The 113714-nt window shown below is 41.7% G+C and carries 124 protein-coding genes (1 of these 124 running past the window's edge); 90 read left to right on the top strand and 34 right to left on the bottom strand.

What is annotated here, in order from left to right; translation table 11 throughout:
* The 17 genes from HNR41_RS10785 to HNR41_RS10705 form a co-directional block, all read left to right on the top strand.
* A protein-coding gene (locus HNR41_RS10785) for an SRPBCC family protein (RefSeq protein ID WP_184284555.1) crosses the window boundary here: on the top strand, positions 1 to 176 show its 3' portion. 250 nt of this gene lie to the left of the window's left edge; 176 of the gene's 426 nt are visible here — the last part of the coding sequence; its start codon lies beyond the left edge, outside the window; the stop codon is at positions 174 to 176.
* Between the two features lie 34 nt (positions 177 to 210).
* The gene (gene pxpB, locus HNR41_RS10780; protein WP_184284553.1) at positions 211 to 939 is read left to right on the top strand and encodes a 5-oxoprolinase subunit PxpB; all 729 of its coding nucleotides are present in this window, start codon (positions 211 to 213) and stop codon (positions 937 to 939) included.
* Entirely contained in the window at positions 929 to 1918 is a 990-nt protein-coding gene (locus tag HNR41_RS10775; RefSeq protein WP_184284551.1) for a 5-oxoprolinase subunit C family protein, read from the top strand. Before pxpB ends, HNR41_RS10775 begins: the two co-directional genes overlap by 11 nt.
* 4 nt (positions 1919 to 1922) lie before the next feature.
* Positions 1923 to 2342, top strand: a complete 420-nt coding sequence (locus HNR41_RS10770) for an acetyl-CoA carboxylase biotin carboxyl carrier protein (protein ID WP_184284549.1) — start codon at positions 1923 to 1925, stop codon at positions 2340 to 2342.
* Positions 2343 to 2345: 3 nt separating this feature from the next.
* Complete coding sequence (locus tag HNR41_RS10765; protein ID WP_184284547.1) at positions 2346 to 3692, top strand: acetyl-CoA carboxylase biotin carboxylase subunit; 1347 nt, start codon at positions 2346 to 2348, stop codon at positions 3690 to 3692.
* 12 nt (positions 3693 to 3704) lie between these two features.
* On the top strand, positions 3705 to 4469 hold the full coding sequence (locus tag HNR41_RS10760) for a LamB/YcsF family protein (protein ID WP_208454859.1): 765 nt from the start codon (positions 3705 to 3707) through the stop codon (positions 4467 to 4469).
* Positions 4470 to 4484: 15 nt separating this feature from the next.
* On the top strand, positions 4485 to 5696 hold the full coding sequence (locus tag HNR41_RS10755) for an NRAMP family divalent metal transporter (RefSeq protein WP_184284546.1): 1212 nt from the start codon (positions 4485 to 4487) through the stop codon (positions 5694 to 5696).
* A gap of 8 nt (positions 5697 to 5704) precedes the next feature.
* Positions 5705 to 6472, top strand: a complete 768-nt coding sequence (locus tag HNR41_RS10750) for a putative hydro-lyase (protein WP_184284544.1) — start codon at positions 5705 to 5707, stop codon at positions 6470 to 6472.
* Between the two features lie 151 nt (positions 6473 to 6623).
* Positions 6624 to 7106 carry a 5-(carboxyamino)imidazole ribonucleotide mutase gene (purE, locus tag HNR41_RS10745; protein WP_184284542.1) on the top strand — a complete coding sequence of 161 codons (483 nt, stop codon included), beginning with the start codon at positions 6624 to 6626 and terminating at the stop codon, positions 7104 to 7106.
* Entirely contained in the window at positions 7093 to 8220 is a 1128-nt protein-coding gene (gene purK, locus HNR41_RS10740; RefSeq protein ID WP_184284540.1) for a 5-(carboxyamino)imidazole ribonucleotide synthase, read from the top strand. The genes purE and purK overlap by 14 nt, the downstream gene beginning before the upstream one ends.
* Positions 8221 to 8295: 75 nt before the next feature.
* Positions 8296 to 10464, top strand: coding sequence for a phosphoribosylformylglycinamidine synthase subunit PurL (gene purL / locus HNR41_RS10735; RefSeq protein WP_184284537.1), 2169 nt, complete (start codon positions 8296 to 8298; stop codon positions 10462 to 10464).
* Positions 10443 to 11861, top strand: coding sequence for an amidophosphoribosyltransferase (gene purF, locus HNR41_RS10730; RefSeq protein ID WP_184284535.1), 1419 nt, complete (start codon positions 10443 to 10445; stop codon positions 11859 to 11861). Before purL ends, purF begins: the two co-directional genes overlap by 22 nt.
* Before the next feature lie 2 nt (positions 11862 to 11863).
* Positions 11864 to 12886 carry a phosphoribosylformylglycinamidine cyclo-ligase gene (gene purM / locus HNR41_RS10725; protein ID WP_184284533.1) on the top strand — a complete coding sequence of 341 codons (1023 nt, stop codon included), beginning with the start codon at positions 11864 to 11866 and terminating at the stop codon, positions 12884 to 12886.
* Positions 12876 to 13445, top strand: coding sequence for a phosphoribosylglycinamide formyltransferase (gene purN, locus HNR41_RS10720; RefSeq protein WP_184284531.1), 570 nt, complete (start codon positions 12876 to 12878; stop codon positions 13443 to 13445). The genes purM and purN overlap by 11 nt, the downstream gene beginning before the upstream one ends.
* The gene (purH, locus tag HNR41_RS10715; RefSeq protein WP_184284721.1) at positions 13445 to 14923 is read left to right on the top strand and encodes a bifunctional phosphoribosylaminoimidazolecarboxamide formyltransferase/IMP cyclohydrolase; all 1479 of its coding nucleotides are present in this window, start codon (positions 13445 to 13447) and stop codon (positions 14921 to 14923) included. The genes purN and purH overlap by 1 nt, the downstream gene beginning before the upstream one ends.
* Positions 14924 to 14942: 19 nt before the next feature.
* Complete coding sequence (gene purD / locus HNR41_RS10710; RefSeq protein ID WP_184284529.1) at positions 14943 to 16193, top strand: phosphoribosylamine--glycine ligase; 1251 nt, start codon at positions 14943 to 14945, stop codon at positions 16191 to 16193.
* Between the two features lie 104 nt (positions 16194 to 16297).
* Positions 16298 to 17872, top strand: a complete 1575-nt coding sequence (locus HNR41_RS10705) for a glutathione ABC transporter substrate-binding protein (RefSeq protein WP_184284527.1) — start codon at positions 16298 to 16300, stop codon at positions 17870 to 17872.
* Between the two features lie 41 nt (positions 17873 to 17913).
* Here HNR41_RS10705 and HNR41_RS10700 read toward each other — a convergent pair whose 3' ends face one another.
* Both HNR41_RS10700 and HNR41_RS10695 read right to left on the bottom strand, forming a co-directional pair.
* A complete protein-coding gene (locus HNR41_RS10700) occupies positions 17914 to 19380 on the bottom strand; it encodes a sensor histidine kinase (RefSeq protein ID WP_184284525.1) in 1467 nt (488 codons plus the stop codon).
* Positions 19373 to 20044 (bottom strand): response regulator transcription factor, encoded by a 672-nt coding sequence (locus HNR41_RS10695; RefSeq protein ID WP_184284523.1) that lies wholly within the window; start codon positions 20042 to 20044, stop codon positions 19373 to 19375. The genes HNR41_RS10700 and HNR41_RS10695 overlap by 8 nt, the downstream gene beginning before the upstream one ends.
* A 133-nt stretch (positions 20045 to 20177) precedes the next feature.
* Between HNR41_RS10695 and HNR41_RS10690 the strand changes: the two genes are divergently transcribed.
* The 4 genes from HNR41_RS10690 (at position 20178) to HNR41_RS10675 (ending at position 23209) form a co-directional block, all read left to right on the top strand.
* Positions 20178 to 21392 carry a DUF418 domain-containing protein gene (locus tag HNR41_RS10690; protein ID WP_184284521.1) on the top strand — a complete coding sequence of 405 codons (1215 nt, stop codon included), beginning with the start codon at positions 20178 to 20180 and terminating at the stop codon, positions 21390 to 21392.
* A 249-nt stretch (positions 21393 to 21641) separates the two neighbouring features.
* Positions 21642 to 22247, top strand: a complete 606-nt coding sequence (locus tag HNR41_RS10685; RefSeq protein WP_184284519.1) for a pyroglutamyl-peptidase I — start codon at positions 21642 to 21644, stop codon at positions 22245 to 22247.
* Between the two features lie 9 nt (positions 22248 to 22256).
* Positions 22257 to 22976 carry a glucosamine-6-phosphate deaminase gene (gene nagB / locus HNR41_RS10680; RefSeq protein ID WP_184284517.1) on the top strand — a complete coding sequence of 240 codons (720 nt, stop codon included), beginning with the start codon at positions 22257 to 22259 and terminating at the stop codon, positions 22974 to 22976.
* A gap of 53 nt (positions 22977 to 23029) precedes the next feature.
* Positions 23030 to 23209: a hypothetical protein gene (locus tag HNR41_RS10675; RefSeq protein WP_184284515.1), complete on the top strand. Its 180-nt coding sequence runs from the start codon at positions 23030 to 23032 to the stop codon at positions 23207 to 23209.
* 71 nt (positions 23210 to 23280) lie between these two features.
* Here HNR41_RS10675 and HNR41_RS10670 read toward each other — a convergent pair whose 3' ends face one another.
* The 3 genes from HNR41_RS10670 to HNR41_RS10660 all read right to left on the bottom strand — a co-directional run bounded on the left by HNR41_RS10670 (position 23281) and on the right by HNR41_RS10660 (position 25952).
* Positions 23281 to 23646 carry a DUF6176 family protein gene (locus tag HNR41_RS10670; protein ID WP_184284513.1) on the bottom strand — a complete coding sequence of 122 codons (366 nt, stop codon included), beginning with the start codon at positions 23644 to 23646 and terminating at the stop codon, positions 23281 to 23283.
* A 211-nt stretch (positions 23647 to 23857) separates the two neighbouring features.
* Positions 23858 to 25060 carry an ABC transporter permease gene (locus HNR41_RS10665; RefSeq protein ID WP_184284511.1) on the bottom strand — a complete coding sequence of 401 codons (1203 nt, stop codon included), beginning with the start codon at positions 25058 to 25060 and terminating at the stop codon, positions 23858 to 23860.
* On the bottom strand, positions 25053 to 25952 hold the full coding sequence (locus tag HNR41_RS10660; RefSeq protein WP_184284510.1) for an ABC transporter ATP-binding protein: 900 nt from the start codon (positions 25950 to 25952) through the stop codon (positions 25053 to 25055). Before HNR41_RS10660 ends, HNR41_RS10665 begins: the two co-directional genes overlap by 8 nt.
* Before the next feature lie 98 nt (positions 25953 to 26050).
* Here HNR41_RS10660 and HNR41_RS10655 point away from each other — a divergent pair, with 98 nt between their 5' ends.
* The 6 genes from HNR41_RS10655 to HNR41_RS10630 all read left to right on the top strand — a co-directional run bounded on the left by HNR41_RS10655 (position 26051) and on the right by HNR41_RS10630 (position 31755).
* Positions 26051 to 27793 carry an ABC transporter ATP-binding protein gene (locus HNR41_RS10655; protein WP_184284508.1) on the top strand — a complete coding sequence of 581 codons (1743 nt, stop codon included), beginning with the start codon at positions 26051 to 26053 and terminating at the stop codon, positions 27791 to 27793.
* Between the two features lie 14 nt (positions 27794 to 27807).
* Positions 27808 to 28356, top strand: coding sequence for a VanZ family protein (locus HNR41_RS10650; protein ID WP_184284506.1), 549 nt, complete (start codon positions 27808 to 27810; stop codon positions 28354 to 28356).
* Positions 28357 to 28387: 31 nt separating this feature from the next.
* Entirely contained in the window at positions 28388 to 28765 is a 378-nt protein-coding gene (locus HNR41_RS10645) for a PH domain-containing protein (RefSeq protein ID WP_184284504.1), read from the top strand.
* A 72-nt stretch (positions 28766 to 28837) separates the two neighbouring features.
* Entirely contained in the window at positions 28838 to 29770 is a 933-nt protein-coding gene (locus HNR41_RS10640) for an ABC transporter substrate-binding protein (RefSeq protein WP_184284502.1), read from the top strand.
* Position 29771: 1 nt separating this feature from the next.
* The gene (locus HNR41_RS10635; RefSeq protein WP_229715000.1) at positions 29772 to 30635 is read left to right on the top strand and encodes a M23 family metallopeptidase; all 864 of its coding nucleotides are present in this window, start codon (positions 29772 to 29774) and stop codon (positions 30633 to 30635) included.
* 1 nt (position 30636) lies between these two features.
* Positions 30637 to 31755 (top strand): CapA family protein, encoded by a 1119-nt coding sequence (locus tag HNR41_RS10630; protein ID WP_184284500.1) that lies wholly within the window; start codon positions 30637 to 30639, stop codon positions 31753 to 31755.
* On the opposite strand, the gene HNR41_RS10625 is transcribed toward HNR41_RS10630, so the two are convergent.
* Entirely contained in the window at positions 31752 to 31931 is a 180-nt protein-coding gene (locus tag HNR41_RS10625) for a hypothetical protein (RefSeq protein WP_184284497.1), read from the bottom strand. The two genes, HNR41_RS10630 and HNR41_RS10625, sit on opposite strands and share 4 nt — an antisense overlap.
* 80 nt (positions 31932 to 32011) lie before the next feature.
* Between HNR41_RS10625 and HNR41_RS10620 the strand changes: the two genes are divergently transcribed.
* The 5 genes from HNR41_RS10620 (at position 32012) to HNR41_RS10600 (ending at position 34445) form a co-directional block, all read left to right on the top strand.
* Entirely contained in the window at positions 32012 to 32317 is a 306-nt protein-coding gene (locus HNR41_RS10620; protein ID WP_184284495.1) for a thiamine-binding protein, read from the top strand.
* 67 nt (positions 32318 to 32384) lie between these two features.
* Positions 32385 to 32711, top strand: a complete 327-nt coding sequence (locus HNR41_RS10615; RefSeq protein WP_184284494.1) for a TIGR04104 family putative zinc finger protein — start codon at positions 32385 to 32387, stop codon at positions 32709 to 32711.
* 1 nt (position 32712) lies between these two features.
* Positions 32713 to 33819 carry an iron-containing alcohol dehydrogenase gene (locus HNR41_RS10610; RefSeq protein WP_184284492.1) on the top strand — a complete coding sequence of 369 codons (1107 nt, stop codon included), beginning with the start codon at positions 32713 to 32715 and terminating at the stop codon, positions 33817 to 33819.
* A 19-nt stretch (positions 33820 to 33838) separates the two neighbouring features.
* On the top strand, positions 33839 to 34258 hold the full coding sequence (locus HNR41_RS10605) for a (deoxy)nucleoside triphosphate pyrophosphohydrolase (protein WP_184284490.1): 420 nt from the start codon (positions 33839 to 33841) through the stop codon (positions 34256 to 34258).
* 16 nt (positions 34259 to 34274) lie between these two features.
* The gene (locus tag HNR41_RS10600; RefSeq protein ID WP_184284488.1) at positions 34275 to 34445 is read left to right on the top strand and encodes a hypothetical protein; all 171 of its coding nucleotides are present in this window, start codon (positions 34275 to 34277) and stop codon (positions 34443 to 34445) included.
* Between the two features lie 38 nt (positions 34446 to 34483).
* Here the strand turns inward: HNR41_RS10600 and HNR41_RS10595 are convergent, their stop codons facing one another.
* Positions 34484 to 35446: a metal ABC transporter solute-binding protein, Zn/Mn family gene (locus tag HNR41_RS10595; protein ID WP_184284486.1), complete on the bottom strand. Its 963-nt coding sequence runs from the start codon at positions 35444 to 35446 to the stop codon at positions 34484 to 34486.
* A gap of 241 nt (positions 35447 to 35687) precedes the next feature.
* Here HNR41_RS10595 and rpmG point away from each other — a divergent pair, with 241 nt between their 5' ends.
* Together rpmG and HNR41_RS10585 are read left to right on the top strand one after the other, a co-directional pair.
* On the top strand, positions 35688 to 35837 hold the full coding sequence (gene rpmG, locus HNR41_RS10590; RefSeq protein WP_035811226.1) for a 50S ribosomal protein L33: 150 nt from the start codon (positions 35688 to 35690) through the stop codon (positions 35835 to 35837).
* Positions 35838 to 35945: 108 nt separating this feature from the next.
* The gene (locus HNR41_RS10585; RefSeq protein WP_184284484.1) at positions 35946 to 36818 is read left to right on the top strand and encodes a bifunctional 5,10-methylenetetrahydrofolate dehydrogenase/5,10-methenyltetrahydrofolate cyclohydrolase; all 873 of its coding nucleotides are present in this window, start codon (positions 35946 to 35948) and stop codon (positions 36816 to 36818) included.
* Between the two features lie 9 nt (positions 36819 to 36827).
* On the opposite strand, the gene HNR41_RS10580 is transcribed toward HNR41_RS10585, so the two are convergent.
* Positions 36828 to 37214 (bottom strand): YolD-like family protein, encoded by a 387-nt coding sequence (locus tag HNR41_RS10580; RefSeq protein WP_184284482.1) that lies wholly within the window; start codon positions 37212 to 37214, stop codon positions 36828 to 36830.
* 117 nt (positions 37215 to 37331) lie between these two features.
* Here HNR41_RS10580 and HNR41_RS10575 point away from each other — a divergent pair, with 117 nt between their 5' ends.
* Complete coding sequence (locus HNR41_RS10575) at positions 37332 to 37616, top strand: alpha-amylase (protein WP_184284481.1); 285 nt, start codon at positions 37332 to 37334, stop codon at positions 37614 to 37616.
* Between the two features lie 201 nt (positions 37617 to 37817).
* A complete protein-coding gene (locus tag HNR41_RS10570) occupies positions 37818 to 38792 on the top strand; it encodes a nuclease-related domain-containing protein (protein ID WP_184284479.1) in 975 nt (324 codons plus the stop codon).
* 205 nt (positions 38793 to 38997) lie between these two features.
* Here HNR41_RS10570 and HNR41_RS10565 read toward each other — a convergent pair whose 3' ends face one another.
* Complete coding sequence (locus tag HNR41_RS10565) at positions 38998 to 39924, bottom strand: manganese-dependent inorganic pyrophosphatase (protein WP_184284477.1); 927 nt, start codon at positions 39922 to 39924, stop codon at positions 38998 to 39000.
* 185 nt (positions 39925 to 40109) lie between these two features.
* Between HNR41_RS10565 and HNR41_RS10560 the strand changes: the two genes are divergently transcribed.
* From HNR41_RS10560 to gatB, 13 genes are all read left to right on the top strand, one after another.
* Positions 40110 to 41561, top strand: coding sequence for a nicotinate phosphoribosyltransferase (locus tag HNR41_RS10560; RefSeq protein WP_184284475.1), 1452 nt, complete (start codon positions 40110 to 40112; stop codon positions 41559 to 41561).
* A gap of 6 nt (positions 41562 to 41567) precedes the next feature.
* Positions 41568 to 42386, top strand: a complete 819-nt coding sequence (gene nadE, locus HNR41_RS10555; RefSeq protein WP_184284473.1) for an NAD(+) synthase — start codon at positions 41568 to 41570, stop codon at positions 42384 to 42386.
* 26 nt (positions 42387 to 42412) lie between these two features.
* Positions 42413 to 43069, top strand: a complete 657-nt coding sequence (locus HNR41_RS10550; protein WP_184284471.1) for a DUF2179 domain-containing protein — start codon at positions 42413 to 42415, stop codon at positions 43067 to 43069.
* Positions 43032 to 43244, top strand: coding sequence for an NETI motif-containing protein (locus HNR41_RS10545; RefSeq protein ID WP_184284469.1), 213 nt, complete (start codon positions 43032 to 43034; stop codon positions 43242 to 43244). The genes HNR41_RS10550 and HNR41_RS10545 overlap by 38 nt, the downstream gene beginning before the upstream one ends.
* The gene (purB, locus tag HNR41_RS10540) at positions 43241 to 44536 is read left to right on the top strand and encodes an adenylosuccinate lyase (protein ID WP_184284467.1); all 1296 of its coding nucleotides are present in this window, start codon (positions 43241 to 43243) and stop codon (positions 44534 to 44536) included. The genes HNR41_RS10545 and purB overlap by 4 nt, the downstream gene beginning before the upstream one ends.
* A gap of 1 nt (position 44537) precedes the next feature.
* Positions 44538 to 45215 (top strand): M15 family metallopeptidase, encoded by a 678-nt coding sequence (locus HNR41_RS10535; protein WP_184284465.1) that lies wholly within the window; start codon positions 44538 to 44540, stop codon positions 45213 to 45215.
* Positions 45216 to 45392: 177 nt separating this feature from the next.
* Positions 45393 to 46058: a geranylgeranylglyceryl/heptaprenylglyceryl phosphate synthase gene (locus HNR41_RS10530; protein ID WP_184284463.1), complete on the top strand. Its 666-nt coding sequence runs from the start codon at positions 45393 to 45395 to the stop codon at positions 46056 to 46058.
* Positions 46059 to 46076: 18 nt separating this feature from the next.
* Positions 46077 to 48266, top strand: coding sequence for a DNA helicase PcrA (pcrA, locus tag HNR41_RS10525; RefSeq protein ID WP_184284462.1), 2190 nt, complete (start codon positions 46077 to 46079; stop codon positions 48264 to 48266).
* Positions 48267 to 48272: 6 nt separating this feature from the next.
* A complete protein-coding gene (ligA, locus tag HNR41_RS10520) occupies positions 48273 to 50243 on the top strand; it encodes an NAD-dependent DNA ligase LigA (protein WP_184284460.1) in 1971 nt (656 codons plus the stop codon).
* Positions 50244 to 50246: 3 nt separating this feature from the next.
* A complete protein-coding gene (locus HNR41_RS10515; protein ID WP_184284458.1) occupies positions 50247 to 51455 on the top strand; it encodes a CamS family sex pheromone protein in 1209 nt (402 codons plus the stop codon).
* A 71-nt stretch (positions 51456 to 51526) separates the two neighbouring features.
* Positions 51527 to 51829: an Asp-tRNA(Asn)/Glu-tRNA(Gln) amidotransferase subunit GatC gene (gatC, locus tag HNR41_RS10510; protein WP_184284456.1), complete on the top strand. Its 303-nt coding sequence runs from the start codon at positions 51527 to 51529 to the stop codon at positions 51827 to 51829.
* Between the two features lie 15 nt (positions 51830 to 51844).
* Complete coding sequence (gene gatA / locus HNR41_RS10505) at positions 51845 to 53323, top strand: Asp-tRNA(Asn)/Glu-tRNA(Gln) amidotransferase subunit GatA (protein WP_184284454.1); 1479 nt, start codon at positions 51845 to 51847, stop codon at positions 53321 to 53323.
* Between the two features lies 1 nt (position 53324).
* Positions 53325 to 54755, top strand: coding sequence for an Asp-tRNA(Asn)/Glu-tRNA(Gln) amidotransferase subunit GatB (gene gatB, locus HNR41_RS10500; RefSeq protein WP_184284452.1), 1431 nt, complete (start codon positions 53325 to 53327; stop codon positions 54753 to 54755).
* Positions 54756 to 55079: 324 nt separating this feature from the next.
* On the opposite strand, the gene HNR41_RS10495 is transcribed toward gatB, so the two are convergent.
* Positions 55080 to 55835 carry a hypothetical protein gene (locus HNR41_RS10495; RefSeq protein ID WP_184284450.1) on the bottom strand — a complete coding sequence of 252 codons (756 nt, stop codon included), beginning with the start codon at positions 55833 to 55835 and terminating at the stop codon, positions 55080 to 55082.
* 120 nt (positions 55836 to 55955) lie between these two features.
* Here HNR41_RS10495 and HNR41_RS10490 point away from each other — a divergent pair, with 120 nt between their 5' ends.
* The 5 genes from HNR41_RS10490 to HNR41_RS10470 all read left to right on the top strand — a co-directional run bounded on the left by HNR41_RS10490 (position 55956) and on the right by HNR41_RS10470 (position 61506).
* Positions 55956 to 56462, top strand: coding sequence for a GrpB family protein (locus HNR41_RS10490; protein WP_184284448.1), 507 nt, complete (start codon positions 55956 to 55958; stop codon positions 56460 to 56462).
* A 23-nt stretch (positions 56463 to 56485) separates the two neighbouring features.
* Complete coding sequence (locus HNR41_RS10485) at positions 56486 to 57433, top strand: diacylglycerol kinase (protein WP_184284446.1); 948 nt, start codon at positions 56486 to 56488, stop codon at positions 57431 to 57433.
* A 23-nt stretch (positions 57434 to 57456) separates the two neighbouring features.
* A complete protein-coding gene (locus HNR41_RS10480; protein WP_184284444.1) occupies positions 57457 to 59232 on the top strand; it encodes a 5'-nucleotidase C-terminal domain-containing protein in 1776 nt (591 codons plus the stop codon).
* Between the two features lie 25 nt (positions 59233 to 59257).
* On the top strand, positions 59258 to 60619 hold the full coding sequence (rlmD, locus tag HNR41_RS10475) for a 23S rRNA (uracil(1939)-C(5))-methyltransferase RlmD (protein ID WP_184284442.1): 1362 nt from the start codon (positions 59258 to 59260) through the stop codon (positions 60617 to 60619).
* 101 nt (positions 60620 to 60720) lie between these two features.
* Complete coding sequence (locus tag HNR41_RS10470) at positions 60721 to 61506, top strand: IclR family transcriptional regulator domain-containing protein (protein ID WP_184284440.1); 786 nt, start codon at positions 60721 to 60723, stop codon at positions 61504 to 61506.
* 58 nt (positions 61507 to 61564) lie between these two features.
* Here HNR41_RS10470 and HNR41_RS10465 read toward each other — a convergent pair whose 3' ends face one another.
* The 7 genes from HNR41_RS10465 to HNR41_RS10435 form a co-directional block, all read right to left on the bottom strand.
* Positions 61565 to 62767, bottom strand: coding sequence for an acetyl-CoA C-acyltransferase (locus HNR41_RS10465; RefSeq protein WP_184284438.1), 1203 nt, complete (start codon positions 62765 to 62767; stop codon positions 61565 to 61567).
* Positions 62764 to 63414 (bottom strand): 3-oxoacid CoA-transferase subunit B, encoded by a 651-nt coding sequence (locus HNR41_RS10460; RefSeq protein ID WP_184284436.1) that lies wholly within the window; start codon positions 63412 to 63414, stop codon positions 62764 to 62766. The genes HNR41_RS10465 and HNR41_RS10460 overlap by 4 nt, the downstream gene beginning before the upstream one ends.
* Positions 63411 to 64097, bottom strand: coding sequence for a CoA transferase subunit A (locus HNR41_RS10455; RefSeq protein ID WP_184284434.1), 687 nt, complete (start codon positions 64095 to 64097; stop codon positions 63411 to 63413). The genes HNR41_RS10460 and HNR41_RS10455 overlap by 4 nt, the downstream gene beginning before the upstream one ends.
* A 5-nt stretch (positions 64098 to 64102) precedes the next feature.
* Complete coding sequence (locus HNR41_RS10450; RefSeq protein ID WP_184284432.1) at positions 64103 to 64939, bottom strand: alpha/beta fold hydrolase; 837 nt, start codon at positions 64937 to 64939, stop codon at positions 64103 to 64105.
* 10 nt (positions 64940 to 64949) lie between these two features.
* A complete protein-coding gene (locus HNR41_RS10445) occupies positions 64950 to 65417 on the bottom strand; it encodes a DUF3237 domain-containing protein (RefSeq protein ID WP_184284430.1) in 468 nt (155 codons plus the stop codon).
* Positions 65418 to 65480: 63 nt separating this feature from the next.
* On the bottom strand, positions 65481 to 66278 hold the full coding sequence (locus tag HNR41_RS10440; protein ID WP_229715002.1) for a dioxygenase family protein: 798 nt from the start codon (positions 66276 to 66278) through the stop codon (positions 65481 to 65483).
* An 81-nt stretch (positions 66279 to 66359) separates the two neighbouring features.
* A complete protein-coding gene (locus HNR41_RS10435) occupies positions 66360 to 67472 on the bottom strand; it encodes a muconate/chloromuconate family cycloisomerase (protein ID WP_184284428.1) in 1113 nt (370 codons plus the stop codon).
* A 218-nt stretch (positions 67473 to 67690) separates the two neighbouring features.
* On the opposite strand from HNR41_RS10435, the gene HNR41_RS10430 reads away from it, so the two are divergent.
* From HNR41_RS10430 to HNR41_RS10420, 3 genes are all read left to right on the top strand, one after another.
* A complete protein-coding gene (locus HNR41_RS10430) occupies positions 67691 to 68518 on the top strand; it encodes an exodeoxyribonuclease III (RefSeq protein ID WP_184284427.1) in 828 nt (275 codons plus the stop codon).
* 127 nt (positions 68519 to 68645) lie between these two features.
* Complete coding sequence (locus tag HNR41_RS10425) at positions 68646 to 69863, top strand: DUF819 family protein (RefSeq protein WP_184284425.1); 1218 nt, start codon at positions 68646 to 68648, stop codon at positions 69861 to 69863.
* 164 nt (positions 69864 to 70027) lie between these two features.
* Positions 70028 to 71425 (top strand): DHA2 family efflux MFS transporter permease subunit, encoded by a 1398-nt coding sequence (locus tag HNR41_RS10420; RefSeq protein ID WP_184284423.1) that lies wholly within the window; start codon positions 70028 to 70030, stop codon positions 71423 to 71425.
* Positions 71426 to 71448: 23 nt separating this feature from the next.
* On the opposite strand, the gene HNR41_RS10415 is transcribed toward HNR41_RS10420, so the two are convergent.
* Positions 71449 to 72408 carry a threonine ammonia-lyase gene (locus HNR41_RS10415; RefSeq protein WP_184284421.1) on the bottom strand — a complete coding sequence of 320 codons (960 nt, stop codon included), beginning with the start codon at positions 72406 to 72408 and terminating at the stop codon, positions 71449 to 71451.
* Positions 72409 to 72542: 134 nt separating this feature from the next.
* On the opposite strand from HNR41_RS10415, the gene HNR41_RS10410 reads away from it, so the two are divergent.
* Genes HNR41_RS10410 through HNR41_RS10400 form a run of 3 tightly spaced genes read left to right on the top strand, consistent with a single transcriptional unit; the run spans position 72543 to position 74630 of the window.
* On the top strand, positions 72543 to 73244 hold the full coding sequence (locus HNR41_RS10410; protein ID WP_184284715.1) for a GTP pyrophosphokinase: 702 nt from the start codon (positions 72543 to 72545) through the stop codon (positions 73242 to 73244).
* A 36-nt stretch (positions 73245 to 73280) separates the two neighbouring features.
* Positions 73281 to 74315, top strand: coding sequence for a DUF4097 family beta strand repeat-containing protein (locus HNR41_RS10405; RefSeq protein WP_184284419.1), 1035 nt, complete (start codon positions 73281 to 73283; stop codon positions 74313 to 74315).
* A 15-nt stretch (positions 74316 to 74330) separates the two neighbouring features.
* Complete coding sequence (locus tag HNR41_RS10400; RefSeq protein ID WP_184284417.1) at positions 74331 to 74630, top strand: TIGR04104 family putative zinc finger protein; 300 nt, start codon at positions 74331 to 74333, stop codon at positions 74628 to 74630.
* 38 nt (positions 74631 to 74668) lie between these two features.
* Here the strand turns inward: HNR41_RS10400 and HNR41_RS10395 are convergent, their stop codons facing one another.
* From HNR41_RS10395 to HNR41_RS10380, 4 genes are read right to left on the bottom strand one after another with little or no spacing between them, the layout of a single operon-like run.
* A complete protein-coding gene (locus HNR41_RS10395) occupies positions 74669 to 75391 on the bottom strand; it encodes an ABC transporter permease (protein WP_184284416.1) in 723 nt (240 codons plus the stop codon).
* Entirely contained in the window at positions 75378 to 76253 is an 876-nt protein-coding gene (locus HNR41_RS10390; protein WP_184284414.1) for an ABC transporter ATP-binding protein, read from the bottom strand. Before HNR41_RS10390 ends, HNR41_RS10395 begins: the two co-directional genes overlap by 14 nt.
* Positions 76254 to 76277: 24 nt before the next feature.
* Entirely contained in the window at positions 76278 to 76880 is a 603-nt protein-coding gene (locus HNR41_RS10385) for a DUF2812 domain-containing protein (RefSeq protein WP_184284412.1), read from the bottom strand.
* Positions 76873 to 77190, bottom strand: a complete 318-nt coding sequence (locus tag HNR41_RS10380) for a PadR family transcriptional regulator (RefSeq protein ID WP_184284410.1) — start codon at positions 77188 to 77190, stop codon at positions 76873 to 76875. Before HNR41_RS10380 ends, HNR41_RS10385 begins: the two co-directional genes overlap by 8 nt.
* A gap of 199 nt (positions 77191 to 77389) precedes the next feature.
* Here HNR41_RS10380 and HNR41_RS10375 point away from each other — a divergent pair, with 199 nt between their 5' ends.
* Positions 77390 to 78595 (top strand): iron-containing alcohol dehydrogenase, encoded by a 1206-nt coding sequence (locus HNR41_RS10375; RefSeq protein WP_229715003.1) that lies wholly within the window; start codon positions 77390 to 77392, stop codon positions 78593 to 78595.
* Between the two features lie 25 nt (positions 78596 to 78620).
* Here HNR41_RS10375 and HNR41_RS10370 read toward each other — a convergent pair whose 3' ends face one another.
* Positions 78621 to 78827, bottom strand: a complete 207-nt coding sequence (locus HNR41_RS10370; protein ID WP_184284408.1) for a hypothetical protein — start codon at positions 78825 to 78827, stop codon at positions 78621 to 78623.
* A 174-nt stretch (positions 78828 to 79001) separates the two neighbouring features.
* Here HNR41_RS10370 and HNR41_RS10365 point away from each other — a divergent pair, with 174 nt between their 5' ends.
* The 4 genes from HNR41_RS10365 (at position 79002) to HNR41_RS10350 (ending at position 83084) form a co-directional block, all read left to right on the top strand.
* Positions 79002 to 79952 carry an ABC transporter substrate-binding protein gene (locus HNR41_RS10365; protein ID WP_184284406.1) on the top strand — a complete coding sequence of 317 codons (951 nt, stop codon included), beginning with the start codon at positions 79002 to 79004 and terminating at the stop codon, positions 79950 to 79952.
* Between the two features lie 14 nt (positions 79953 to 79966).
* Positions 79967 to 80995 (top strand): NAD(P)/FAD-dependent oxidoreductase, encoded by a 1029-nt coding sequence (locus HNR41_RS10360; RefSeq protein ID WP_184284404.1) that lies wholly within the window; start codon positions 79967 to 79969, stop codon positions 80993 to 80995.
* 124 nt (positions 80996 to 81119) lie between these two features.
* Positions 81120 to 82514, top strand: coding sequence for a 23S rRNA (uracil(1939)-C(5))-methyltransferase RlmD (gene rlmD / locus HNR41_RS10355; protein WP_229715007.1), 1395 nt, complete (start codon positions 81120 to 81122; stop codon positions 82512 to 82514).
* Between the two features lie 45 nt (positions 82515 to 82559).
* Positions 82560 to 83084 (top strand): GNAT family N-acetyltransferase, encoded by a 525-nt coding sequence (locus HNR41_RS10350; RefSeq protein WP_184284400.1) that lies wholly within the window; start codon positions 82560 to 82562, stop codon positions 83082 to 83084.
* Between the two features lie 53 nt (positions 83085 to 83137).
* Here the strand turns inward: HNR41_RS10350 and HNR41_RS10345 are convergent, their stop codons facing one another.
* A complete protein-coding gene (locus tag HNR41_RS10345; RefSeq protein WP_184284398.1) occupies positions 83138 to 84145 on the bottom strand; it encodes an NADP-dependent oxidoreductase in 1008 nt (335 codons plus the stop codon).
* Between the two features lie 132 nt (positions 84146 to 84277).
* Complete coding sequence (locus HNR41_RS10340; RefSeq protein ID WP_184284711.1) at positions 84278 to 85465, bottom strand: NADH-dependent flavin oxidoreductase; 1188 nt, start codon at positions 85463 to 85465, stop codon at positions 84278 to 84280.
* 163 nt (positions 85466 to 85628) lie between these two features.
* Between HNR41_RS10340 and HNR41_RS10335 the strand changes: the two genes are divergently transcribed.
* From HNR41_RS10335 to HNR41_RS10305, 7 genes are all read left to right on the top strand, one after another.
* Positions 85629 to 86681, top strand: coding sequence for an LLM class flavin-dependent oxidoreductase (locus HNR41_RS10335; protein WP_229715004.1), 1053 nt, complete (start codon positions 85629 to 85631; stop codon positions 86679 to 86681).
* Positions 86682 to 86683: 2 nt separating this feature from the next.
* Positions 86684 to 87016: a glycine cleavage system H family protein gene (locus tag HNR41_RS10330; protein ID WP_184284396.1), complete on the top strand. Its 333-nt coding sequence runs from the start codon at positions 86684 to 86686 to the stop codon at positions 87014 to 87016.
* 89 nt (positions 87017 to 87105) lie between these two features.
* Positions 87106 to 87873 carry a protein-ADP-ribose hydrolase gene (locus HNR41_RS10325; RefSeq protein WP_184284707.1) on the top strand — a complete coding sequence of 256 codons (768 nt, stop codon included), beginning with the start codon at positions 87106 to 87108 and terminating at the stop codon, positions 87871 to 87873.
* Between the two features lie 16 nt (positions 87874 to 87889).
* On the top strand, positions 87890 to 88756 hold the full coding sequence (locus tag HNR41_RS10320) for an SIR2 family NAD-dependent protein deacylase (protein WP_184284394.1): 867 nt from the start codon (positions 87890 to 87892) through the stop codon (positions 88754 to 88756).
* Positions 88757 to 88775: 19 nt separating this feature from the next.
* Positions 88776 to 89798, top strand: a complete 1023-nt coding sequence (lplA, locus tag HNR41_RS10315) for a lipoate--protein ligase (RefSeq protein ID WP_184284392.1) — start codon at positions 88776 to 88778, stop codon at positions 89796 to 89798.
* 107 nt (positions 89799 to 89905) lie between these two features.
* Complete coding sequence (locus tag HNR41_RS10310; protein ID WP_184284390.1) at positions 89906 to 90415, top strand: hypothetical protein; 510 nt, start codon at positions 89906 to 89908, stop codon at positions 90413 to 90415.
* 76 nt (positions 90416 to 90491) lie between these two features.
* Complete coding sequence (locus HNR41_RS10305; protein WP_184284388.1) at positions 90492 to 90719, top strand: hypothetical protein; 228 nt, start codon at positions 90492 to 90494, stop codon at positions 90717 to 90719.
* A 26-nt stretch (positions 90720 to 90745) separates the two neighbouring features.
* Here the strand turns inward: HNR41_RS10305 and HNR41_RS10300 are convergent, their stop codons facing one another.
* Positions 90746 to 91792 carry an NAD(P)/FAD-dependent oxidoreductase gene (locus tag HNR41_RS10300; RefSeq protein WP_184284386.1) on the bottom strand — a complete coding sequence of 349 codons (1047 nt, stop codon included), beginning with the start codon at positions 91790 to 91792 and terminating at the stop codon, positions 90746 to 90748.
* A gap of 37 nt (positions 91793 to 91829) precedes the next feature.
* Here HNR41_RS10300 and HNR41_RS10295 point away from each other — a divergent pair, with 37 nt between their 5' ends.
* Genes HNR41_RS10295 through map form a run of 3 tightly spaced genes read left to right on the top strand, consistent with a single transcriptional unit; the run spans position 91830 to position 94358 of the window.
* Positions 91830 to 92432: a DUF3267 domain-containing protein gene (locus HNR41_RS10295; RefSeq protein WP_229715005.1), complete on the top strand. Its 603-nt coding sequence runs from the start codon at positions 91830 to 91832 to the stop codon at positions 92430 to 92432.
* 50 nt (positions 92433 to 92482) lie between these two features.
* The gene (gene dinB / locus HNR41_RS10290) at positions 92483 to 93556 is read left to right on the top strand and encodes a DNA polymerase IV (protein ID WP_184284384.1); all 1074 of its coding nucleotides are present in this window, start codon (positions 92483 to 92485) and stop codon (positions 93554 to 93556) included.
* A gap of 46 nt (positions 93557 to 93602) precedes the next feature.
* Positions 93603 to 94358, top strand: a complete 756-nt coding sequence (map, locus tag HNR41_RS10285) for a type I methionyl aminopeptidase (RefSeq protein WP_184284383.1) — start codon at positions 93603 to 93605, stop codon at positions 94356 to 94358.
* A 461-nt stretch (positions 94359 to 94819) separates the two neighbouring features.
* Here the strand turns inward: map and HNR41_RS10280 are convergent, their stop codons facing one another.
* The 4 genes from HNR41_RS10280 to HNR41_RS10265 form a co-directional block, all read right to left on the bottom strand.
* Positions 94820 to 95104 carry a hypothetical protein gene (locus tag HNR41_RS10280; RefSeq protein ID WP_184284382.1) on the bottom strand — a complete coding sequence of 95 codons (285 nt, stop codon included), beginning with the start codon at positions 95102 to 95104 and terminating at the stop codon, positions 94820 to 94822.
* 188 nt (positions 95105 to 95292) lie between these two features.
* Positions 95293 to 95862 carry a beta-class carbonic anhydrase gene (locus HNR41_RS10275; RefSeq protein WP_184284381.1) on the bottom strand — a complete coding sequence of 190 codons (570 nt, stop codon included), beginning with the start codon at positions 95860 to 95862 and terminating at the stop codon, positions 95293 to 95295.
* Position 95863: 1 nt separating this feature from the next.
* Positions 95864 to 96904, bottom strand: coding sequence for a YihY/virulence factor BrkB family protein (locus HNR41_RS10270; protein WP_184284380.1), 1041 nt, complete (start codon positions 96902 to 96904; stop codon positions 95864 to 95866).
* A 53-nt stretch (positions 96905 to 96957) separates the two neighbouring features.
* Entirely contained in the window at positions 96958 to 97275 is a 318-nt protein-coding gene (locus HNR41_RS10265; RefSeq protein WP_035811336.1) for a hypothetical protein, read from the bottom strand.
* Between the two features lie 184 nt (positions 97276 to 97459).
* On the opposite strand from HNR41_RS10265, the gene HNR41_RS10260 reads away from it, so the two are divergent.
* From HNR41_RS10260 to HNR41_RS10225, 8 genes are all read left to right on the top strand, one after another.
* Complete coding sequence (locus tag HNR41_RS10260; RefSeq protein WP_184284379.1) at positions 97460 to 97657, top strand: DUF1128 family protein; 198 nt, start codon at positions 97460 to 97462, stop codon at positions 97655 to 97657.
* A 7-nt stretch (positions 97658 to 97664) separates the two neighbouring features.
* Positions 97665 to 98897: an aminopeptidase gene (locus tag HNR41_RS10255; protein ID WP_184284378.1), complete on the top strand. Its 1233-nt coding sequence runs from the start codon at positions 97665 to 97667 to the stop codon at positions 98895 to 98897.
* A gap of 82 nt (positions 98898 to 98979) precedes the next feature.
* Positions 98980 to 99135: a hypothetical protein gene (locus HNR41_RS10250; RefSeq protein WP_184284376.1), complete on the top strand. Its 156-nt coding sequence runs from the start codon at positions 98980 to 98982 to the stop codon at positions 99133 to 99135.
* A gap of 60 nt (positions 99136 to 99195) precedes the next feature.
* Positions 99196 to 99705: an acyl-CoA thioesterase gene (locus tag HNR41_RS10245; protein WP_184284374.1), complete on the top strand. Its 510-nt coding sequence runs from the start codon at positions 99196 to 99198 to the stop codon at positions 99703 to 99705.
* A 5-nt stretch (positions 99706 to 99710) separates the two neighbouring features.
* Positions 99711 to 100481, top strand: a complete 771-nt coding sequence (locus HNR41_RS10240) for a regulatory protein RecX (protein WP_184284372.1) — start codon at positions 99711 to 99713, stop codon at positions 100479 to 100481.
* On the top strand, positions 100474 to 100800 hold the full coding sequence (locus tag HNR41_RS10235) for a DUF1811 family protein (protein WP_184284369.1): 327 nt from the start codon (positions 100474 to 100476) through the stop codon (positions 100798 to 100800). Before HNR41_RS10240 ends, HNR41_RS10235 begins: the two co-directional genes overlap by 8 nt.
* On the top strand, positions 100800 to 102287 hold the full coding sequence (locus tag HNR41_RS10230; protein ID WP_184284366.1) for a P-loop NTPase family protein: 1488 nt from the start codon (positions 100800 to 100802) through the stop codon (positions 102285 to 102287). Before HNR41_RS10235 ends, HNR41_RS10230 begins: the two co-directional genes overlap by 1 nt.
* Positions 102288 to 102297: 10 nt before the next feature.
* Entirely contained in the window at positions 102298 to 103059 is a 762-nt protein-coding gene (locus tag HNR41_RS10225) for an ABC transporter permease (RefSeq protein WP_184284364.1), read from the top strand.
* A 12-nt stretch (positions 103060 to 103071) separates the two neighbouring features.
* On the opposite strand, the gene HNR41_RS10220 is transcribed toward HNR41_RS10225, so the two are convergent.
* Positions 103072 to 104049 (bottom strand): metal-dependent hydrolase, encoded by a 978-nt coding sequence (locus HNR41_RS10220; RefSeq protein ID WP_184284362.1) that lies wholly within the window; start codon positions 104047 to 104049, stop codon positions 103072 to 103074.
* A 65-nt stretch (positions 104050 to 104114) separates the two neighbouring features.
* Between HNR41_RS10220 and mutY the strand changes: the two genes are divergently transcribed.
* From mutY to HNR41_RS10200, 4 genes are all read left to right on the top strand, one after another.
* A complete protein-coding gene (gene mutY / locus HNR41_RS10215; protein WP_184284360.1) occupies positions 104115 to 105152 on the top strand; it encodes an A/G-specific adenine glycosylase in 1038 nt (345 codons plus the stop codon).
* Positions 105153 to 105216: 64 nt separating this feature from the next.
* On the top strand, positions 105217 to 105753 hold the full coding sequence (gene ntdP / locus HNR41_RS10210; protein WP_184284358.1) for a nucleoside tri-diphosphate phosphatase: 537 nt from the start codon (positions 105217 to 105219) through the stop codon (positions 105751 to 105753).
* 54 nt (positions 105754 to 105807) lie between these two features.
* Complete coding sequence (locus HNR41_RS10205) at positions 105808 to 107544, top strand: ABC transporter ATP-binding protein (protein ID WP_184284355.1); 1737 nt, start codon at positions 105808 to 105810, stop codon at positions 107542 to 107544.
* Positions 107545 to 107560: 16 nt separating this feature from the next.
* A complete protein-coding gene (locus HNR41_RS10200; RefSeq protein ID WP_184284353.1) occupies positions 107561 to 108169 on the top strand; it encodes a DNA-3-methyladenine glycosylase in 609 nt (202 codons plus the stop codon).
* 31 nt (positions 108170 to 108200) lie between these two features.
* On the opposite strand, the gene HNR41_RS10195 is transcribed toward HNR41_RS10200, so the two are convergent.
* Both HNR41_RS10195 and HNR41_RS10190 read right to left on the bottom strand, forming a co-directional pair.
* The gene (locus HNR41_RS10195; RefSeq protein WP_184284351.1) at positions 108201 to 109310 is read right to left on the bottom strand and encodes an FUSC family protein; all 1110 of its coding nucleotides are present in this window, start codon (positions 109308 to 109310) and stop codon (positions 108201 to 108203) included.
* An 11-nt stretch (positions 109311 to 109321) separates the two neighbouring features.
* The gene (locus HNR41_RS10190; protein WP_184284349.1) at positions 109322 to 110614 is read right to left on the bottom strand and encodes a glutamate-1-semialdehyde 2,1-aminomutase; all 1293 of its coding nucleotides are present in this window, start codon (positions 110612 to 110614) and stop codon (positions 109322 to 109324) included.
* Between the two features lie 151 nt (positions 110615 to 110765).
* Between HNR41_RS10190 and bcp the strand changes: the two genes are divergently transcribed.
* The 3 genes from bcp to perR all read left to right on the top strand — a co-directional run bounded on the left by bcp (position 110766) and on the right by perR (position 112694).
* Positions 110766 to 111212 carry a thioredoxin-dependent thiol peroxidase gene (gene bcp, locus HNR41_RS10185; RefSeq protein ID WP_184284347.1) on the top strand — a complete coding sequence of 149 codons (447 nt, stop codon included), beginning with the start codon at positions 110766 to 110768 and terminating at the stop codon, positions 111210 to 111212.
* A 5-nt stretch (positions 111213 to 111217) separates the two neighbouring features.
* Positions 111218 to 112150, top strand: coding sequence for a D-2-hydroxyacid dehydrogenase (locus tag HNR41_RS10180; protein ID WP_221432931.1), 933 nt, complete (start codon positions 111218 to 111220; stop codon positions 112148 to 112150).
* Positions 112151 to 112229: 79 nt separating this feature from the next.
* Positions 112230 to 112694, top strand: a complete 465-nt coding sequence (perR, locus tag HNR41_RS10175; RefSeq protein WP_184284343.1) for a peroxide-responsive transcriptional repressor PerR — start codon at positions 112230 to 112232, stop codon at positions 112692 to 112694.
* Between the two features lie 78 nt (positions 112695 to 112772).
* Here the strand turns inward: perR and HNR41_RS10170 are convergent, their stop codons facing one another.
* Positions 112773 to 113168 carry a DUF2614 family zinc ribbon-containing protein gene (locus tag HNR41_RS10170; protein WP_184284335.1) on the bottom strand — a complete coding sequence of 132 codons (396 nt, stop codon included), beginning with the start codon at positions 113166 to 113168 and terminating at the stop codon, positions 112773 to 112775.
* Positions 113169 to 113714: the final 546 nt, after the last annotated feature.

The following is a 113714-nucleotide window of genomic DNA, read 5'->3' as shown; positions in this document are numbered from 1 at the left end:
CAGCAGGAACATTAATAACGATGTTTAATATAGTACCGGTTGAAGACCGTTCGGAAGTTACAATCTCAACGAAACTGCTGACTGATTCACCGGCGACTTTCGCTGTGTATGCACTGAAAATTCCAAGAATCAAAAAACAGTTCAACGAGAATATGAAGAGGCTGGATGAAAACTAAGAGCTTTATGCATTGATCGGAAGGGGAAACGACTATGGAAGTGAAACAGTATTCAGAGGATTCGCTGACGATAAATTTAGGCAGCGAGGTCGATGAGGAAATCAACCGGCAGCTTGTACAGCTGAAGTCGGCTGTATCGGAGCTCGATCTGGAAGGCATCACAGATATCGTTTTATCTTATACGAGTCTGATTATTTATTTTGATGTACTTAAAGCTGATTCAAAGAAAATATCAGAAGCATTAAGAGGGCTCAGCCTGGATGAGCTGGAAGACCGGGAATATGCATATAAAGTGGTTAAAATCCCCGTATGCTACGGCGGCGATTTTGGACCGGATATCGGGCTGTTTAAAGATAACGGTCTTACGCCGGAAGAAGTAATCGATATGCACAGCAATACGGAATATCTTGTATATATGCTTGGATTTATGCCGGGATTTCCGTTTCTCGGAGGGCTCAGCGAGAAGCTCTTTAAAGCGAGACTGGACTCACCGAGAACGAGCATTCCGGCAGGTTCAGTAGGAATCGGCGGACGGCAGACGGGAATGTATCCGTTTGATTCACCGGGCGGATGGAATCTGCTGGGCAGAACACCCGTACCGCTGTACGACAGCAACCGTGAAGATGCGATTCTTTATGAAGCGGGGGACAGAATTATTTATACGCCGATTGATGAAAAAGAATACTGCCGCATAAAAGAAGCGTATGCGAAAGGTGAATATACTGTGGAAGTGGAATCGAGGGGTGAAGAGAATGGCGCTTAAAATTATAAACCCGGGACTCTTTACGACGGTTCAGGATCTCGGGCGGTACGGCTATGAATCATACGGATTTACTCCTGCTGGTGTAATGGATTATGAAAGTTATTATCTTGTAAACGCACTGCTCGGCAATGATAATGACACTGCTGTTCTCGAGATGACATTATACGGTGTAACATTTGAAGTGCTGCACAGCACAAGCATGGCAACTTCCGGTGCATCGATGGAACTGACAATTAATGATGAACCGTACGATACGGGAACTGCAATTGATCTGATTAAAGGAGATATCGTGAAGTTCGGCGGAGTTGAAAAGGGTGCGCGTACATATGCAGCGTTCAGCGGCGGACTGGACCTGCCGGAGGAACTCGGCAGTTATTCAACGCATACGAGAAGCAGCATGGGCGGTTACAAAGGACGTGTCCTGAAAGCCGGAGACGTTTTACCTGTTAAAGGCAGGACTGTTGAGCACAACTTCCCAAAAATTGCGAAGGAACCCGCGGAAGGTAATGAAATACGGTTTATTCCGGGACAGCAGCATGACCATTTTGACACTGCAGGGAAAAGTATTTTTACAAACAGTGAGTATACAGTCACAAAAGACAGTGACCGTATGGGCTGCAGACTCGACGGACCTGCAGTGGAATCGTCGGATGACGACGATATTCTGAGTGAACCGACTCAGTTCGGCAGCATTCAGGTACCGAAAAACGGCCAGCCTATTATTCTGCTGGCAGACCGCCAGACAGCCGGCGGCTATAAAAAAATCGGTACGGTCGCAAAAGTGGACCTGCCTAAAATTGCCCAGAAAAAACCGGGAGAGAAAATTACATTTACCGAAATCAGTGTTGAAGAAGCGGCAGGACTTTACAAGGCCAGTCTGTCAGCACTGACTGACGGTACTCATATTGAAACTTCAGTTAAATTTAATAATGCAAGACGGCGGGATGCATTAAGTATTGCGCAATTAATAGGAGGCTAATGCGATGAATTACGAAGAAATTAAAAAACTGGTTAAATTATTAAAAGATGAAGACCTTGCCGTACTCAGCGTCTCGGATAACGATACGCATATTCATATTGAACAAAAAGACGGGGGAGCTGTTGCAGGGGAGAGCACACCGGCTGCTGCACAGCCGGAAGAGAAGTCTTCAGGTCTGATTGAAATTACAGCAGGACAGATCGGAACGTTTTATAACCAGAAAGATGAAAACAGCGAAGAAACATTTGTTTCAGAAGGCGATAAAATTTCTAAAGGAAATCAGATCGGCTTTATCGAAGCGATGAAAGTTTTCAATGATGTGAAAAGTGATGTCTCAGGGACGATTGAAGAAATTGTTGTTTCAAATGGAGATGCTGTTGAATTCGGCGACGTGCTGATTCGTGTGCGTCCGGAGGAGGCATAACAGATGAGAAAGGTTTTAATTGCGAACCGCGGTGAAATTGCCGTAAGAATTATCCGTACGCTGAAGGAAATGAATATTGCGAGTGTCGCAGTCTACTCAAGCGGAGATAAGGACAGCCTTCATGTTGCGCTTGCCGACGAAGCTTACTGCATCGGGGGGCCGAAAAGTGCAGACAGTTATTTAAATATCGACAACATTCTGCAGGCGGCATTAATGAGTAAGGCGGATGCGGTTCATCCGGGTTACGGGTTTTTATCGGAAACACCTGAATTTGCTGAACGTACTGAAGAACTTGGATTAATATTCATCGGACCGTCACCTGAAACGATGGCTAAGATGGGGAATAAATCGATGGCGCGCCAGACGATGGAAGGAGCAGGAGTACCTGTTATTCCCGGCAGTGACGGTATCGTTGAGTCCAAAGCTGAAGTGAAGGAACTTGCAGCTGAAATTAAATATCCGGTAGTGATTAAAGCAGTGTCAGGCGGGGGCGGCAAAGGTATGCGCTTTGCCCACAGCGATGAAGATGTGGACAAACTGTATGATGAAGCGAAAAAGGAAGCGAGGAGCTCTTTTAACGATGACCGTCTGTACGTAGAGAAATACATTCCCGAGGCACGTCACATTGAAATACAGGTAATTGGTGACGGCAGAGGCGGAGCAATCCACTTATTTGAGCGGGACTGCTCGATTCAGAGAAACAACCAGAAGCTTCTTGAAGAAGCACCGGCAACTATTTTAAGTGATTCAGAACGTGCTGAAATTACGGAAACGACGCGTCAAGCAGTTGCAAAACTTAACTATCGCGGTGCGGGCACAATCGAATACTTATATGTTGCAGAAGAAAAACGATTTTACTTTATTGAAATGAATACGCGTGTGCAGGTGGAACATACTGTGTCGGAAGAAGTGACCGGTATCGACATTATTAAAGCACAGATTAACGTGGCATTTAACAGTGAAATCGGAATCAGTCAGGAGGAAGTGAAACTTTCAGGCCATGCAGTTGAAGCGCGTCTGAACGCGGAAGATCCGGAAAACCGCTTTATGCCTTCTCCGGGTAAAATTGAGAAACTGCATTTCGGACAGGGCAGAAATGTCCGTGTGGATACGCACATTTACCATGGCTATTCGATACCGCCGTATTATGATTCAATGATCGCCAAAGTTATCGTTAAAGCAGACAATCGTGAAGATGCACTGTTTAAACTTAAGCTTGTACTGGGTGAAACGGTGATTGAACCGATTAAGACGAATCTGGATTTCCAGTATTATCTTCTCGGTCATCCGAAAGTTTTAGCGAACGATTACGATATTAAGTTTATTCATATAGAAAATATTATTAAGTAAAGGATGATTTAATTGAGTAAATTAACGATCGATTTAAATGCAGACCTCGGAGAGAGTTTCGGGAATTATAAAATCGGCAGCGATGAAAAAATTATTCCGCTCATTTCATCAGCGAACGTCGCATGCGGATTTCATGCAAGTGACCCTGCAGTGATGATTGAAACGGTTAAACGTATTAAAGAATCCGGCACAACAGGTCTTGGTGCACATCCCGGATTCCCTGATTTAATGGGATTCGGACGCCGTTATATGGAATTATCGGATGACGAAGTGCATAGTATCATGCTGTATCAGCTGTCGGCACTCGATGGAATTGCACGTACATACGGGCTTGAACTGAATCACGTGAAGCCGCACGGTGCGCTTTACAACGCAACATTTAAAAATGAAAATCTGGCGCGAGTTATTGCACAGGCGGTTAAAGATTTTAATCCTAAATTAAAATTAATGGGGCTTGCAAACAACAATCTTGTAAAAGCAGGACAGAACATCGGTCTTGAAGTGGTCAATGAAGTATTTGCAGACCGCGCATACGAAGATGACGGCACTCTTGTTTCCCGCAGTAAAGAAGGGGCAATGATTACTGACAGTGCTGCTGCAACAGAGCGTGTGGTCAGAATGATCACAGAAGGCAAAGTGGAAAGTATTAATGGAAAAGATGTAGATATTCAGGCAGACAGCATATGCGTTCACGGTGATGGTGAAAAAGCATTGGAATTTGTAAAAGAAATCAGAAACCAGCTGGAAGCGCAAGGGATTTCTATCGAAACGTTATAATTAAGGGGTGCAAGTATGGAAAATAAACCGAAAATAACAGCCGCGCAGCGCAGACTGCTGTTCGGTGCAGTGTTCCTGATGGCAACATCTTCAATCGGACCTGCATTCTTAACACAAACAACGGTATTTACACAGCAGTTTATGGCGAGTTTCGCCTTTGCTATCGTAGCATCCATCGTTATTGACATCGGTGCGCAGCTGAACATCTGGCGCGTGCTGTCAGTCAGCGGAAAACGCGGACAGGATGTTGCAAACGAAGTATTCCCGGGACTCGGTTCATTCGTGGCCGTACTGATTATTATCGGGGGATTCGCATTTAACATCGGTAACGTTGCCGGTGCAGGACTCGGTTTTAATGCTATTTTCGGCTGGGATGTAAGAGTCGGTGCGGCGATCACAGGTATCTTCGCAATTATTATATTCCTGATTAAAAACGGCCGGGCAGTGATGGATATTGTCACACAGGTACTTGGTGTACTGATGATCGGTATCGTCGCATATGTAATGATTATTTCAGAACCGCCGGTTGCTGAAGCGGCGAAACGTGCTGTTCTTCCGGAAGAGCCGTTGACGATGCTTCTGCCGATTATTACATTAGTCGGTGGAACGGTTGGGGGTTACATTACTTTTGCCGGTGCTCACCGTTTAATTGAAGCGGGGATGACAGGGGAGAAAAATCTGCGTTTTGTGAGCCACGCAGCCAATTGGGGAATTTTAACTACAGGTATTATGAGAGTACTATTGTTTCTTGCGGTACTCGGTGTGCTGAGTCAGGGTGCAGTTTTATCAGAAGAAAACCCGCCGGCGTCAGTATTTGAGTTCGCATTGGGTGATATCGGAATGAAAATATTCGGTGTTGTGCTTCTTGCAGCCGCATTATCTTCTGTAATCGGTGCAGCTTATACAAGTGCAAGCTTTATGCGTTCATTCAATAAAGTTTTTGACCGTTACAACAACATTGTCATCGTTGTATTTATTGCGACATCGACATTAATATTTCTGTTCGTCGGACGTCCGGTGACACTTTTAATTCTGGCAGGTTCTTTCAACGGTCTGATTCTGCCGATTACACTTGGTGCAATACTTCTGGCATCACGCAAAAAGAGCATCGTCGGAAATTATCACCATCCGACATGGATGATAGTCTTTGGAATAGTCGCAGTAATCGTTACATTAATTGCAGGAGTACTGTCACTGCAGGGTCTTGCAGACTTATGGAATGGATAGGTGATTAGATGAATACCGAGAGTATCAGAATGGCGATAAGAACAGGGGAACATACCGGGCCGACATCGGGAATTTCCGGTGATAAAGTCCAGGCGAATCTTGCGATACTGCCAAAAGAATATGCATTTGATTTTCTGTTATTTGCAATGCGCAATAACAAGCCGGTTCCGATTATCGAAGTACTGGAAGCGGGAGAGTTTGTCAGCAAATATGCAAAGAACTCGGACATCCGTACAGATGTTCCGCTGTACAACATTTATAAACATGGTGAACTAACAGAGACAGTCAGCGATATTACAAAATACTGGCGGGATGATTTTGTCACGTTTTTAATCGGCTGCAGCTTTACATTTGAACAGGCAATACTGGATGCGGGCATTAATATTAAGCATATTGATGAAGAGCGTAACGTTGCAATGTATAAAACAAATATTGAAACTGTTCCGGCAGGTATCTTTTCAGGTGAAACTGTCGTATCAATGCGTCCCTTCAAAAAGGATCTCGTTGATAAGGTAACAAGTATTACAAATGAATTTCCAGGCATGCACGGGGGACCTGTGCATGCGGGAAACCCGGCAGACATCGGTATAGAAAATATCAATATTCCTGACTACGGTGATGCGATTGAAATTGCGCCGGACGAAGTTCCGGTATTTTGGGCATGCGGTGTCACACCTCAAAATGTTGTGCTGAATGCAAAACCGGAAATTTTAATCAGCCATGCTCCGGGACATATGTTTATTACGGATATTAATAATGAAGAGTACAAAGACTGAGAACCGGGCATTTGCCCGGTTTTTTGTGCTTTACAGAATAAAACTGCTTAAAAACGGACGATAAACATAGGATTTTAAGTATTGACATTTAATATACGTACATTATAATTAATATCATAACTAATGTTCGTTAAATAGGAGTGCATACAACATGACAGTAGGTATTATTATGGGCAGTTCCTCGGACTGGAGCACGATGAAGCACAGTGCCGAAATGCTGGACTATTTTGGAATCAGCTATGAAACAAAAGTAGTCAGCGCGCACAGAACCCCTGAAATGATGGTGGAATACGCTAAAAATGCAACGTCAGAAGGCATTGATATTATTATTGCCGGTGCCGGCGGTGCAGCGCATCTTCCGGGAATGGTTGCATCATTGACACACGCACCTGTAATCGGTGTGCCGATTGAATCCAAATCTTTAAAAGGAATGGATTCACTGTTATCAATCGTCCAGATGCCTGGTGGAATTCCTGTTGCCACACAGGCTATCGGTATACCGGGGGCTAAAAACGCAGGATTGCTTGCAGCAAGAATGCTGGCAGTATCTGATAAACAGGTTTTTGAGAAGCTCGGAGAATATACGGAAAGTCTGGAAAAGAAAGTTGAGGATATGCAAAATGACCTTAAGTAAACGTTTATATCCGCCGGCTGTCATTGGTATTATCGGCGGCGGACAGCTTGGGAAAATGCTTGCCCAGAGTGCCCAGAGAATGGGTTACAAAGTTACAGTGCTGGATCCTTCGGAAGACGCGCCTGCACGAGCTGTCTGTCACACTTTTATACACGCTGAATTCAGTGATGAAGAAGCACTGATTAAACTAAGTGTCATGTCTGATGTTGTCACTTACGAATTTGAAAATATAGATGCTCATATTTTAAGAAATCTTGTCTCGGATTATTATGTGCCTCAAGGTGCTGAGACCGTACTGACACTGCAAAACCGTACGACTGAAAAAAATGCAATCAAAGCATCGGGAGCAGCGGTTGTTCCGTTTGAAAATATCTCATCAGGAGATGATGTCAAAACTTTTGCAGATAAACATTCGTACCCGTTAATAGTGAAGACGACAACCGGCGGATACGACGGTAAAGGACAGTATTACCTTGAGTCGGAAGCGGATTTGGCTGATGAGAATATTCCATTTGAAGATACGGAGTTTATCGTCGAGAAATATATAAATCTTGAAAGAGAAGTGTCACTGACTGCGGCAAGAAGTGCAGGCGGAGAGATTACGTATTTCCCGCTGCAGGAAAACCTTCACCGCGATCAGATTTTATACCGTACGATTGCACCTGCAAGAGTGAATTATTTTGACCAGGCAAAAGCTGAAGCGGAAAAAATTATAGATGCGATGCTGTTTGTCGGCGTATTTACAATCGAGTTTTTCATCGATAAAGACGGTGAGCTCTATGTTAACGAAATCGCACCAAGACCGCATAACTCGGCGCATTATACTATCGAAGCATGCAATATCAGTCAGTTTGATGCACATATTCTTAGCGTAACAAACCAGCCGCTGCCTGAAGTTTATCAGCACAAAGATGCAATCATGATGAACCTGCTCGGTGAAGACTTAGATCGTCTGGACCTTGAATTGTTTGATTATTCGGAATGGAACGTTCATTTATACGGGAAATCGGACCGCAAGCCGGCGAGGAAAATGGGACATGTCACAATACTGACTGATGATATAGATGAGGAACTTGTAAAACTTAAAAAGAATTTTGAAAAAGAATCACAATAACAGATAACCGGTACTAATTTGACGCACTGTTTGAAACGCATACTAAATTCTACAATAATCTGGAGGAAATTTAAGATGAAATTCAATGAACCGACAAATCAGGAAATTAGAGAACAAAAGCTGTACGCAGAAATGGGTTTAACAGATTCAGAATTCAATAAAATTAACGAAATTTTAGGCAGAGAGCCTAACTATACTGAAACTGGTATTTTTTCTGCAATGTGGAGTGAACATTGTTCTTACAAGCACTCAAAACCATTTTTAAAACAGTTCCCGACTGAAGGCGAACATGTTTTAATGGGACCGGGTGAAGGTGCTGGTGTTGTTGATATCGGTAATAACCAGGCGATTGTGTTTAAAGTGGAATCACATAACCATCCGTCAGCTGTAGATCCGTATCAGGGTGCGGCAACCGGTGTCGGCGGTATTGTCCGTGATATCGTATCAATCGGTGCACGTCCAATCGGCTTATTAAACTCACTGCGTATCGGCGAACTGGATAACAAACAGAATAAATGGCTGCTTCGCGGTGTTGTTGACGGCATGTCGGATTACGGTAATACGATGGAACTTCCTGCGGTATCAGGTGAAGTGGAATTCGATGCATCTTATCATGAAAACCCGTTAGTTAACGCGATGGGTGTCGGTTTAATTACGCATGACAAGATCCAAAAAGGAACAGCAAAAGGTATCGGCAACAAAGTAGTATATGCAGGGCTTCCCACAGGCAGAGACGGAATTAACGGTGCAAGTTTTGCTTCAGGCGAGCTGAGCGATGACAACCGTCCTGAAATTCAGAAAGGCCATCCTGAAGCAGGGAAATTATTAATGGAAGCAACACTGAAAGCAATCGACATGGAAGAACTTGTCGGAATCCAGGATATGGGTGCAGCAGGACTGACGTCTTCAAGTGCTGAAATGGCGGACAAAGGTAATTCAGGAATGAATCTTTACCTTGACCAGGTTCCTGTGACTCATGCTGATATGTCTCCATATGAAATGATGCTGTCGGAAACACAGGAACGTATGCTGCTTGTTGTTGAAAATGGTTCTGAAGACAAATTTTTAAATCTGTTTAAAGAAATGAAACTCGATACTGCAGTAATCGGTGAAGTAACTGAAGGTGACCGTCTGAAGCTTTACTATGAAGATGAAGTTTTTGCAGATCTGCCTGTTGCACCGCTTTCTGATGATGCACCGGTTTATATTTTAGAAGGTACTGAGCCGGAGCAGGATGAGGCGCGTACAGATTACAGCAATGAAAACCTTGAAAAGGCATTCGATAACTTAATTTCACACCCGACTATCGGAGATAAATCATTTATCTATGATGAGTTCAACAGTACAGCCGGCGGCAATACGCTGCAGGATTCAGGTTTCGGTGCAGGAATTGTTCAGATTGAAGGTACTGACAAAGCAGTGAGTATGGTACTGGACGGCAAAAGCCGATACGTATTTGCGGATCCGTACAACGGTGGTAAAGAAGTTGTTGCACAGACATTCAGAAGCATTATCGCAACAGGTGCTGTGCCATTAGGTATGACGGATTGCCTGAACTACGGTTCTCCTGAGAAACCTGAAATTTACAACCAGCTTGATAAGTCGACTAAAGGTATGGCAGAAGCATGTCTTGCATTATCGACACCGGTTGTTTCAGGTAACGTGAGTCTTTACAACGAACACAGCACAGGAGGCATTCTGCCAACGCCGGTTATCGGCATGGTCGGATTAATCGACAATATCAATCAGCTGAAACACGAAAGTGTAAATGAAGGCGACGCTCTGTACCTGATTGGTGAATTAACACCGTCATTCGCAGGAAGCCAGCTTGAAAAACAGCTTGAAAATACAATCCGTCAGACAGAACGTTCAATCGATCTTGAGCTTGAGTATAAGCGCGGAATGATGCTGCGTGAAAAACTTATTAACGGTGAAATCAATAAAATTGCTCCGCTTGGACGCGGCGGTCTGATTGCTAAACTTGCCCAGCTTGCAAGCTTTAATAATCTTGGTCTTGAAGTAAATGTCGACGTCCGCAAAGACTTGTTATTTGCAGAAGGTGCTTCAAACTACATCGTTGCAGCGCCGGCCGGTCTTGATATTGAAGGTGCAGTTGAAATTGGTAAATTAACAGGTGATAAATTTATCGTTAAAGCACAGGACTTCGAAATCAATCGTGAATTATCAGATGTCAAAAGTGCATGGGAGGGGGCAATCCCATCATGTATGAACTCAGAGGGCTAAATGAAGAATGCGGTCTCTTTGGTATTTGGGGACATCCCGAAGCCAGTGAATTAACGTATATGGCATTGCACAGTCTGCAGCACCGCGGTCAGGAAGGGGCGGGTATCGTCGCTTCCGGCGGTGATTACCTGTTCGGTGCACGCGGTATGGGACTTCTTACAGAAGCACTGTCGCAGACGCAGCTGGAATCATTAAAACCTTTTTCAAAATCAATCGGTCATGTCCGTTATGCAACGAGCGGTTCAAGCGCATTGTCAAACGTACAGCCGTTCTTATTCAAAAGTCATACCGGCGATCTCGGTCTTGCGCATAACGGCAACATCGTGAATGCATTGCAGATCAGACGCGCACTTGAAGATGACGGTGCAATTTTCCAGACGACTTCGGATTCTGAAGTATTTGCGCATCTTTTAAGACGCGCGAAAGGACCGTCAAGAAAAGCACGTATTAAAACAACACTGCAGCAGCTGAAAGGTGCATTTGCTTTCGTTATTTTACACGAAGATGCAATGACTGTAGCACTTGATGACCACGGCGTGCGTCCGCTGATGCTTGGCATGCTGGACGGCGCATACTGTGTAGCCAGTGAAACTTGTGCATTTACAGCAATCGGTGCGGAATATATTCGTGACCTTGAGCCGGGGGAGCTCATCACGATTAGCGATGATGGTATTGATTTTGACCGTTATACGGATTTTGAAAACCCGAATATGTGCTCGATGGAATACATTTACTTTGCACGTGCAGATTCAGAATTCAGGGGTACTTCCACATACACAATCCGTAAAGCGCTCGGCGAAGAGCTGGCGAAAGAAATGGATGTTAAAGCGGATATTGTTATCGGTGTACCGGACTCCAGTCTTGCTGCGGCAAAAGGATTTAGTGATGAATCAGGTATTCCGGGCGAGCAGGGACTGTTAAAAAACCGCTACGTCGGGAGAACATTTATTGCCTCGGGACAGGAAGCGCGCGAACGCGCAGTGCGTATGAAACTGTCACCGGTGAGAGATATTGTTGAAGGCAGGAGTATTATTGTTATCGATGACTCTATTGTCCGCGGGACGACGAGTAAATATATCGTTAAAGCATTAAAGAAAGCAGGCGCTAAAGAAGTGCACATGGGTGTCTCTTCACCGCCGCTTAAAAATCCGTGCTACTACGGGATTGATGTTTCGACGCATGCGGAAATTATCGCATCGTCGAAATCAACTGAGGAAGTACGCGCGGAAATCGGTGCGGATTCGCTGACATATCTGTCAGTGGAAAGAATGCACCAGGTATATGAAAAATACGGCTCGCGCGGTCAGTGCGATGCATGTTTCACAGGGAATTATCCGATTGAAAATACTGACGGTCTGCTGCCGCAGGAAAAAGATGCAAAAACGAAAGGAGTATAACGATGTCTGAACAATATAAAAAAGCCGGTGTCGATATTAATGCCGGATATGAAGCGGTCGAACAGATGAAGGGCCACGTGAAGCGTACGATGCGTCCCGAGGTTATCGGGGGTCTTGGAGGTTTCGGTGCAGCATTTGATCTGTCACAGCTAAACATGACAGCACCGGTACTTGTGTCCGGCACTGATGGTGTAGGTACGAAGCTTAAAATCGCAATTGATTACAACCGTCACGATACTATCGGTATTGATGCAGTGGCAATGTGTGTGAACGACATTATTACAACCGGTGCAGAACCGTTATATTTCCTGGATTATATAGCTGTTAACAAAGTTGTACCCGAACATATCGGCGAGATTGTTAAAGGTGTTTCTGAAGGATGTGTTCAGTCTGAATGTGCGCTGATTGGCGGAGAGACTGCCGAGATGGGTGAAATGTACGGCGAAGGCGAATATGATATCGCAGGATTTGCTGTCGGTGCTGTAGAAAAAGATCAGTATATCGACGGAACAACTGTTAAAGCAGGCGATAAAATTATCGGTCTTGCTTCAAGCGGTATTCACTCAAACGGCTACAGCCTGGTACGCAAAATTATTGCGGATAAAAACATCGATGTAACAGCAGATCTTGACGGCGACAACCTGCTTGATTTACTGCTGGAACCGACGCGAATTTACGCACAGGAAGTTAAAGCATTAAAATATAAAGTGACTGTTAAAGCGATGAGTCATATTACAGGCGGCGGTTTTATAGAGAATATTCCAAGAGCACTCCCTGAAGAACTTGGAGTGAGCCTTGACGTTACAAACATTGAAGTACCTAAAGTACTTGCATGGCTGCTTGAACAGAGCGGAATGAAACGCGAAGAAGCATACAATGTATTTAACATGGGTATCGGCTTTATAATCGTTGTACCGGAAGATGAAGCTGACAAAGCACTCGATATTCTGAAAGATTTCGATTATAAGAGCAGCATTATTGGTGAAGTAACTGCTGAACAGGGAATTGAAATCAATGGTCAGTAATATTGCGGTATTCGCATCCGGCGGCGGTTCCAACTTTGAGAACCTGGCACTGAAAAGTGCCGAATCAGGGTTTGATATCAAAGTACTGATTGCTGACTCACCGGATGTATTTGCAGTGAAACGGGCAGAGAAATTAAATATACCTTCGATAATCGTGGACCGCAGTGCATATGCTGATAAGCAGAAATTTGAAACAGGAATCAGAGAAGCCCTGTCAGATTTCGACATTGAGTATATTGTACTCGCAGGGTTTATGAGAATTTTGTCGGCTGAATTTATTAATGCTTACAAAGACCGGATTATAAATCTGCATCCGTCGCTGCTGCCTTCGTTTAAAGGGAAGAACGGCATTGAGGACGCGTATAATTACGGCGTGAAAGTGACCGGTGTGACAGTACATTATGTCGATGCCGGTATTGATACAGGAAAAATTATTGCACAGACAGCAGTTATTATAGAAGAAGATGACACACTTCTTTCACTTGAAGATAAAATACATCAGACAGAGTACGAATTATATCCTGAAGCACTGAAGAAAGTACTGGATGGGAGAGTTTAATTATGAAAGCATTGCTGAGCGTATCAAACAAAACAGGCATAGAGAAATTTGCAGCAGGTCTCATTGAACAGGGCTATGAACTGTATTCAACAGGCGGCACGTTCAAAGCTCTCAAGAACGCTGATATTGCTGTGAAACAGGTCAGTGACCTGACTGATTTCAATGAGATTATGGATGGCCGAGTCAAAACACTGCACCCGGCAGTTCATGGCGGGATTTTAGCAGACCGCGACAATGCGGCGCACATGGAAGATCTTCGTAAAAATAATATAGAAACGATAGATCTTGTAGCAGTTAACTTATATCCGTTTAAAGAAACGGTCAGAAAAGCGGATGTAACTGAAAGCGATGCAGTTGAAAACATCGACATCGGCGGTCCGACGATGCTTCGTGCAGCCGCGAAAAACTACAAGCATGTTACGACAGTTGTGGACCCGTTTGATTACGAAGAAGTGCTGGAGCGCCTTAAAAATAATGCGCTTGACGAGGATTTCAGAAAAGAGTTAATGATTAAAGTGTTCCGTCATACGAACGACTATGATCAGGCAATCGTAAACTTCTTTGCACAGAGCGAAAAAACTCTCCGTTACGGTGAGAACCCGCATCAGAGTGCAAAATACGTTAAAACTTCAGATGATAAAAATACAATTCTTAACGCGGACGTACTTCACGGCAAAGAATTGAGCTACAACAACTTGAGAGATGCAGACAGTGCCTTCCAGCTGGCGAAAAAATTTGATTTACCGGCCGCAGTCGCGGTTAAACATATGAACCCGTGCGGTGTGGGTACAGGCGATACAATCGAAGATGCGTTCCAGAATGCATTTGATGCGGATAACCAGTCGATTTTCGGCGGTATTGTTGCACTGAATAAGACGGTAAACGAAGCGGCAGCAGAAAAATTAAGCAAGGTGTTTTTAGAAGTTATTATCGCACCTCATTTCTCTGAAGAAGCTTTAAATATTTTAACAGCGAAAAAAAATATCCGTCTGATGCAGGTTGATTTCACAGAAGATGCTGTTCAGGATGAATTTGTAAGTGTATCCGGCGGCTACCTTGTGCAGTCACGCGACACAGGTAAACTTGATAAGGATTCGCTTGAGTATGTTACAGAGAAGAAACCTGATGAAGAACAGTTAAAAGCACTGGCACTCGCATGGGAAGTATCGAAACATGTTAAATCGAATGCGATTGTTCTTGCGAACAGCAGACAGACAGTAGGCATCGGTGCGGGTCAGATGAACCGTGTCGGAGCTCTGAAAATTGCAGCGGAACGTGCAATCGAGCTTGGAGAGAATGTCGTTTTAGCAAGTGACGGGTTTTTCCCGATGCCGGATACGGTGGAAAATGCACATGAGTACGGCATTAAAGCGATAATCCAGCCGGGCGGTTCGAAGCGCGATAACGAGTCTATTGATTTTTGTAACGAGAACGGTATTGCAATGGTATTTACAGGAATGCGTCATTTCAAACATTAATACTGGAGGACGAAAATCGATGAATGTATTAGTAATCGGCGGCGGCGGACGGGAGCATGCTCTTGTTAAAGCGTTAAGCCGTTCAGAGCATACAGAACAGATTCATGCGGTGCCGGGCAACAGCAGTATGGAAAAATATGCTGCGGTGCACAGCGATATTAATGATTCTGATATTGAACGTATCGTGGCACTCGCGATTAAAGAGAATATTACATGGACAGTAATCGGTCCTGAAGCACCGCTGACTGCGGGGCTGGCTGATGCACTTGAAGCTGCAGACATTAAAGTGTTCGGGCCGAGAAAGCTGGAAGCACAGCTCGAATCATCAAAAGCTTTTGCGAAAAATATTATGATAAAATACGGTATTCCGACTGCTGAATATCAGGCATTTACAAATTTAATCGATGCAACGGAGTACATCAAACAGCAGGGTGCGCCGATAGTTATTAAGAAAGACGGGCTTGCTGCAGGAAAAGGTGTTGCTGTTGCGATGACTGAAACTGAAGCACTCGATGCTCTAAAAGAAATGTTTGTTGAAGGTGAAAATAAACCTGTTGTTATTGAAGAATTCCTTGAAGGTGAGGAGTTCAGCTTAATGGTGCTCGTTAACGGTGATTATATATTACCGTTCGATATTGTGGCGCAGGATCATAAACGTGCATATGACAGTGATACCGGGCCAAATACCGGCGGCATGGGTGCATATGCTCCTGTTAGGCATATCGGTGAAGATGTTATTGATGAAGCAATCAATAACATTGTTAAACCGACTGCGGAAGCAATGGTTAAAGAAGGACTGGATTACTTCGGTGTGATGTATCTCGGAGCAATCATTACTAAAGAAGGCGTTAAAACGATTGAGTTTAATGCGCGGTTTGGTGACCCGGAAGCTCAAATACTGCTGGAATTACTTGAGTCGGATTTTATCGATGTGCTTGAAGCGGTTAAAAATCAAGAACCGTATGAACTCAAGTTCAGCAGAGATTCGATGCTTGGTGTAATTCTGGCATCACAAGGCTATCCAAAAACGTATGAAAAAGGTGCGTCAGTTATTATCCCTGAAAGGCTAGAAGACGAAATATTTAACAGCGGACTGAAACATATTGAAGATGAACGTTATGAGACAACAGGCGGCAGAGTAATGCTTGTTACAGGGCGAGGCAGTACGCTTGAAGAAGCAAAGAAGACAGCGTATAAAAATACTGAACAGATTAAATTTAATAATGAGGCGTTATTTTATCGTAATGATATTGGGGAGCGCGGCGTTTAAACAGGTGATTATTTCACCTGTTTTTTAATTACAAAAAATGGGTATAGCGGAAAGTATTAATTCATAGTATACTAATATGGATTTTGAAAATTGGAGGAATAATAATGAAGAAATTATTAATGCTGTTTATGACAGTATTTATGCTGATGCTGGCAGCTTGTACAGACGACAGCAATGTTGAGGAAGAAATCACTGACCCGCCGGAAGGTGAATCAGCAGGCGGAGAAGCGATTGACTTCAGTATTATGTCATTGCCGAATTCACTTGATCCGCATGCAGCAAACGACGGTTATTCACTTTATGTGATGACAAATATTTACGAAACACTTGTAAAACTTAACCAGGATCTTGAATTAGAGCCCGGTCTTGCTGAAAGTTACGAGCAGATTTCAGAAACTGTATGGGAATTTAAATTGCGTGAAGGTGTTAAGTTTCACGATGGCAGCGACTTCAATGCAGAAGTGGTAAAAGCAAACCTTGACCGCGTACGCGACGAAGAAGTGGCATCACCGCTGTCATTCCTGTTTACGGAAATCTCGGACGTTGAAATTATTGACGACTATACGGTTCAAATACATACAAACGAACCATTTGCAGCACTGCCGGCTCACCTGGCGCATCCGGGCGGACACATGATCAGTAAAGAAGTTATCGATGCAGATTATGCACAAATGGAAGAAGGCGGAAACCCGCTGACTGAAGTTAACCGTACACCAATCGGTACAGGATTCTTTAAATTTGAAGATATTACTGAAGGTGAACAGATTACATTAGTACGTAACGAAGAATACTGGGGCGAACCGGCAAAACCTGAATCAATCGTATTCAGAGCTGTTCCGGAAGACCAGTCGCGTATTGCAGAATTAACATCAGGGACAGCAGATATTATTTATCCAATGGACCCTAACGATGTTGAACAGGTAGATACAAACGAAAGCAGTGAAGTTCAGCAGCGTCCAAGTGCGAACATGACGTACTTGGGATTCAACACTGAAAAAGAACCATTCAACGATAAAAATGTACGTCTGGCAATCGCATCAGCAATCGATAAAAATGCGATCATCGAAAACATTTTAGTCGGTATTCATGAAAAAGCAGAAACACCGTTAAACCCTACAGTATACGGCTACAGTGAAGACCTTGAACCTATTGAGTATGACCTTGAGCAGGCTAAAGAATACATGGCTGCAAGTGATCATCCTGATGGATTTACAGCAGAAGTTGTACTGAACTCAAGAACACACCAGGATGTTGCAACTTACATGCAGGAAGTATTATCTGAAATCGGTGTAGACCTTGAAATCTCACTGATGGAAGCAGGCGCATATCAGGAATATACAGCGAACGGCGATCATGAAATGTACATGGGCGGCTGGGGAACTGTAACACTTGATGCGGACTACGGATTATATCCAATGTTCCACTCTGACAACATTGGTGCACCAGGAAACAGAACAAGATATTCAAATCCTGAAGTCGATGAATTACTCGACAACGCACGTGTAGAGATGGATGAAGAAACACGTCTTCAAATGTACGAAGACGCACAGCAGATCATTATTGATGAGCAGCCTCTAATCCCTGTATTCCACACTAAATTATTAACGGGAATCAACTCTGACTTAGACGGTTACTTCCAGTATCCGAGCAGTTTCCCTTACCTTAAGAATTTAGAGTAAGATAATAAAAATCCACCGGCTGAAATCAGCCGGTGGATTTTTTAATGTAAATCGATTTTAAAATGCACACCTGTTTCTGAAGGCATCACAGTAAATGAACCATTATGAAATGTCACTGCATCTTTAATAACGGAAAAACCGATGCCGTGGCTTCCTTTATTATCTTTGGAAGTCGCACCGTGTTTCATAAAGTTTTCTGCAGACTTGTTATCCATGCCGATACCGTTGTCTTTATAATGTATGCATATTTTGTTTTCTTCATCCGACAGATGTATCTTTATGTCGGGATTAGACTCATTATGGTCGAGACTGTTTTCTATAAGGTTAATAAACATTCTCCCGATATATAATTTATTGCCGTAATAATGCTCAGCATCAAGTTCATTAATAATCTTAACTCTGTCGTATCCAACTGTATTAAGTATTTCCTGAAGAGCATCTGTCAGAGAAAACATATCTTTATCAATTTCCATCCGGGAAGTTTCCATCTTAAATTTACTGTTTATACTATCGATTAAATTCTCCATATATTTTGCTTTGTCGGAAATAAGCAATATATACTTTTTCTGTTCATCAGGGAAATACGGCATAACTTTAGCGTATCCGTATATTGATGTAAGCGGTGATTTTAAATCGTGGGAGAGCTGGCTCAGCCACTTGTCACGGTAGTAATCAATCTGATTACGGTACAGCTTGTCAGTCAGCAGCTGGGTGTTCAATACTTCCACCGCATCATCGAGTTCTTTGTACATTTTCCGGGACTTGATGCGATTGTGAGCAGAACTCGGTTTGTATAAAAGACCTTCCGAAAGCTGTGTCAGCCAGTCGGCATAGAAAAATAACGGACGGCTGAGTTTTCTTGTAAGCATTACAGCCATAAAGATTGTCAGTATGATGAGCATAAGTGGAATCACAACAAATAAGATTCCTATTAATTTCAGAAACGTAATGTCGCTGTCAGTAAACTCATCTGCATACGTATAGTCCTGCCGGGTCATACTTTCAATGAATTTCAGATTTCCATCTTCAATATAGTATTCATAACTGTTGTGGTTATGAGTATATAAACTGTCTATCAGCTGTGCGGTATTTATTTCATCAGGGTTATTAATTTCAGGAAGCTCGTTATTATGATTTTCTTTTATCATAATAAAGTGCTCGTGTTCCTTATATGGCAATGCAATAACTCCGGGAATATTTTCAATAATATCATTTTTAATATTATGATTTATTTTCGGATAGATCGGATCAGCATTATCATCTGTAATAAACGCTGCATATCCATTGTCTTTAAGCTCTTTTTTAAACTGATCGCTGAAAGTGTAGCTGCCGTTATTTTCTTCAACAGCGTAAAGTAAGTCATCGACGTTCATCGTATCGGCTGATGGTGAAAATACGTTTAGAATATAGTATGCAAATAAACCGAGACCCGTTATGACAACTAAAAAGCTGAGTGCGAGAAATACAGAAATATATTTTATGAATATTAAAGTAAACCGTCTATTCATAACCAATACCTTTGAAAATATAACCATGCCCGCGGACTGTTTTAATGAGTTCCGGTTTATCAGGATCAAGTTCTATTTTCTTTCTTAACGTTCTGATATGGACCATCAAAGTATTGTCATCTGCTGCGGTATCATAACCCCAGACAGTGACATACAGCTGTTCCTTGGATAAAATCTGATTATTATTGGAAGAGAAACAAAGCAGTAAATCATACTCTCTCGCAGTTAAATTAATCAGCTGTTCATTTTTATAAACATCCGCGGCAGCTCTGTCGATTGTCAGATGACCGAACTTTAAGATCTTTGATGGTTTGATATGAACTTTCACGCGATAAGCGAGTTCAATCGGGTCAAAAGGCTTTTTAATATAATCAATTGCACCTTGTTCAAAGCCTTTATAAACATCAATCTCACTGTCTTTGGCAGTAACAATCAGAACTTTTGTGAACGATGAATTAATATATTTTAAAAGCTGATAGCCATTTTCGGATTTTAAGTTTAAATCGAGCAGCACAACCTGGAAATCATGGCTGAGCAGCAATTCTTTTGCTTCATCTATATTATCGGCAGTATGAATACAGCCGATATTTTGTGTGCTTAGACTCAGGACAATCAGTTCCTGAATATCTTTATCGTCTTCAACGACTAATATTTTTTCGGACATAGTTAACACCTCAATCTCATTGTATGGAAAGAATTAATAAATGACTATAGTACAGCAGCATATTTAAGGTGAATTTAAGGAACACTTAAAGACGGCTTAAGGCATTGTACATATAATAAGTATGAGGTGAAAAATGATGAAGAGAATAGAAAATGCCGATGCTGTCAGAGGATTCAGTCTGCTGGGGATTTTTATGGCGAATCTGCTGATTTTTCAATTTGGTTTATCGGGTAAAGATCATATGGAATTTTATAATTTAAATGGATTAAATGAATTTGTTTTTAAAACGGTTAAAGTAATATTTGAAGGAAGTTTCCTGCCGATATTTGCACTGTTATTTGGCTTTTCAATGGATAAACTTTTTCAGTCCATGAAAAATAAAGAAATGAAATGGAAAAGATTTAAACTGCTGTGCCGTGCAGCGGGAATCATTACACTTGGTCTGCTTCACAGTTACTTTATATGGGAAGGAGATATTCTTCTTGCATACGGTATCGCTATGATTATTTTTATTCCGTTCATAGGATTACCGAAATGGTTCTTTAAAATCATAACAATACTGCTGGCAGCTGGCCTTGTTGGTATTACTGCATTATCCTTTTTTATCCCGGTTGAAGATATTGAATCTGCGGTAAGCGCCGAAGCAGAAAGAGAATATATGTCAACGCTGAATGAAGTGTACAGCAGCGGCAGTTATTCAGAAATTTTAAATGCAAGACAGAATCTTGACGATCCTTTTTTAAATGAATTAATGACAGAAGATAACATACTGATTTTATTATTAGGAATAATAATGCCGGCAATACTCTATGCAGTAGGTGTGTATTTATCAAAGTCAGGATGGTTCAGTAAAGATGCAGATGCTTTTTGGAGTTCAAAAATTTTTATATATTTAATACCGGTAAGTATTATTTTAAAATCATCAATCTACTGGAGCATTAATGAAGAAATTGCATATTCACTGAATTTTATGTTTGCTTTTGTGCTGTCATTCGGATTAATGAGTTTAATCAAATACTTGTACAATCATTATGAAAACAGCAAAGTTATGACCGGACTGAAAAGCATGGGGAAACTTTCACTCACGATATATATTATGCAAAGTATAATAGGCACAACTGTATTTTACGGCTATGGTATTGGCATGTTTGGCACGGATATATTTATGTGGAGTGTACTTATCTTTATCGTGTGTTATGTACTGCAGATGATAATGGCTGTGTGGTATTTAAAACACTTCACGTACGGTCCGCTTGAATATATATTGAGAACAGTGACATATATGAATTTCCGCAAGAAGAAGTGGAGCAGGGATATGAAAGATTTAAAGGGGTACTCGAACTTATGAAAACATTAAAAAGAGCATGCATCTTTTTTATGCTGTCTATAATCATAACAATTGCTGCAGCTGGAATAACAACAGGGCATTGCCGTTGTGAACCAAACTAAATCATTACGCTTCCCCTGGACTTTTTTTACAAAAAAATACAAAAACGGCCTTCAGCACATAGAAATTTCACACATTTTAGCTGTTTTATGCTACTATTTATTTACTTATTACTTTATTCTCGAAGTAATAGAAAAAGGATGATAATTTATGAAGAAGTTACTATTAACTGGCTACGAACCGTTTTTAAAATTTAAAACAAATCCGACTCAGTCTGCCGTGGAAAGTTTAGAAGGCAAAGTAATCGGAGATTATAAAATTATCGGCAAGGTTTACCCTGTAGCTTTTAAAGAAATAAATGCATTAATTGAACAGGATATTGAAGAGTTTGAGCCTGACGCGATTGTTTCTTTGGGGCTCGCAGGCGGCATTTCCAGTATTCATCTTGAGCGTATCGCGATTAATACAATCGACGGGCGTGAAGATAATAACGGTTTTAAGCCGAATGGCGAAAGAATTCAGAAGACTGGTGCTGACGGTTTATTTTCAACACTGCCGTTAAAGCGTCTTGAATCTGCATTACTGGAAGAAAATATTCCTGTAAATATTTCAAATTCAGCGGGTACTTATTTATGCAACAATTTAATGTACAGCGAATTGTATTATTTACAGCAGAAAGAACTGGATATTCCGGCAGGTTTTGTCCATGTGCCGCCGAGTCACGAAATCGGTATTGCACAGCGTGTGCCAAGCTGGCCTCAGGAAGATATCACGCGGGCAGTTCATATTATCATTGAAAACCTGCAGTCAAATTAGGAGGACATTATGGAGTTAGTAAAAGTTAGCAATTACGAAGAAATGAGCAAAAAAGCATCGGATATTTTATTTGATGTAATTAAAGAAAATGAAAAACCTGTCATCGGTCTGGCAACGGGTTCAACGCCCGAGGGGACTTATCAGGAACTTATTAAAAAATTAAACAGCAGCGACATTGATCAAAATAATATCACTACATTTAATCTGGATGAGTATGTCGGGCTCGATAAAAATCACGAACAGAGCTATTCATATTATATGTATGAAAAATTCTTTAATCACGTATCGATTCCACAGGAGAACATCCATTTATTAAATGGTAAAGCTGAATTCGCCGACACTGAAGTGAAAGCTTACGAAGAGGCGATTGATGAAGCTGGTATTGATGTGCAGTTACTGGGTATAGGGCGCAATGGTCATATTGCATTTAATGAACCCGGGACGTCTTTTGATTCAGTAACACATATCGTAGATTTAACACCGGAAACGATTGAAGATAACTCACGTTTCTTCGATGAACTTGGTGAAGTGCCTTCAAAAGCATTCACTATGGGCTTAAAGTCTATTATGAAGGCTGACAAGATTGTTATTCTTATTTACGGTGAAAATAAAAAAGAAGCACTTGAAGCACTGTTAAGCGGTGAAGTAACGGTAGATAACCCGGCTTCTGTGTTAAATAATCATAAAGACGTAACTATCATTGCAGATAATGCTGCGATTGGTGAATAAATTTAAATTATGAGATAATACTTCTAATACATACGTGTTAGGAGTATTTTTATATGAATGAATATAAACAGAAGATAATATATACAGCCGCAATGCTCGTCATATTTTTAATCATCGCGAATACGATGGTCGAAGTGAACTGGTTCCTGCAAATAATCGCAGCAGTTTTTGCAGGGTATTATATTTTCATAAGTGTGAAATCACTTAAAGATGAAGAAAAGAACAGGAATTAAAATAACGGCACTGAATTCTAAAATTAGATTTCAGTGCCGTTTTATACATTTTTGACTTATTTTTAAATTTATTAAGCTTCTTCTTTCGCCGCTGCTTCGATTTGTTTTTTGATTCTCTGGGGAATCATCACAACTTCTGTTTTTAAGTTTTTCGGGCGGTATGTGATGTCGATACATTTATGGAAATAATCGAGATGTTTCGAATCGATGCATCTTTCTGTTTCAGAGTTGGAGTCGCCGTCATCTGCCTGAATAGAATACCAGTAAAGATAATCGTGCTGACCCATAGTGTCTCTCATTATTGTCTCAACAAACATTTTCTCGCCATCCAGTGTAAGAAGCGCATCGTTCATATGCTCATTTAGGAATTCCATCCATTGATCGACTAATTCTTCTTTACCTTTTTTCACCCTAAATCTTGTTAATTCTACTTGCATATTCAGGACTCCTTTGTTTTTCGTCTACATCATGATACAACATTACAATGCTTTGTCAATGACTATTTCATATTATTTTTTCAGGATAAAATAAGTGCATATTTTAAAAATAAAAAGAAATTAATTTTTAAGTAATTTACTGCACAAAAATGCATTTTATAATGAAATAATCCCCTTCACATGATTAATGAAGGGGATGTTTATACATTGTCTATTTTCTTATACGTTTAATGTTTTTCATAATTCCACTCTCTGTAGACAGCACGCTTCTCTTATAGACAAAACCTGCAAGTGCGAGAGTAATAATAATCGTCGCAACCATAATGGCTATACCAATCAGCATTGGTGCATGCCCTGTGTCATTCACGAGCAGACGGAGCGGCATGACGAATGGTGTAAAGAACGGGAAGAAACTCGTAATCGTTACAGCAATGTGGTCTGCGAAAGACATTCCGCCAAGCGCGATAAAGTACCCGATCATGCTGAGCAGTGTAACCGGCATAAGACCCTGCTGCAGATCTTCCATTCTGCTTATAAATGAGCCGAGCATCGCTGCCACTGACAGATAGAGTACAAGTCCCAAAATGACATAGATGATGCAGTAAACTACAATTTTCATTGTCTGTTCATTTGTTTCCAGACCAAACTGGTCGAGAAGGGCAGATGTATCCGAGAAATAAAATGCAACGAGACCGCCTGCGGTAATTAACAGCACCTGAAGCACGCTGACAGATATCATGGCAAATACTTTTGCCATTAAGTGCTGCGTCGGACGGATACTTGAAACAATCATTTCAATAACGCGGGATGATTTCTCATTCGCAATTTCTGTCGCAATCTGACTCGCATAGTTCAGAATAATAATGAACATCAGAATAACCGAGAAATAGAAAATAACCATATTCAGCACATTCATATCATCGGCATCGGCCGCTTCAAAATCACCTGAATCATCACCTGCAGCTACTAAAAATTCTACTGGAACTTCTGCATACATCTGAGCGATTTCTTCCTGGCTCAGTCCGAGAGTCTGTACTACATACGCACGGTTTGTTTCATTTAACGCAAGCCTGATACTTTCTTCCTGGGAAGCTGAAATATCTTCATCCATCCGTATTTCCGCTTCAAGAGGATCGGTATTTACAACTTCGAGCACCGCAGCGCCGTTTTCTTCAACGATTTCAATCGTGTCATCGTAAGACTGGAGCGTCGGTTCAAACGCGCTCAGGAATGATTCATCCGCTTCAACTTCAAGCGTCAACGCTTCATCGTCAGAATCGAACAGGTCAATAATTTTATCGAGGTTAAACGCGATAAACAGCCCTGCAATAATAATCAGCGTTGTAATTAAAAAAGATTTTGCTTTGAGCTTTGAAAAGAACGTCAGTTTAAATGTCGTCATAAATTTACTCATAGTCACGGCCTACTTTCGCGATGAAGATATCATTTAATGATGGCTCGTTTACCTGGAACTTTTTAAAGAACCCGATATCCGTAATGCGGTTATAAATATCTTCAGCATATTTCTCTTCGGCAATTTTAATGATGTATTTATTTCTGACCTGCTTCATATCAAGGACACCCGGCATATCTTTGATGAATGAGATATCGTGTTCTCCTTCAATTATGACTTCTTTCTGGCCGAAGTCTCTTTTAATCTGGTCAATATTGCCGCTGACAATCTGCCTGCCCCGGTCGAGTATGCAGAGTTCTTCGCACAGCTCTTCAACATGTTCCATGCGGTGGGTACTGAATATAATAGTAGAGCCCTGTGAATTTAAATCTTTTACAGCATCTTTCAGCATTTCAACGTTTATCGGATCGAGCCCGCTGAACGGCTCGTCCAAAATGATCAGCTCGGGATTATGAATAATAGAGGCAATCAACTGGATTTTCTGCTGGTTTCCTTTGGACAACTTCTCGATTTTCTTATGCTTGTTTTCCGTAACTTTAAAACGATCAAGCCAGTAATCAAGTGACTTGTTCGCTTCTTTTTTGGACATGCCTTTTAATTCAGCTAAATAAAGCACCTGTTCCGATACTTTTAATTTAGGATGAAGGCCGCGTTCTTCCGGGAGGTAGCCGATTTTATCCGTCAGATGATAACCGATTGCCTCCCCGTTGTATAAAATGGAACCCGATGTTGGTGTGAGGAGCTTAAGAATCATGCGGAATGTAGTTGTCTTTCCGGCACCGTTGCCGCCGAGGAAGCCGTACATGCTGCCTGACGGTACATTGATGTTAATTGAATCCACTGCTGTCTGCTCGCCGAACACTTTTGTGATGTCTGTAATTTCCAGAGCCATAATATTCCCCCTTAACTTTGTTAAATTAATTTTACCATAATGCTTAAATACATAAAAATCGTTATAATGAAAGATGGATTTACGGGAGGGGCTTGAATGTGAATAATAATATTGAAGAAAAAGCATCGTTTAAAAAGTTTATCAGTTTAATAAAAAGTACCAATGTTAAAAAGAGACTGTTCTTTACAGGTGTTTTTTTAACGCTGATTGGTACGGCAGGTTCGCTTATAGTCCCGCTGTTAACACAAATGTTTATCGACGGTTTCAGTACCGATTTAATTACGGGACCGCTTCTGGCATTAATTATCGGAGTGTTTTTAGTCAGTGCGGTCGTCGATGGTATTTCATATTATATACTGGCAAAAATAGGCCAGACTGTCGTCAGAAGTTTACGGGAAATTGTCTGGGACAAATTCCTTAAGCTGCCGGTCAGTTATTTCGATAAAACGAAAAGCGGCGAGTCAGTCAGCCGCGTCGTTAATGATACGAGCATTATTCAGAATCTGATTACGAGTCATTTCCCTCAATTAATCAGCGGGGTGCTGAGCGTTGCGGGATCGGTTGTAATTCTGTTCTTCCTTGACTGGAAACTGACACTGATTATGTTCGTGTCGCTGCCGGTGTCGATAGGGGTAATTATCCCGCTCGGCAGCCGCATGCGTAAAGTTTCCAGGAAACTGCAGGATGAAACAGCAACATTTACAGGAGCCATTCAGGAAACACTGAGTGAAATCCGTCTGATGAAATCATTTAATGCAGAACGCTATGAACAGCAAAAAGGACGTCAGGGTATTAACCAGCTTTATAAATACGGTATGAAGGAAGCAGCAATTAATGCACTGCTGTCGCCAATCATGTCTACGATTATGATGTTTGTCATTATACTCGTTATTGGATACGGCGGCTTAAGAGTTGCCGACGGCACGATGACAATCGGTACGCTCGTTGCATTTCTTCTTTATTTATTCCAGATTATTATGCCGATGACGATGTTTGCGATGTTCTTTACCGAGTACAATAAGGCGCTTGGTGCGACAGGACGCATTATGGGCATTCTGGAAATGAACGACGAGAAATCGGGCGACACGTCACATAAAGAGCTGTCATATAAGACGCTTGAGTTTAATAACGTTACTTTCGGTTATGATAAAACGCCGGTACTTGAAAATATTTCATTTAATGCGAATAACAATCAGAAAGTCGCATTTGTCGGCCCGAGCGGGAGCGGCAAGTCTACAATATTCTCACTGATTGAACGTTATTATTCAGTATGGAGCGGAGAGATTGCAGTCGACGGTGTTAATATCGATAATATTCCGCTTGGCGAATACAGAAGCGGCATCGGTTATGTTGCTCAGGAGAGTGCGGTTGTATCCGGCACGATTAAAGAAAATATTACGTACGGTCTGCAGACATCCGAATATACGGACGCGGATATCGCCCGTGCAGTGGAGCAGTCATACACAGCTGAGTTCATCAATGAGCTGCCTGACGGCATTGATACAGAAGTCGGGGAACGCGGTGTGAAACTGTCCGGCGGACAGCGGCAGCGTATCGGCATTGCCCGTGCATTTTTACGCAATCCTAAAATATTAATGCTGGATGAAGCAACAGCAAGTCTCGACTCGCAGTCTGAGAAATATGTCGGCGAAGCATTGAATGAACTTATGTCGGGCAGAACTGTACTTGTTATCGCACATCGTTTGTCGACAATTGTAAATTCAGATAAGATATACTTTATCGACAGCGGACAGTTAACAGGTGAAGGCACCCATGAAGAACTGATGGCATCGCACGATTTATATAAAGCATTTACAGAACAGCAATTTGGAGATGATTAGAGGCATTATATTATATGGCTATTTTATTTGAAGCATTTCAGCCGGTTATTCCGATTTTCATTATGATATTTATGCTGATTACAGTCATTACACTGATGATCAATGTAAAACATGGATACCAGCTGGATTCAATTTCCAAGAAAATTAAATATTTATCGGTGATTGGTCTGACGATGAGTCTTGTCGGTATTTTCCTGGTAACGATGATGCCGACTTCAAACGACAGTGATATCGTCGAGCTGACACCGTTCGCGAGTATTAAAGATATGTGGTATTTTGCTACGACCGAAGCACTCATTAACAGTGTACTGATGAATATCGTCCTGTTTATTCCGGCGGCATTTTTTCTGTACGTTCTTATCAGAAAAGAACTGCTGACAACAGTTATATGTCTGCTGATGTCGGTGTTTATCGAAACGGTGCAGTACCTGCTTCCGATAGGGAGAATTACAAGTGTCGATGATATTATTTTAAATTCCATCGGCGGAATTATCGGAACTTTACTCGGAGTTATTTTTATGAAGTTTAAAAATGTTTATTACGTCCTCTTTGGTGGTAAATAGATAACCAACATTAAAAAAGGGGATGTTGTCTATGTACAACAAATTAAAACACATTGAAGGTGTGAATTTACTGCCGAAGGAAGTAGTTGGACCGGCACTTGTTGGGTCAGTGGAGTATTTTAATGGGGAGAAGAGTACATACCACGGATCATTAGTTGCGACGACACACAGATTATTTCTGAATCTGGAAGACCATGATTTAGTATGCATTGAAGAAATAAGTTTTGATCAGATTACGAGAGTCACAGTAGAGGAACTGCTGATGGTGGGCCATATTCTCCACATCTGGGAGAACGATAAATTACTTATCAGCGTTAAAAGCATATCGGAAGGGAAACTTGATAAGTTTCTAGAATTCTATTATAAATACAAAGCACAGCACGCTGCAGAAAAAAAAGCGCTTGCTTAAAGAAGAAAAAGCCGGGTATCCCCCGGCTTTTTTTATGTGTATAATGACGGTATCAATAGTGAAGGTGACGAGATGAAACTTAAAATAATTATGCTGCTGACGGCTGTGCTTATACTGACAGGCTGTTCCAGCTTCAGAGAAATTGATGTATCAGATGATGGGGAAACAAGACGTATTACTACTGAGGACACGAGTGAAATTGATGTACCTTCAGAACCAAAAAACATTGTGCTCTTCCGTACGATTGATGCCGGAAACGCTGCTTTACTGGGATTTGATGTAAGCGGTGTCAATAGCGGGCTGGAAAATAACAGTACGGTGGAAGATGCTTTCGGTGCCGATGTAACGTATCTGGAACCGGGGGACATTGATTCGCTTAAAGAGATTAATCCCGACCTGATTGTGACATATTCGCCGGATGAGTATTTTGAAGAATATCAAAAAATTGCACCTGCAATCAGAATTACTTATTCATCGGGAATCATGAGCCCGTTCAGCCCGCGTGCGTATTTGACGCAGCTGTATTATTTAGGCGTCATCTTAAATAAAGAAGATGAAGCCAACAGAATCGGTGACGAGTGGGAGGCGGAGACGACTGTGCTGAAACGTGAACTGAATGAACAGGTTGACGATAAACAGGCGCTTGTCGCTGTGGAACATGAAGACGGCTATCTTTTATATAATGAATATATGAGTTATGGAACAGAAGCAGTTTACGATGTGCTCGGCTTCCGGATGGACAGCAATGCAAAGAGCGATCTCGAAGAGAATTTATTCGATGTAAAACAGCCGGAAGATTTTAACGCATTTGAAACAGATTATATGTTTGTAAATACAGCGAACCCGGATAATACGGCACTGCAGGAACAGTTTGCAGAGATGCTCGGTATCCCGGTTGAACAGGTTATTTTATTAAACAAAGATGATTATATTACGAATGACTTAATTTCTGTCAGAAAACAGACGGAATATATAGTTAAAAAAATTAACGAAGCGGGTGAGTAAAGTGTCAGTAATTTATCCGGAAGAACTTGGTATGTATTTTACCCAGGGAAAGTTTGAAGAAATATACTCTCAAACGTTAAAAGGCTATCAGGACGTTATGCCGCTTGAACAGTTTAAAAGAGAAGCGGGACAATTTCATGAAGGCACCGGTGATTTTAAACTGTTTAAGCATAATCAGCTTGAACCGGCAGTGCAGCGCTACAGCTATGTTGATTATCAGACGATGCGCATGATTACCGCGGCATTTTCAATCGAACGCGATATCGTCGGGCTGCAGTTCGGTATGTTTGAAAAATTTGAGACCGACGAAGTTTATACTGAGAAAGAATACGTGCTGCCGTTCAGAGCGGAATGGTTTGTACTGTGGGGCGGAGACAACAGTTTTTGGAACTACCATTATCCGCATTCATCCCAGCGCTATGCCTATGATTTTATCATTAAAAAAGACGGCAGACCGTATGACGGCGATGGACGCCGCTTAACTGATCATTACAGTTATGGTGAAGCGGTCACTGCTCCTGGCGCCGGGACAGTCGTTAAAGTGTATGACGGCATTGCAGATAATGCACCGTTTTCGATGAATATGGAAGAACCGCAGGGCAATGCGATTGTAATCAGACATGCTGAAAATGAGTATTCACTGCTGGCACATTTAAAAGCCGGTTCGATTTTAGTGGATGAAGGAGAATCAGTGCGGCCGGGTGACATTATCGCAGAATGCGGCAACAGCGGTGCAAGCGATACACCGCACCTGCACTTTCACGTAATGGATGCACCGGTACCGGAAAAAGCACTGTCGATACGCATACGTTTTGAAGAATTGAAATTTGAACCAAAACAGGGAGATACTTTACGGGGTGAATAATATGAAAATTATTTTATCGGTATTAATGTTTTTGAATTTATTTTCAGGTTCTGATGATGAACAGTTCACAGCAGAACAGAAGGAATTTAAACAGATTGATAAAGAGCTGTTCTTCGATAATTTAAGCAGGTATCTGGAAAGTTCATTTACTTTTGCTGCAACAGGGGATATTCTGATTCACGATTATTTATATGAAGATGTCCGGACAGAGGACGGCTACGACTTCGAATCGCGTGTTGAAAATGTTGCACCGTACCTGCAGCAGCAGGATCTGGTGTTTATGAACCAGGAAACACCAATCGGCGGGGAAGAGCTTGGTTTAAGCGGCTATCCGACGTTTAACGCGCCGGAAGAAGTGGCCGATCTGCTGAGTTATTTCGATGCGGATATCGTGAATTTTGCGAATAACCATACGCTTGACCGCAGTACTGACGGCGTGCTCGCAACAGCTGAAAACTTAACTGAACGCGGTATTGATTATGTCGGGGCAAATATCAGCCCGGAAGATATGGAACGCGACAGAATATTTACAGTTAACGGCATTGATGTCGGATTTTTAGCATATACTTACGGAACGAATGGGATACCTGTGCCTGAAGGACAGGAGTATCTGGTAAATATTATTGATATGCCGAGAATATTATCGGATATTGAAGCGCTGAGAGAGAAAGTTGATGTGCTGATTGTCAGCTACCACCAGGGTGTGGAGTATGATGAGTTCCCGCGTGAAGAACATGTGCCCGAATACCGCACGATGGCAGATGCAGGCGCCGATATTATTGTCGGCTCGCACCCGCACACACTGCAGCCGATTGAGCACTACGAGCGCGCAGACGGCTCTGAAGCGGTAATTGCATACTCGATGTCGAACTTCTTCAGCGCCCAGCAGTCATTGAATACACGCCTCGGCGGTATTCTCGAAGTGAATGTTGAACAGTCCGGCGGTGAAACAGATATCGGAGCGGTGCGCTTTATGCCGACTTATGTCGACAGCAATGAGTATGAAGACTTTTATCTTCATCCTTTAGCGGATATGGGGATGGATGATGTGTACGGTGATGTCGAAGAACATATGACATCGTACAGTGAACAGGTCGATTTTGTGCCGTATCTTGACTAGTCTTCCGGTTCTTCTCTTTTAATGATTGAAATAATCGATGCTGCACCGAGAACGAGCAGCAGGATGACTAACGGAATATTCCATGAAGCACTCAGGAAATCCCGGGAAAAGTAGTAAATTGCGCCGAGTGCAATGATGATTAATATAATATTCAAACCTTTGCTTACTTTAAACATAACGGTCACCTCTAAATATTTGTTTTCTTTAATTTATAGTATCATAATGGTAACAGAAAAGAATTTGAGGAGAGATTTTGATGAACTATTTAATGAGTGTACAGGTTTTACCGTACCACCCGGGCGATGCGCAGGTTTACTCGCATACGACAGGTGCAATTGAACTGATTGAGAACAGCGGCTTAACACATTTCGTCGGACCGCAGGAAACAACAGTTGAAGGCAGTATCGATGAACTGCTGAACTTAGTTAAAAAGATAAATGCTCACCTTGCAAATGAAGGCTGCGAGCATGTGACGACGAATATTAAACTCGTACAGTCCAAAGAAGGAAACAGTATCAAGGACATTTTACAAGATTACTATGAATTTGAAGATGATGAATAAGAAGAGCCAATGCGCTCTTCTTTTTTGTTATAATCAAGCTAAGAAAAACATAAAGTAAGGTGATGTCATGGGAGAGTGTCCGTATTGCAAACATAAATGGACATACAAAGAAAAACTGCTCGGCTACGCATTGAAACCGCGGACGCGTATTAAATGTCCGGAGTGCAAAGAGTATCTCGAGCCGTCTACATTATCAATAATATACGATTACATCGCGATACTCAGTGTGGCGCTGTTCATCTTTATATTAATACCGATTATGAACTGGCCGATCGTGCCGTCCCTGTTAATCAGTTTTATAATGTTTATGCTTTATTTACTGCTGTTTCAGCCGCTGACGGTCCGTTTTAAACGATATGAGTACAATGTAAAAGATAAACCAGGGGGGAAATAAAATGTTTACTTTTAATAATACTGCAGAGGTGCACTTCGGTGCCGGCGTGCTGCAGACGATAGATACAGTACTTGAAGAATACGGCTACAAGTCGTACGTTGTTATTGCATCAAATTCACAGGTCAGAAACGGTATTACTGAGCTACTTGATTCACTGCTTCCGGGACAAATTAAAGCGGTTGTGTCGGATATTGAAGAGAATCCGACAGTCGGCAACGTCGATGATATTATTAACGCTGCTGTGGAACACGATGTTGACGCACTGATTGCAGTCGGCGGGGGATCGACGATGGACGCTGCAAAAGCAGCAGCTGCAGCAGTTGTTAAAAACGTTGATGCAGGAACAATTATTCATGATAAAAATATTACGGAGGCACTGCCGGTTATCGCCTTGCCGTCAACGAGCGGTTCAGCATCTGAAGTGACACCATTCAGTGTAATCAGCGATAAGGAAAAAGGTATTAAGACGTCTATCAGCGGTAAAGTACTTTATCCGAAGGTGGCGCTTGTAGATCCGGAACTTACATACACATGCCCGCCGAAGGTCACTGCGATTTCAGGCATTGATGTAATCTGTCACGCACTCGATTCACTTGGTGCAGTGAATAACAATCCGATTTCGGACGGTCTTGCAGTAACGGCGCTGAGACTGGCATTTAACAATCTGGACACCGCCTGCAGTGAAGGAACTAATGCTGAAGCACGTTCGAATATGGCGCTTGCGAGCACAACGGCAGGTATCGGTTTCAGCCAGACGGCAACGAGCGGGTCACATGCAATGAGTTATTATTTAACATCAGAATTTAATATTCCGCACGCTGAAGCGTGTGCATTCAGTCTTGACCAGTGGATTCTTCACAACTCTAAAGTCGACTCGAGACTCGACGAAGCGAGCGTTCAGCTCGGCTTTAAAAACACTGAGGAATTATCCGTAGAATTAAATGAACTGAAAAAACGTATCGGTCTCCGCACGACGTTTGAAGAACTCGGTATTGACCGCAGACATATTCCGGAAATTGCACGCCAGACGATGGCAGCAGGGAACTATAAGAATAATCTGGCGCAATTATCCGAAGATGAAATTATTGAGATGCTTGAAACTAAGTAATCATCCGGAGGGTTTATGAATGGCTAAGAAATATATAAGAGTTGTCGGCGCAGTAATCGAAGATGATAATAACTTTATCTTATGTGCACAGCGTCCTGAAGGTAAAAATCTTGCACTGAAATGGGAGTTTCCCGGCGGTAAAATAGAAGAAGGTGAAACACCTGCTGAAGCATTAAAACGCGAACTGATGGAAGAAATGACACTTGATATCAGTATCGGTGAAAAGATTACGACGACTGAATACGAGTATGACTTCGGCATTGTTGAACTGACAACGTACTATGCAAAAATACTTGCCGGAGAAATTCAGCTGCTGGAACACATTCAGATGAAGTGGGTTAATCCGCTGGAAATTGAAAAGTTAGACTGGGCTCCTGCAGATATTCCCGCAATTGAGATTATAAAACGAAAAAGTGGGAATAGACTAGGGAAGTGTTAATTAAGGGGGAATTATTGTGGATCTTATTAAAGGTTTATTAGGGCTGGTATTTAAATTATTCGTAATTGTGTTTGCATTAACTGCTGTGGCGGCAGTCGTACTGGCATTTATACTTAAAAAAGATGTAGATGAAATTCGTGAGTTTACAGAAAACATTAAGCACGACTTATATCGCGGCAAACAGTAGTAAGAAAAAACTCCCGGGAATCCTTCCCGGGAGTTTTTCTATTTGCTGTTAAGCGCTTTGTCGAGTGTTTCAATATTTTTATGCATCATCGACTGGTATGTGGCATCTTCAGGATCGTCCTGAGTCAGTGACTCCAGGTTATTAAAATAGAGCGGTTCAGTATCCGTTTCGCCGCGGATTACATCTGTAACAGATGATGAAACGTTTGGCTCATACAGAATATAAGGAATATTTTCTGCTTTGATGTTTTCGATAATCTCAGTCAGTTCCTGCTGTGACGGTTCCTGGTTGTTCAGACCGCTGATGCCGATCTGATGAAAGCCGTACTGGTGGGCAAGGTAGCCGATTGATTCGTGAGAAATGTAAACGTCGGTATTGACCGGATCCGCTGTGACTTTACTCAGCTCAGTGTCGATTTTTTCAATATCAGCTTTCAGTACTTCAAAGTTTTCGTTATACATGTCAGCTGATTCAGGATTGTGCTCGGCAAGTGCATTTTTCACTGACTCTGCCATTTCAGCCGCAAGTTTGGGACTCAGCCAGATATGAGGGTCCAGTGCGCCATGGTCATGATCGTGAGCGTGAGCGTCTTCTTCGTGTTCATGAGCGTCTTCTTCGTGTTCATGCTCATGATTGTGCTGGTTTTCAAGAAATGCTGCCGTGTCGATACCTGCTGCTGTTTCAACAACTTCAGTATCATCGTTTATCGTCTTCGCGATACTTGCTGCGACAGGGTCCAGATCATTGGAAGTAGTCATAAATAAATCGCCGTCTGAATAAGACATCATATCTTTCTGTGTCGGTTCATATGAGTGCATGTCGGCACCCGGCGGATAAATCGATTCTACACTGACCGTATCACCCGCAATCTGCTCGACAAAACTCGTCAGAGGGAATACTGTAGTATATATAGTTAATTCGTCATTGTTATCACTTGTCTGCTCGTTGCTGCAGGCTGCAAGCATTAATATTATAATTAAAACAGGGAATAGTTTTTTCATGGAAAACCTCTCTTTATCGTAATCATTACGATTTAAAATTATATAGGAATATGCCGGAATGTGCAACTGTATATTTTAGAATAAGAAAGACTTGAAATTTTCTCGGTCTGCTAGTAAAATAGATAAGGTGATTTACAAAAGTATATACCAATCATCTATGTGCGTGGATGATCAACTGGCCAGTTGATTCGAGTATATTATCATTTAATATCGATTTAACTTAACGAAGGAGGCGACAGAAATGAGAGTAATCGTTACATTAGCTTGTACTGAATGCGGAGACCGCAACTACAGCACTAAGAAGAACAAAAGAAACAATCCGGAGCGTATCGAAATGATGAAATTCTGCCCTAGATTGAACAAGTACACTCTACACCGCGAAACTAAATAATTTCTTATGGCTATCATCTTCGGGTGATAGCTTTTTTTTATATTTGGTTTAATTATGTTATAATAATTGATGGGTAATTAACCAGAAAAAGTAAGGGGAGTGCTTTTAATGACAGTAATTATGGACGGAAAAAAAGTAGCAGCACACTTATCCGAAGAGATTAAGCAGGCTTTGGAAGTTTCCGAATCACACGGTATTAAACCAAAAGTAGCGTTCGTAAGAATTGGAGATTTATCAGATTCAATTTCATATGAAAATGCTGCGGTAAAACGATTTGAAAAACTGGGCATGGATACTGAACAGTATCACTTCCCGGAAGATGTATCTACAAAAGTATTTTTAACTAAATTCAGAGAAATTAATGAAGATTATTCTATACATGGAATTCTGCTTCTTCAGCCTCTTCCTAAGCATATTCCTATGAAACGTGTTGCGGAAATCATGAACTCATTTAAAGATATCGACGGTATGAAAGCATCGAACCTTGGTAAAGTGCTGACAAACGACCCGGATCGCCTTGAGCCATGTACACCTGCAGCAGTTATGAACATGCTTGATTTCTATGACATCGACTTAAAAGGGAAGAACGTTACAGTAGTCGGTGCAAGTGCAGTAGTCGGTAAACCTTTATCATTATTAATGATGAACAGGGAAGCAACTGTTACGACATGTAACCTGTACACTGAAAACCTTGTTGATAAATGTAAAGACGCAGACGTGATTGTCAGCGCAGCGGGCGCAATTAACCTGATTGACGCAGAGCATGTTAAAGAAGGTGCAATTGTTGTCGACGTCGGCATCAACTTCACTGAAGAAGGCAAGATGGTAGGAGATGTAAACTACGAAGCTGTTAAAGATAAAGCATCGTTCATTACACCGGTCCCGGGCGGGATTGGTGCAATTACAACGACGGTTCTTGCATATCATCTTGTAAAAGCAACAGAGCATCAGAAAGAACCGGTATTATTCTTAGAGAAATAATATCAGCTGTCAGCTTTCCGACAGTATAAAAATATCCAGTATATCTATAAAAGGCACGAAGGTAAAATCTTCGGTGCCGCATATCTGACCAATGAGCAGCATGCTCCATTGGTCTATTTTTATAATATGGAGAGAAACATTGAACCGGCTGCCGTCGTAATAATAAGCAATCCGGACCGGAAACTTTTCCGCCGCTGCATGTTTCAGTATCTGTTCGATTTCACCAAGCTGGTCATCATACAGCTCCGGACGTTTAATTTTTGTCTGATCGCTCATCAGTCTGCCGACATTTTCAAACTGCTCGGGCATTGTGGCAAAAGGTGCCCACTTAATCATGCCGCGTCCTTCAGGCATTTCGGCCTGTGAATTTTTAGAAGGATAGTTTCCGTCGTGCATAACAAATCCCTTCTTTCCTTATCCGTTAATTATCATTATACGAACATATGTTCGATTTTTCAAGCGGCATATTTATGGTAAGTTATAGAGGATATAAAAAGCGAGTGAGGAAATCAGATGAGACAGAAAATAGTATGGGGCATTATTACGGTGATTGTACTCGCTGTACTGCTGCTCCCATTAGTCGATAAAACAAGCGGAACAACGAGGGTTATCGTCGATCATACGAGCGGGGAGATTGTTTATCCTGCCTGCTACGACCAGGCTGATCTGACGAACTGGATAGATGAAATGTCATTCGGCAATGCGCTGAAGGAATACGAATATGAGGTTAGAGACGACTGTTCGAAAGAACACTTGCAGGAAGGCAAAACGAGCGTCCTAAAGCGGATATTTGAATAGATTTATGTGATGAACCGGAGCCGGGGAGGCTTCGGTTTTTTATTTTTTATGAGTTTGGAATAAAATGTTAAAAGTAGTGAGTTTCATTAAAAAGTAAACCAGTTTTGCTATTTTTGTATAAAACATGAATTTTTTAAAAGGAAAACGCACTTTTCGCCTATATATAGAGTAAGGGGATATTTTTTATAAGGAGGAAAATTTATGTATTTAAACGACAGAAAAGTAACGGCTGAACTTTTGCATTACAGAGCATTGGACAGAAGGATGGATTTGAATTTTGAAGATGCACGGAATTTTAAAGTATACAGGAGCGGATTTTCTGGAGAGTGTCTGTACGATAAACTGTTCGACGAAGTCGGGCATGACAACCTTTATATTTTCCGGGACCTTTATCTTGTTTCAGGAAAGAGCGGGGCACAGTACGACAGCATTATTATTTCCGGTGATGCGGTAACAGTCAACGAAATTAAAAACTACAGCGGTGAATATTATTATAAGAACGGGCGGTTCATGAAGAATGGAGAAGTTGTACCCGACAATCCATTTACCCAGGTAGACCGTGCAGTCGGAAAACTGTACCGGATATGCCGGAATGCCAAAGTGACTGCGGAAATATCCGGTAAGGTTGTGTTTCCTAATGATGAATTCAGATTATATTCAGAAGACAATTCAATCTGGAAAAATATCGTTATCCGCATGGATTTAAAAAAATACTTCCGTCAGTTTAAGGATGATTATAATACTGAAAAAGCAGACCGGCTGGTGACATTAATACGCTCGCATATTTCCGGGAATCCGTATTTTAACGGAAGTATGAATGTTGCCGGTGTTCGCCGGGGATTGTACTGCGGAAGCTGCGGAGATTTTAATCTGATAAAAACCCGTTACCACCGCCAGTGCTCTGTCTGCGGCACAAAAGAATCCAACGAGACCCATATGCTGCGTGTGATGAGTGATTATAAATACTTATATTACGGGGAAGGGATGACGAGGAAAAGTTTGGCGGCATTAACTGGTGATGAATTTCATCCGGAAGTACTGCGGAGAGCACTGAATAAATACTGTACTAAAAATAAAAGAGGCAAAAATACAGAGTATGTCTTAAAATACTACGATTTTGAGGAAGCAATGAAGTATATAAATCAAACGTCTAAATATAAAAATTATATTGAATGATTTATTGGGGGAATGGGTGGGGGAGGTGGATGTCGTGGTTTTGGAAACGACGACGTTTAAGGCGTTCTGGATGTCGTGGTTTTGAGAACGACGACGTTTAAAGTGTCCTGGATGTCGTGGTTTTGAGAACGACGACGTTTAAGGCGCCGAACCCACTCCAAAACAAGAAAAAACCCGCCTGACGAGGCGGGTTCCACAATATAAATTATAAATTTGACAATGCTTTTGTAATGTTAGGGACAACTTGCTTCTTACGTGAGACAACACCTTCAAGGATTGCTGTGTTCTGATCCAGTGCAACGTCAAATGCGCGTTCGATTGAAGAGAATTCAGATCCTAAAGCAAGTACTTTAGAGTTTGAGTTCAGAATGTCTGTCACGATTAATGTGAACAAATCATAGCCGTCCTGTTCGATTTCTTCGTTGATTGCAGCTTCGATCTCTTCGCGGCGTGCGAATACTTCGTCTACGTCAACAACGTTAACTTGTGCGATTCGCACGCTTTTCTCGCCGATGTCGAATGTTTTCGCATCGCCTGTAATTAACTGGGCAGCTGTTTTATCAGAAGTTGATGCGCCTGCTTTAAGCATTTCAAGTCCGTATGCTTCCAAGTCAATGCCTGCGATTTCTTTAAGTTCTGCAGCTGCATCGATGTCTTCTTCTGTCGTCGTCGGAGATTTGAATAACAGTGTGTCCGAGATGATTGCTGACAGCATCAGTCCTGCAGATTCTTTAGAGATTGTTAAGTTTTTCTCTTTGTATACTTTGTTCAGAATCGTTGCCGTACAGCCGACTGGTTCAGCGCGGTAGTACAGCGGTCCTTCTGTTTCAAAGTTTGCAATTCTGTGGTGATCGAATACTTTCGTAATTGTCGCGTTTTCAATTCCCGGAGCGGATTGCTGTTTTTCATTGTGGTCTACTAAAATAACTTCGTCGTCAGCGCCCACTTCGTTTAAAAGGTCCGGAGCCTCCACCCCGAAGTACTCAAGTGCGTATGCTGTCTCGCTGCTGATCTCACCTAAGCGGTAAGCTTTCGCATTATTGCCGAGCTGAGCCTCGATATCAGCCACTACAAGTGCTGAAGTAATCGTATCTGTATCAGGATTTTGGTGCCCGAAGATTTTTTGTGTCATTACTGTCTGTCTCCTTTTTCTTTGTACTAATATTATATATGATTACATTTTAACATTACTGCTTTTATCTATCTATATCTTAGTTTTTGAAGTACTCATATAATAGTGCATTCAAATGGTTCATACAATAAGTTTATATGATAAAATTAAAGCAAATAAATTGTTAAGGCACAGGAGATGGATGTATGTATCAGTATCAGGATGACAGCTTCATGCTGCACACGGATTTATATCAGATCAACATGGCAAAAACTTACTACGAACAGGGTATACATGAACGTCAGACAATTTTTGATTTATATTTCAGAAAGATGCCTTTTGATAACGGCTATGCTGTTTTTGCAGGGCTGACGCACATTATCGATTATCTTGAGAAACTTCGTTTCTCGGACAGCGATATTGAGTACTTAAGCACACTGGGTTACAGCGATGACTTTTTAAATTATTTAAAAACAGTTCGTTTTACGGGAACGGTCCGTTCAATGGCTGAAGGGGAAACAGTATTTAATAACGAACCGCTTGTCCAGGTTGAAGCAACACTTGCTGAAGCGCAGCTGATCGAAACGGCACTGTTAAACATCGTGAACTTCCAGACGCTGATTGCTACGAAAGCGAACCGTATCAGACAGCTGGTTCCAAAAGACAGCTTAATGGAATTCGGAACGCGCCGCGCACATGAATTCGATGCTGCATTATGGGGGGCACGCGCTGCAGTAATCGGCGGATTTGACGGTACGAGCAACGTCAGAGCAGCGAAACTGTTCGGCTTAACACCGAGCGGGACGCATGCACACGCAATGGTCCAGGCTTACGGCAATGACTACGACGCATTTACAGCTTACGCAGAAACGCACTCGGACTGTGTATTCTTAGTGGATACATTCGATACGCTGAAGTCGGGTATACCGACGGCAATTAAAGTGGCGAATGAATTCAAAGGCAGGATTAATTTCAAAGGAATCAGAATTGACTCGGGAGATATTGCCTACCTGACGAAACAGGCGCGCAAGATGCTCGATGATGCAGGCTATACAGACGTGCAGATTATCGTCTCGAACGACCTCGATGAAGTGACGATTCTGTCGCTGATGTCACAGGGTGCGAAAGTCGACGGCTGGGGAATCGGTACGAAACTGATTACGGCTTACGACAACCCTGCACTTGGTGCGGTATATAAACTGGCAGCGATTCAGGATGAATCAGGTGTCTGGCAGAACCGCATGAAGCTTTCCGGGAACGTTGAGAAAACGACGACACCGGGTAAGAAAAAAGTTTATCGTATTATTAATAAGGAAACAGGAATGTCAGAGGGAGATTACATTACACTTCATGATGAAGTCATCGATACTGACAAGCCGCTGTTAATGTTCCACCCGGTGCACACGGTGAAACGCAAACTGGTTCAGTCGTTTGAACCGGTTGAACTGCTTCATGATGTGTTCGTTGACGGGAAGCTTGTTTACGAATCTCCGACTGTCGATGAAATGCAGGAAAACTGCCGAAGAAGTCTCGATACAATCTGGGAAGAAACGAAACGTTTCCTGAATCCGCAGGAGTATCCGGTGGACCTGTCGACTGATTTATGGAACATGAAAACCGATTTCATAGAAGAACTTTCAAATAAAACATTGGAGTGATTTTTTATGGATAAACTGCAGCAGCAGATTATAGAAGAGCTGCACGTAAAACCGGAAATCAATCCGGAAGAAGAAACGCGTGAACTTATCGATTTCTTAAAGAATTACGTTAAAAAATATACGTTTATAAAAAGTTTTGTACTTGGGATTTCAGGCGGCCAGGACTCAACGCTGCTCGGCAAAATTGCTCAGCTGACTGTCGATGAACTGAACGGAGAGGGACACGATATTAAGTTTTACGGTGTCCGTCTGCCTTATGGTGAACAGCAGGATGAATCGGATGCACGCGACGCAATGGACTTTATCAGTCCGAGTGTTGAAGCGGCAATAAACATTAAGCCGGCTGTCGACGCAGGCGTTAAGGCGCTTGCCGACAGCGGTTACGAGCTGAGCGATTTCGTCCGCGGCAATGAAAAAGCACGCGAACGCATGAAAGTTCAGTATGCCATCGCTGCCCATACAGGCGGCGTGGTGCTTGGAACCGATCATGCAGCGGAAGCACTGACAGGCTTTTATACGAAGCACGGCGACGGTGCGGCTGACCTTGCACCGCTGACAGGGCTGAACAAACGTCAGGGCCGGGAACTTATGAAATACCTCGGAGCGTCTGCCCACCTGTATGAAAAAATACCGACGGCTGACCTTGAGAGTGATAAACCGCTCTTAAGTGATGAAGAAGCACTTGGTGTGACTTACGAACATATCGATGATTTCCTGGAAGGGAAGTCAGTGCCCGGCGAAGCATATGAAAGAATTAAAACGTTATATTATCAGTCACAGCACAAACGCGATTTACCTTACAATCGTTATAATTTACCAGTTTAATTAAAGAGAGAAGGAAAGATTAAATTATGCTTCAGGCAATTTCAGACAGTCCAATGCTGATGATATTAGTAATATTCGTCATTAATATTATCTATGTTACATTCTTAACGATGCGGACAATAATGACATTAAAAGGATACCGCTTTGTTGCAGCTGCTTTCAGTATTTTAGAAACGTTTGTTTACGTTATCGGACTCGGCCTTGTGCTCGACAACCTGGACCGCCCGCAGAATATCGTCGCTTACGCGCTCGGTTTCGGGGTCGGGATACTCGTTGGAACGAAAATCGAAGAACAGCTGGCACTCGGCTACACTGTAGTGAATGCAACGACAGCGAAAAAAGACATCGACCTGCCGAATGACCTGCGAAACTTAGGTTACGGAGTTACTCACGGCCATCAGTTTGGACGTGACGGGCAGCGTACGGTAATGCAGATTTTAACGCCGAGAAAATATGAGCGCAAATTGATTGAGACGATAAGAGAACTCGATGACAGGGCGTTTATCATTTCATACGAACCGAAAAATATTCACGGCGGTTTCTGGACTAAAGGGCTCAGCAGACGCAAGATGAGCAACTACCAGCCGGAGAATGTAGAAGAAGTGCTTGAGGAAGTATATGAAGCACAGGAACAGGGTGATGTTCATGGCACAGCGAAAACAGCCGAAAAAAAAGAAATTTAAAGTAGAGCCGGGTGAGTCGCTGCCGGATGTACTGGCAGCGATGAAAGCGGAAGGCTATCAGCCGGTAAGAAGATTTGAGCAGCCTGTTTTCAAAGAAGAGAACGGTGAAATCACTGTCTCACATCAGGAAATTATGTTTGAAGGCAAATTAATGAATGAGGATGAGCTAAAATGATCAGCAGATATTCAAGAGAAGAAATGACGAAGATTTGGACCGAGGAAAACAGATTTGATGCGTGGCTGGAAGTTGAAATTCTGGCTTCTGAAGCATGGGCGGAGCTCGGTATAATTCCGAAAGACGAAGTTAAAAACATTCGTCCGAATGCACGCATTGATGTGGACCGGATTAAGGAAATTGAAGCGGAAACACGTCACGACGTTGTGGCATTTACCCGCCAGATATCTGAAACATTAGGCGAAGAGAAGAAATGGGTTCACTACGGTCTGACTTCTACAGACGTTGTAGATACAGCACAGAGCTACATACTGAAACAGGCAAACGAAATTATCGAACAGGATCTTAATAACTTTATCGAAATTTTAGCTGATAAAGCACGCGAACATAAACACACACTGATGATGGGACGCACGCACGGTGTTCATGCCGAGCCGACATCATTCGGTATTAAAATGGCGTTATGGCATCAGGAAATGACGCGTAACCTTAAGCGTTTTAAAGATGTGCGTGAAGAAATTGAAGTTGGGAAAATGAGCGGAGCAGTCGGCACATTTGCCAACATCCCGCCTGAAGTTGAGGAATACGTTTGTAAACACCTTGGGTTGACGCCTGCACCTGTATCGACACAGACACTGCAGCGCGACCGTCATGCACATTACGTTGCGGTGCTTGCACTGATTGCGACATCTGTTGAGAAGTTTGCTGTTGAAGTAAGACATCTGCAGAAAACAGAAACGCGCGAAGTGGAAGAAGCATTCGCAAAAGGCCAGAAAGGTTCAAGTGCAATGCCGCATAAACGTAACCCGATCGGCAGTGAGAACGTAACGGGAATCGCACGTGTGATTCGCGGTTACGTATCAACAGCATATGAAAACGTACCGCTGTGGCATGAACGTGATATTTCACATTCAGCTGCAGAAAGAATTATGCTTCCGGACGTAACGATTGCACTGAACTACATGCTCAACCGTTTCGGCAGAATCATGAAGAATCTGACTGTATTCCCGGAAAACATGAAGGCGAATATCGATAAGACTTTCGGTCTTGTATACTCACAGCAGGTAATGCTGACACTTATCGACAAAGGACTGTCACGGGAAGAAGCATATGACCTGGTTCAGCCAAAAGCGATGGAATCATGGGAAACGAAAGTACCATTACGCGAACTGGCAAGTAAAGACACGCGCATTCAGGAAGTGCTGACGACTGAAGAACTCGATGAGTGCTTTAACGAAGCTCACCACCTGAGCCGTGTGGATACTATATTTAAACGTGCAGGGCTGGAGTAATATGAAGGTATCAGGATTTATAGCCGCGGTGTTTGCCGCGGCTGTTCTTGCAGCATGCAGCAGTGAAGCACCGGAAGAAATTGAAGCAACCGGCTTTACAAAAAGTTATGAACCGCTGACATTCAGCGAGCTGGATGTACCGGTAAATATTGAAGTCATTGATGGTATTACATATGCAGACGGTGTGTTAATCGTGAATAAGGAAATACCGCTGCCTGCGGATTATAATCCTGAAATGCAGCCTGAAGTTATCGACGCATATACGCAGCTGTTTGAAGATGCAAAAGAGCAGGGACTGTACTTTGAACTGGTAAGCGGCTTCAGAAGCTATGATTATCAGGCAGGACTTTATAACAACTACGTAGCGAGAGACGGCAAAGAAGCTGCTGACAGATACAGTGCGGAGCCGGGGCATTCGGAACACCAGACAGGACTTGCGATTGACGTTGGATCATACGACAGTGCAGTGCTGCTGCAGACATCGTTTGAATACACGCCTGAATTCCAGTGGCTGAAAGACATCGCTCATGAGTACGGATTTATTATCCGCTACATGAAGGGCAAAGAAGATATTACAGGTTATATGTATGAACCGTGGCATTTAAGATATGTCGGGGATAAAGCGCCGGCTATATATGAAAGCGGCCTGACGCTTGAAGAATACTTTGAACTGGATTAAACAGAATATTAACCCGTGCGCCGGCTTTCCTTAAGGGAAGCCGGCGTACGGGTTTCTTTATATTCTGCTGAAGTATATTATCTTCCGGGTCTTATACTTTCATCTCCCTCCTTTAATGTTTTTTGGTATATAAAAATGATATAATCATCTTATGAATTTTATAAAGGATATGGTCTCATGACGCGACACGCAAAGCATATATTTAAACTTGATCCGGCTAAGGATATCGATGACAGCTCGCTCGGGCAGATTGTAAAGTCCGGCACGGATTTAATACTGGTCAGCGGAACTGATAATGTTACGGAAGAGAACGTTTCGAAATTGCTCAGACGCATCAGAAAATTTGATGTCTCTGCGGCCCTTGAAATCTCGCATCCGGATGCAGCCGTACCGGGCTTTAATCATTATTTTATTCCGACGGTAATTAACACGGATAATGTGACTTTTTCACATGGCATGCTCGTAGAGGCATTGATGGAATATCATGACTTTATCGATTACGACAGTGTTTCCCTGCTGCCTTACATTATAATGAATCAGGATTGCAAAGCGTTTAAACATGCGCAATGTCATGCTGTGGAAGACGAAGAATTTATCGCGATGATTCACATGCTCGATAAATTATATAAAATGGACTACATATATATTGAATACAGCGGTATGTTCGGCGACCGCGGGCTGGTTGCAGAGGCTTACGAAGCGGCTGAGCATGCGAGTATCGTTTACGGTGGCGGCATCGTCTCAGAAGACACTGCACGCCGGATGGACAGCGTCAGCGACATAATGGTCGTCGGCAATATTATTTACGATGATGTTGAACAGGCATTGGAAACTATCATTTAACAAACTGGAGTTTTTATAATGGATTTATCTACGATGAATAAAGAACAATTAGAAGCAATTAAAGCAACGGAAGGCCCGCTGTTAATTATGGCGGGGGCGGGAAGCGGCAAGACACGTGTGCTGACGCACCGTGTTGCTTATCTGCTCGATGAAAAACAGGTGCCTTCCTACAATATACTGGCAATTACGTTTACGAACAAGGCGGCTAAGGAAATGCGCGAACGTGTCGATAAACTGATTTCGGAAGATGCAGCGAAAATGTGGATTTCAACTTTCCACGCAATGTGTGTGCGTATTTTAAGAAGAGATATCAGCTATCTCGGCTATGACACGAGCTTTTCTATTTTGGATCCGCTCGACCAGCAGTCGGTTGTCAGAGATATTTTAAAAACACGCAACCTGGATACGAAACAGCATAATCCGAGAAGTATTCTCGCAGTAATTTCGAATTATAAAAACCAGCTTATTAAACCTGAACAGGCAGTCGCGGAAGCAGCCGGTTTCCAGGATGAGCTGTACAGTGAAATATATAAAGACTATCAGGAGATTCTTTACCGCAACAGCTCGCTCGACTTTGATGATTTAATCATGCTGACAATCGAGCTGTTTAACAGAAAACCGGATGTACTGAATTATTATCAGACACGGTTCCAGTATGTTCACGTGGATGAGTATCAGGATACGAACCACGCGCAGTATCAGCTTGTCCAGATGCTCGCTGCGAAGTACCGCAACATCTGTGTTGTCGGCGACTCGGATCAGTCGATTTATAAATTCCGCGGTGCGGACATTCAGAATATCTTAAACTTTGAAGAGGATTATCCGGAAGCGAGAGTTATCAAGCTTGAGGAAAACTACCGTTCGACGAAAACGATACTGGATGCAGCGAACGCAGTTATCGATAACAATACAGAACGTAAACCGAAGAACCTGCGCAGCAATAAAGGCGACGGTGTGAAGATTGATGTAAATGTATCGTTCAGTGAACGGGAAGAAGGCCAGCGCGTCGTGCAGAAAGTGCAGGAGCTGTCTGATAAGTATTCATACGGTGACATGGCTGTACTGTACCGTGCAAACGCACAGTCACGTGCAGTTGAGGATGCGTTTGTTAAATCGAGCATTCCGTATAAAATGGTCGGCGGAACGAAGTTCTACAGCAGAATGGAAATTAAAGATCTGATGAGTTACTTAAAAGTTATTCAAAACCCGTTCGATGATATCAGTTTCCAGCGTATTATCAATGTGCCGAAACGGGGTATCGGTGCGAAGACAATTGACAAGCTGCGTGCACATGCCGAGCAGCTGAACTCAAGCATTTACGATGCAATCCGCGATGCGGACTTCCTGGGCATTCCGGCTAAAACAGTCGGTAAACTAATGTCGCTGCTCCAGGTGCTCGATAACTTAAAAGAGAAGTCGAAATATCTGACGATGACAGAACTTGTCGATGAGGTGCTTGCGGACACAGGTTATCACGACATGCTGAGTTCCGATAAAACACTGGAAGCGAGAAGCCGTCTTGAAAACCTTGAAGAATTTAAAACAGTAACGAGAGAATTCGATAACGATAATCCCATTGCAGACGATAATTTATTTAATTTCCTAAGTGATATGGCATTAGTGTCAGACCAGGACGGAATGGATGATAACTCAGGAGTAACGATGATGACGATGCACGCATCGAAAGGTCTTGAGTTTCCGGTGATTTTTGTTGTCGGTCTTGAAGAAGGTATCTTCCCGTCACGCCGTGTGCAGTTTGATGATCAGGAACTGGAAGAAGAAAGACGTCTGATGTACGTGGCATTAACGCGCGCAATGGACCACCTGATTTTATCCCGTGCGGAGTCGCGTATGCTTTACGGTAAAACTGAAACGAACATGCAGAGCCGTTTCTTAAGTGAGATACCCGAAGAACTGCTTGAATCTGCAGGAACAATGGCAGCCGGATTCTCAGGCGGCAGCGGTGTAACGACGGGCACAGGTTCATCGTTTGCGCGCGGACCGAAGAAACGCTCGCGTATTATTAATACAAATAAAACAGGAACTGCTTTTAACGTCGGCGATAAAGTTTCCCATAAAGCATTCGGGGAAGGTATCATTTCACAGGTTAAAGGGGAAGGCGACAATACGGAACTGGATATTGTCTTTAAAACTGCAGGACCGAAAAGGCTCCTTGCAAACTATGCGCCGCTTGAAAAAAAGGACTGAATATAAATGAAAGAAAGAATTCATGAATTACAACAATTGCTGACACGCTACAATTATGAATATCATGTGGAGGATAATCCGTCGATTCCGGATCCGGAATACGATAAACTGCTCCGTGAACTGATCGGGCTTGAAGCAGAATACCCGGAATATAAAACAGATACGTCACCGACAGTAAGAGTCGGCGGTGAGATTCTGAGCGGCTTTGAGAAAGTTGCGCACAGCTCGCCGATGCTGAGTCTCGGCAACGCGTTCAACGAAGCAGATTTAAGAGCGTTTGATCAGCGTGTCAGACAGAATGCCGGCGATGTTACATATATGTGTGAACTGAAAATTGACGGGCTGGCAGTATCACTGACTTATGAAAACGGACTGTTTACACGCGGAGCAACGCGCGGTGACGGAACTGTCGGTGAGAACATTACGGAAAACTTAAGAACGATTCATGCGATTCCGCTGACTGTAGATTCGGATTTAACATTTGAAGTGCGCGGTGAAGCGTATATGCCGAAACGCTCATTTATCAATCTGAATGAAATCAGGGCAAAAGAAGGACAGCAGGAATTTCAGAATCCGCGTAATGCAGCAGCGGGATCATTAAGACAGCTTGATCCGAAACTTGCAGCAGCACGCAATTTATCGGTATTTCTGTACAGTGTGACTTCACCAGAAGCGCTGAACGCAGAAAGCCAGAGCGGAGCGCTCGATAAGCTCGATGAGATGGGCTTTAAAACGAATAAAGAACGCAGGCTGATGACGAGCATCGATGAAGTAATTGAGTATATTGATTACTGGACGACACACCGCTCGGAGCTTGCTTATGAAATAGACGGTATTGTCATTAAAGTAAACGACTTGTCGACACAGGAAGAGCTCGGCTACACGGTGAAATCACCACGCTGGGCAATTGCTTATAAATTCCCGGCAGAAGAAGTTGTGACGGAAATACTCGATATCGAGCTGACAGTGGGCCGTACAGGAGTAATTACGCCGACGGCACTGCTGGAACCTGTAAAAGTAGCGGGAACAACAGTTGGACGAGCATCACTTCATAATCACGAACTGATTGAAGAACGGGATATCCGTATTGGAGATAAAGTCGTAATACGAAAAGCAGGAGATATTATTCCTGAAGTAGTTAAATCGTTAAAAGAAGAACGTACAGATCAGGAAGTATATAAGGCCCCGACAACATGTCCGTCATGCGGACACGATACGGTGCATCTGGAAGATGAAGTGGCAATCCGCTGCATTAATCCGTCATGTCCGGCACAGCTGACAGAAGGAATTATTCACTTCGTGTCACGCGGTGCAATGAATATCGACGGTTTAGGGGAGAAAGTTGTGCGTCAGCTGTTTGATGCTGAACTGATTACGGATGCTTCTGATTTATATAAATTGCAGTACGATGATTTAATTGAGCTTGAACGAATGGGCGATAAAAAAGTCACAAATCTGCTGACAGCTATCGAAGCATCGAAAGAAATGCCGTTAAGTAAATTACTATTCGGTCTCGGTATCCGTTTCCTCGGAGCAAAAGCGTCGGGACTGATTGCAGAAGAATACGGTTCGATGACAGAAGTATTAAAAGCGGCGAAAGAACAGCTGATTGAAATACCTGAGATCGGCGATAAGATTGCAGACTCAATCGTCACTTACACGAATAACGATGATTTTATCGAGCTGGTTAATAAGCTTGAAGCAGCAGGACTGAATATGACAGAAGAAAAAGAAGAACTGTCAGGTACAGTATTCTCCGGCATGACGTTTGTGTTAACCGGCAAACTGGTTGAAATGACACGCGGTGATGCGAAAAAGAGTATCGAGTCATACGGCGGGAAAGTAACAGGCAGCGTTTCTAAAAATACAGATGTTGTCGTTGCCGGGGAAGATGCCGGCAGCAAGCTTGAAAAAGCGAACTCACTTGGCATAACAGTATGGAATGAAAGAGAATTTATTGAGAAATTGGGGCAATGAGTTATGAAGTTTAAATCGATATTACTCACAGGTGCAACCTTGCTGCTCTTGGCAGCCTGCGACGGTGCCAATGAAGCGGAAATCAGTGAACAGATGGGTGACTCAACTCTCGAAAACGAAGTGTCGAACGTTCAGGTGAAAGAGCAGGACGAAACGCTGACGTCGAGCAGTGAAGAGTTTTACCGTTCTGTCGTGCCTTACGAACTGTCACCGGCCCGCGGGTTGTCGAGTGCCAATTTAGTATCCTCATATAACGTGGAAGAGTTTGAAAAAGGACTGTTCTCAATCAGCCAGAGCATCTTCCCGACGAATGAATATGTCTTCCGTGAAGGACAGATTATTTCTGAAGAAATGATCAGAGGCTACTTGAGCCGCCAGTACACAAGCGAAGAACTCGAGAATATGGATGAATCCGAACTGCTTGGTTCGGATGCGTTCAGCAACCTCGGACTGAACCCGTCGACAAACGGTGAAACAGATCCGGAAGTGATTGCGGAAGAAGCACCGCTTTATCTTTCTCACATTCTTGAACAGAACTATTTGAAAGAAGACGGGGAAGGCAACCTGTCATTTGACGGGATTACAATCGGTCTTGCGATGAACAGCATTCACTACTATCAGACTGAACAGTACGGTCAGACACAGGAACATGCGCTGGATTTGGAAACGGTTGAGGAAAAAGGCGAGGAGATGGCTGCTGAGATTCTAACGAGAATCCGCGCCAATGATCAGTACGTCGATAAAGAAATCGTCTTTGCGATTTTTATCCAGTCGGGTGATACGGATATTGTTCCCGGGAATTTTGTATCCCAGGCAGTTGTAGCACCGGGTGAGAACACGATTGAATCGTTCTCCGATATCGATGTTCAGAACATTCTGCTGCCGTCGAACGAAGCGGCGGAAATTTCCCAGGAAGCCAACAGCGAGTATCAGAATTTCAACAGGGATTTATCGTCTTACTTTGACAGCTTTACAACATCTGTCGGCAGAGGGAAGTTCAGAGACGGCACGCTTGATTCGCTGACAGTGGAAATTCCGATTGAGTATAACAGCCGCGGTGAAATGATCGGGATGTCCCAGTTCGTCAGAGACCTCGTTAACGAGCATTTTACAGCTACGGATGTAGAAGTTGAAATCAAAGATAAGTCGCAGGTCTACAGTGTAATTACACGTAAAGGCGAAGGCCAGGCCAATCTTTATATATTTGAATAGGTAAGCACATGGAAATGTGCCCCGGTTTTTGGTAAACTTTAAATGTTGTATTTATAGAAGGAGGGTCATTCATGGAAGAACTTGATTTAAAGAAAATTCAGCGTGTGGCTGAGTTATCTAAGATAGAAATTAAAGATGAAGAAGAACTTAGAAATTTATCGACAAAAATTAAAAGTATTGTTGCGCACTCGGAGCGCTTGAATGACTTGGATTTATCGGGAGTGGAACCGATGACGCATGCGGTGCAGCTGCAGCAGGAAACAGCAGACTCACTGCGTAAAGATGAAGCGGGCGAACCTGTATCACAGGAAGACGCGCTGAAAAATACAGAGTTCACAGAAGATGGACAATTCAAAGTACCTAGAATGATATAAGGAGGGTTAACAATCGTGAATATAAATGAATTAACAGTAGAAGAACTATACAGTAAAATTCACAGTAAAGAGATTAAACCTTCTGAAGTAGCAGGTGCTCTTTTTGACAGAATCGAAAAATACGACGGCAACATTAAGTCGTTTATCACTTTAACTAAAGAACAGGCGCTGGAAACTGCAGCGGAACTTGACCGTCTTCAGGAAGAAGATAAGATGGAAGGTTCACTGTTCGGTATTCCTGTTGGAATTAAAGATAACATCGTAACCAAAGATATTTTAACAACGTGCGCAAGCCGCATGCTTGAAAACTTTAAGCCGGTATATGACGCAACAGTCATGACAAAGCTTAAAGACCAGAACTCAGTTCTTATGGGTAAATTAAACATGGACGAGTTTGCGATGGGTTCAACATCGGAAACTTCTTACTTCCAGACAACTAAAAACCCGTGGAACCTTGAGTGTTCACCGGGTGGATCATCAGGCGGCTCGGCTGCGGCAGTAGCAGCAGGATTTGTTCCTTATGCACTTGGTACTGATACAGGCGGTTCAGTAAGACAGCCGGCTTCATTCTGCGGTATCGTGGGTATGAAACCGACATATGGCCGTGTATCACGTTTCGGACTTGTAGCATTCGCATCATCACTTGATCAGATTGGACCGTTGACTCGTACTGTACGGGACAACGCCAAAGTACTTGAAATGATTTCAGGTGAAGACAGCAAGAATGATATGACAAGTGCAAGAAATCAGGATACAGACTTCATGAGCGGCATCGAAAAGGATATCAAAGGTATGAAACTTGCTCTGCCTAAAGAATTCCTTGGCGACGACGTTGATGACTCTGTAACTGAAGCGGTATTAAAAGCTAAAGAGCGTTTTGAATCTTTAGGAGCGATTGTTGAAGAAGTGGAAATGCCAAACCTTCAGTATGTAGTAAGTTCTTACTACTTAATCGCTTCAAGTGAAGCAAGTGCAAACCTTGCACGCTTTGACGGAATCCGTTACGGTTACCGTTCTGAAAATGCAAAAACACTTGAAGAATTATATACAAAATCACGCGGTGAAGGATTCGGTGATGAAGTGAAACGCCGTATTTTACTTGGGACTTACGTATTAAGTGCCGGTCACTACGATGATTATTATGTAAAAGCACAAAAACTCCGCCGTTTAGTGTCTGACGACGTTCAAAGAATCTTAGCGGATTATGATTTAATTATCGGGCCGACTACGACAACGCCGGCACACAAATACGACGAAGTTAAAATCGAAGGTACTAAGGAATATAAGAATGATATCTTAACAATTCCTGCAAACCTTGTGGGTGTTCCTTCACTAAGCATTCCCTGCGGAATCACTGAAGACAACAGACCAATCGGCATGCAGCTGATCGGTAACCACTTCGAAGAGCGTAAAATTTACAATGCAGCGTATCAGTTTGAAACAGTATACAACCTGCATGAAGAACTTAAAAATCTAACGATGGGGGCGGAGTAAGATGCATTTTGAAACGGTTATCGGACTTGAAGTTCACGTTGAATTAAAAACAAACTCAAAAATATTTTCCAATGCCCCTCTGCATTACGGACACGAACCGAACACGAACCTTTCTGTAGTTGAGCTAGGTTACCCGGGAACACTGCCGGTTCTTAACGAAACTGCAGTAGAGTACGGCATGAAAGCAGCAATGGCATTAAACATGCAGATTGCTACAGATACTAAATTTGACAGAAAGAACTATTACTATCCGGATAACCCGAAAGCATATCAGATTTCACAATTTGATAAACCAATCGGGGAACACGGTTCACTTGATATCGAAATCGACGGCAAGAAGAAAACAATCGGTATTACACGTCTTCACCTTGAAGAAGATGCCGGTAAATCAACTCATAAAGACGACTACTCATTAGTCGATTTAAACCGTCAGGGAACGGCATTGGTGGAAATCGTATCTGAGCCGGATATCCGTACACCTGAAGAGGCGTACAAGTATCTTGAAAAAATCAAATCGATTATTCAGTACACAGGCGTATCTGATGTAAAAATGGAAGAAGGATCACTCAGATGTGATGCGAACATTTCAATCAGACCTGTCGGTCAGGAAAAATTCGGTACCAAGACTGAACTTAAAAACTTAAACTCATTTAACTTTGTAAGAAAAGGACTTGAGCATGAAGTTAAACGTCAGGAGCAGGTATTACTCTCCGGCGGCGTAATCGAACAGGAAACACGACGCTATGATGAAAAAACCGGTGAAACTGTATTAATGCGTATTAAAGAAGGCGCGGACGACTACCGTTACTTCCCGGAGCCGGATTTAATGCACCTTCACATCGATGACGAGTGGAAAGAGCGCGTACGCGCGAGCATTCCTACACTGCCGGACGAACTTCGCGAGAAGTACATCAACGAATATGATCTTCCGGTATACGATGCAGAAATTCTGACAATGAGAAAAGAAATGTCCGACTTCTTCAGTGAAATGGTCGAGTCTCATAAAGCAGGCCCTAAACTGGCTTCAAACTGGTTAATGGGTAACGTAAATGAATACCTGAACAAAAACAACACTGAGCTGGAAGATACAGGATTAACTGCCGAGAATCTGACAGGCATGATTAATATTATCGAAGACGGTACAATTTCAAGCAAACAGGCGAAGAAAGTATTCTCTGTACTGATTGAAAAAGGCGGCACAGCAAAACAGGTTGCCAAAGAACTTGGTATGGAGCAGATATCAGACCCTGCAGTACTTACAGGCATGGTTACTGAAGTACTTGATGCCAACGAACAGTCAGTAGAAGACTACAAAAATGGTAAAGACCGTGCTATCGGTTTCCTGGTCGGTCAAATTATGAAGAAATCAAAAGGTCAGGCTAACCCTAAAATGGTTAACCAGATTCTTCTTGAAGAAATTAACAAGAGATAAAATTAAAAAGCACCTGCATTCCTTTTTGGAAATGCGGGTGCTTTTTTGTGTTGGATTTTTTCGTTGGATGTCGTGGTTTTTGGAACGACGACGTTTACTGTGTGCTGGATGTCGTGGTTTTTGGGACGACGACGTTTATCGTGTGCTGGATGTCGTGGTTTATGGAACGACGACGTTTATCGTGTGCTGGAAGTCGTGGTTTTTGAAACGACGACGTTTATCGTGTGCTGGAAGTCGTGGTTTTTGAAACGACGATGTTTAACAAACTACATAAACCCAAACAAAGAAGGAACCGGGACAATATCCCGGTTCCTTCTAAACTATTTACTGAAATAAATAACTGGTAATACTGCTGATCATTTCATCTTCGAGTACCGGATTCAGCTTCTCGTTATCATAATCGTACGGAGTCTCTGTTAAAGCGTCCTGATTATCGATATAGAAATAATCGTTTTCTTCAAAGTATAGAGCGTCTTCTTCCAATTCAGCTGCAAGATTTTCGTGTTCATGTGCATTCGGATTGCCAAGCAGGATAACTGTTTTATCTGCATTGTAAAGTTCCATGTACGCATCTGTTAAGTTGCCTATGTTTCTGCGCGGCAGAACTTCGTCGTTATAGTCTGCGATCTGCAGTGCGTCCATAATGACAACGTCGCTGTTATCATTAACAGTCAGTTCGTTCATGTCTGTAGTGTTAGCCGGCAGTGCGATTTGGTTAAACTGAACTGTGTCCGAGCCGGCCTGCTGGTTAAGGCGTTCGGCAAAGTCCTCGCTGTAGTGGGCCGGGAGCAGTACATCAACAATGAGTTGTTCATTATTGCTCACACGCTGGTCGTATTTTTCCTGAACAGCTGTTTCATTAAATGCTAAACCATTTGTATTATCAGCTGATTCTTCCTGTGCGCTGTCTTCTTGTGCTGTGTCGTCTGATTTCTGCTGTCCGTCTTCTGCAACTTCAGTGTCATCATTGGAAGTATTTTCAGCGGCTTGATCCGTGAAAACCGGTCCGGTGTGCATGAAGTTGAAATATATTCCGGCAGCAAACAGTAAAAATAGTATAATCACTAGAGCTTTTTTCATGGTATCTCCTCAAATAATAATATCCCAAAGGGTTACATATGATATAATGTTGGCAACATAATACTTTAAATATTATTATACATGAATTGCGTAAGTAAGACATTATTTTAGGATGATTGTATGAGTGTAAATCAGTTTAATATCAATATTAAAGAAAAATATATAGCACAGGCTTTCGAGATTTTAAATTTTTTTAAATCAATAATTATTGAAGTGCATCATATCGGCTCATCAAAGCTTGCCAGGATACCATACAGCTGCGATATGGACATTCTTTTTATCGTTAAATCATATGATGATGTGCGCAATCTTGCAGATATTTTAATTGCGGAAGGATACGCGCAGATTAATCATTTTTCCGATTATTTCAAGGATGATATGGTGATGAGAAAAGTTGTCGACGGACAGATTATAAACATGATATTTATGAGCAGTGCGAGCTATAAAAAGCACGATATATTAGCCTGCACGGAACATCTTGTCGAAAACAGGGAGTACTTCAGCGATTTTAAAAATTTAAAACAGGCACTGCTTAAAAATGAAGTGACCAAATCCGAATACGATGAACGTAAATATCGTCTCTTTCAAATGATTAAAGGTGAAGGAGATTATTTGACGAGCGTATAATTTCTTATACAGAGGAGTTATTTATGAAAACAGCGAGAATAATTTACAATCCCACCGCCGGTAAAGAAGGTTTTCAGGAAAAACTGCCTGCGGTGCTGACGCGTTTTGAAGATGCAGGATACATTACGAGTACGCATGCAACAACAGGACCGGAAGATGCAATTTATGCTGCACGTTTTGCATGTGAGCAGGGTTTTGATTTAGTTGTCGCTTCAGGCGGGGACGGTACAGTTAATGAAGTAATTAACGGTCTCGCAGAATACGATGAACGTCCCGAACTTGGAGTTATTCCGATGGGTACGGTCAATGATTTTACACGTGCACTTAAAATACCCAATGATATTGACGAAGCGGTCAGTATTATTTTAAATGGTAAAACCGGCAGAGTGGATCTCGGCAGCATGAACGGTAAATATTTTATGAATATTGCCGGAGGCGGTAAAATTACCGAAGTATCTTATGAAGCACCGAGCAAGCTGAAAGCAATGATCGGCTCTCTCGCATATTACGTTAAAGGTATCGAACTGATTCCCCAGATGCGGAGCATCAATCTGCGTATTGAACATGATGATGAATTGTTTGAAGGAGAAGTGATGATATTCCTTCTCGGACTGACAAATTCCATCGGCGGCTTTGAGAAGCTGGTGCCGAATGCGAAGCTGAATGACGGATATTTTTCTCTTCTTATACTTGAACATGTCAATCTGGCGGAGTTCGGTCATATACTGTCACTCGCAACACGCGGAGATCATTTAAAACATCCTAAAGTTCATTATTATAAAGCGCAGGATGTCAGAATTACTGCTTTTGATGAAGTTCAGCTGAACTTAGACGGCGAGTTTGGCGGCGTACTGCCTGCCCACTTCAAAAATTTAAAACAATTTTTGAAAATAAGAGTGTCTGATGAGTTTTACGATGAGCTGTACAGTGAAGAGAAGGGATCTGCACTTCCCGGCGAAAAAGAGCAGTAGTCCTTTTAATATCAACTTATGAGGTGAATACATTGAAACTGACAGTATTTGCAACAACAGATATCCACGGCGCAGTTTATACGTACAACTACTTTGATAATGAACCGAAAGACAATGCATTATTAAAGTTTAAAACATATATTGATAAGTATAAAGCGATGAGAAACGATGAAGCGGTAATTACCGCAGATAACGGGGATCTGCTGCAGGGCGATGTCTGGAGCGAGTACGACAGTGTCAATGCGCATGAAGCACTTGTTCCCCGGATTATTAATGAGATGTATGATGTTATTGGAATAGGCAACCATGAGTTTAATTTTGGTCTGCCTTTTTTAAATGAATTTTATAATCAGGTTACTGTACCGATTGTAAATTCCAATATTGATTTCATGGATGATCCGTTGCAAGGCATCGTAAAAGATACTTATATTCATGAAATTAATACAGCCGAAGACACTGTTAAAGTCGGATTTCTGAGTGTTGTACCGACACAGATTTTAAAGTGGGATAAATTCCATCTTGAGGGCAGGGTCGAAGTACATCCGATGACCGAAGCGGTGAAGAAAACGACAGCACAGCTGAAAGCTGACGGTGCAGATATTGTTATTCTGCTGGCGCACACAGGTATGAGTAATGCAGATGCCGATTTATCGCAGTTTGGCGAGAACCAGGCAGTGTTAATGGCGATGATGGAAGGTATAGACGGAATTGTCTTCGGACACACTCACGACGTGTTCCCGAATGACAATCTGCTTATCGAAGACGACCGCATTGATATCGGTAAAGGAACTTTTAATAATATACCGATGGTGCAGCCGGGAGTATCTGCAAGTCATCTCGGAGCACTTAATTTTGAACTGGAATACAGCGGTGGATTATGGCAGGTCAGAGAGGCATCGAGCAGATTAATCAGTGCAGAAGACATTGTCCTGAAAGATGATGAACTGGCTGATTATAAGCAGGATCATGAGAAGGTGCTGGAATATTTAAATATACCGATCGGCAAAACAGATTATCCTCTGAACACGTACTTTACAAGAGTAATACCGTCACGCGGTGTGCAGTTTGTTTCTGAAGCGACGGTATGGTTTGCTAAAGAAAGAGCGGAGCTGGAAGAGAGCGATATTCCGATTATCGGTTTTAACTCTGCAGTCAAAGTAGGACGTGACGGTCCGCAGGATTATACTGCGATACCTGCAGGCGGGATGACCATTGCAGACAGTATCGATATTTATAAACATGCGAACACGCTGCTGATTATTAAAATCACAGGTAAAGTGCTGAAAGAATGGCTCGAATGGGCTGCGTCTTCGTTTAATGAATACAGCGGTGAGGAAATACTGCAGCCGAATAATTCACGATACGGCTTCCCGGGTTACAATTTCGATACTTTTTTCGATCTTGACTATACGTTTGATTTAACGAAACCGGCGCGCTATGAAAGTTCGGCACATCAGATAAATGACTCGGAACGAGTAATAAAAATGTCGTACAAAGGTAAATCCATCAAGTATACTGATGAGTTTATCGTACCGGCAAATAACTATAAAGTCGCATATGCACCATTTTTAAGAGGTGCAGAAATATTATATGAATCGGACATTTCGGTAAGGGATATTGTGACCGAATATATAAAGAGCGGGGAGACTTTCGGGTATCGTAATCCAATGACGATTATTCCCAGCGGAACATACAAGTTTACGACGGCAACAGCAGCCGCTGAATATACAGACGGCCTGCCGGTTGAGTATTTTAAAGACTGCGGCGACGGGTTTAGTATATTCACAGTAAAGCTGTAAAATTAATCAGGTAAGAGGTTTTAAAATGAAGGCAATAACTAAAAACAATAATTATGAAGCAGTCGTTGAAGATTATAGCCATGAAGGCATGGGGATAGTTAAGGTCGACGGTTACCCGGTATTTCTGCCGGACGTACTGAAAGGTGAATCAGTAGAATTTAAAGCGGTCAAAGTAAACAGCAGATATGCTTTCGGCAGAGTTTTAAAAGTACTTGAAGAATCGCCGAACCGTCAGACACCGCCGTGTGAATATTACTTCCAGTGCGGCGGCTGCCAGATTCAGGTAATGAACGATGCCGAGCAGGCATCATTTAAGCGTCAGGTCGTTGGGCAGAATATTAATCAGCAGGCGAGATTGAATCTTCATATTAATGATACGGTAACAGGTAATCCATTGTACTACCGCAATAAATCACAGATTCCTGTTCAGAAAGTTGACGGCCAGGTTGTCATGGGATTCTATAAACCCCGTTCACACGATATCGTTAATATCGAACACTGTTATATTCAAAAACATGTTCACAACGATATTATGATGTTTATAAAAGATAAACTGATTGAAGAAGATACATCGATCTACGATGAAAAATCACATGAAGGACTGCTGAGACATCTTGTTATCCGCTCAAACAGCGATGACAGTGAAGTGCAGGTTGTCTTTATTACAAATGGCAAGCGTAATGAATTCCTGTCGATTGTGAAGGCGTTAAAGGAGAAATACCCTAATGTGAAGAGTATCGTGCAGAACATCAACGACGAGAAGACGAATGTGATTTTCGGCAGACGTTCAATCGTCCTTCTTGGACATGATTACATTACTGATACGGTACTTGGAAAATCATTTAAAATACGCGACCGTTCATTTTATCAGGTGAACCATGAACAGACTGAAAAGCTTTACCAGATCGGACTCGATATGGCAGATCTGAACGGTAATGAAACAATCATCGATACGTATTCCGGCATCGGTTCAATCGGTCTGACAGCATCTGACCGCGTGAGTAAAATCATCGGTATTGAAGTTGTTGAAAGTGCAGTTGAAGATGCAAAGGAAAATGCGAAGCTGAACGGAATCGACAATGCTGACTATTATTTGGGCAAAGCGGAAGAAGTTATGCCTAAACTGGTTAAAGAGGGTATCAGTGCGGATGTAGTATTCGTCGATCCTCCGAGAAAAGGATGTCATACTGAATTTCTTGATGCACTTATAGAAGTTGCACCGAAGAAAATTGTATATATTTCATGTAATCCTAGCACGCTGCAGAGAGATATGAAGTATCTCGACAGACACGGTTTTAAAGCGAAGGAAGTTACACCGGTGGATCTGTTCCCGCAGACGAAACATATTGAAGCGGTAACAGTGCTTGAAAACACAAATACATTATAAAATACGACCGGACAAATGAAGATTTGGCCGGTATTTTTATACAGTAATGTTATAATATTAGTACAAGAATTTACTATTCGTACAGACGGGAGGGAAATATTATGTCTAATGAAGATATTAAAAATTCTCCAGACCACTTACAGACGCTGGAAAAAGGGTTGAAAGTGATTGAAGCTTTTAACGGCAAAGATCATTTAACAATTTCAGAAACGTCCAGACTGGTTGAAATATCGAGACCGACAGCACGCCGGGTACTGATTACGCTGGTAAACCTCGGCTATGCACAGATGCTGGATAACAGGTTCTATTTAACACCTAAAGTACTGTCACTGGGTTATTCGTATATGACGGCGCGTGACAGCTGGGAGATTACGACAACGCTGCTGCGTGAATTATCGAAAGTTACCAATGAATCGAGTTCACTGGCAAAACTTGTCGGTGAAGAAATTGTTTATATCGGACGTGTACCTGCAAACAAGATTATGAAAATCTCTCTGAATATCGGAACGCATCTGCCGGCTTACGCGACTTCGATGGGGAAAGTGCTTCTCTCGTATAAGAGTGAGGAAGAGCTGAATAAATATTTCGAAACAGCAGAGTTAAAACCTTTAACTGTGCATACGGTTTACAAAGAAGAAGAACTGCGTGCGGAGTTAAAAGAAATCCGCAAACAGGGTTATTCAATAAGTGAAGATCAGCTGGAACTTGGACTTATGTCGGCAGCTGCACCAATACGCAATATGCGCGGAGATGTCATCGCTGCGATTAACTGTTCGACGAACTCGTCCCAGACTACCCGTGCGGAAGTTGAAGAGAACTATCTCGGACCGCTGCTGGAAGCGGCAGAACAAATCAGCAGAAATACAGAAATAGAGCTGCCGTTTTAAGGAGCATTAACAATATAAAAGACTGACATTAAGGACTGTCAGTCTTTTTGTGTTCAATTTATTCTACATTGTCCACCATCAGTGAAATACCCTGGCCGACGCCGATACACATTGTAGCAAGTCCTGTTTGTGTACCTCTTCGTTTCATTTCATAAATAAGGTCTGTCAGAATACGTGCACCGCTGGCACCGAGCGGGTGACCGAAGCTGATTGCACCGCCGTTGACGTTAACGATATCAGAATCAAGTCCAAGCTGGTTCATACACTCGATTGACTGTGAAGCGAATGCTTCGTTTAATTCCACAAGTCCGATATCTTCGATTGTACGGCCTGTTTTTTCAAGCAGTTTCTTCGTTGAATTAATCGGTCCAAGTCCCATTACTGCCGGTTCTACACCTGCAGTCGCAGAGAATGTATATTTAACTAAAGGCTTAAGTCCAAGCTCATCAGCTTTTTCTCTCGTCATCATAAGAAGGGCACTGGCACCGTCGTTTACACCTGAAGCATTTCCGGCAGTGATTGTACCGTCAGGGAAAATCGGTTTCAATGTTCCAAGCTTCCCGAGAGTTGTTTCAGGTCTCGGATGTTCATCCTTATCAACGATTGTCTTGTTACCTTTACGATCTGTAATCGTTACAGGAACCATCTGTGCTTTGAACTTGTCCGACTCTACCGCAGCTTTGGCACGCTGCTGGCTCTGAAATGCAAATTCATCCTGGGCTTCACGTGAAATATTAAAGCGCTGTGCTACGTTTTCTGCTGTCCGGGGCATAGAGTCAATGCCGTGGTCTTCTTCGATTTTCCTGTTCGGGAATCTCCAGCCGATAGTCGTATCGACAAGTTCCATGTTTCCGCGCGGGAATTCTTTTTCGGGTTTTAACATAACGAAAGGCGCGCGTGACATACTTTCAGTGCCGCCCGCAATCGCAATGTCGATTTCGCCTGTTAAGATTGAGCGGGCGGCCATGGATACAGAGTCCAGGCTCGAACCGCACAGACGGTTGATTGTCGTACCGCCGACACTTTCCGGCAGGTCAGCTAAAAGTGCAGACATACGTGCAACGTTTCTGTTCTCTTCTCCTGCACCGTTGGCATTACCGAATATCACTTCATCAATCTGATTTACGTCGAGATTCGGGTTGCGTTCCGTGAGTGCTTTAATTACAATCGCACCGAGATCATCGGGACGCACTGATTTAAGTGCGCCTTTATAACGTCCGATTGGTGTTCTGACTGCATCTACAATTACTACTTCTGTCATGATTTGACACTCCTATTCAATGCATCTGAAACAACATAATCCGCTTCAGTTTTTTCAGCGATTTCTTCAAGTGTTGCATCCCCCATTAACTCAATCAGCTCGAATTTATCGTCTTTACGTTCGAAAACAGCGAGCTCTGTAATAATCATGTCAATTTTTCGGGTTGATGTAACAGGGTATGTACATTCCTTAAGGAACTTAGGTGATCCGTCTTTTGCTGTATGATTCGTCGTAATAATGACTTTCTTCGCTCCAACGAGAAGATCCATCGCGCCCCCGACTCCGATAATGTCTTTGCCGGGAATTGCCCAGTTGGCAACCCGGCCTGTTTCATCCACCTGCAGAACACCGAGAATCGCAACATCCACGTGACCGCCGCGAATCATTGCGAATGAATCTGCACTGTGGAAATAGCTTGCACCGGTTGCTTCTCCGACAGGCTGCTTTCCTGCGTTAACGATATTTGGATCTATATCTTCTTCTGATATTGAAGTCACGCCAAGCAGGCCGTTTTCAGTATGCAGGTAGTATTTTTCTTTATCGAGATAATTGGCAACGAGAGTAGGGATACCGATGCCGAGGTTAATAACCGAATGTTCATCCAGTTCCTGTGCAGCACGTTCTGCTATCATATTTTTTATACTCATTTCTGAACGACTCCTTCCTTCGTAAGAATTTGTTCAGCAAGTACAATCTTATCTACATATATATGCTGTGTTGCGATTTCTTCGGGATTTAATTCTCCGGCTTCAACGATTTCATCGACTTCTGCGACTACATATTTACCTGCGGTTGCCATCATCGGGTTAAAGTTTCTTGCTGTTTTGTAATATACGAGGTTGCCGAGCTTATCCGCTTTATGTGCACGGACAATCGATACATCCGCCTTAAGTGCCTTTTCAAGCACGTACTCTTCACCGTCAATTTCTTTTGTTTCTTTGCCTTTGGCAAGATCAGTTCCGACACTTGTTTTAGTGTAGAAGCCGCCGATGCCGGCACCGCCTGCGCGAATAGCTTCGCCGAGCGTGCCCTGGGGCAGCAGCTGAAGTTCAAGTTTGCCTGCGTTGTACCATTTCGCAACTTCACGGTTACTTGTGAAGTATGAGCCGACTGCTTTTTTCAGTTTGCCCTGGTCGAGCAGTATACCTAATCCTTTGCCGGCTTCACCAACGTTGTTGCTGATAACTGTAAGTTCTTTAACATCGAGTGTTGTCAGTTCATCAATCAGGCTTAATGGTGCGCCGATAAGTCCGAATCCGCCAACCATCAGTGTGTCGCCATTTTTTACTGGCTCGAGAGCCGATTTTATATCTGTGATTTTAGATACCAAAACACTCACTCCATTTCTAAAAAATTATTGATTTCCCTGTTTAACCCGGGATTATTGTTAAATACAATCTCGTAGTGGTTAAGTGCATAATCCGATGATTTTATATCTTTAACTGTATCGGACATGAGGTCATAACCGTCTTTTGAAAACAGTGGTGTATTATCTTTAATCGGACCGGTACAAATAATGAGGAGCACCGGAACATTTACCCCTTCATAGATCTTCGAATGAGGGTAATCATAAAAACTTTCAAAGTCCTGTTTAGTCAGTGTATAGTCTGATTTTGGCTTAATATCTCCATTAACCTCATGAATCTCATGACTGATGACCCGGTCCATAACAGCTGACCATTCAACGCCAAGTGCACCGTATGACTGCTTCATCATATCGAGATAATCTTCAGCAGAATTAAATGTTTTCTCCAGTCTGCCGAGTGAAGGAATAACGAGGCTGCTCGTATTTTCATTGGCAATACCGCCGCCGTCCAGCAGAACAACTTTTTGGATTTTATCTGACTGGCCGGCGGCATTGAGAGCGATATATCCGCCCATGGAATAACCTGCAAGAATAAACTTCTCATAATCAAGAATATCAATCATCTGAAGAAGATCTTCAGTATGCTGATGTATATTTGCCGGATCTGTCTGCATAGTACTGTCACCGCGTCCGCTGAGGTCGTAGCTCAGAGTATCGTAACTGTTTTTGAAATATTCCTGGAAGTGATGCATCTGCAAATAATTACCCGTCAGGCCGTGAATGAATATTATTAATATGTCATTAGTTCCATCACCGGTTTTATTTACATTAATCGTTTTGTTTTTAGTTTGAATGCGCTCTGTCATGCTTATCCTCCTAGTCGACTGTATAGATAGAGTAGCTTACACCTTCAGGCATTCTGATACCGTTTGAAATGAAAATTCTGTTGTTCATCCAGTGGTATTTCCCGCTTGCTGTTTCAAAGACCGGATTAGTTCTGAAGTAGTATTCTTCGGGATTAACGTCTTCGCCTTTATCCAGACGTGCAAGTACTGAAGGATCTCCGGTACGAATACCGCGGTAGCTCATCAGAATAAGTTCTTTATCGTCTGTTTCAAGAGTAATACGGACATCCTGAATGATTGTGCCGTCTTCGCGTACTGTAATCCAGTCGTCTCCGCCCGGAAGTACTGTTGCGTTAAAGTGTTCACCTTCGAATTTACCGCCTGTCACCTGGATGATGCGGCGGGTTCCGATTGGTGTTTTACCCGGAAGGTAAGGTTTTGCGACGCTCAATTCCATATGGCCGAGCAGACTCAGTTTCGGTTCCGGTAATTCTCTCATTTATAATTCCTCCTGATTAAGTTACAGAATTTAAAAAGGGCATGTTACCATGCCCGGTTGTTATTACAGTTTACGCATTACAAATTCAAGTGAAGCTTCTTTGTAATCACCTTTATCGATTAACTTAGTAATCAATTCATCACGTACACCTTCAGCTACGTCAGTTTCCATCCATTCGTCACCTTCGAAGAATACTTGAGTAATAAGTGTTTCGTGACCTTCAGCTTTGAACATGATGTGTTCGTGAGCAGGGCGCATAGGGTGCTGTTCCATATAGCCGAGGAATTCACCAGTCGGACCCTGATCCGGAATAGAATAAGGAATAGCCTGGACTGTTTTCAGAGTGAACTGTCCGTTCTCATCAGTTTTGAAACGCCCGCGTAAGTTGAAGTCCGGAGCATCAGAGTCGAAGTTAGAGTACTTCGCAGAGTTATCATTCTGCCAGTAGTCAACTTCAGCACCTGCAAGAACTTCGCCGTCAGTATTTTTAACTGTACCTGAGAAGTAAAGTACTTCACCAGGTTCGTTTTCACGTTTAGGAAGATCGATGATTCCATTTTCGTCAGCTTCTACAAAAGGAGCATTTTCAACATAATATGGCCCAAGCAGTGAAGGCTGTGTTCCTGGAAGTTTAGTGTACATTGCCTGTAACACGTGAGTTTCTAAAAATACGTCAGCATAAAGTGGAAGTTCTCCTGATTTACCGAGACGGTCTGCCCAGTTTACAAAGTTAGTGTACTCTTCGTGATTAAGTTTCGCTTCTTCAAGGAATTCCTGCATGTGTTTAATGAAAAGGTCAAAAACTTCTCCAACGCGTTCGTTTTTAGTAGTAGGCAGGTGGTTAGTCATTTCGAGTGTCATAATTATTAATCCCCTTTAGTTTTATTTATTTTATATAAGCAATTCACTGAGCAGCAGTGAATTAGGTATTACCATTTTGTACTATCGTTTGTAGTATTCTAATTTTTCATAGTCCAGTGTGACTCCAAATCCGATGTCATCGGAGATTTGTATTTCAAAATCTTTAACTTCGATATTCTCTAAGGTCAGCTTATCCTTATATAGAAGCGGGCCGAATATTTCCGTACCGAATTTGAATTCCGGAATAGTGGAGTAAACGCTTGCTGCGACTGCGTTGCCGATTGTGGATTCGATCATAGTACCGCCGTAAAGTCCAAATCCTGCTGCTTCTGCAATACCTGCAATTTTTTTAGTTTCCAGAATGCCTCCGTGTTTAGCGGGTTTTAATGCAATAGCATCTCCGGCTCTTGCTTTAATAATTCTGTAAGTATCATGGAGTGAAGTAGCAGCTTCGTCTGCAAGAATTGAGACATCAAAGCGTTCTGTCAGTCTCGACATTCCTTCATAATTCCATGCCGGAAGCGGCTGTTCAATCATTGAAACACCCATTTCCTCAAGTGCTTTAATTTGTTTTAAAGCAGTATACTCATCCCACGCCTGGTTAATATCAACAGTAATTCTTGATTCATCACCAACGGCTTTAATGATTTTTCCGACATGTTTGACGTTGGCGTCAGGATCTCCGCTGCCGATCTTCAGCTTGAAAATGTTATGACGTTTTTGATGAAGCATTTCTTTGGCTTCTTCAATATCCCTCGCTGTATCTCCGCTAGCGAGTGTCCATGCGAGTGGCAGTGAGTTGTGAATTTTTCCGCCGAAAAGTTCATAGGCAGGAAATTCACGCTGTTTTGCTGCGAGATCAATCAATGCTGTTTCAATCAGACTTTTCGCGAAGTAGTTACCTCTCACGGATTTTGAAATATTATTCATTATCCTATTGAAGGAAATCGGATCTTGTCCAATCAGATGAGGGGTGATGTACTGATCGATATTCGCTTTAATCGCTTCTACAGTACTTTCACCGTAAGAAGCGCCTCCAATTGTAGCGACTTCAGATACCCCTGTTATGCCACTTTCATCTTTGATTATGCCGATGACGATCGCCTGCGATGTAATTGTCGTCATCGACAGTTTATGCGGGCGAACGACAGGCAGGTCGCATATAAAAATATCTACTGAAGAAATATTACTCATTATCAACCCTCCTTGTACTTATATCGTACACCTATATGATATTCGAACACATGTTCATTATATAGAATGAATGAAAGCGTTGTCAATAAGTTTTCGGAAAATTAAATAAAAATAAATACTAAGCCTTTTGTGAAGCCACCGTAACGGTATGGTTTTGATGGAGAAATAATTGAACAATATATATAATTACAGAATGCTATTAATTAGGAGGAAGTATTTTGAAGTTTATTTCATGGAACATCGATTCGCTGAACGCTGCGCTGACGAGTGAGTCGGCGAGAGCATTATTATCCCGGGATGTATTAACAACAATACGGTCACACAGCCCTGAAGTGATTGCTATTCAGGAAACCAAACTGTCGGCAGCGGGACCGACTAAAAAGCATACGGAAATACTGAAAGAAGCATTTCCAGGCTATGAAGCTGTCTGGCGTAGCTCGGTAGAACCTGCACGTAAAGGTTATGCTGGTACTATGTTTTTATATAAAGAAGAATTACAGCCGGAAGTCACTTATCCATCGATTGGCTCACCGGGGACCATGGACAGTGAAGGACGTATGATTACTCTGGAGTTCGATGATTTTTATATTACTCAAGTCTATACACCTAATGCAGGAAGTGAATTAAAACGACTGAAAGAGCGTCAAATATGGGATCAGAGATATGCGGATTATTTAGCGGAACTGGACGGAAAGAAAGCGGTCTTCGCAGCAGGCGACTTTAATGTAGCCCATAAGGAAATCGATTTGGCAAATCCAAAAGGCAACCGCCGTTCTGCAGGGTTTACAGATGAAGAACGACAGGGCTTCACCAATCTTTTAAGCAGAGGGTTTACAGACACTTTCCGTCATATACACGGTGAGGTGACAGGTGTTTACTCATGGTGGGCACAGCGTGCAAAAACAAGCAAAATTAATAATTCAGGCTGGAGAATTGATTACTGGCTTGTAAGCAGCCGGATAGCAGAAAACGTGGTTAAGTCAGAGATGATCGATTCCGGGACGAGACAGGATCACACACCGGTCCTTCTTGAAGTGAATTTATAAATTAACAAACCTGTACATTTAGTTTGCCAAAGCTGATGTACAGGTTTTTAAATCTTTTAATAATTATCTGTCAATTCTTTTTCCCATGAAGTAAAATTGTGATAACTAGACAGAAGGGGGAACAATTATGGGAGAAGCTACGAGTCTTATACACCCCGAGAACTATTGGGTGTTGTGGGCAATTTTAATTGGCTGGGCGGCAGTTGCGATCATTCTGGAACAGAAATACAGCTGGGCGTCTAAGCTGTCGGGTGCGATTATTGCACTTGCCGGTGCGATGCTGTTAAGCAACACAGGAGTGATTCCGCTGGAATCGCCGGTTTACGATACGGTGTGGACTTATGTCGTACCGCTGGCTATTCCGCTGCTGTTGTTTCAGTCGAATATCGTTAAAGTATGGCAGGAGAGTAAGCGTCTGTTACTCATCTTCTTAATTAGTACAGTCGGGACAATTTCCGGTACGATTGCAGCATTCTTTATTTTAAGAGAGTTTATTCCGCAGCTGAATTACATCGGTGCGATGCTGAGTGCATCATATACCGGAGGCGGGGTTAACTTTGCTGCGATGGCAACGCGTTTTGATGTGCCGCAGGACACTGTATCTGCAACTGTGGTAGCAGATAACCTTTTAATGGTATTGTACTTCTTCGTACTCATTACAATACCTGCGTTAAATTTCTTCCGCAGCAAGTTCGGTACACCTCATATGGACGAACTCGAAAAAAATGGCGGCAGTGATAACCAGGCTTCGGAGTATTGGAAAGGGAAAGAAATTTCACTGCAGGATATCGCCAAAGCAATCGGTACAGCGTTTGTTATTGTTGCGGTATCATTCAGTTTGGCAGGATTCTTTTCAAACCTGATTCCGGAAAACAGCAACGTACTGTTATCAATATTACGAGGTATTATCGGTGATGATTATCTGATGCTGACGACACTGACATTATTGTCAGTTGCAATGTTTCCCAAATACTTCGAAAGTATTTCAGGTTCACAGGAATTCGGGACATTCTTTATCTATATATTCTTTGTGGTTATCGGTGTACCGGCATCAATTCCGATGATTCTGCAAAATGCGCCGTTAATATTAGTATTCGCAGCAATCATTGTGTTTATTAATATGGTGATCTCATTTGGCTTCGGACGTCTGTTCAAATTTAATCTGGAAGAAATTATTCTGGCATCAAATGCGAATATCGGCGGACCGACTACAGCTGCAGCGATGGCAATTTCACGCGGCTGGACGAAGCTTGTAGGACCGATTTTAATTATCGGGACACTCGGCTATATTATCGGAAACTACATCGGAACATCGCTCGGACTGTGGTTTACTTCATTAATGTAATTATTTATGCAGAACCTTCTGATGAAGGTTCTTTTTTTTATTAAATAAAACTGGAGTATTTTAAAGGAAATCTGCTATGATTTAATATGACTGCAGTAACCGGGAGGTGTACTGCCGGGTAATGATTATGCGGGAAAATATTTGTAAATAGAAAGAAGAATGTAATGGAAGCTTTAATAAATACTAAATATACGAAATTAATGGCGTTTGCATTAATGCTTGGAGCATTCGTCGGACTCTTCGGAGAAACTGCCCTGAATATGGCACTGACGGATGTAATGAGTGAATACGAAATTACTGCATCAACTGCGCAGTGGCTGACAACGGGATATCTGCTGACGATGGCAGTTTTAATACCGGTATCGGCATTTTTAATTAAATGGTTTTCAACGAGACAGCTGGTTACTGCTTCTTTGTCGATATCAGGAATCGGTGCGGTACTCGCTGCATTATCTCCGAATTTTGAACTGCTGCTTTTAGGCAGAATTGTGCAGGCACTTGGTACGGGAATCATCCTACCGCTGATGCTGAGTGTGCTGATGGTCATTTTCCCCGTACATAAACGCGGAATGGTTATGGGACTGATGGGACTTGTTATTACAGCAGCTCCGGCAATCGGACCGACAGCTTCCGGTGTAATTATTACAACTGTCGGATGGACTTATATTTTCTGGATCAGTGCGGCGTTATATATTCTGCTGCTGATTTATTCATTAATAGTAGTGGAAAACGTATCGTCAGTAACAAAACCGAAAATGGATTATCTGTCAGTTGTGTACTCATCAATTGGTTTTGGAGGACTTGTTTACGGTTTAAGCATGTATGCCGATAATGCGTTCACATCAATGACTGTCTGGCTGCCGCTTCTTATCGGAATTATTGCACTTATATTATTTGCACGCAGACAGACAGTACTTGAAACACCGCTTATTAACCTGGCAATCTTTAAATTTCCGATGTTTACAATTGGAACGCTGCTGATGTTTATCAGTCTGTTTATTATTTTATCGACGGCGATTTTAATGCCGCTCTATTTAAAAGGCGCATTGTTTTATACTGCAGCTGCTGCAGGACTGATATTGCTGCCGGGAAATACACTTAATTTTATAATGTCTCCGGTTGTAGGGGCTCTGTACAATAAAATTGGACCGAAGTTTTTCATCGTTACAGGGTTTGGTTTAATTACCGCTGCGAATATCGGATTTTTAATTGTCCTCGGAGACTCAACGCCTGTATGGCAGGTCATTGTACTATTTATGATTATGTTCATCGGACTGCCGATGACAACTATGCCGTCCCAGACAAATGCAATGAACCAGCTGCCGCATCAGCTGTACGCGGACGGCTCGGCTGCGATGAATACGCTGACTCAGGTCGGCGGGGCACTGGGTACTGCGATTGCGATTACACTCTTCACGATAGGGCAGAGTGCTGCTGATAAAAGTGCTGAATTCGGAATTGCTGCAGGTACGCATTTCGCATTTTACTTTATAACAGGGATTGCTCTGATCGGATTAATTGCATCATTATTTGTTTATGACAGTACAATTAAAAAAAACTGAGGCATCGGCCTCAGTTTTTTTATTTAGTATTTAATATCTTTAATGTAGTCGAGCTGATCGAATCCAAGGTTGCCGCCGGTAATAACAAAGCAGACTTTATCTTCGGGATGTACTTTAATTTCTCCGTTTACAATACCGCCAATCGCGATTGATGATGATATTTCAGTTAATATTTTTGCTTCCATCAGCATTAACTTCTGTCCCATCTTTATTGCCTCTTCGCTGATCGTATGGAAAGTATCAACATAGTTCTGTACGATTTGGAAATTCTTTTCCCCGGGAATAATGCTGACCAGTCCATCCGCAATCGTCCCTTTATTTTCAACCTGTGTCAGTTTTTTGTTCTTCAGGCTTTCTGAGAACTTCGGAAGATTCGCAGGTTCTGCCCCGTGAATTTTAACACTGTCTTTAGTTTCTTTAACTGCTGTGGCGATGCCACTGATTAAACCGCCGCCGCTTGCAGGTACGAAGATGTGATCCACATCCGGGAGCTGATTCATTATTTCAAGGCCGATTGTTCCTTGTCCGGCCATAATACGGTAATCATTAAATGGCGGAATAAGCGTATAGCCGAATTCATCAACAAGTGACTCCTGTAATTTAAAACGTTCTTCAACAGTAGTGTGAATAACTTCAGCACCATACTCTTTAATTTTTTGAAGTTTAAACGGCGGTGCAGTGTCAGGTACAGCGACAGTTGCTTTGATACCGAGCATTTTTGAAGCATAGGCAACCGCATGACCGTGGTTACCTGAAGAAGAAGTTACGACGCCGTGATTAAGTTCCTCATCTGTCAGCTGTAGCAATGCGTTCATTACACCCCGCAGTTTAAATGCTTTTGTACGCTGCATATTCTCTAATTTTACATATACTTCACAGCCCAGTATTTCTTCAAGATTATGTAATCTTAAAACCGGTGTTTCGATAATATAAGGTTTAATCCTGTCATGTGCAGCCTGAATATCAGATAGTGTTAACGTCATATGTCCATCTCCTTCTAATAAATTAAGTCAATCATAACTCTTTTTCAGAAAAATATAAATATATGATGTTTGATAATATAAACGGTCTCCATCTATAATGAAAGAAACCGATAAATATTATGGGAGTGGCTGAAATGTACGTAGACCGTAAACCATCGATGGATTTAGAAGATATCCGGGAAACAATGGAGAAACGATTCAGTATGAATGAGGATTTTAATTCACTTGAGTATTTTGAGAACATGTTAAACTTTGTGGAACTGAATCATGTGTATTCTTCTGCGCTGGAAGAAATCACGACTAAGCTTAAAATACTGGACGATGAATTCCAGGTCATCCATAAACACAATCCGATTCATCATATGGAACGGAGAGTAAAAGGAACGCGCAGTCTTTTATCTAAACTTGAACGTAAAAATCTGCCGGTTACAATTGAAAGTGCAAAAGAAAATATTCTCGATATCGCAGGAATGAGAGTTATATGCAACTACATAGAAGATATTTATGTGTTGGAAAAGCTGCTCTTAAAACAGGAAGATATTAAGCTGTTAAAGCGTAAAGATTATATTGCAGATCCGAAAGGAAACGGCTACCGCAGCCTGCATATCGTCGTTTCAGTACCTGTATTTTTATCGGAAAGTACAGAACATACACCGGTGGAAATACAAATCCGCACGATAGGGATGGACATGTGGGCGAGCCTCGAACATAAGATGCGTTATAAGAATACAAAAAAAGATACAGAGGCATATATGGCAATGCTTCAGGAATGTGCATCCGAAATATCGAATGTTGAGAACAAGATGCAGGACATGCATAATGATATTAAAGATTAATAACTATAGAGGAAATTTGAAAAGCAGGGGAATTAAATGTTGCTGAATGAGTTTATAACAGAGCTGGAAAAAGAATTGAAAGTACTGCCGGAACCACGGCGCAAAGAAATTATAGAAGATTTTAAAATGCAGATACAAAAAGCGATGGAGCTTGGCGATACTGAAGAGTATCTTCTTAAAATTCTCGGAGACCCTCGTAAAGTTGCTGAGAAATTTATCGCAGATGAAATTATACAAAAGCCGGAAGAAGAAATTACTGCAGAACCGGCTGAAATAAAAGAAGAAAAAGTAAAGAGCAGACAAGCTGTAACCGGAAACTTTGCTTCAGAACTGAAAGATATCAATATTAGTCAGCTTACTATTAACGGTGAAACAGCAGAGATCAAAGTTGAATCAGGAAAGAAATTCGGTATTAAGTTTTTAAGCTATACACATAAAGGGAAACTTGAATACGAAATAAATAATAACCAGCTGACAATTCATCACAGCGGCACGAATGATGTGAAATTCAATACGATTATTGATTTCATGAAAAAGCGCAAACAGCTGAAAAAAGACGAGCTTGTTATTATCTGGCCGCATAAACTGGACATGATTACTATTGATAATAAAGACGGCAAGGTCACTATTAATGATATTGAAGCGGAAGAGTTCAGAATTAAAACCAAAGAAGGCGGAATCTATACTGCAGGACTGACGGGTAACTATGGTGAATTCACGTCATCGATGGGAACCTTAAAAGTGGAATCAAGCGACTTCCGGAACCTTTATATGGAAACGGAAATGGGCAGAATTGTCGCCGGGGGCGTTAAAGCGGAAAGATATCATTTAATTACGGAACTGGGTAAAATTTCGCTGGATAACCTGACGCCGGACAGTGATTTAAAAGCACTCAGTAAGATGGGATCTGTGAATGTAAACTACCGCAGTGAGCCCAGGTTCACTAAAATTGTAACGAGGGCAAACGTCGGTAAAGTGAAAAATGCGCTCGAGAATAATAAAATTGCTGAACAGCTGTACAGAGCAGAGTATATGAGTGAGATGGGTTCAGTTAAAATAACATTATCTTAAAGGGAGCGGATTTATTTGGCACGCTGTACGGAATGTCATACAGAATGGACGTTTAAAGATAAGGCCAAAATATTTAAAACACTGGATGGATCAACAAAGTGTCCGTACTGCGGAAAAAAACAATACATCAGTTTGAAATCGAAAAGGCAGGGATCAATGCTGAGTATGATAGTGATACTGGCGATGTTTGTACCTGTGTTTTTCGATACACCGTTAATGGTGCATATAACAATCGCATTAATAGCCATAGTAGTTGTGCTGTTGCTGCAGCTATCGATAATTAAATTGTCCGGGAAAGAAGAATTCCCCATATAACAAAACTCCGTGGAATATTTCCACGGAGTTTTGTCATATTAATAATCTCTTTTCTGAATTCTAATTAATCCAATTACGATAATCAGGATGATTGTAATAACAGTAGATATATAATGTTCTGTGTTCCAGTTATGTGAACCGACCGTTTCCGAGATAAAGTAAAGCGGCAGCCAGTCTGTTATAAATGTTCCGATGGACTCGGGAAGTTCACTCCACATCAACAGTCCGTCGAGCAGCGTCGGCAGCAGTACAATAGAAAGTATTGCAATGATAAACAGTGCAAGTACATTCGTATAGAATGTGCTGATTGTCAGGAATAATGTACCGTAGAACAGTGCATATAATATATAGTGAACTGTTATTTGCCAGAATAATTCAGATGACATCTCAAGTCCTGCATATTCTGCAAGAAAATAAGTGGAGAGTGTTCCGGTAATTCCAAAAATCAGACCGACAATACCGATGGTAATTACTTTTGATATAAAGTATTTCAAACGGCTTGATTTTTCATTCATTAACAGAGTAACAGTATTCTGACTGAGGTCTTTTGTGAATGACAGCATCGCGATAATGACTACCAGCAGTGAACCGAAAAATGCAAAGAAATAAGTCAGCTGAATGACTTCAAACGGTCCTTTGAAATTAGCTACAGAGTAAGCAATACCAAATGCAGGAAGCACACACAGTACAATTGAAAAGTAAGTGAGCCAGCTCGTCATTATATTTTTAAGATCATACGAAACTAATTTACTGATTCTCATGCTGGCTGCCCCCTTTCATTTGTGTGAAGTAATAGTCTTTAACCGAACGCTGATGCTTGTTAATATCAGCAGGATAAATACTTTCAACACTCAATGCTTTTAACATATCCTGCAGCAGATGCACTGAAGTTGTGGAGACAATATTCTCTGTCTGAACAGCTTCTTTATCGAAAGTTTTGATTACATTCAATGCAAATTCAGCATCGTTATCATCAAAAACAAATGACATTGTCACAGTAGTGCTCAGCTGTTCAACATTTTCTTTGCTGCTGAGTTTGCCTTTGTCGATAAAGACAATGTCGTCACTTACTGCTTCGATGTCTTCAAGTTTATGACTTGAGATCAGCACTTTCATTCCGTACTCTGCAGCAAGTTTCCGGATAATGTTGAGGACTTCAATCGAACCATCAGGGTCCATGCCGTTTGTCGGTTCATCCAGAATTAAATACTCCGGTTTTCTCGCAAGAGCGATGACAAGACCGAGTTTTTGTTTCATTCCCATGGAGTAGGTTTTCATCTTTTTATTTACATAACCTGTCATGCCGAGCTGTTCAAGCAGTGAATTAATGTACGGCTTATCGTAATCCTTTGTATAGATTTTCGAGAAATACTCGATGTTATATTTACCGGACTTATTTTTATAGTATTTCGGTTCCTCGATTAAATATCCGATTTCAGCACTATCATCTTTAGTAACTGTACCGGAGTAGCTTTGGATAATGCTGCACATGATTTTCATCATCGTCGTTTTACCTGCACCATTTTTACCAATTAAGCCTGTGACGTTTGAGTCCAGGGTAAAGTTAATATTGTCGAGAACAACATTGCTCCGGTACTTTTTAGAAATATTACTCAGCTCCATTTAAACATCCCCTTATACGAATTATTAATTTTCCAGTTCAAGTTCTTTTTTCGCTTTATCCATCCGGTAGTAAGCAATGAAAAGCAGTACGATCATAATAGGGAACAGTATTGCAGGAAGCAATCTCATAAGCGCGAAGGGCAGTTCAAACAAAAATGCTCTCCAGAAATTCATGCCCTGCATCTCCCATAAACCGGGTGTTAAAAAAATTATCCCTGCATTGTCCGGATTAAACAGTAATACGTACATTGAGCAGACTAAAAATAACACTGCCAGACCGCTCGTCATTTTCATATATCTCTTATAATAATTAATTTTAGATTCTTTGTCGGAAAATAACTCGTCATTGCCGTCCGGTATTTTTGACCAGACCTGCGTCATCGCTCCGAACCTGCCGCCTCTTATATGATTCCAGCCGAATTCTTCGTGAATACTGACGTATTCTTCGAATTTTGATTGGCTCATCTGTTCCTGATAATCCACACGTGTAACGTAATCTTCCGAAGTTTCTTCAAACTTATAAATTAAATCAAGTGAAATGTCCGTTAAACGGTAGCCCTTGTTCTGTATCTGATTAATCCACTGTTCTTCTTTCAGCGGATCAATAAAAAATTTGTACTTATTCATTTGAACCATCCCCACTCTCATAAAGTGAAATAAATTTATTTAAGCGCTTGTTTTCAAGTTCCAGTATTTCTTTGCCGAGTGCTGTGACCTGGTATACTTTTTTGCGTTCTCCGGGATCTGAAATCAGTTCTATATAATTGTGTTTTTTCAAATTATCGAGTGCACCGTATAGTGTACCTGCTGCGATATTAACCTGACCGTCCGACATTTGACTCACCACCTGCATAATTGCGTATCCATGCAGCGGCTTTCTTAATGCCAGCATAATTAAATGCATCGTTTCCGACAGCGGTAAAAGTTTAGGTCTCATATTATTCACCTCTCACTGTATCGTCTAACTGTATAGTTCAACTATATAGTCTGACTGTATAAATGTCAACTGTACAGTATTTGTTAAAATTAGCGGATAATTTAATCTTTTTATCATTTTACTCTCACTTGAATTTAGGAATGGATATATAGAATATATGTAACGAAAGATTTTGGTACGTCTGGAAGGAAAGATTATTATGCTATTTAAACTGTACAGCCGCGCATATCAGTGGATTATGAAAAGCACTGCGCACTTATTAGACTGGCAGCCGCCGGCAGTTATAAACTGCGTAGGCTGTATTGAAAAACTTGCTCCGAAATTAACTGAACAGAATATAAAAAAAGTACTTATTGTAACAGATGAAGGCATTGTTCAGGCAGGTCTGCTGGATAAAATGCTGAACACCCTGAGTGAAGAAGATATTATTTATTTTATATATAAGGGAACAACGGCAAATCCTACGACAAAAAATATTGCTGAAGCCGTAAAAGTTTATAACGATCAGGACTGCGAAGGAATTATCGGTTTTGGCGGCGGTTCAGCAATTGATTGTGCAAAGGGCACAGGGATTGCAGCTGCCAGGAACACGACGGATTTCAGCCGTTTTAAAGGTGTTTTAAAAGTCAGAAAAACACTGCCTTATTTCATTGCAGTGCCGACAACTGCAGGAACAGGGAGCGAAGCGACAATTGCTGCTGTTATTACAGACAGTGAAACTAAAGAGAAATATGCAATCATTGATACTAAACTGATGCCGGATGCTGCAGTACTTGATCCGGAACTGCTGCTCGGTCTGCCAAAAGATATGACTGCATTTTCAGGAATGGATGCATTAACACATGCGGTTGAATCTTATATTAATCAGAGCAACACAAAACAGACGAAAATGCTGAGTGAAGAAGCAATTGAACTGATTTATGATAATTTATATAAATCATATGAAGACGGACAGGATATTCAGGCACGGACAAATATGCAGCGGGCATCTTATTTTGCGGGGAAAGCATTTACGAGAGCGTATGTAGGGAATGTTCATGCAATGGCTCATGCACTCGGTGCCAAATACAACGTGCAGCACGGTCAGGCTGTTTCAATAATTCTGCCGCATATTTTAGAAGAATACGGTGAAGTGATTCATGAAAAACTCGCACATCTCGGGGACATTGCAAAAGTCACTGAAGAAGGGGACAGCAACGAAGTAAAAGCAGAGAAGTTTATAGCGAGCATTAAAGATTTAAATGAGAAGATGAATGTCGGAACGGTCTTTCAGGAACTGAAGGATGAAGATTTGAAGATGCTGGCTGATGCAGCATACAAAGAAGCGAATCCCTTATATCCGGTACCGGTGATGTTCAGTAAAGCGGACTTTATCAGAATGTATAAAAAAGTAATGGTGTCCTGATATAAATAAGGATAGTTCATTTGAACTATCCTTGTTTTTTATGGTGCCGGGTATGAATTGAAGCTTCAACAGCAGCACCGCCGCTTATGCCGAGAGCCAGACCTGCGAGAATCCAAAATGCAACGTGTCCGAAAATTAAACCTGTGATAATTCCTAATATAATACCGATTGCGGCACCAATTGCCATGAAACGGTAAACGGAATTAAAGTCGCGATGTCTGTATGCAGTCATGCGATCATCCCCTTAACGGTATAATTTCTCTCTTTTTATTTATATACCACAACCGGAGCAATTAAAACGATTGGCAGTAAGAACAGTTGACATTATCTTCCGGAAGGAATAAAATTCTACTGATAATGATTATCAGTGTCATAATGAATTATAATAACCGAATGGAGAAAATAGATGAAAAAATTAGCAGCTTTAATGCTTGGAATGTCAATCTTTGCAGCAGGGTGTTCAAACGAGGAAGGAAACACAGCTGAGGAGTCCTCAGAAGAGAGTACAGGCGAAGAACGTGTCCTTACAGATGACGCAGGCAACGAAGTTACAGTACCTGCAGATCCGGAAAAAATTATCGGTACATATCTGGAAGATGATTTACTGACATTGGACGAAACGCCGTCAGCACAATGGACAGTCGGAGAAGACAGTGTCCAGGAATACCTGCAGCCTGAAGGGCTTGAAGGACTGCCTTTAATGCCGTTTGATCTGCCGTTTGAAGCAGTCGTGCAGGAAGAACCGGACTTACTTCTGTTAAGTTCAGCTGACCTTGCTTCAGGAGATAAGTACGACAGCTACGCTAAAATTGCACCGTCATTTGTCGTTGAAAGCGGAGATTATGATGACTGGAGAGACCGCTTGACACGTGTATCTGAAGTGTTTGGCAAAGAAGACCTGGCAGCAGAGAAAGTCGCTGAATACGACACACTTGTAGATGAAACTTCAGCTGAGCTGGATAGCGAAGTTGGTGAAGAGACAGCCATCGCAATCTGGTGGACAGGTGATTCATACTTCATTTCAAACAAAGATAAATCGAGCGGTGAAGTATTATATAACGATTTAGGATTAAGCGTGCCCGGACTTGTAGAAGAACTGTCGGCGGATAACGAAACACCGTGGATTGAAGCATCGCTGGAAAGTCTTGCAGAACTTGATGCAGATCACATTTTCTTTATAGGTAATGAAGAAGGCGACAGTAAAACAGCATTGTCAGATGATGTCTTCAAAAACATCCCGGCAGTAGAAAATGGCAATGTTTACGAATACACACAGGCTGACAGCTGGTTATACAGCGGATATATTGCCAACAGTTTAATTGTTGAAGATGTCGAAGAAGCATTAGGTTCTAACTAAGGAGTGTATTTTTGATGACGGAAAACATATATGATGTCACGGTAATCGGCGGGGGACCTGCCGGATTGTTCAGTGCATTTTACGCAGGACTGCGTGAGATGAAAACGAAAATTATCGACGGGCAGGATAAGCTAGGCGGAAAAGTGCATCTTTATCCGCAGAAAATGATTTGGGACATCGGCGGAACTGAGCCGCTCCCTGCAGGACAGCTGATTGAAAAATCGATTGCACAGGGACTGACGTTTGAGCCGGAAGTCGTGCTGAATACAATCGTGACAAATATTCAAAAAGAAAATGATGAATATTTTACGGTTGAAACGTCTGAAGGCGGTAAACACTATTCGAAAAGTGTCATTATAACGATTGGCGGCGGGGGAATGATTAAACCTGTTAAGCTGAATGTGGAAAATGCACATCTGTTTGAAAACAAAAATCTGCACTATGCAGTGCCGGACATTCAACGTTTTATTGATAAGAAAATACTCATTACAGGCGGCAGTTACTCAGCGGTTGACTGGGCAAATGATCTGTCGCCGATTGCGCGTGAAATACATATTATTTACCGCGGTGATGATTTAACAGCACATGAAGCAGATGTTACAAGACTGGAAAGAAACGGTGTTAAAATAATGACTCAGTCCGAGGTTACCGGAATCAGCGGCGGAGAGCTGATGGAGTACGTTGAGATTACCAATAACCAGACAGGTGATATTACGAATGACGCTTACGATGAACTGATTGTGAATCACGGCTATGACCAGGAAAATCTGCTGTTCAGAGAGAATAATCTCGGTCTTGACCTTGAAAATGATTTCTTCGTAAAAGCAGCGCCGACAGGTCTGACGAATGTACCGGGTATATTCGCAGCAGGAGACTGTATCAGATATTCAGGGAAAGTAAACCTTATAGCAGGTGCATATGCCGATGCAGTCAATGCGGTGAACAATGCAAAAACGTACATTGATCCGAAGGCGGACCAGTTTGCGATGGTGTCATCACATAACCAGCGTCTGAAAAATAAAAACAAAAAACTGATGTACTAAATATTCGGCACCATTACTGAATTCCCGGTAATGGTGCTTTTGTCATTTTAGCTTGCAACAATTCATGACAATAAGTAAAATTGTATGAACGATATAGATGTGTGAGGAGATAAAAGTGGCTAATATTAATAATGATCATATAGAAACATTTACGATAAAGATAGATGACCTGGATAAAAAGGGTTCAGGCCGCGGTTATGCACTGCGTGACCATGGCGGACACAAACCCCGCAAGTTAAATCTGGCTGTACCGCAGACGTTAAGAGGGGAAACGGTCACAATCGATGTGCCGAATCCGACGAGAAAACGTGCGAATGTGCTGCCTAAAGAAATTGTATCTGCAAATCCTGACAGAGTGACACCGCCATGTCCGCACTTTGAAATGTGCGGCGGCTGTGTATGGCAGCACTGGAGTTATGAAGCTCAGCTCAAGGAAAAAACTGATTTTGTTAAGCGCGAGCTTAACAAGAATCAGTTCGATACTTCTGTAGTTAAAGATGCGATTGGTATGGAAAACAATCCGTTTGAGTACCGCAACAAGATGGAATTTACATTTGGTAAAAACGGTGAACTCGGCATGCACGAACTGGGGAACTTCCGTAAAATTATCGATCTTGATACGTGCTTAATTGCGAACAATGAAATGGTTGACGCGATGCTTGTTGTTTCTAAATGGGCAGGAAAACATGAACTCCCTGGTTATGACAAAGAAAATCACGATGGACTGCTTCGTCACTTAATGGTCAGACGTTCTCAGGAAACAGGAGAAATGATGCTGGCAGTATTTGCGACTGACAAACCGGAAGGCGAGTTAAAGCCGTTAATCGATGAACTTGTTGAAGAACTGACTGCACAATTTGATAACCTGAAGAGTTTAATGTGGATGGTTAATACAGATATTGCAGACCGTACGCAGTCCGAAGACACACACCTGCTATTCGGCAGAGACTATATTCACGATGTAATGTACGGTTATAAATACCGCACGTGGTTCGATACATTCTTCCAGACGAATCCGACACAGGCGGAAAAACTTGTTGAACTGGCAATTGAAATGGCTGATGCGAAAGAACATGAGCGTATGATCGATCTGTTTTGCGGTGTAGGAACATTCTCACTGCCTTTTGCAGCAAAAGTGAAAGAACTTGCAGGGATTGAAATTGTGGAATCATCTATAGAATCAGCGAAACGCAATGCAACGGATAACGGTATTGATAATACTTACTTCCTTGCAAAAGACGCACGGCACGGTATGGATGAAATTCTTGAAACATGGGGCATTCCGGACTTACTGATGCTGGATCCGCCGCGTTCAGGCGCAGGCGGCAAAGTAATGCGCCGTATCGCAAGACTGGAAACAGACAGAGTGATATACGTATCATGTAATCCGGAAACATTCGCGGAAGATATTACATGGCTGCGTGAATTCGGTTATGAATTGAAAGAAGTACAGCCGGTGGACTTATTCCCGCACACTGTACACGTTGAAGTAGTGAGTTTGCTGGTTAAAACAAAATAGAAATTTTAGTATTACCGGGATTACAAGTGAAAGGTGATTAATAAAGTGATTAATTTAATTCATTTGGATAAAACTAATGAATTGCTAAAGGTTAAAGACTTATATCTAGAAGCATTCCCTAAATATGAACGTGTTCCTTTTTGGCTTTTGATATATAAATCAAAAAAGAAAAATTGTGATTTATTTGCGATATATGATGAGAGTGAGTATATCGGCTTCCTGTACTTAACATATTATAAAGATATTGTTTATGTGTTTTATCTTGCTATTGAACCGTCACAGCAGTCTAAAGGTTACGGGAGCATAGTATTACAGCACTTGAAAGAAATTTACACAGACAAACGTTTACTTTTAAATATAGAAAAAGTGGATCGTTCTGCTGATAATTATGAGCAGAGATTTAAAAGAAAACAATTTTATGAGAAAAATGGTTTTTTAAATACTAATTTTGAAATTGAAGATAAAAATATAGTTTACGAAATTCTGTATTCAGGGGAAGAAGTTTATGAATTTGAATATCATGCTTTATTCAAATCTTATTATGGCAGAATATTAAACTTAATTTTTTAAAATAAAGAAGCCGTTTGAAGACTGATAAAGTCTCCAAACGGCTTCTTGTTATATTAATCTAATGCATCCGAAACTTTAACAATCTGTTTGCCGAAATTATTTCCGGTAAAGAGATTCCTAAATGCCTCAGGAAGTTTATCGAATCCGTCAGCAATGGATACTTCGGATTTAATTTTACCTTCCTGAATCCACTGTGCGAGCTGCCTGCTCGTTTCTTCAGCATCATCGGCGAACTGGGCTACGAGGAAGCCCTGCATAAGCACCTGGGATTTAACAAGCTGTCCCTGAACACGCGGACCGTTATCTTCTTTACTGTTGTATGAAGAGATTGTGCCGCAGACAGGAATTCTCGCAAAGCGGTTAAGATATTTAAATACTTCATCCGAAACAGTGCCGCCGACGTTTTCAAAGTAAACATCAACACCGTCAGTTAAAGCTTCAGCTAATTTTTCCTTGAAGTCATCTGCTTTATAATCGACGCCCGCGTCAAAACCTAATTCTTCAGTCAGGTACTTCACTTTTTTCGGACCGCCGGCAATACCGACAACTTTGGCACCTTTAATTTTTGCTATCTGACCAACGACCGAGCCGACTGCACCTGAAGCGGCTGATACAACAACAGTTTCACCAGGCTGCGGTTTGCCGATATTTAACAGACCGCCGTAAGCAGTGTGGCCCGGCATACCGAGTGTACTTAAATATAAGTGAAGCGGAACGTCCGTTGATGCGACTTTCTGTACACTTTCGGCAGGGATAGTATTATATTTTTTCCATGGCAGATGTCCTGTCACGACATCATTTTCTTTAAAACTGTCTGCATTCGACTGAATAACTCTGCCAAGGACATGTCCGTTTAATGGTTCATCTATATTAAAAGGTTTCGCATAAGATTTCGCATCATTCATGCGGCCGCGCATATATGGATCGACTGATATATAAATACTCTCAATAACCAGTTCATTTTCACCCGGTTTTTTTACATCAGTCTCCTCAAATCTGAAAACATCATCACCCGGGAGACCATCCGGACGTTTTGCTAATACAAGCTGTTCATTATTCAAAATAATCCTCCTCAAAATGTTGTCTTTTCTCTATTACCCTGAATAGCACATGTTCAATTATATTACGTGGTATACAAACAAAAAACGGGTGGACAATGTCAAAAGAACACAGTCCACCGAGCTTAAAAAATATTATACTTCATCCGCCAGTCTGCGCAGTTCATCGCGTGTTTCTTTAGGCAGTCCTTCGCCGTAATCCATCATACGGACGATATCTTTAAACGCAGCTTTCGGTATTTTTAAATCATCGAGGTCTTCAATCGTGAACTGCAAATCAATGTCATCTTCACGGCCGTCGCGCAGTTTAGGCACGAAGTCCGGTTCTGTAATGAACGGGCTCGATGCACCGACCATGTCTGCATATACCAATGCTTCCAGCGCTTTATCCGGTGTATTTATACCGCCTGTTGCCATCATCGGAATTTTACCTTTAACGTGGTCATATACGACTTTGTTCACAGGTTCTCCCTGATGCGGTCCTTTAGCACGTACTTCATTCTGATAAATATTGCGTCCCCAGCTTGCGATCGCTATATAGTGAATGTCTGTTATTTCCCGGGCCCAGTCGATGAACTGTAAAAATTCATCCACACTGTAGCCGACGTCTTCACCGCGTGTTTCTTCGGGCGTGCCTCTGAATCCGAAAATAAAGTCTTCCGGCGCTTCTTTTTTAATTACATCGCTGACTGCTTTAATTACTTCAAGGCCGAAGCGGGAACGGTTTTCCAATGAGCCTGCACCGTATTCATCATCACGTTCGTTTGAAAATTTCGAGAAAAATGTCTGGATCAAAAGACGCTGTGCAGCCGATACTTCAACACCGTCAAAGCCTGCTTCGATTGCACGTCCCGCTGCATCTGCATACTGCTGAATAACGGTATCTATTTTACGTTTTGTCATCGGCAGCACCTGGTGCTTTACGGGTGTATTGAGTTCCATAAAACTCGGTCCGTAAACGACGCCGAGATCCAGTATGGCCTGATTTGAAAATCGGCCGGCATGTGTCAGCTGTAGTATCGCTTTGGCTCCGTCTTTTTTCATCGCTTTGGCCAGTTTTTTAAGCCCCGGCACTGCGCGGTCATTCGCAACGCTGAAGCCGTATTCAAACAGCTGGCCGTACGGTTCGATATATGCGGCGCCTGTCACCTGAATCGGTGCTGATGATGCACGGCGGGCATGATACAGTTCATCTTCTTCTGTGACATAGCCGTCGATTGTTGACGAGTTAGTAATCATCGGCGACAGAACAAAACGGTTTGACAGTTCGATGCCGTTCGGTAAAAGTAAGGGTTCAAATAAAGGCGAGTATTTTTTATTCATCATGCTGCTCCTTAATATGTACGTTCTTTTTATCGTTACTTTCAAAGTAGCAATCTATAAAAATATTGTCAATCAGTTGATATACCGAATTATTTTAATATTATTGCAATTACATTGACGATAAAAATTAACACCGATATAATGAGTATGCTTTTGAATTATAATGAGCGGTAAAGGATATGTGCAGATGGTTAAATTAAACGTATTGGATTATGCCGTAATAGATGAAGGACAGTCACCGGCCGATGCATTGAATGAAAGTGTCACCCTTGCAGAGCGGGCGGAGAAGCTCGGTTTCCACAGGTTCTGGATGGCGGAACATCATGATGTGCGTGCATTTGCCAGCAGCAGTCCGGAAATGATGATGATGCACATTCTGGGGAAGACCACATCGATTAAACTTGGTTCGGGCGGCGTCATGATTCCTCATTACAGTCCTCTGAAAGTTGCAGAGAACTTCAGAGTGATGGAAAACTTATATCCCGGCAGAGTGGATCTCGGGATTGGCAATACACTTGGAACACCTGCTGTAAACAGATCGATGAACGAAATGCGTCCGCGCAAACAGCGGTATGAAGAAAATATCAGCGATATAAAAAAATACGTCTCGAACACTGATGATGAAGAACACCGGTTTAATGAAGTAACTGCAAACCCGACAGGGGAGACAAACCCGGAAATGTGGGTGCTCAGCACGAGCGTCCGTACAGCCGAACTGGCTGCACGTCAGGGCATCGGTTATACATTCGGTCTGTTTCCTCATGCTTCGAAAGATAAGACAGCTGTCGGACAGGAAGCGGCCCGTGTGTACAGAGAGAAATTTATACCGTCACCGGTCATGCAGAAACCTCTCATCATGGTCTCGCCTTTTGTAGTTACTGCCGATACAGACGAAGAAGCAAAAGAACTCGCCAAAGCGCTTGATTTATGGCTTCTCGGAAAAATGAATTTCAGTGAATTTGAACGCTTCCCATCGGTTGAAACTGCAAAGAAATACACTTATACTGTAGAAGAACTTCAAAAGCTGTCTGCTAACCGTTCGCGTATGGTCGTTGGTAATGCTAAAAGCGTAAAGAAACAGCTGGAAACACTGGCGGAAACATTCGATGCAGATGAGCTGCTCCTGATTCCGCTGATGCCGGGTGCAGAAAACAGACAGCGTGCGCTGGATTTAATATCATCAGAATTTCAATTAAAAGAACAGAAAGAAGGATAACAATGAAAAAAGTTGCTAACTATTTATGGGTTGAAAAAAATGGCGGGGAGTACACGCTTATCATGACTCCGGAATTACAGGACGATATCGGTACTGTTGGATTTGTAGAATTTACCAAAGCTGAAGAAGTAGCTAAAAATGATTCACTGCTTGAACTTGAAGCCTCTAAAACAGTTCTTGACCTTGCATCGCCGCTGGCAGGTAAAATCGTTGCTGTTAACGATAAAGCAACAGACGAGCCGACACTCTTAAACTCGGCAAAAGCTGAAGAGAGCTGGGTAGTTAAACTTACCGGTGTGGACGAAGCAGAGTTCAATGCGCTTGCTGATGCTTAATTAAAAGCAAAATTTATATTTAAAGGCTTGCATTCATATGTATTTACATAGGGTGTGAGCCTTTTTTTGGAATTGGGTGATAATAAATGATGACTCAGACAGACAGACTGCATTTTTTAATTTCGTACATGCAGCAGGAACAAAAAGTAAAACAGTCGGTGCCCGACACCTTTGAAAAACGGTTTAAAGTATTTCGCGGACTTGCCAATGAACGGCCTGCAGTTAAAGTAAGCAGGGAGTTTCTCGATGTGCAGGATGCTTTTTTATCGGAGTATAACGCCGAAGACGTGACTGAATTTAAATCCCTCCAGCCTGTACAGAATCAGCTTTACATATGGCAGGGAGATATTACGACGCTGAAAATTGAAGCAATCGTCAATGCGGCGAATGCTGAGATGCTCGGCTGTCTGATCCCGAATCATAATTGCATCGACAATATTATCCATACGAAAGCAGGCGCACAGCTCCGTCTTGAATGTGCTGACATTATGAATAAGCAGGGCAGAAAAGAAGCGGTCGGCAGAGCGAAAATAACTTCCGCTTACAACCTGCCTTCGGATTATATTATTCATACAGTCGGACCGGTAGTGCAGGACAGCAGAGTGTCACTGATGAAACAGGATCTGCTTTCAAAATGCTACAGAAGCTGTTTGGAACTTGCTGATAAAAACAACATTCAATCAATTGCATTCTGCAGCATTTCAACCGGGGTGTTCGGTTATCCTAAAAAGGAAGCCGCAGCAGTTGCCGCAGAAACTGTGAAAAAGTATTTACAGGAATCCGGATCTGCAATCAATGTTGTATTTAATGTGTTCGGTACTGATGATTTAGAAATTTATGAAAATCTTTTGACTTAAGAGAGGTTGTATTCGCATGAATGCTTGGAAAACACTGAAACAGAATGCACCGGAGAGTGAAATCCTGAGAGGCCTTATCGACGAAGCAGATGCAGTAGTTGTCGGTATCGGTGCCGGAATGTCGGCAGCTGACGGTTTCACTTATATCGGAGATCGTTTTAAAAATAATTTCCCGGATTTTATCGAAAAGTATAATTGGTTTGATATGCTGCAGGCGAGCCTGTTTAAATTCCCGACATTGGAAGAGTACTGGGCGTTTCAAAGCCGCTTTATAGTGCTGAACTATTTGGATCAGCCGGCAGGAGAAGCATATATTGCATTGAAAGAAATGATTGAAGAAAAGCCGTATCACGTCATTACGACGAACGCGGATAATGCATTTTACGCAGCGGATTATAATATGGATAAAGTACTGTATTACCAGGGGGAGTATGTCAGAATGCAGTGCTCGGATTTCTGTCACGATGAAACGTATCGCGATGACGAGCTGATGCGTAAAATGGCAAGCGAGCAGCAGAACATGGAAATTCCATCAGAACTTATACCATACTGTCCGAAATGCGGTGCGCCGATGGAAAAGAACAAGCGTACAGCAGAAAAAGGCATGGTTGAAGATGAGAAATTCAATGCGCAGCGGGATGACTATAATGCATTTTTAAAAGAGCATCAGGAAGGCAAAGTGATGTATCTTGAAATTGGTGTCGGTCATACAACGCCGCAGTTTATAAAGCATCCGTTCTGGCGTCAGACCCGTCAGAATGAAAACGCGCTGTTTGTGACGATGAATCAGAAGACTTACCGGATTCCGGAAGCGATTAAATCCCAGACAGTGTTTTTAACAGAAGATATCGGTGAAACTATTTTAAATGCACATAAAAATTAACTGGTAAAGGATGACTGAGATGTATTTAATCGAACCATTCCGCAATGGCGAATATATTACAGACGGAGCATACGCGCTTGCAATGCAGGTTTATGTTCAGAACAATATCTTTTTGGATGAAGGAATTATTTTCCCGTACTACTGTGAGCCGAAAGTTGAAATCGGCCGTTTCCAGAATGCAGTATCAGAAGTAAATCAGGATTATCTTGAAGATAATAACATTCTGCTCGTCAGAAGAGATACCGGAGGCGGTGCAATTTTAGTCGATGACGGCGCGGTTAATGTATGTTTCCTCGTTCCTGAAGATACCGGCGTATACGGCGATTATAAAAAAATGTATGAGCCTGTTATTAAAGCATTGAACAATCTGGGAGTCACGAATGTTGAACAGAGCGGAAGGAATGACCTCGTGATCGATGGTAAGAAAGTATCCGGCGGTGCAATGACAATGTCGAACGGCCGTGTGTACGGCGGTTTCTCGCTGCTTCTTGATATTAACGTTGAAGCGATGGTTGCAGTGCTGAATCCGAACCGCAAAAAGATTGAATCCAAAGGAATCAAATCAGTTCAAAGCAGAGTGACAACATTACGTGAACATCTTGCACCTGAATATAAAAATTTGACTACGGACGAATTCAAGGATTTAATCATTAAAGAATTTCTGTCGATTGATGATGTTAAAGATGCAAAACGCTATGAGCTGACTGATGAAGACTGGACACAGATCGACAAGCTTGTAGAAGAGAAATATAAGAACTGGGACTGGAACTACGGTAAATCACCACGTTACTCATATAACAGAGACGGACGTTTATCGGCAGGAACAGTAGATATTTCACTGGAAATCGAAGGCGGCAGAATTGACCGGTGTTCTATTTATGGAGACTTTTTCGGACAGGGTAATATAAGTGAAGTTGAAGAGGCGCTGAAAGGCACGAGAGTGGTCAGGGAAGACTTAAATGAAACGCTGAATGCATTTGACTTAAATCATTATTTCGGCAAAATGGAAGCATCTGAGCTGACAGATTTAATTTTAAACTAAGAATACATCATGCTGATTAAGGGTATCTTCATTTATGAGGATACTCTTTTCAATATAGATTATGGTAAAATAAAAGAAATGGAGTATGTGTGACAGGAGGGTGTTTTGTGCAGCAGTTATATGCCAAAGTTATCGACGAGGAACAGCATCAGGGTGTAACGATTTTAGATAGTAATAATAACATTGTCGGGGATGTTTTCGCTACGACGATATCAGGCTGTGATGAGAAAAATACTTACGGTTTTCAGCACGCTAACGGTACTGAAATTTTGCTCGGTCTTCAGAGAAGAAGATTTAAAGATTTAAACGTGGCAAAATATACAGTTGAATATATGGGGAAACGATTTACCTTTAAAGAACGTAAACTTCATAATTTTATGAACTTCAGGGCAGACGGGAATGTACTTGAAACACCTTATGTATTTAAAGATGACAAAGAGATTACTTTAACGATGCACCGGGAAGATAGTTTAATCGGTTCAATGAACGATCACAAAATATTTGTTGAAGATGTTTCAGATATTGAAGCGGGAATGCTTATATTAATGTATTTTATGTATAAATTATATAAACGGGAAGATTATCATATTGCCCGGATTCTTCATAGAAACTGGTAGCAGCCGGCGTAAGTTTTGTATAAATAATTTAAATATTGTAAAATTGAAAATAATAAATAACGTGAGGAGGCAGTATATGTTAAGAATATTTTGTGTGGCGATTCCGGCACTGGTGTTATTGCTGCCTCTTTTTATGGACGAATCAATCGTCTGGATTTTAAATGTACTCCTGACATCGCTGGGAACAGTATTCAGCTATATTAACTACAGGTACAGAAAAGATAAAATGTGGCTTGGTGTTCTGATTGTTAATATCATTTTATTCCTGTACTATATTTACGCAATGATTAATTTCTTCGTATAAAAAAGACTTCCTTTCGGGAGTCTTTTTTAATTTTGCGGTTCAATATAATTGTAGTCATCGAAATCGAGTTCAGCAGGCAGACCGCTTATCAGACGTGCAACTTGCTGTCCGACGTAAGGGCTCGCTGTCAGTCCGGTGGATCCCATGCCGTTAACGACAAAAGTATTGTCATCAACGTAACCGATAAACGGCAGGAAATCGCGTGTGTACGGTTTTAATCCGACACCCATTTCGGTAATTTCAACATCTTCCGGCTGGAAGTATTTATATAGCTCTTCGCGCAGGTAATTATAACTTTCTTCAGTAGGTGAAGTATCAAAAGAATCCGTATCGATATGTGTCGTACCGATAACGTACTCATCTTTTTCAAGATGAACGATATAAGTCGGTCCAAGTGCCATAACGACAGGCGACTGAAGATTTTCCTGATTTTTTAATCTGAAGTGCATGATTTCTGCGCGCTGGTGGGCAATTTCAGGTTTATACTTCTGCTCGGTACCCCAGGCGCCGGTCGTATAAATTTTAAGTGAATTTACATCGCTGTTCTCATTATATGATTCGTTTTTCCACGAACCGCCGTGCTGAATGAATGCTTCTTTTAACGCAGCAAGCAGCTTGCGACCGCGAACCTGACCGCCGCCTTCGACAATCAGTGCCGGATATTCTGTCGTAATAGAAGGATGCATTGCTGACAGCTCATCTTTTGTCAGCTGCCTGACTTCACCGACATCCGGATTATCAATCCCTTTATCGCTGATGCGCTTCGTTGCTTTGTCGAAGATATTTTCCTTGAACAGACAAATTGCACCGCTGTTTTTATAACCCGTCGACATGCCGGTTTCTTGTTCCAGTATGCTGATGAACTCCGGATAATAATGAGCGCTCGCAGTAACAAGGCGGTACCACTTTTTGTTGCGGCGCTGGCTGACCCAGGGGCATATAATGCCTGCTGAAGCAAAAGTTGCCTGACCTTTATCAGCACGGTCGTATATTGTGACATTGTTTCCGAGTTTGACGAGGTGATAGCCGGCCGATGCTCCGGCAAGCCCGCCGCCGATAATCGTTATATTCATTAAATCACTCCTGTGTAATGGCTGTTATAATTATGATATGTTTATTACAGATGAATATGAAAGAGGCATGTACATGGACAAGCTCGAGTTGAATATTTTTGAAAATAAATCTGCACTGAAAAGCATATCATGGATTCAAATCCTGGCAATAATCGGTACATTTACAATGTTGTATCTGCTTGAAGGGTTAGTTATTAAACCGACAGGCAGTGCACTTGCCGGCAGAGAACAGTTTGGCATCGTCGGTGCAGTATTTTTCATTATCGCACTTTTCTTTATTATTATCATTGTTCACGAAGCAATTCACGGTCTGTTTTTTAAAATTTTTAATCCCGGAGGCAAAGTGAAGTTCGGATTTAAAGCAGGTATGGCTTACGCGACATCACCTGGAACCGTGTATTCAAGAGGACAGTTCTTTATCATCATCGTGATGCCGTTCGTAATTATTACAGGGATTATGCTGGCAATGATGTTTATGCTGCCGAACCCGGCTTATAAATACTACATTGCACTGCATACAGGGGCATGTGCAGGTGATTTCTATTATCTGTATTTAATTATGAAGCATAAGCACCTTTCATATGCTGTGGATACGGAAGTCGGCATGAGCCTTTACGAAAGAAAAGAACAGACAGTCTAATGTGTAGAACGTGTGTTCGTTATTTGATATAATAAATATGGGTGAAGACGATGGAAAAACGAATCATTCATATAGATATGGACGCATTTTATGCCCAGGTGGAACAGCATGACAACCCTGAACTGAAAGGTAAGCCGGTTATTGTCGGCGGACGTTCATTTAACAGAGGTGTCGTTGCGACAGCGAGCTACGAAGCCCGCAAGTTCGGTGTGCACTCGGCGATGCCGACGAAAACGGCTCATAAACTGTGCCCCGATGGAATATTTGTACATCCGCGCTTTGAACGGTACAAGGAAATTTCCGCACAGATCAGGGAAATATTTTTGAGCTATACGGAATTAATCGAACCGCTGAGCCTGGATGAAGCTTACCTGGATATTACAGAACTCGTCAGCAAAGAAACGTCTTCAAGAGAAATTGCATTATCCATTCAGAGTGATATTTTTGAAAAAACCGGACTGACATCGAGCAGCGGTATTTCATATAATAAGTATCTAGCAAAAATAGCTTCAGGAATGAACAAACCGAAAGCAACGACAGTGATTCATTACGACAATGTGCTGGAAATACTTCATGCACTGCCAATCTGTAAATTCCCGGGTGTCGGTAAAGTCACTGAAGAGAAAATGCTCGGGCTCGGTATAAAAAATGGTAAAGATTTATATGATATAAGCAAAAATGATTTAATACTGAAATTCGGTAAACGCGGCGAGAGTTTATATAACAAAGCTCGGGGAATCGGTACAAATGAACTGACCGTGCAGCGTGAACGGAAATCGGTAGGGAAAGAAACAACATTCAACTATGATCGGAACGACGACAAAGAAATACTTGGTGTGCTGGAAGACCTGTCCAATAAAGTCGGAATACGTCTCGACGACAGACAGCTTGCAGGCAGAGTCGTTACCGTGAAGATAAAAACCGGTGACTTTGAAACACATTCAAAACAGATGATGACGATGGATCCGGTCTTTAAAGGTGAAGACATTTATCATTATGCGTATAATCTGTATCATGAAGTAAAAGAACAGGACGTACCGATTCGATTAATCGGTGTCACAGTATCCAGTATAGAAGAGCGTCTCTACAGAAATATGACGATATATGATTTTATAATGCAGTAACTTTGTTATACTGTTAAATAAGACTAAAAGTAAGAAGGTATAAAAAATGATAGTAAAAACACAAGAAGAATTGCAAAAATTAGAAGAAATCGGGCAGATTTGCGGGCGCGTATTAAAAGCTACAGTTGAACATGCCAAAGTTGGTATGACGACAAAAGAGCTTGATGACTTCGCAGGAAAACTGCTTGAAGAATACGGAGCTAAAAGTGCACCTATCAGTGAGTATGACTTCCCGGGATACACATGTATCAGTATTAACGAAGAAGTTGCACACGGTATTCCAGGCAAACGTGTAATTAAAGACGGCGACATTGTTAACGTTGACGTATCAGCTGTAAAAGACGGTTACTATTCAGATACAGGAATTTCATTTATCGCAGGAGAAAATGATGATCCGTTAAAACAGAAAGTAATCGACGTAACTGAAATGGCTTTCGAAGAAGCACTGAAGAAAATCAAGCCGGGTGCGAAAGTGAGTCAAATCGGCCGTGCCGTATTTAACACAGCACGCCAGAACGGTCTGACAGTTATTAAAAACTTAACAGGACACGGAATCGGGAAAAGTCTGCACGATCAGCCGCAGCACATTATGAACTATTACGACCCGACAGACAGAACAATCCTTAAAGAAGGAATGGTTATTGCCGTAGAACCATTCGTATCATCTAAAGCGACAATTGTTACAGATGGTAAAGACGATTGGGCATTTGAAACAAAAGACGGCAGCTATGTTGCACAAAAAGAACACACAATTATAGTAACGAGCGAAGGTCCGAAACTGTTAACTAAAGTAGAAGACTAATATATAGTAGAAATCCCGGTGCATCCATGTGGATGTACCGGGATTTTATGTTTGTGTAACAATGAGAGCGGCTCATAGTAAGGCTGGGGGTTCTAAGTAACAATGAGGGTCGTTCATAGTAAGGCTGGCCGTTCTAAGTAACAATGAGGGCGGCTCATAGTAAGGCTGGGCGTCTTAAGTAACAATGAGAGCGGCTCATAGTAAGGCTGGGGGTTCTAAGTAACAATGAGAGCGGCTCATAGTAAGGCTGGGCGTTTTAAGTAACAATGAGAACCGTTCATAGTAAGGATGGGCGTTTTAAGTAACAATGAGAGCGGCTCATAGTAAGGCTGGCCGTTCTAAGTAACAATGAGGGCGGCTCATAGTAAGGCTGGGCGTCTTAAGTAACAATGAGAGCGGCTCATAGTAAGGCTGGGCGTTCTAAGTAACAATGAGAGCGGCTCATTGATACTATGCAATGATTACGAATATAGAAACACAGTACTGAACGCGAATATGACTAATGTAAACAGTACGACAGGAATCCCGGCTTTTATCGCCTTCTGTTTAGGGTCCAGGTTTTTATTATTTACAAAAAGTTCTATGGATAAAGTCATGAAGCCGAGTATTAAAGTGAGTGCGAAATGCACTCCGACATTCTCTTTAAATCCATCAGTCATGGAAATTGAATTGATGAGAAATGTTCCGACTATTATTATTGTTAAAAAATATTTAGTAATAAAACCGTCTTTCGGTTTCTGTTTCATGAATATGCTCCTTTTAAAATTCATTATTAGTTAGCAATATAAATTTTAACATTGTTTTAGATAAAGACCAGAAATTATCTGATTGGATGCCCTTGTCAAAACCGCGGCGTCGTCCTGCACATAAATCCGTTGTCAGACACAGTAAAAAACCGGACTCCAGCGGGGTCCGGTTCAACATGTCTGATATTCTATTCCGCTTTGTCATATCCATTTATAACAAGATCAACTTTCCCTGTTTCAGGGTCGATAATCATGCCGTGTACGGGTACTGATTTAGCCATCAGCGGATGATTCTTGACGTTATCTACTGTTTCTCTGACACTTTCCTCGACACTGTCGAAGCCTTTCAGCCAGTCGGAAACTTCGATACCTGAGTATTCAAGTGTTTCAAATGTCTCCGCAGTGATACCACGGTTTTTCATTTCTTCAATAACCGGCTCCGGCTGTAATGCACCGAATCCGCAGTCATAGTGTCCCATAATGTAAACTTCGTCCACACCAAGTGCGTATACTGCAACGAGCAGACTGCGCATCGTACTTCCGTACGGGTGTGAAACTACTGCACCGGCATTTTTAATCTGTTTGATGTCGCCGTTCTTTAAGCCCAATGCCTTAATCGACAGTTCTGATAATCTTGTATCCATACAAGTTAAAAAAACTGCTTTCTTGTTTGGTGTTTTATCGGTTTTAAAAGCTTTGAATTCTTCATTCTTAACGAAAGCCTCGTTTGCTGCGAGCAAATCTTCCAATAAAGTCATTTTAAACTGACACTTCCTCTTCATTACTTTGTGTTTTTTCTTCTTCCAGTACCGCGCGCTTGTGAAGAATAGAGTTAATCTGCGCACCCAGAATTATTATAACACCAGTAATGTACAACCAGAAAATTAAAATAATTACACCGGCGATTGAACCGTAAGTTGCCGAGTAGTTACCGAAGTTCGATACGTAGTAACTGAAGCCCCACGATGCAGCGAGGAATGCCACTGTCGTAAAGATAGTACCCGGAATAACAGATTTAATTTTAAGTTTAATGTTAGGCGCCGTCATGTACATAATGAAGAATACTACGAACACGAGCAGTACCGGTAAAATACTTCTGACCAGGTTCCAGACAAATGAGAATTGATCATCGAGTCCGATAACGCCGAACATCAGGTTCCCAATCTGTTCGCCGAACACAATCAGTACAAATGTAAGGATGACTGATAACGATAAAATAACTGTAAAGAATACAGACAGTAATTTTGCAACGATAAAGTTACGGCTGTCTTCGACGTCGTATGCAACGTTAAATGCGTTCATAAGGGCTGTCATACCGTTTGATGCAGACCACAGTGTCAAAATTAAACCGATCGACAGAATACCGCCGCCGGAGTTGTTCAGTACGTCGGTAATAATACCTTCAAGCAGTCCTGAAATTTCCGAAGGTGAATAATCCTGAATAAATCCTGCAATAAGATCCGGTTCAATTTTGAACAGAGGAACGATTGATAACAGGAATATTAACAGAGGGAATATCGCAAGCAGGAAGTAATGCGCAAGCTGTGCAGCCATTCCCGTAGTGTTGTCATGAGAAAATCTGAATAAAAGACGATTTAAAAATCCTGCATCCTCTTTAATTTTTGCAGGTTTATTAATTTTGGAGACATAAATATGTTCATCAGGTTTCTTTGGTTTTTTTGATTTGAAATTAATTTTATCGACAAAAACATCGCCGTTTCTGTATTTCTTTTTTTCTTCTTCTTCTTTTTCTTCTTTAATCTGATTTAAGAGCTTTGATGATGTTTCATGTTTAGACATAACTTCACCTCACCTAAAATAAAAGGACTATAGCGATATAGTCCTGTTTAGTTTTAATTTAATTTTTTCTCGCGTTTAGCCTGGAATGTATCTTTAGCATCCATAATTGCACGCTCAAGTTCCGGGTTGTTACGGCGGATTTCTTCGATTGTATCTTTCCAGAATAAAACTTCATCTTTAATCATTTCGACTTTAGATGGTTCACCTGACGGTTCATTGAAGCGCTGTTTAAGATCATCAGGATTCGATGCGTAATGTTTAATGCTCTTAGTATTTGAAACTACAGAGTCGCGTGTGCCTTTATCGATTAATGCAATTAATCCGCCGACAGCGGCTCCAATTACTATAGCTGGTACTAGTTTGTTTTTCATAACTGATTCTCCTTTGATTAGCTTTCTATTAAATATAACCTATATTTACTAAGTATAAACTTTTTAGCATAAGAAATTAAGCGTAATGAAGATAGAAAACAGTTTTTCCCCGGATTTGTAAGAAGATATATATTTTTATTATAATTTGTTAAGATAGTTATTAAGGAAGAGAAAGGGGATCATCATGGATAAAGAGCAGATTTTAAACGATATAATTAAGAAGTTAAATGTAGTAAATAAAAGTGTATTTAAAGCTGACGATTACAGCGATGAAAAAATCAGCGAGTTAAATGATATTAAAGAGATGCTTGAATCACGCCGCCAGATTTCAGCAGGCGAACAGTCAGCGATTATCGAAGAATTATCAAAAATGAGAAAGTAGTGGTTATATGATGAATATTGAACAGAAGTTATATAAATACGCAGAACTCCTCGTTGATGTCGGCATTAATATTACCGACGGCAAAAGATTATACATCAGAGCAACGACTGACGCATTGCCGCTTGTCAGACTCGTAACAAAGATTGCTTACGAGAGAGGCTCCAAAGAAGTTAAAGTATCGTTAGGTGACGACACGATTTCAAGACTGAATGCGACATACCGTGACGAAGAGGAGCTTGCGGTTGTGCATGACTTCCAGGTTGACGATCGAATGTACTACAGTGATAAAAAAGCAGGTTTCCTGAGCATTATTTCAAGCTCGCCGGAACTGTTAAAAGACGTTTCCCCTAAAAAACTTCAGGCAATGCAGGTTGCATCAGGTCAGGCATTTAAAGAATTCTCAGGCCGCACGCAGAGCGATTTCCATTCGTGGTGTGTTGCAGGTTATCCATCAGTGGAGTGGGCACGTCTTGTTTACCCTGAACTGCCGGACGATGAAGCGGTCAATGCACTGCTTGAATTAATTCTGTACACGGTGCGCGCAGATGTTGAGAATCCTGTCGAAGCATGGCTTGAGCATGATAAAACACTGCATGACAAAGTGGATTATTTAAACGGCAAGCAGTTCACTGCTTTACGCTATGAAGCACCGGGCACTGATTTAACTATCGGTCTGCCTGACAATCACTTATGGGCAGGTGCATCGAGCACTGATTCAAACGGTGACTCATTCATGGCAAATATGCCGACAGAAGAAGTATTCACGGCACCCGATAAAAATCGGGTTGACGGCTATGTAACCAACACATTGCCGTTAAGCCACGGCGGAAATATTATCGATGACTTTAAACTGACTTTTAAAGATGGTGAAGTCGTAGATTACACAGCTGAAAAAGGCTATGACATTTTGAAAAATATTATCGATACAGATGCGGGTTCCAAACGTCTTGGCGAAGTTGCGCTTGTACCGTTTGATTCACCAATTTCAAACAAAGGCATTCTATTTTACAACACCTTATTTGATGAAAATGCTTCATGTCATATTGCTCTCGGCAGTGCATATGCATTTTCAGTGCAGGGTGGTAAAGAGATGTCGCGTGAAGAGCTGGACAGCGCCGGTTTAAACGATTCAATCACTCACGTCGATTTTATGATCGGCTCCGGCAAGCTGAATATTTACGGGGTGGATAAAGAGGGCAGAGAATCACCTGTCTTCATTGAAGGGAATTGGGCATTTTAAAAAAATAGCCCACAATTCATTTGAAAATATGATACAATTTAACTAATTGTTATATTGGAAAATTCTGTTGAGGAGGATTTTTATGGGCAGCTGGCTAATGCTTTTAGTCGTATTATCATTTGTATTTGCAATTCTTGGTTTTGCAGCGGTGCTTTATTACTTCCTGGCACAAGCGTTCCACAGTAAAGAGGCACTTGTGATCGATACACCGGAAGAAGCGCTTGAGCGCAAAATATAAGAAACTTACGTAGAGGGGATGCAAATCTCCTCTATTTTTATTCATAAAGGGGAGTTATATATGAAGAAATTAATGTCTGAATCATATGCAGTAAAAATGGCTAACGTACTGCCGCCGGACTCGAATTCTCACGGTACATTATTCGGGGGGAGACTGCTGCAGTATGTAGATGATGTCGCAGCAATTAGTGCGCGCCGTCATTGCAGGGAAGCGGTAGTGACAGCATCTATTGACTCTATGGACTTTCTGCGTCCGATTCACGTAGGTGAAATTGTCATGCTTGAAGCAATGGTCACTCATACCGGACGCAGCTCGATGGAAGTTATGGTTAAAATTTCAAAAGAAGATTTAACGAGAGAATCCGGCAAAGAACTTGCTGCATTTTCATTCTTAACATTTGTTGCACTGGATGAAAATAACAACACTGTTGAAGTACCTAAAATTGAACCGGATACAGAACGCCTGCAATGGCTGAACGATACCGGCAAAGAGCGCTCGGAACGCCGTCTGGAAAGAAAAGAACGCAGCAAATCACTGAGCAACTTTTTCGCATCTGATTTATTGGAGTGATCTGAATGAAAATCAAGCGCATTGTAAAACTGAAGCGGGAAATGTACGACGTATTATTTGATGACGGACAGTCCGTAAAAGTACACGAGGAATCACTGGTACGCTATGTGCTGATTCCGGGCAAGGAACTGGACGAAGAAGAGTTTAATGAAATCGTTCAGAACATACAGTACGATCAGGCTTACGTTGCCGCGATTAAATATATCAGTTATAAAATCCGTTCGATTAAAGAAATGGGAGACTATCTCAGCGAAGAATACGAAGATGAGATAGTCAGCCGGACGATATACCGTCTGCAGGATGAAGGATATTTAAATGATGAGAACTATGCCCGTTCTTTAAGAAATACACTGCTTAATACTACAGATAAAGGTCCGGGACATCTGCAGAGAGAACTGAAGAAGTACTCTATTCCGGAAAGCACAATCTATGAAGAAACACAGGCCTTTGACGAACTGGTCGACAGCGAGCGCATGAATAAATTAAAAGATAAATTTCTGCGTACTCACAGAGGTTCATATTCCCAGTTCAAACAGAAACTGCGTGAAAAGCTGACACTGAGAGGTTACAGAAGCCATCATTTTGAGCTGATAAATTTTGATGATGACTTTGATGAAGATTCTTATTTTGAGAAAGACTTTGAAAAATATTATAATAGGTATCAGAAAAAAGAAAGCGGATTTAAGCTCAAGCAGAAAATGATTGCGGCAATGATGAGCAAAGGGTACGCTTATGATAAAATCAGTGAAAAGTTAGGCGGAATGAACGATGGATGAATCATTAAGTAAAATGACTCGCAAAGAGTTAAACCATTATATTCAAACGAAACGCGAAGCGATGAGACGTGCGGAAATGATGGGTGTCGAAAACGAATACCGCGTGCTGGAGCGCCAGGTTATTATTGCAGAATGCTATCTGATTGATCTGTCCCAAATTGAGAACGGCAAGATTTATAAAGTAATCAGCCAGGACGATCATTACTTTAAAGTAGAGTATATGAAAGGAATATTTGTCTGGGGCTTTTTCGTGAATGGTGATGAAAAAGAATCAGCTATTCCTGTAAGTATGCTGCAGCTGCCTAAACAGGTCAGATAATGAAAAACCAAATTTTGTTAAAAGGGCTGGACTTATCTTATAGCAAAGAAGCAAAAAAATTTAAAAAGCGCATGCTCGGCAATGCAGGCTCGGTACAACTTAAAAATATTAATATTCATTTATATGAAGGCGAAGTGCTCGGCCTCTTAAGTGATGCCGAAACTTTGTTTTATATTAAAGAAGTACTGTCCGGTACATTAAATCCCGTCACGGGAAAAGTTAAAACCCACGGCGGTATTCTGAGTCTTGATGTTATGGATCATATTAATAATCCATTTAGCCTTAGTTTCTTTATCGAGGAGCTGTTGGAAGAGTATAAGAGCGGGAAACAATTTGCAGAGACAGTTGAAATGCTGCACAACAAACCGGTCATCGGTAATAATCTGAAAAAGAAAATGAAAGATTTAAGCCGTAAACAGCTGGCGCACATCCTGCTCGAAATATCAGCATTAATCGAAGTTGAAGTAATTATCTATACTAATTTCCACAAATACCTCGGGGATTTAAATAAATTCCGGAGTGTCGTCAATATGCACGAGAACAGCGGCAGGGGAATACTGCTCCTGGAAACATCGCTTGAACCAATAGAGAAAATAGCAAACTATTTTACATGGGTCAGCTATGGGCAGATCCGCTTTGAAGGCAGTGTGGAACAGGGTGTTGAAAGCTACAATAAGTATTTACGCGAAAAAAGCATGGTTAAAAATATTGAGCAGGAAGCATTGTTCGATCTTGAATGGAAACGTCATGTTTATGAAGATGAGATGTATAATGAAAACTTTAAGCGTCTCGGTAAACAGCAGGCTTCAATACTCGATAATATTAATATAAGAAAAATAATCGTAACACTTGTACTGGCTTTCATTATGGTGCTGTCGGCACTCGTGATATTTATGAACATCTCGTTTATCGGAGAAACACCGACATTTACCGAAGAACAGCAGAACATGGGTGGAGAAGTCACATCAGAACGATTGTCATATGCATTTGTTGACAGAGACGGTCTCGAAATTGACGGTACATCACTGCCGCAGTATACACTGCTTGAAGTCACTGATACCGATGAAGAAACTTATACTGTAAGTTACGGGAATGCCGAAGCAGCAGTAAAGCACGATGAAGTGATTTATTTCAATCCGGCAAGTCTTTATACGGAAGATGACTTTATGTCACTTCTTGAATATGCCAGTCCGGTAATTCAGAATAACTATATGTTCTATTCAAATTACTTAAACGGCAGCCGTGAATTCCTTGAACAGAATATTACATTCGATGTGCTTGATGAAAACCACGGCAGTGTGGCGGGCATTCCAATAACGTATCATTTCAGCGGAGATACTGTATTCTCCATGGAATTCGAAGGTGCTGAAAAAAATACCATAACGGAAGATTTAAACCTTTCCGGCGAGGTCACTATTTTCAGAGTGGACCAGGGCTTTATGATTTACGACAGTGTTGAGAATAACTGGAATTACTTAATAAGGTAGGTGGGCGGATATGAACTACAGATTTAAATACTTGCTGAGACGCGTGTTCAGGCAGGCGGACAGGTTTACGCTGTTGAACTTATCACCCATGCTCATCTACATTACCGGACTCGCACTTTTATTTATCGGTTTTATGACGGCCGATGACAGTACCATGGTCCGGGTTCTCTACGGAGCGGTCGGCTTTATGGCGGCAGTGTGGATATTCAGCATGGTTATTCTGAATAAGAACGAAGCGTATGTTAAAGACTCTATTTTAAAAGTAAATTATATACCGCTGTATTTAAGAATACTGCCGACAATGATTTACCAGACCATTATGTTTATGGTATTTATTACGATGTACAGTGCTTTTACAGCACTGTTTGTCGATAACTGGATGATGAACATTTACTCGCTGCTGTATTATATACTGCTCGGCGTAATTTTAGTCATTCCGTTTACGATGCTGTTTTTAGGTGTCTCGATGCACGTCAATACGAATAAAATCAATCCGGTGCTGTTTGTAATAGTTCTTTTAATCGTCCCGGTATTTTATCTTCCGGAGCAGCTGCCGTCAGTGCTTGAAAATATTTTCAGTCTCAATCCATTTTATTATGTAATCAACGGACTGCAGAATAATGCCATTCATCAGGCATGGAGTGTAAACCGTCTGCCGTTTGATGTATTGTATGTCACTCAGGTGGCTATATTATATTTATGGATGTTCGAGTCGTATAACAAAATGAAAATACAATTATATAATGAAAAAAACAGCATGCCTGAATCTTAGGCATGCTGTCATTTAATTATTGGCTACTTTTTGCTGCAGTTTAGTTTCTGAATACACCCATCCGGTGTAACTCGACTGTACTTCATAATCATCCTTGTCGAGATGCATAATGCAGACGAAAGGATAATGACCGTCTTTTAAATATCTGAGATCGATATATCTGACTTCCACAGTATCTTCCGAGAGCTCTTTAATTTCATATCTGTATATAGAAGAGAAGAATGTAAAGGATATGAAGTTTTCGTCATCCTTAACTGCTTCAAATAATTCACCCTCGAGCGGACCGATTTTTTCAAAGCGGTCGTAAAAAACAACCTGGCCTTTAAAAGTACGGCCGACATAATATGCTTTTTCTGCTACGACGACTACACGCCATTCATTGAAGCGGAGTGTCGGAAGACAAAATACACGCGTAATAGAATCATTCGGCAGACGCTCTTTAATTTTATTAATTAAAAATTTCTGGTAGATAAACCGCGCAATATAGTAAAGAATCATTGCAGCATATAATATAATAAACAGCGTAACCGGATTAAATCCGATGAACCACAGTGTAAAGTACATAATGTGCATGACAATTATCGGTATATCTATCGTATTAATAAAGCCGAGCTGCAGCCATGTATGATTGAGCGGCCTGAGTGCCTGAGTGCCGTAAGCATTGAATATGTCCGAAAATACATGGAGTGATACTGCAAACAGCGACCACAGATACATATTAATAAATGGCAGTCCGAAAAACGTACTGCTTAATACAGCAAGCAGCAGGGGCCAGATAACAATTGTAAACGGCAATGAGTGTGTAATACCTCTGTGGTTTTTAATATATACTGCATTATTTTTCATTTTTGATACTGTATCGAGATCGGGAATCAGTGAAGCGCCGACAACAGTCGTTATAAATCCGGCAGACACTGGATCCACTGCAGGATCGATGTGGGCGAGGCCGACTATCGCCCCGCCCATTAATGTATGTGTTAATGTATCCATGATTTCACTCCGTTTCAGTACGGCATTTTATTTATAAATATTATTTAAAAAGGTGAGTTGCAAAAATGTTCAAAAGACCGGTATTTAATAATACATTACTTAATTGGTATCACGCAAACAAACGGGATTTGCCGTGGCGCGATACTTCTGATCCTTTTAAAATATGGCTGAGCGAAGTGATGCTGCAGCAAACTCAGGTCATTACTGTTATACCCTATTATGAGAAATTTATAACAAAATATAAGGATCTCGATGCGCTTGCAGAAGCCGATGAACAGGCACTGCTGAAGGATTGGGAAGGGCTCGGATACTATAACAGAATCCGTAATTTCCAGCATGCAGTAAAAGAAGTTAAGGAGAAATATGATTCAAAAGTTCCGGACCGTCCGGAAGAGTTTTTCAGCCTGAAAGGTGTCGGACCTTATATCGGCGGAGCAGTGCAGAGTATTGCATTTAACAATCAGCTTGCTGCAGTTGACGGCAACGTGCTTCGCGTAATGTCGAGATTGAACCGCGACGGGCGCGATATGACGAAAGCGAATGTGCAAAAAGATGTGAAACGCTACATCGAAGAAGATATGCCGCTCGAGGCGGGTGACTTTAACCAGGCATTAATGGAGCTCGGTGCAACAATTTGTACACCGCGTACGCCGAAATGCGTCATTTGTCCGGTAAAAGAACACTGTGAAGCGCTTAAAGCGAACGAAGTCATGCAGTATCCGCTGAAAAAGAAACAGAAAGCAAAACAGGAATGTTTCTATAACGTTTATTTTATTCTGAACGATAAAGATGAAATTCTCTTAATCAAACAGAAAGATGACTTATTAAAGGGCATGTATGAGCTGCCTAGATATGATGTGGATACATCACTTGAATCGATTGAAGAGGAATATAATATTCGGCTCAGCCAGCCGGGTGCACCGGTCGGTGACCATAAACACGTATTTACACATAAAATATGGTATATGGAAGGATACATCGTTTATACAGTGAACGAGAATGAGAACTTTATCCCGCTGAAAGATGTTAAAAATCTTCCGATGAGTGTAGCGATGCAGAAAATGATGAATTTAATTAATACTGCTTCGGAATCCGAACTGTAAATTTTTAAAACACCTGCCGCTGTGCTATACTGTTTACGTAAATAATAAAGGTGGTGGCAGTATTATGGTGATGGAATCCATCCCCGAAGAGGGAAGCAAAATGAGGATTCAAAGCTATAAACATGATGGTAAAATCCACCGGGTATGGAGTGAAACGACAATCCTGAAAGGGACGGACCACGTCGTTATTGGTGGAAATAACCGTACGCTTGTTACAGAAAGCGACGGGAGAAAATGGGTAACAAGAGAACCCGCTATCGTCTATTTCCATAAAGATTTCTGGTTTAACGTTATCTGCATGTTCAGAGATGACGGTGTTTATTATTACTGCAACTTATCTTCACCATATGCCTGTGATGACGAAGCGATTAAATATATCGACTACGACCTGGATATTAAAGTATATCCGGACGGAAAGTATCATCTTCTCGATGAAGATGAATACAAAGTGCACCGCAGCAAAATGAATTATCCGGAGAGCATCGATGAGATTTTAAAACATCAGGTCGATGAACTGCAGCAGTGGATAGAACACAAAAAAGGACCATTCGCTCCAGATTTTATAAAGGTATGGCACCATCGTTTTAATAATGAACATTAACCAATCGGCTGAGAGTTGATTGGTTTTACTAATTTAATGGAGGCACACTCATAAATGATCAGACGCTATATGCAATTCGTTAAGCCGTACTACGGTATTATCGGCTTAACCATTTTAATCGGTGTACTGAAATTCGGTATTCCGCTCCTTATTCCTTTACTCGTCGCTTATGCCATAGACAGCATTATTCTCGCTGACGGCCTCGCGTACGATGAACGCATTTCGATGCTTATACAGGTACTTATTGTATTTGCAGTAGTATTCGTAGTTTTAAGACCCCCGGTAGAATTCTTCAGACAATATTTAGCCCAGCGTACGAGCAATAAAATACTTTACGACATAAGAAAAAAATTATACGGGCACCTGCAGATGCTGAGTGCAAAATTTTACTCTAATAACAAAGTCGGAGAAGTCATTTCCCGTGTTATTAACGACGTAGAGCAGACAAAAGACTTTATAATGACCGGTCTGATGAACGTCTGGCTGGATCTCGTTACTATAATTATCGCATTGATTATTATGTTCAACTTAAACGTGGAACTCGCGTTCGCTTCAATTTTAATTTTCCCTTTCTATATTTTCGGTGTCTGGTTCTTCTTCGGACGCTTAAGAACGAAAACGAGAAACCGCTCGCAGGCACTTGCTGAAGTTCAGGGCTTTCTGCATGAAAGAGTACAGGGAATTAACGTTGTGAAAAGTTTTGCGATAGAAAACCATGAAGAAGAAAGATTCGACAAAACAAATAACAACTTCCTGACAAAAGCGCTGGAACATTCACGCTGGACTGCATACAGCTTTATGGTGGTTAATACGATTACCGATATCGGACCGCTGATTGTTATCGGGTATGGTACTTTCCTCGTATTAAACGGAGATTTAACAGTCGGTATACTTGCAGCCTTCGTTGCATATCTCGAGAGGTTATATGGACCGCTCCGCAGACTGGTGTCATCTTCGACATCACTGACACAGAGTATTGCATCAATGGACCGGGTGTTCGGACTGTTCGACGTACCTTATGATGTGAAAGATAAAGAGGGCGCAGAGCCGATTAAAGAAGTTAAAGGTCATATTGAAATTGACAATGTAGGATTTAAGTACGATGAAAATGACAACGAAATATTGAAAAATATCAATCTGGACATAGCTGTCGGTGAGACCGTTGCATTTGTCGGCATGAGCGGGGGCGGTAAATCGTCACTTGTTTCACTGATACCAAGATTTTACGATGTCACAGCCGGAAGCATTAAAATCGACGGGCAGGATATAAGAGATGTTACAGTCCGTTCACTTAGAGATAACCTCGGAATTGTTATGCAGGACAACATACTGTTCTCGGATTCCATAAGAGAAAATATTCTGCTGGCGAAACCCGATGCGACAGAAGAAGAAGTGCTTCTTGCTGCACAGCGTGCGAATGCCCATGAATTCATTATGAATCTGGAAGAAGGGTATGACACAACAGTAGGAGAACGCGGTGTGAAATTGTCCGGAGGACAGAAACAGAGAATTGCGATTGCACGTGTATTCCTTAAAAACCCGCCGATTCTTATTCTTGATGAAGCGACAAGTGCACTCGATCTTGAAAGTGAAAGTATTATTCAGGATACACTCGACAAGCTGTCATCAGACAGAACAACACTTGTTGTGGCACACAGATTATCGACAGTAACACATGCTGATAAAATTGTTGTTATAGAAAATGGACAGATTTCAGAAACAGGTACACATACTGAACTGATGTCGAGAAATGGTGCTTACAAAAACCTGTATGATATTCAGGGACTGTAAAGGACTGATATTTTAAATGGAACATTTAAATATAAATTTTTTAAGCGACAATACGCTCGAGGCGGCAAAGCAGCTGCTCGGCGTTGAAGTTGTTACTGAAATTGACGGTAAGATAACAAGCGGTTTTATAACGGAAGTTGAAGCTTATCTTGGTCTGGATGACAGGGCAGCACATACTTTCAGCGGTAAAGTTACAAAAAAGAATGCAATGATGTTTGAACCGTACGGTCATATTTATGTCTATACGATGCACGGTCACAACTGCATGAACTTCGTGACGACAACCGACCGGCCGGAAGGAATATTGATTCGCGGTATTGAACCGCACCGCGGTATCCGTGTTATGAAAGAAAGACGGGGGAAAGATGCCGATTTAACATCGGGACCCGGAAAATTGACTAAAGCGCTCGGTATTACACGGGCGGAACATAACGGCACGAAAATTAATGGAGAGATTCTTCATGTGCTGCCCGGCAGAAAGCCGGCATCAATAGAAGAAACAAGACGAATCGGTATTGATAATAAAGAAGAAGCTGCAGATTATTTATACCGGTTTATCGTTAAAGGGAATCCAAACGTAAGCAGATTCAAAGGAAAAGCTGATACTGACAATGGATGGCAATAAAAAAACTGCGGAGATTATCTCCGCAGTTTTTTTATATATCTAAAGTTTCATCCTGTATATCAATCTTATTTTTCTCTATATGATAGCTGAAGAAACTGTTTGCCAGTCTGTCTACACGGTCTACCGCACGGGAGTATTCATGCATCGATGTAATAATTTCCAGTATATTCTCATACTGGAGTTTATCATCTTCATCAGTGAGCTGTGAATAGTCCTTAAGAAAATGCGTCATAAGGCTCTCTTCAAAATAATTGGAACCTTCGACATAGAGTTCTGATGTCTCCGGTTTAATTTTTTCAGTGAACTTCATAAACACCTGTTCATGATAAGCCATCATCTCATCCATTTCAATCCGGATGTGATATTTTAACTCCTCAGGAAGATGTTTGTAATCATTTTCGTAACGGTTGATACGTTTCAGCAGATTATATGCCTGTCTTGTAGAAGCAATCAGATGCTTAAACAGTACTTTGCGTCTGTGATCGCCGAACTTCTGTTTTTTAAACAGATTACGTTCTTCTTTATACCAGGAATACATCGTTTCCAGTTTAGTTACCCGTTTTTGAAGCTGCTCAAGATCCTTTTTAACGTTTTGCGACTCAGTGACTGAGTTCAGTTCAAGACGTGTCCATTTAAATATGTCGTTCGCGATATTGAAACAATTATGATACATCTTCGTTTCATAGCGCGGCGGGATAAAGACCAGATTGACGAGCAGCGACACAAGGACACCGATCATCACGAGTGAGAAACGTGTACCGGCAGTAATAAGGAAATCGGTTGTGCCGAGTTCTGCACCGTAAGGTACATCCATAATCGCAACAACGGTAATAACTGCCAGTGTTGATACACTTTGCAATTTAAAGAATAACAGCATAGCGAGTACTAGTATTACAGTCAGTCCGATAATAAGTACATTGCTCCCGAACAGGAGCGCCATGACAATTGCTGATATTGCCCCGATTGTGTTACCTCTGAATTGGTTCCATGTTGTTTCAAGAGAACGGTATACATTAGGCTGCAAAGCATTGACCGCAGCAATGCCGGCAATCAGTGCCGGTGTTAAGCCAATTTGATTTGTAATTAAGAAAGTTAAAACAACGGCTATTCCCGTTTTTAATACTCTAGCACCAAAACGCATGGCACCAACTCCTAAAGGTCATTTTTGAATACATCTTCAACTATTGCAAGTGTATCATCAATATCTTTATCTGTATGTTCTGTTGTTAAGAACCACGCTTCGTATTTTGAAGGTGCGATATTGATACCGCGGCTGATCAGTCCTCTGAAGAAACTGGCAAATACTTCGCCGTCACTTGCTTCGGCCTGTGTGTAGTTGGTAACTGTTTCATCGGTAAAGTAAATAGTCAGTGCACCGACGAGACGATTAATTTTAGCTGTAACATTATATTTTTCGATCAGGGCATTAAGACCATCTTCGAGTTTTGCTCCAAGTCTGTCGAGCTCTTCATAGACACCCGGCTGTTCAAGTACTTCGAGACATGCAATACCTGCAGCCATGGACAACGGGTTACCTGCCATAGTTCCGGCCTGATATGCAGCGCCGAGCGGTGCAACACTTTCCATTATATCCAGTCGGCCGCCGTATGCTCCGATTGGTGTTCCGCCGCCGATAATTTTACCCATGGCAGTTAAGTCCGGAGTAACACCGACAATGTCAGTTGCCGAACCGTAACCGAAACGGAATGCTGTAATGACTTCATCGTAAATTACGAGAGAGCCGTTGTCGTGTGCAATATCGTTAACTGCCTGTAAAAATCCTTCTTCAGGCTCAACAATCCCAAAGTTGCCGACGATTGGTTCAACAAGTACTGCAGCAATTTCATCGCCGAAGTGGCTGACAGCTGCTTTAAAGTCCTCAAGGTTATTGAAGGGAACAGTAATTACGTCCTGTGCAACACTTTCAGGGACACCTGCTGAATCCGGAGTGCCAAGCTGGGAAGGTCCGCTGCCCGCTGCAACAAGTACAAGATCCGAATGACCGTGGTAGCAGCCTTCAAATTTAATTACTTTATTGCGTCCTGTGTAAGCACGGGCCACACGAATAGTCGTCATTACTGCTTCAGTTCCGGAGTTGACGAAACGAACGCGTTCCAGTGAAGGAATAGCTTTTTGAAGCTTTCTTGCAAAATCAATTTCCAGCTTAGTTGATGTACCGTACAGAATACCTTTGCTTGACTGTTCGGTAATCGCTTCATGGATTCTCGGATGTGCATGTCCTGTAATAATCGGACCGTACGCAGCGAGGTAGTCGATATATTTGTTGCCGTCGACATCGTAGAAATATGGACCTTCTGCTCTTTCCATGACTAACGGCGCTCCGCCGTCTACAGCTTTGTAAGATCTTGATGGTGAGTTGACGCCGCCGAGAATTACTTCTTCAGCATCGATTTGTAATTTCTTTGAATTCGTATGATTATACATAATTTCATCCTTACTTTTCGTCAGTTTTATTCATTCAATATAATACCATACATCGGACAAATATTTAAGGAAGTAGAATGGTTTAAACTATTGCGCGGAAAGGGTATCATGGATATATATACTAATTAATGATGAAAAGGATGACTCATAAATGGAAAAGTTTCCAAAGTTTGAACTAGAAAACCAAAATGGTGAAATCATATCTAATAATTCATTAACAGGACGTACAGTAATTTATTTTTATCCGAAAGATAATACTCCGGGCTGTACTACCCAGGCGTGCGACATGAGAGACAGCATGGCGAACCTTAATGAACTCGGCGTTACTGTATACGGTGTAAGCGGGGACAGCAAAAAGAAACACCAGAACTTTATAGAAAAGCACGGCTTAAACTTTGACCTGCTGGTAGATGAAGACTTTAAACTGTCAAAAGAGCTTGGCGTTTACGGACCGAAGAAAGCATTCGGCAAAGAATTTAACGGCATTACACGTACGACGTTCGTTTTGGATGAAGATTCAAATATTCTGAAACGTTTTGATAAAGTTAAAGCATCGGCACACGCAGATGAACTTCAGGAATTTCTTAAAGAGGGGTAATTGTGATGAATATTACTTCAACAGTAAAGTTAAAAGACTATATGGTTGAACAGATAACCGGAAAATATAACTACTTATATGTAGGAAAAGAAAATATGACAGATAAAATCAAAGCGGAAACTGATGTTTTCGTAACATACGGCGGGGATTTAACTGACGGTGAAGCGGAACAGTTTGAAAATCTGAAGTGGGTCCATGTCATGAGTGCAGGTATCGATGAGATTCCAAAAGATATCTTTGATAAAGCGCTCGTTACAAACTCAACGGGTATACATAAAATACCTATGACTGAGTACGCTGTCGGCATCCTGATGCAGTACTATAAGAATTTTGCAAAATTACATGAAGCACAAAAGAATAACGAGTGGATCCGTTATTCACGTTCAGAAGAACTGTATGGTAAAGAAGCCCATATTCTCGGGACGGGGAGTATCGGCAGTCATCTTGCTAAAGCACTGCAGGTTTTCGGTGTCCGCACAGTCGGCTATAATACTAACGGCCGTTCTATAGAAGGTTTTGATCAGACTTATGCGATCAGCGAACTGAATGAAAGAATAGGCACTGCGGATATAATGGTTAATATACTGCCAAGTACTCCGAGTACTACGAACTTCCTTCAGACTGAAACATTTAAACTGATGAAAGACGAAGCGGTATTTCTGAATATCGGCCGGGGAACAGTAATGACGGATGAGGTATTAATAGAAGTACTTGAACAGAAATACATCGCGCAGGTTTTATCGGATGTATTTAATACAGAGCCGCTGCCGGCGGAGAGCCCGTTATATAACTATGATAATCTGACGATTACGCCGCACTGTTCAGCGAAGACAGGCATGTATAATGTCAGAGCGTTCGATATATTCATGTATAATCTGGAGCGCATGGACAATGAAGCGGATATGCAGAATGTTATCGATTATAATAAAGGCTATTAATAATAGTTTGACAATGATTTTATATTCAAAGTACAATGGATATATTAGGTATATATAAACAGAAGGAAGGATCAGTCATATGAAGATGATAGATGATCATCATGACCATTTCAGAGAGTCACTTGAGGCGCTTAAAAATACAGGCGTGAGAATCACTCCTCAAAGAAAAGCTGTCCTCAGCTATCTCGTTGAAAGTGAAGTGCATCCGACTGCCGATGATATATTTCAAGCACTGTCGAGCGATTTTCCAAACATGAGTGTCGCTACAGTTTACAATAACTTAAAATTATTTAAACAAACGGGTCTTGTTAAAGAACTGACTTACGGTGACTCTTCGAGCCGTTTCGACTTTAACTCAGTACCTCATTATCATATCATCTGCAGCGAATGCGGAAAGATCACGGATTTTCAATATCCGGCATTAGAAGAAGTGGAGCATCTTGCAGGTTTAGTTACCGATTATGATGTCAGTCACCACCGTTTGGAAATCTACGGTGTGTGTCCCGAATGCAGCGGAAGTACAGAAAGTAATTCCAACAGCTAAATCCAGTTCCTTCTATATAAAGGATATAAAAAGAACATCAATAAAAATCCCCGGTGCTTATGCGCCGGGGATTTTTATTTAGTCTTTACTGTTTTGCTGCTCACGCAGCTCTGCAATCTTTTTCTCTCTGCGGTGCTTAACATTATAATCGACAGTAAACTCTTCACCTTCGAGTTCCTGATCTAATGTCAGCGGTTCTTTACAATGCTGGCAGTAATCGACTCTGCCCAGAATCTTCGTATGGCGTTCGCAGTTCGGACACTGAACAGTAACTGTACGGGTACTGATCATACCGACCCAGAAGTAAATAACGAAACTGAAAAGAATAGGGATAGTACCCAATACCAGGAAGATCAGCATTACCCATGGAAGTTCCCTGAAGAATATTCCAAGATACATTACCGCCATACCTATGAAGATCATTGCAAGAGCCCAGCCGCGAATACGGAGTATTTTGTTACCGGGTTTTCTCATTTATGTCACCTCTAAAATTATTCTATACTTTCTTCGTCTTATATGATAGTATATATCAAGTATTCGATTTACATATTTAACACTCCGTTACGAAGTTGTAACATTTCTAAACAAGTTGTTAATAAAGTTTAGAAAAAGGTGTTGACGAAGTAAAGGATACTTGATAAGATATAAAAGTCGTCAAAACACGACGCACACAGCAAAACATAATCTAAATAAAAGATTAAAAAAGCTGTTGCAACTGAAACAGACACATGTTATGATATAAAAGTCGTGTAAACAATGACACAACATAACTTAACAAAACTTAAAATAGTTGTTGCATCCAAAACTCGGATGTGTTAAGATAGTAAATGTCGTCGAAAGAACGACGTAACACAAACTTAACAAAAACTTAAAATAGTTGTTGCATCTGTAAAACAGACGTGTTAAGATAACTAAGCAGTCAACGAGAGCTTAACAAAACAAACACAAAGCTTTACACAAAGAACATTGAAAACTGAATGACAATATGTCAACGTTTAATTCCGAATAAAAAGTCTTCTA

Origin of the sequence: Jeotgalicoccus coquinae (assembly GCF_014207425.1) — a bacterium.
GTDB lineage: Bacteria > Bacillota > Bacilli > Staphylococcales > Salinicoccaceae > Jeotgalicoccus > Jeotgalicoccus coquinae.
The sequence above is the reverse complement of the archived record's forward strand: the minus strand, read 5'-3'. Positions and strand labels throughout refer to the sequence as shown.

Excerpts from the sequence above, each read along its gene's own strand:
- HNR41_RS10425 (WP_184284425.1), top strand. The coding sequence starts at position 68,646 with ATGGGAGAAGCTACGAGTCTTATACACCCCGAGAACTATTGGGTGTTG.
- pcrA (WP_184284462.1), top strand. The coding sequence starts at position 46,077 with ATGGATTTATCTACGATGAATAAAGAACAATTAGAAGCAATTAAAGCA.
- purK (WP_184284540.1), top strand. The coding sequence starts at position 7,093 with ATGACCTTAAGTAAACGTTTATATCCGCCGGCTGTCATTGGTATTATC.
- HNR41_RS10365 (WP_184284406.1), top strand. The coding sequence starts at position 79,002 with ATGAAAAAATTAGCAGCTTTAATGCTTGGAATGTCAATCTTTGCAGCA.
- HNR41_RS10180 (WP_221432931.1), top strand. The coding sequence starts at position 111,218 with ATGAATATTACTTCAACAGTAAAGTTAAAAGACTATATGGTTGAACAG.
- HNR41_RS10275 (WP_184284381.1), bottom strand. The coding sequence starts at position 95,862 with ATGACTTTATTGGAAGATTTGCTCGCAGCAAACGAGGCTTTCGTTAAG.
- HNR41_RS10465 (WP_184284438.1), bottom strand. The coding sequence starts at position 62,767 with ATGACAGAAGTAGTAATTGTAGATGCAGTCAGAACACCAATCGGACGT.
- map (WP_184284383.1), top strand. The coding sequence starts at position 93,603 with ATGATAGTAAAAACACAAGAAGAATTGCAAAAATTAGAAGAAATCGGG.
- HNR41_RS10325 (WP_184284707.1), top strand. The coding sequence starts at position 87,106 with ATGACTCAGACAGACAGACTGCATTTTTTAATTTCGTACATGCAGCAG.
- HNR41_RS10625 (WP_184284497.1), bottom strand. The coding sequence starts at position 31,931 with ATGTTTAAAGTAAGCAAAGGTTTGAATATTATATTAATCATCATTGCA.
- HNR41_RS10255 (WP_184284378.1), top strand. The coding sequence starts at position 97,665 with ATGATGAATATTGAACAGAAGTTATATAAATACGCAGAACTCCTCGTT.
- HNR41_RS10440 (WP_229715002.1), bottom strand. The coding sequence starts at position 66,278 with ATGACACTCGAAATGACTAACCACCTGCCTACTACTAAAAACGAACGC.
- HNR41_RS10320 (WP_184284394.1), top strand. The coding sequence starts at position 87,890 with ATGAATGCTTGGAAAACACTGAAACAGAATGCACCGGAGAGTGAAATC.
- HNR41_RS10485 (WP_184284446.1), top strand. The coding sequence starts at position 56,486 with ATGAAAACAGCGAGAATAATTTACAATCCCACCGCCGGTAAAGAAGGT.
- HNR41_RS10585 (WP_184284484.1), top strand. The coding sequence starts at position 35,946 with ATGACAGTAATTATGGACGGAAAAAAAGTAGCAGCACACTTATCCGAA.
- mutY (WP_184284360.1), top strand. The coding sequence starts at position 104,115 with ATGTTCAAAAGACCGGTATTTAATAATACATTACTTAATTGGTATCAC.
- HNR41_RS10495 (WP_184284450.1), bottom strand. The coding sequence starts at position 55,835 with ATGAAAAAAGCTCTAGTGATTATACTATTTTTACTGTTTGCTGCCGGA.
- HNR41_RS10380 (WP_184284410.1), bottom strand. The coding sequence starts at position 77,190 with ATGAGACCTAAACTTTTACCGCTGTCGGAAACGATGCATTTAATTATG.
- lplA (WP_184284392.1), top strand. The coding sequence starts at position 88,776 with ATGTATTTAATCGAACCATTCCGCAATGGCGAATATATTACAGACGGA.
- perR (WP_184284343.1), top strand. The coding sequence starts at position 112,230 with ATGAAGATGATAGATGATCATCATGACCATTTCAGAGAGTCACTTGAG.
- HNR41_RS10675 (WP_184284515.1), top strand. The coding sequence starts at position 23,030 with ATGAATGAATATAAACAGAAGATAATATATACAGCCGCAATGCTCGTC.
- HNR41_RS10580 (WP_184284482.1), bottom strand. The coding sequence starts at position 37,214 with ATGCACGACGGAAACTATCCTTCTAAAAATTCACAGGCCGAAATGCCT.
- HNR41_RS10630 (WP_184284500.1), top strand. The coding sequence starts at position 30,637 with ATGAAAATTATTTTATCGGTATTAATGTTTTTGAATTTATTTTCAGGT.
- HNR41_RS10755 (WP_184284546.1), top strand. The coding sequence starts at position 4,485 with ATGGAAAATAAACCGAAAATAACAGCCGCGCAGCGCAGACTGCTGTTC.
- HNR41_RS10240 (WP_184284372.1), top strand. The coding sequence starts at position 99,711 with ATGAAAATCAAGCGCATTGTAAAACTGAAGCGGGAAATGTACGACGTA.
- HNR41_RS10280 (WP_184284382.1), bottom strand. The coding sequence starts at position 95,104 with ATGAAACAGAAACCGAAAGACGGTTTTATTACTAAATATTTTTTAACA.
- HNR41_RS10665 (WP_184284511.1), bottom strand. The coding sequence starts at position 25,060 with ATGAGTAAATTTATGACGACATTTAAACTGACGTTCTTTTCAAAGCTC.
- HNR41_RS10245 (WP_184284374.1), top strand. The coding sequence starts at position 99,196 with ATGAAGAAATTAATGTCTGAATCATATGCAGTAAAAATGGCTAACGTA.
- HNR41_RS10695 (WP_184284523.1), bottom strand. The coding sequence starts at position 20,044 with ATGTCCGAAAAAATATTAGTCGTTGAAGACGATAAAGATATTCAGGAA.
- HNR41_RS10235 (WP_184284369.1), top strand. The coding sequence starts at position 100,474 with ATGGATGAATCATTAAGTAAAATGACTCGCAAAGAGTTAAACCATTAT.
- nagB (WP_184284517.1), top strand. The coding sequence starts at position 22,257 with ATGGAGTTAGTAAAAGTTAGCAATTACGAAGAAATGAGCAAAAAAGCA.
- HNR41_RS10605 (WP_184284490.1), top strand. The coding sequence starts at position 33,839 with ATGGCTAAGAAATATATAAGAGTTGTCGGCGCAGTAATCGAAGATGAT.
- HNR41_RS10535 (WP_184284465.1), top strand. The coding sequence starts at position 44,538 with ATGAAGGTATCAGGATTTATAGCCGCGGTGTTTGCCGCGGCTGTTCTT.
- ligA (WP_184284460.1), top strand. The coding sequence starts at position 48,273 with ATGAAAGAAAGAATTCATGAATTACAACAATTGCTGACACGCTACAAT.
- nadE (WP_184284473.1), top strand. The coding sequence starts at position 41,568 with ATGGATAAACTGCAGCAGCAGATTATAGAAGAGCTGCACGTAAAACCG.
- HNR41_RS10645 (WP_184284504.1), top strand. The coding sequence starts at position 28,388 with ATGTACAACAAATTAAAACACATTGAAGGTGTGAATTTACTGCCGAAG.
- purM (WP_184284533.1), top strand. The coding sequence starts at position 11,864 with ATGTCTGAACAATATAAAAAAGCCGGTGTCGATATTAATGCCGGATAT.
- HNR41_RS10250 (WP_184284376.1), top strand. The coding sequence starts at position 98,980 with ATGGGCAGCTGGCTAATGCTTTTAGTCGTATTATCATTTGTATTTGCA.
- HNR41_RS10370 (WP_184284408.1), bottom strand. The coding sequence starts at position 78,827 with ATGACTGCATACAGACATCGCGACTTTAATTCCGTTTACCGTTTCATG.
- HNR41_RS10230 (WP_184284366.1), top strand. The coding sequence starts at position 100,800 with ATGAAAAACCAAATTTTGTTAAAAGGGCTGGACTTATCTTATAGCAAA.
- purB (WP_184284467.1), top strand. The coding sequence starts at position 43,241 with ATGATCAGCAGATATTCAAGAGAAGAAATGACGAAGATTTGGACCGAG.
- HNR41_RS10295 (WP_229715005.1), top strand. The coding sequence starts at position 91,830 with ATGTTTATTACAGATGAATATGAAAGAGGCATGTACATGGACAAGCTC.
- HNR41_RS10610 (WP_184284492.1), top strand. The coding sequence starts at position 32,713 with ATGTTTACTTTTAATAATACTGCAGAGGTGCACTTCGGTGCCGGCGTG.
- HNR41_RS10200 (WP_184284353.1), top strand. The coding sequence starts at position 107,561 with ATGGAACATTTAAATATAAATTTTTTAAGCGACAATACGCTCGAGGCG.
- HNR41_RS10270 (WP_184284380.1), bottom strand. The coding sequence starts at position 96,904 with ATGTCTAAACATGAAACATCATCAAAGCTCTTAAATCAGATTAAAGAA.
- HNR41_RS10390 (WP_184284414.1), bottom strand. The coding sequence starts at position 76,253 with ATGGAGCTGAGTAATATTTCTAAAAAGTACCGGAGCAATGTTGTTCTC.
- HNR41_RS10300 (WP_184284386.1), bottom strand. The coding sequence starts at position 91,792 with ATGAATATAACGATTATCGGCGGCGGGCTTGCCGGAGCATCGGCCGGC.
- purE (WP_184284542.1), top strand. The coding sequence starts at position 6,624 with ATGACAGTAGGTATTATTATGGGCAGTTCCTCGGACTGGAGCACGATG.
- HNR41_RS10670 (WP_184284513.1), bottom strand. The coding sequence starts at position 23,646 with ATGCAAGTAGAATTAACAAGATTTAGGGTGAAAAAAGGTAAAGAAGAA.
- purL (WP_184284537.1), top strand. The coding sequence starts at position 8,296 with ATGAAATTCAATGAACCGACAAATCAGGAAATTAGAGAACAAAAGCTG.
- HNR41_RS10775 (WP_184284551.1), top strand. The coding sequence starts at position 929 with ATGGCGCTTAAAATTATAAACCCGGGACTCTTTACGACGGTTCAGGAT.
- HNR41_RS10690 (WP_184284521.1), top strand. The coding sequence starts at position 20,178 with ATGATGAAGAGAATAGAAAATGCCGATGCTGTCAGAGGATTCAGTCTG.
- HNR41_RS10335 (WP_229715004.1), top strand. The coding sequence starts at position 85,629 with ATGAGCGGTAAAGGATATGTGCAGATGGTTAAATTAAACGTATTGGAT.
- HNR41_RS10305 (WP_184284388.1), top strand. The coding sequence starts at position 90,492 with ATGTTAAGAATATTTTGTGTGGCGATTCCGGCACTGGTGTTATTGCTG.
- HNR41_RS10450 (WP_184284432.1), bottom strand. The coding sequence starts at position 64,939 with ATGACAGAGCGCATTCAAACTAAAAACAAAACGATTAATGTAAATAAA.
- HNR41_RS10765 (WP_184284547.1), top strand. The coding sequence starts at position 2,346 with ATGAGAAAGGTTTTAATTGCGAACCGCGGTGAAATTGCCGTAAGAATT.
- gatB (WP_184284452.1), top strand. The coding sequence starts at position 53,325 with ATGCATTTTGAAACGGTTATCGGACTTGAAGTTCACGTTGAATTAAAA.
- HNR41_RS10405 (WP_184284419.1), top strand. The coding sequence starts at position 73,281 with ATGTTGCTGAATGAGTTTATAACAGAGCTGGAAAAAGAATTGAAAGTA.
- bcp (WP_184284347.1), top strand. The coding sequence starts at position 110,766 with ATGGAAAAGTTTCCAAAGTTTGAACTAGAAAACCAAAATGGTGAAATC.
- HNR41_RS10225 (WP_184284364.1), top strand. The coding sequence starts at position 102,298 with ATGAACTACAGATTTAAATACTTGCTGAGACGCGTGTTCAGGCAGGCG.
- HNR41_RS10190 (WP_184284349.1), bottom strand. The coding sequence starts at position 110,614 with ATGTATAATCATACGAATTCAAAGAAATTACAAATCGATGCTGAAGAA.
- rlmD (WP_184284442.1), top strand. The coding sequence starts at position 59,258 with ATGAAGGCAATAACTAAAAACAATAATTATGAAGCAGTCGTTGAAGAT.
- purF (WP_184284535.1), top strand. The coding sequence starts at position 10,443 with ATGTATGAACTCAGAGGGCTAAATGAAGAATGCGGTCTCTTTGGTATT.
- HNR41_RS10445 (WP_184284430.1), bottom strand. The coding sequence starts at position 65,417 with ATGAGAGAATTACCGGAACCGAAACTGAGTCTGCTCGGCCATATGGAA.
- HNR41_RS10195 (WP_184284351.1), bottom strand. The coding sequence starts at position 109,310 with ATGCGTTTTGGTGCTAGAGTATTAAAAACGGGAATAGCCGTTGTTTTA.
- HNR41_RS10170 (WP_184284335.1), bottom strand. The coding sequence starts at position 113,168 with ATGAGAAAACCCGGTAACAAAATACTCCGTATTCGCGGCTGGGCTCTT.
- HNR41_RS10595 (WP_184284486.1), bottom strand. The coding sequence starts at position 35,446 with ATGAAAAAACTATTCCCTGTTTTAATTATAATATTAATGCTTGCAGCC.
- HNR41_RS10375 (WP_229715003.1), top strand. The coding sequence starts at position 77,390 with ATGCTATTTAAACTGTACAGCCGCGCATATCAGTGGATTATGAAAAGC.
- HNR41_RS10685 (WP_184284519.1), top strand. The coding sequence starts at position 21,642 with ATGAAGAAGTTACTATTAACTGGCTACGAACCGTTTTTAAAATTTAAA.
- HNR41_RS10750 (WP_184284544.1), top strand. The coding sequence starts at position 5,705 with ATGAATACCGAGAGTATCAGAATGGCGATAAGAACAGGGGAACATACC.
- HNR41_RS10410 (WP_184284715.1), top strand. The coding sequence starts at position 72,543 with ATGTACGTAGACCGTAAACCATCGATGGATTTAGAAGATATCCGGGAA.
- HNR41_RS10205 (WP_184284355.1), top strand. The coding sequence starts at position 105,808 with ATGATCAGACGCTATATGCAATTCGTTAAGCCGTACTACGGTATTATC.
- HNR41_RS10220 (WP_184284362.1), bottom strand. The coding sequence starts at position 104,049 with ATGGATACATTAACACATACATTAATGGGCGGGGCGATAGTCGGCCTC.
- HNR41_RS10565 (WP_184284477.1), bottom strand. The coding sequence starts at position 39,924 with ATGACACAAAAAATCTTCGGGCACCAAAATCCTGATACAGATACGATT.
- HNR41_RS10395 (WP_184284416.1), bottom strand. The coding sequence starts at position 75,391 with ATGAGAATCAGTAAATTAGTTTCGTATGATCTTAAAAATATAATGACG.
- purD (WP_184284529.1), top strand. The coding sequence starts at position 14,943 with ATGAATGTATTAGTAATCGGCGGCGGCGGACGGGAGCATGCTCTTGTT.
- HNR41_RS10385 (WP_184284412.1), bottom strand. The coding sequence starts at position 76,880 with ATGAATAAGTACAAATTTTTTATTGATCCGCTGAAAGAAGAACAGTGG.
- pxpB (WP_184284553.1), top strand. The coding sequence starts at position 211 with ATGGAAGTGAAACAGTATTCAGAGGATTCGCTGACGATAAATTTAGGC.
- HNR41_RS10470 (WP_184284440.1), top strand. The coding sequence starts at position 60,721 with ATGTCTAATGAAGATATTAAAAATTCTCCAGACCACTTACAGACGCTG.
- HNR41_RS10490 (WP_184284448.1), top strand. The coding sequence starts at position 55,956 with ATGAGTGTAAATCAGTTTAATATCAATATTAAAGAAAAATATATAGCA.
- HNR41_RS10575 (WP_184284481.1), top strand. The coding sequence starts at position 37,332 with ATGAGACAGAAAATAGTATGGGGCATTATTACGGTGATTGTACTCGCT.
- HNR41_RS10570 (WP_184284479.1), top strand. The coding sequence starts at position 37,818 with ATGTATTTAAACGACAGAAAAGTAACGGCTGAACTTTTGCATTACAGA.
- HNR41_RS10515 (WP_184284458.1), top strand. The coding sequence starts at position 50,247 with ATGAAGTTTAAATCGATATTACTCACAGGTGCAACCTTGCTGCTCTTG.
- HNR41_RS10340 (WP_184284711.1), bottom strand. The coding sequence starts at position 85,465 with ATGAATAAAAAATACTCGCCTTTATTTGAACCCTTACTTTTACCGAAC.
- HNR41_RS10415 (WP_184284421.1), bottom strand. The coding sequence starts at position 72,408 with ATGACGTTAACACTATCTGATATTCAGGCTGCACATGACAGGATTAAA.
- HNR41_RS10620 (WP_184284495.1), top strand. The coding sequence starts at position 32,012 with ATGAACTATTTAATGAGTGTACAGGTTTTACCGTACCACCCGGGCGAT.
- HNR41_RS10550 (WP_184284471.1), top strand. The coding sequence starts at position 42,413 with ATGCTTCAGGCAATTTCAGACAGTCCAATGCTGATGATATTAGTAATA.
- HNR41_RS10260 (WP_184284379.1), top strand. The coding sequence starts at position 97,460 with ATGGATAAAGAGCAGATTTTAAACGATATAATTAAGAAGTTAAATGTA.
- HNR41_RS10705 (WP_184284527.1), top strand. The coding sequence starts at position 16,298 with ATGAAGAAATTATTAATGCTGTTTATGACAGTATTTATGCTGATGCTG.
- HNR41_RS10460 (WP_184284436.1), bottom strand. The coding sequence starts at position 63,414 with ATGAGTATAAAAAATATGATAGCAGAACGTGCTGCACAGGAACTGGAT.
- HNR41_RS10560 (WP_184284475.1), top strand. The coding sequence starts at position 40,110 with ATGTATCAGTATCAGGATGACAGCTTCATGCTGCACACGGATTTATAT.
- HNR41_RS10330 (WP_184284396.1), top strand. The coding sequence starts at position 86,684 with ATGAAAAAAGTTGCTAACTATTTATGGGTTGAAAAAAATGGCGGGGAG.
- HNR41_RS10650 (WP_184284506.1), top strand. The coding sequence starts at position 27,808 with ATGGCTATTTTATTTGAAGCATTTCAGCCGGTTATTCCGATTTTCATT.
- HNR41_RS10265 (WP_035811336.1), bottom strand. The coding sequence starts at position 97,275 with ATGAAAAACAAACTAGTACCAGCTATAGTAATTGGAGCCGCTGTCGGC.
- HNR41_RS10435 (WP_184284428.1), bottom strand. The coding sequence starts at position 67,472 with ATGAGTAATATTTCTTCAGTAGATATTTTTATATGCGACCTGCCTGTC.
- HNR41_RS10530 (WP_184284463.1), top strand. The coding sequence starts at position 45,393 with ATGACGCGACACGCAAAGCATATATTTAAACTTGATCCGGCTAAGGAT.
- rpmG (WP_035811226.1), top strand. The coding sequence starts at position 35,688 with ATGAGAGTAATCGTTACATTAGCTTGTACTGAATGCGGAGACCGCAAC.
- HNR41_RS10420 (WP_184284423.1), top strand. The coding sequence starts at position 70,028 with ATGGAAGCTTTAATAAATACTAAATATACGAAATTAATGGCGTTTGCA.
- HNR41_RS10660 (WP_184284510.1), bottom strand. The coding sequence starts at position 25,952 with ATGGCTCTGGAAATTACAGACATCACAAAAGTGTTCGGCGAGCAGACA.
- HNR41_RS10615 (WP_184284494.1), top strand. The coding sequence starts at position 32,385 with ATGGGAGAGTGTCCGTATTGCAAACATAAATGGACATACAAAGAAAAA.
- HNR41_RS10640 (WP_184284502.1), top strand. The coding sequence starts at position 28,838 with ATGAAACTTAAAATAATTATGCTGCTGACGGCTGTGCTTATACTGACA.
- HNR41_RS10360 (WP_184284404.1), top strand. The coding sequence starts at position 79,967 with ATGACGGAAAACATATATGATGTCACGGTAATCGGCGGGGGACCTGCC.
- gatC (WP_184284456.1), top strand. The coding sequence starts at position 51,527 with ATGGAAGAACTTGATTTAAAGAAAATTCAGCGTGTGGCTGAGTTATCT.
- HNR41_RS10700 (WP_184284525.1), bottom strand. The coding sequence starts at position 19,380 with ATGAATAGACGGTTTACTTTAATATTCATAAAATATATTTCTGTATTT.
- HNR41_RS10770 (WP_184284549.1), top strand. The coding sequence starts at position 1,923 with ATGAATTACGAAGAAATTAAAAAACTGGTTAAATTATTAAAAGATGAA.
- dinB (WP_184284384.1), top strand. The coding sequence starts at position 92,483 with ATGGAAAAACGAATCATTCATATAGATATGGACGCATTTTATGCCCAG.
- ntdP (WP_184284358.1), top strand. The coding sequence starts at position 105,217 with ATGGTGATGGAATCCATCCCCGAAGAGGGAAGCAAAATGAGGATTCAA.
- purN (WP_184284531.1), top strand. The coding sequence starts at position 12,876 with ATGGTCAGTAATATTGCGGTATTCGCATCCGGCGGCGGTTCCAACTTT.
- HNR41_RS10545 (WP_184284469.1), top strand. The coding sequence starts at position 43,032 with ATGGCACAGCGAAAACAGCCGAAAAAAAAGAAATTTAAAGTAGAGCCG.